This window comes from Rhodococcus sp. 27YEA15 (genome assembly GCF_049739425.1).
Lineage (GTDB): Bacteria > Actinomycetota > Actinomycetes > Mycobacteriales > Mycobacteriaceae > Rhodococcus_F.
In genome coordinates, this window is record NZ_JBMHHW010000001.1 from 1,568,357 (window position 1) to 1,683,699 (window position 115,343).

The 115,343-nt window shown below is 63.9% G+C and carries 93 protein-coding genes and 1 pseudogene (2 of these 94 running past the window's edge); 54 read left to right on the forward strand and 40 right to left on the reverse strand.

The window, feature by feature from the left end; translation table 11 throughout:
• On the forward strand, positions 1 to 329 hold the final stretch of the coding sequence (locus tag ABH922_RS07210; protein WP_424806261.1) for a ribonuclease HII. 355 nt of this gene lie to the left of the window's left edge; the window shows 329 of its 684 coding nt (coding positions 356-684); the start codon falls outside the window, past its left edge; it ends in the stop codon at positions 327 to 329.
• A 37-nt stretch (positions 330 to 366) separates the two neighbouring features.
• Positions 367 to 672 (forward strand): DUF2469 domain-containing protein, encoded by a 306-nt coding sequence (locus ABH922_RS07215; RefSeq protein ID WP_003942715.1) that lies wholly within the window; start codon positions 367 to 369, stop codon positions 670 to 672.
• Positions 673 to 988: 316 nt separating this feature from the next.
• Here the strand turns inward: ABH922_RS07215 and ABH922_RS07220 are convergent, their stop codons facing one another.
• The 3 genes from ABH922_RS07220 to ABH922_RS07230 form a co-directional block, all read right to left on the reverse strand.
• The gene (locus ABH922_RS07220) at positions 989 to 1,252 is read right to left on the reverse strand and encodes an RtcB family protein (protein WP_424809596.1); all 264 of its coding nucleotides are present in this window, start codon (positions 1,250 to 1,252) and stop codon (positions 989 to 991) included.
• A 238-nt stretch (positions 1,253 to 1,490) separates the two neighbouring features.
• Positions 1,491 to 1,709, reverse strand: a complete 219-nt coding sequence (locus ABH922_RS07225; protein WP_424806262.1) for a hypothetical protein — start codon at positions 1,707 to 1,709, stop codon at positions 1,491 to 1,493.
• 101 nt (positions 1,710 to 1,810) lie between these two features.
• Positions 1,811 to 2,809 (reverse strand): iron-siderophore ABC transporter substrate-binding protein, encoded by a 999-nt coding sequence (locus ABH922_RS07230; protein WP_424806263.1) that lies wholly within the window; start codon positions 2,807 to 2,809, stop codon positions 1,811 to 1,813.
• A gap of 179 nt (positions 2,810 to 2,988) precedes the next feature.
• Between ABH922_RS07230 and ABH922_RS07235 the strand changes: the two genes are divergently transcribed.
• The 6 genes from ABH922_RS07235 to ABH922_RS07260 all read left to right on the forward strand — a co-directional run bounded on the left by ABH922_RS07235 (position 2,989) and on the right by ABH922_RS07260 (position 9,786).
• Positions 2,989 to 3,804 carry a helix-turn-helix domain-containing protein gene (locus tag ABH922_RS07235; protein WP_424806264.1) on the forward strand — a complete coding sequence of 272 codons (816 nt, stop codon included), beginning with the start codon at positions 2,989 to 2,991 and terminating at the stop codon, positions 3,802 to 3,804.
• Positions 3,805 to 4,113: 309 nt separating this feature from the next.
• Positions 4,114 to 4,884, forward strand: a complete 771-nt coding sequence (locus ABH922_RS07240; RefSeq protein WP_424806265.1) for an SDR family NAD(P)-dependent oxidoreductase — start codon at positions 4,114 to 4,116, stop codon at positions 4,882 to 4,884.
• 154 nt (positions 4,885 to 5,038) lie between these two features.
• Positions 5,039 to 6,136 carry a sugar ABC transporter substrate-binding protein gene (locus tag ABH922_RS07245; protein ID WP_424806266.1) on the forward strand — a complete coding sequence of 366 codons (1,098 nt, stop codon included), beginning with the start codon at positions 5,039 to 5,041 and terminating at the stop codon, positions 6,134 to 6,136.
• A gap of 91 nt (positions 6,137 to 6,227) precedes the next feature.
• Entirely contained in the window at positions 6,228 to 7,268 is a 1,041-nt protein-coding gene (locus tag ABH922_RS07250) for an ABC transporter permease (RefSeq protein ID WP_424806267.1), read from the forward strand.
• Positions 7,265 to 8,782, forward strand: a complete 1,518-nt coding sequence (locus ABH922_RS07255) for a sugar ABC transporter ATP-binding protein (protein ID WP_424806268.1) — start codon at positions 7,265 to 7,267, stop codon at positions 8,780 to 8,782. The genes ABH922_RS07250 and ABH922_RS07255 overlap by 4 nt, the downstream gene beginning before the upstream one ends.
• Positions 8,779 to 9,786 carry an ABC transporter permease gene (locus tag ABH922_RS07260; RefSeq protein ID WP_424806269.1) on the forward strand — a complete coding sequence of 336 codons (1,008 nt, stop codon included), beginning with the start codon at positions 8,779 to 8,781 and terminating at the stop codon, positions 9,784 to 9,786. Before ABH922_RS07255 ends, ABH922_RS07260 begins: the two co-directional genes overlap by 4 nt.
• A 69-nt stretch (positions 9,787 to 9,855) precedes the next feature.
• Here the strand turns inward: ABH922_RS07260 and ABH922_RS07265 are convergent, their stop codons facing one another.
• From ABH922_RS07265 to ABH922_RS07300, 8 genes are all read right to left on the reverse strand, one after another.
• A complete protein-coding gene (locus ABH922_RS07265; RefSeq protein WP_424806270.1) occupies positions 9,856 to 10,503 on the reverse strand; it encodes an HAD family hydrolase in 648 nt (215 codons plus the stop codon).
• Positions 10,504 to 10,591: 88 nt separating this feature from the next.
• The gene (locus ABH922_RS07270; protein WP_424806271.1) at positions 10,592 to 11,188 is read right to left on the reverse strand and encodes a glucose-6-phosphate isomerase family protein; all 597 of its coding nucleotides are present in this window, start codon (positions 11,186 to 11,188) and stop codon (positions 10,592 to 10,594) included.
• Positions 11,189 to 11,256: 68 nt separating this feature from the next.
• Positions 11,257 to 12,030: an SDR family NAD(P)-dependent oxidoreductase gene (locus ABH922_RS07275; protein WP_424806272.1), complete on the reverse strand. Its 774-nt coding sequence runs from the start codon at positions 12,028 to 12,030 to the stop codon at positions 11,257 to 11,259.
• Between the two features lie 46 nt (positions 12,031 to 12,076).
• Complete coding sequence (locus ABH922_RS07280; RefSeq protein WP_424806273.1) at positions 12,077 to 13,063, reverse strand: phosphotriesterase family protein; 987 nt, start codon at positions 13,061 to 13,063, stop codon at positions 12,077 to 12,079.
• Positions 13,063 to 13,980, reverse strand: a complete 918-nt coding sequence (locus ABH922_RS07285) for a hypothetical protein (RefSeq protein WP_424806274.1) — start codon at positions 13,978 to 13,980, stop codon at positions 13,063 to 13,065. Before ABH922_RS07285 ends, ABH922_RS07280 begins: the two co-directional genes overlap by 1 nt.
• Entirely contained in the window at positions 13,977 to 14,627 is a 651-nt protein-coding gene (locus tag ABH922_RS07290; RefSeq protein ID WP_424806275.1) for a bifunctional 4-hydroxy-2-oxoglutarate aldolase/2-dehydro-3-deoxy-phosphogluconate aldolase, read from the reverse strand. The genes ABH922_RS07285 and ABH922_RS07290 overlap by 4 nt, the downstream gene beginning before the upstream one ends.
• A 75-nt stretch (positions 14,628 to 14,702) precedes the next feature.
• A complete protein-coding gene (locus tag ABH922_RS07295; RefSeq protein ID WP_424806276.1) occupies positions 14,703 to 15,665 on the reverse strand; it encodes an NAD(P)-dependent oxidoreductase in 963 nt (320 codons plus the stop codon).
• A complete protein-coding gene (locus ABH922_RS07300; RefSeq protein WP_424806277.1) occupies positions 15,662 to 16,726 on the reverse strand; it encodes a zinc-dependent alcohol dehydrogenase in 1,065 nt (354 codons plus the stop codon). The genes ABH922_RS07295 and ABH922_RS07300 overlap by 4 nt, the downstream gene beginning before the upstream one ends.
• A 225-nt stretch (positions 16,727 to 16,951) precedes the next feature.
• On the opposite strand from ABH922_RS07300, the gene ABH922_RS07305 reads away from it, so the two are divergent.
• Positions 16,952 to 17,725: a GntR family transcriptional regulator gene (locus tag ABH922_RS07305; protein WP_424806278.1), complete on the forward strand. Its 774-nt coding sequence runs from the start codon at positions 16,952 to 16,954 to the stop codon at positions 17,723 to 17,725.
• Between the two features lie 13 nt (positions 17,726 to 17,738).
• Here ABH922_RS07305 and ABH922_RS07310 read toward each other — a convergent pair whose 3' ends face one another.
• Positions 17,739 to 18,773 carry a zinc-dependent alcohol dehydrogenase family protein gene (locus tag ABH922_RS07310; RefSeq protein ID WP_424806279.1) on the reverse strand — a complete coding sequence of 345 codons (1,035 nt, stop codon included), beginning with the start codon at positions 18,771 to 18,773 and terminating at the stop codon, positions 17,739 to 17,741.
• A 233-nt stretch (positions 18,774 to 19,006) separates the two neighbouring features.
• On the opposite strand from ABH922_RS07310, the gene ABH922_RS07315 reads away from it, so the two are divergent.
• On the forward strand, positions 19,007 to 19,858 hold the full coding sequence (locus ABH922_RS07315) for an SIS domain-containing protein (RefSeq protein WP_424806280.1): 852 nt from the start codon (positions 19,007 to 19,009) through the stop codon (positions 19,856 to 19,858).
• Positions 19,859 to 20,003: 145 nt separating this feature from the next.
• Positions 20,004 to 21,494, forward strand: a complete 1,491-nt coding sequence (gene xylB, locus ABH922_RS07320; protein WP_424806281.1) for a xylulokinase — start codon at positions 20,004 to 20,006, stop codon at positions 21,492 to 21,494.
• Positions 21,495 to 21,534: 40 nt separating this feature from the next.
• Here xylB and ABH922_RS07325 read toward each other — a convergent pair whose 3' ends face one another.
• On the reverse strand, positions 21,535 to 22,614 hold the full coding sequence (locus tag ABH922_RS07325; protein ID WP_424806282.1) for a transglycosylase domain-containing protein: 1,080 nt from the start codon (positions 22,612 to 22,614) through the stop codon (positions 21,535 to 21,537).
• A gap of 194 nt (positions 22,615 to 22,808) precedes the next feature.
• Entirely contained in the window at positions 22,809 to 24,284 is a 1,476-nt protein-coding gene (locus tag ABH922_RS07330; RefSeq protein ID WP_424806283.1) for an MFS transporter, read from the reverse strand.
• An 82-nt stretch (positions 24,285 to 24,366) separates the two neighbouring features.
• On the opposite strand from ABH922_RS07330, the pseudogene ABH922_RS07335 reads away from it, so the two are divergent.
• The 11 genes and pseudogenes from ABH922_RS07335 to ABH922_RS07385 all read left to right on the forward strand — a co-directional run.
• A pseudogene (locus ABH922_RS07335) lies at positions 24,367 to 25,023 on the forward strand (AsnC family transcriptional regulator); the annotation flags it as partial.
• Positions 25,024 to 25,204: 181 nt separating this feature from the next.
• On the forward strand, positions 25,205 to 25,354 hold the full coding sequence (locus ABH922_RS07340; RefSeq protein WP_424809597.1) for a hypothetical protein: 150 nt from the start codon (positions 25,205 to 25,207) through the stop codon (positions 25,352 to 25,354).
• 40 nt (positions 25,355 to 25,394) lie between these two features.
• Positions 25,395 to 25,796, forward strand: a complete 402-nt coding sequence (locus tag ABH922_RS07345; protein WP_424806284.1) for a VOC family protein — start codon at positions 25,395 to 25,397, stop codon at positions 25,794 to 25,796.
• A gap of 167 nt (positions 25,797 to 25,963) precedes the next feature.
• Entirely contained in the window at positions 25,964 to 26,287 is a 324-nt protein-coding gene (locus ABH922_RS07350) for an MFS transporter (protein ID WP_424806285.1), read from the forward strand.
• Between the two features lie 220 nt (positions 26,288 to 26,507).
• The gene (locus ABH922_RS07355) at positions 26,508 to 26,852 is read left to right on the forward strand and encodes a YraN family protein (protein ID WP_424809598.1); all 345 of its coding nucleotides are present in this window, start codon (positions 26,508 to 26,510) and stop codon (positions 26,850 to 26,852) included.
• Positions 26,852 to 28,360: a YifB family Mg chelatase-like AAA ATPase gene (locus tag ABH922_RS07360; protein ID WP_424806286.1), complete on the forward strand. Its 1,509-nt coding sequence runs from the start codon at positions 26,852 to 26,854 to the stop codon at positions 28,358 to 28,360. Before ABH922_RS07355 ends, ABH922_RS07360 begins: the two co-directional genes overlap by 1 nt.
• On the forward strand, positions 28,357 to 29,484 hold the full coding sequence (dprA, locus tag ABH922_RS07365; protein ID WP_424806287.1) for a DNA-processing protein DprA: 1,128 nt from the start codon (positions 28,357 to 28,359) through the stop codon (positions 29,482 to 29,484). The genes ABH922_RS07360 and dprA overlap by 4 nt, the downstream gene beginning before the upstream one ends.
• 442 nt (positions 29,485 to 29,926) lie before the next feature.
• Complete coding sequence (locus ABH922_RS07370) at positions 29,927 to 30,286, forward strand: histone-like nucleoid-structuring protein Lsr2 (RefSeq protein ID WP_424806288.1); 360 nt, start codon at positions 29,927 to 29,929, stop codon at positions 30,284 to 30,286.
• A gap of 274 nt (positions 30,287 to 30,560) precedes the next feature.
• Positions 30,561 to 31,331 carry a siderophore-interacting protein gene (locus tag ABH922_RS07375; protein WP_424806289.1) on the forward strand — a complete coding sequence of 257 codons (771 nt, stop codon included), beginning with the start codon at positions 30,561 to 30,563 and terminating at the stop codon, positions 31,329 to 31,331.
• A 55-nt stretch (positions 31,332 to 31,386) separates the two neighbouring features.
• Complete coding sequence (locus ABH922_RS07380; protein WP_424806290.1) at positions 31,387 to 32,313, forward strand: tyrosine recombinase XerC; 927 nt, start codon at positions 31,387 to 31,389, stop codon at positions 32,311 to 32,313.
• 123 nt (positions 32,314 to 32,436) lie between these two features.
• Positions 32,437 to 33,546 carry an AAA family ATPase gene (locus tag ABH922_RS07385; protein WP_424806291.1) on the forward strand — a complete coding sequence of 370 codons (1,110 nt, stop codon included), beginning with the start codon at positions 32,437 to 32,439 and terminating at the stop codon, positions 33,544 to 33,546.
• 38 nt (positions 33,547 to 33,584) lie between these two features.
• On the opposite strand, the gene ABH922_RS07390 is transcribed toward ABH922_RS07385, so the two are convergent.
• Positions 33,585 to 34,118: a M23 family metallopeptidase gene (locus ABH922_RS07390; protein ID WP_424806292.1), complete on the reverse strand. Its 534-nt coding sequence runs from the start codon at positions 34,116 to 34,118 to the stop codon at positions 33,585 to 33,587.
• 298 nt (positions 34,119 to 34,416) lie between these two features.
• Between ABH922_RS07390 and rpsB the strand changes: the two genes are divergently transcribed.
• The 6 genes from rpsB to ABH922_RS07420 all read left to right on the forward strand — a co-directional run bounded on the left by rpsB (position 34,417) and on the right by ABH922_RS07420 (position 39,438).
• Complete coding sequence (rpsB, locus tag ABH922_RS07395; RefSeq protein ID WP_424806293.1) at positions 34,417 to 35,271, forward strand: 30S ribosomal protein S2; 855 nt, start codon at positions 34,417 to 34,419, stop codon at positions 35,269 to 35,271.
• Between the two features lie 113 nt (positions 35,272 to 35,384).
• Complete coding sequence (gene tsf / locus ABH922_RS07400) at positions 35,385 to 36,212, forward strand: translation elongation factor Ts (protein WP_424806294.1); 828 nt, start codon at positions 35,385 to 35,387, stop codon at positions 36,210 to 36,212.
• Between the two features lie 200 nt (positions 36,213 to 36,412).
• On the forward strand, positions 36,413 to 37,141 hold the full coding sequence (pyrH, locus tag ABH922_RS07405; protein ID WP_424806295.1) for a UMP kinase: 729 nt from the start codon (positions 36,413 to 36,415) through the stop codon (positions 37,139 to 37,141).
• Between the two features lie 55 nt (positions 37,142 to 37,196).
• Positions 37,197 to 37,754, forward strand: coding sequence for a ribosome recycling factor (frr, locus tag ABH922_RS07410; RefSeq protein ID WP_424806296.1), 558 nt, complete (start codon positions 37,197 to 37,199; stop codon positions 37,752 to 37,754).
• A 51-nt stretch (positions 37,755 to 37,805) separates the two neighbouring features.
• Positions 37,806 to 38,702: a phosphatidate cytidylyltransferase gene (locus ABH922_RS07415; RefSeq protein ID WP_424806297.1), complete on the forward strand. Its 897-nt coding sequence runs from the start codon at positions 37,806 to 37,808 to the stop codon at positions 38,700 to 38,702.
• 7 nt (positions 38,703 to 38,709) lie between these two features.
• Positions 38,710 to 39,438 carry a class I SAM-dependent methyltransferase gene (locus ABH922_RS07420; protein WP_424806298.1) on the forward strand — a complete coding sequence of 243 codons (729 nt, stop codon included), beginning with the start codon at positions 38,710 to 38,712 and terminating at the stop codon, positions 39,436 to 39,438.
• Positions 39,439 to 39,506: 68 nt separating this feature from the next.
• On the opposite strand, the gene ABH922_RS07425 is transcribed toward ABH922_RS07420, so the two are convergent.
• Together ABH922_RS07425 and ABH922_RS07430 are read right to left on the reverse strand one after the other, a co-directional pair.
• Positions 39,507 to 40,352 (reverse strand): HpcH/HpaI aldolase/citrate lyase family protein, encoded by an 846-nt coding sequence (locus ABH922_RS07425; protein WP_424806299.1) that lies wholly within the window; start codon positions 40,350 to 40,352, stop codon positions 39,507 to 39,509.
• Between the two features lie 95 nt (positions 40,353 to 40,447).
• Complete coding sequence (locus ABH922_RS07430) at positions 40,448 to 40,879, reverse strand: LapA family protein (protein ID WP_424806300.1); 432 nt, start codon at positions 40,877 to 40,879, stop codon at positions 40,448 to 40,450.
• A gap of 103 nt (positions 40,880 to 40,982) precedes the next feature.
• On the opposite strand from ABH922_RS07430, the gene rlmN reads away from it, so the two are divergent.
• Positions 40,983 to 42,092: a 23S rRNA (adenine(2503)-C(2))-methyltransferase RlmN gene (rlmN, locus tag ABH922_RS07435; protein WP_424806301.1), complete on the forward strand. Its 1,110-nt coding sequence runs from the start codon at positions 40,983 to 40,985 to the stop codon at positions 42,090 to 42,092.
• Between the two features lie 80 nt (positions 42,093 to 42,172).
• On the opposite strand, the gene ABH922_RS07440 is transcribed toward rlmN, so the two are convergent.
• Entirely contained in the window at positions 42,173 to 42,442 is a 270-nt protein-coding gene (locus ABH922_RS07440; RefSeq protein ID WP_424806302.1) for a DUF2631 domain-containing protein, read from the reverse strand.
• 120 nt (positions 42,443 to 42,562) lie between these two features.
• On the opposite strand from ABH922_RS07440, the gene dxr reads away from it, so the two are divergent.
• The 5 genes from dxr to ABH922_RS07465 all read left to right on the forward strand — a co-directional run bounded on the left by dxr (position 42,563) and on the right by ABH922_RS07465 (position 49,056).
• The gene (gene dxr / locus ABH922_RS07445; RefSeq protein WP_424806303.1) at positions 42,563 to 43,720 is read left to right on the forward strand and encodes a 1-deoxy-D-xylulose-5-phosphate reductoisomerase; all 1,158 of its coding nucleotides are present in this window, start codon (positions 42,563 to 42,565) and stop codon (positions 43,718 to 43,720) included.
• 6 nt (positions 43,721 to 43,726) lie between these two features.
• On the forward strand, positions 43,727 to 44,947 hold the full coding sequence (locus ABH922_RS07450) for a M50 family metallopeptidase (protein WP_424806304.1): 1,221 nt from the start codon (positions 43,727 to 43,729) through the stop codon (positions 44,945 to 44,947).
• 125 nt (positions 44,948 to 45,072) lie between these two features.
• The gene (gene ispG / locus ABH922_RS07455) at positions 45,073 to 46,230 is read left to right on the forward strand and encodes a flavodoxin-dependent (E)-4-hydroxy-3-methylbut-2-enyl-diphosphate synthase (protein WP_424806305.1); all 1,158 of its coding nucleotides are present in this window, start codon (positions 45,073 to 45,075) and stop codon (positions 46,228 to 46,230) included.
• A 123-nt stretch (positions 46,231 to 46,353) separates the two neighbouring features.
• Positions 46,354 to 47,190: a GNAT family N-acetyltransferase gene (locus ABH922_RS07460; protein ID WP_424806306.1), complete on the forward strand. Its 837-nt coding sequence runs from the start codon at positions 46,354 to 46,356 to the stop codon at positions 47,188 to 47,190.
• Between the two features lie 51 nt (positions 47,191 to 47,241).
• On the forward strand, positions 47,242 to 49,056 hold the full coding sequence (locus ABH922_RS07465) for a penicillin-binding transpeptidase domain-containing protein (RefSeq protein WP_424806307.1): 1,815 nt from the start codon (positions 47,242 to 47,244) through the stop codon (positions 49,054 to 49,056).
• Positions 49,057 to 49,068: 12 nt separating this feature from the next.
• Here the strand turns inward: ABH922_RS07465 and ABH922_RS07470 are convergent, their stop codons facing one another.
• Positions 49,069 to 49,881, reverse strand: a complete 813-nt coding sequence (locus ABH922_RS07470; RefSeq protein ID WP_424809599.1) for a LuxR C-terminal-related transcriptional regulator — start codon at positions 49,879 to 49,881, stop codon at positions 49,069 to 49,071.
• Positions 49,882 to 50,057: 176 nt separating this feature from the next.
• Between ABH922_RS07470 and ABH922_RS07475 the strand changes: the two genes are divergently transcribed.
• Positions 50,058 to 51,680 (forward strand): AMP-binding protein, encoded by a 1,623-nt coding sequence (locus ABH922_RS07475; RefSeq protein ID WP_424806308.1) that lies wholly within the window; start codon positions 50,058 to 50,060, stop codon positions 51,678 to 51,680.
• Positions 51,681 to 51,741: 61 nt separating this feature from the next.
• Here ABH922_RS07475 and ABH922_RS07480 read toward each other — a convergent pair whose 3' ends face one another.
• Together ABH922_RS07480 and ABH922_RS07485 are read right to left on the reverse strand one after the other, a co-directional pair.
• Positions 51,742 to 52,863, reverse strand: a complete 1,122-nt coding sequence (locus ABH922_RS07480) for an FAD-dependent oxidoreductase (protein ID WP_424806309.1) — start codon at positions 52,861 to 52,863, stop codon at positions 51,742 to 51,744.
• Complete coding sequence (locus ABH922_RS07485) at positions 52,860 to 53,558, reverse strand: TetR/AcrR family transcriptional regulator (RefSeq protein WP_424806310.1); 699 nt, start codon at positions 53,556 to 53,558, stop codon at positions 52,860 to 52,862. The genes ABH922_RS07480 and ABH922_RS07485 overlap by 4 nt, the downstream gene beginning before the upstream one ends.
• A gap of 128 nt (positions 53,559 to 53,686) precedes the next feature.
• Between ABH922_RS07485 and ABH922_RS07490 the strand changes: the two genes are divergently transcribed.
• Positions 53,687 to 54,514 (forward strand): polysaccharide deacetylase family protein, encoded by an 828-nt coding sequence (locus ABH922_RS07490; RefSeq protein ID WP_424806311.1) that lies wholly within the window; start codon positions 53,687 to 53,689, stop codon positions 54,512 to 54,514.
• A gap of 41 nt (positions 54,515 to 54,555) precedes the next feature.
• Here ABH922_RS07490 and ABH922_RS07495 read toward each other — a convergent pair whose 3' ends face one another.
• The 3 genes from ABH922_RS07495 to ABH922_RS07505 form a co-directional block, all read right to left on the reverse strand.
• A complete protein-coding gene (locus ABH922_RS07495; RefSeq protein WP_424806312.1) occupies positions 54,556 to 55,386 on the reverse strand; it encodes an inositol monophosphatase family protein in 831 nt (276 codons plus the stop codon).
• A 62-nt stretch (positions 55,387 to 55,448) separates the two neighbouring features.
• On the reverse strand, positions 55,449 to 56,522 hold the full coding sequence (locus ABH922_RS07500) for an ABC transporter substrate-binding protein (RefSeq protein WP_424806313.1): 1,074 nt from the start codon (positions 56,520 to 56,522) through the stop codon (positions 55,449 to 55,451).
• A 111-nt stretch (positions 56,523 to 56,633) separates the two neighbouring features.
• Complete coding sequence (locus ABH922_RS07505) at positions 56,634 to 57,452, reverse strand: AraC family transcriptional regulator (RefSeq protein ID WP_424806314.1); 819 nt, start codon at positions 57,450 to 57,452, stop codon at positions 56,634 to 56,636.
• A 48-nt stretch (positions 57,453 to 57,500) separates the two neighbouring features.
• Between ABH922_RS07505 and ABH922_RS07510 the strand changes: the two genes are divergently transcribed.
• Positions 57,501 to 57,731: a hypothetical protein gene (locus ABH922_RS07510; RefSeq protein WP_424806315.1), complete on the forward strand. Its 231-nt coding sequence runs from the start codon at positions 57,501 to 57,503 to the stop codon at positions 57,729 to 57,731.
• A gap of 187 nt (positions 57,732 to 57,918) precedes the next feature.
• Positions 57,919 to 58,347 carry a hypothetical protein gene (locus tag ABH922_RS07515; protein ID WP_424806316.1) on the forward strand — a complete coding sequence of 143 codons (429 nt, stop codon included), beginning with the start codon at positions 57,919 to 57,921 and terminating at the stop codon, positions 58,345 to 58,347.
• A 49-nt stretch (positions 58,348 to 58,396) separates the two neighbouring features.
• Here the strand turns inward: ABH922_RS07515 and ABH922_RS07520 are convergent, their stop codons facing one another.
• A complete protein-coding gene (locus ABH922_RS07520; RefSeq protein ID WP_424806317.1) occupies positions 58,397 to 59,269 on the reverse strand; it encodes a hydroxypyruvate isomerase family protein in 873 nt (290 codons plus the stop codon).
• Positions 59,270 to 59,605: 336 nt separating this feature from the next.
• Here ABH922_RS07520 and ABH922_RS07525 point away from each other — a divergent pair, with 336 nt between their 5' ends.
• The 3 genes from ABH922_RS07525 to ABH922_RS07535 are packed head-to-tail and all read left to right on the forward strand — an operon-like array spanning position 59,606 to position 63,340.
• On the forward strand, positions 59,606 to 60,904 hold the full coding sequence (locus ABH922_RS07525) for a lipase family protein (RefSeq protein WP_424809600.1): 1,299 nt from the start codon (positions 59,606 to 59,608) through the stop codon (positions 60,902 to 60,904).
• 52 nt (positions 60,905 to 60,956) lie between these two features.
• Complete coding sequence (map, locus tag ABH922_RS07530) at positions 60,957 to 61,814, forward strand: type I methionyl aminopeptidase (protein WP_424806318.1); 858 nt, start codon at positions 60,957 to 60,959, stop codon at positions 61,812 to 61,814.
• Complete coding sequence (locus ABH922_RS07535) at positions 61,811 to 63,340, forward strand: cobyric acid synthase (RefSeq protein WP_424806319.1); 1,530 nt, start codon at positions 61,811 to 61,813, stop codon at positions 63,338 to 63,340. Before map ends, ABH922_RS07535 begins: the two co-directional genes overlap by 4 nt.
• 1 nt (position 63,341) lies before the next feature.
• On the opposite strand, the gene ABH922_RS07540 is transcribed toward ABH922_RS07535, so the two are convergent.
• Entirely contained in the window at positions 63,342 to 63,704 is a 363-nt protein-coding gene (locus ABH922_RS07540; RefSeq protein ID WP_424806320.1) for an ArsR/SmtB family transcription factor, read from the reverse strand.
• Between the two features lie 76 nt (positions 63,705 to 63,780).
• Between ABH922_RS07540 and ABH922_RS07545 the strand changes: the two genes are divergently transcribed.
• The gene (locus ABH922_RS07545; RefSeq protein ID WP_424806321.1) at positions 63,781 to 65,703 is read left to right on the forward strand and encodes a heavy metal translocating P-type ATPase; all 1,923 of its coding nucleotides are present in this window, start codon (positions 63,781 to 63,783) and stop codon (positions 65,701 to 65,703) included.
• On the opposite strand, the gene ABH922_RS07550 is transcribed toward ABH922_RS07545, so the two are convergent.
• The 3 genes from ABH922_RS07550 to ABH922_RS07560 form a co-directional block, all read right to left on the reverse strand.
• Entirely contained in the window at positions 65,686 to 66,663 is a 978-nt protein-coding gene (locus ABH922_RS07550; RefSeq protein WP_424806322.1) for a hypothetical protein, read from the reverse strand. The genes ABH922_RS07545 and ABH922_RS07550 overlap by 18 nt on opposite strands.
• A gap of 84 nt (positions 66,664 to 66,747) precedes the next feature.
• Entirely contained in the window at positions 66,748 to 67,287 is a 540-nt protein-coding gene (locus ABH922_RS07555; protein ID WP_424806323.1) for a hypothetical protein, read from the reverse strand.
• A 248-nt stretch (positions 67,288 to 67,535) separates the two neighbouring features.
• Positions 67,536 to 68,006 (reverse strand): Lrp/AsnC family transcriptional regulator, encoded by a 471-nt coding sequence (locus ABH922_RS07560; RefSeq protein WP_424806324.1) that lies wholly within the window; start codon positions 68,004 to 68,006, stop codon positions 67,536 to 67,538.
• Between the two features lie 294 nt (positions 68,007 to 68,300).
• Between ABH922_RS07560 and ABH922_RS07565 the strand changes: the two genes are divergently transcribed.
• From ABH922_RS07565 to ABH922_RS07580, 4 genes are all read left to right on the forward strand, one after another.
• Positions 68,301 to 69,389 (forward strand): Glu/Leu/Phe/Val family dehydrogenase, encoded by a 1,089-nt coding sequence (locus ABH922_RS07565; protein ID WP_424806325.1) that lies wholly within the window; start codon positions 68,301 to 68,303, stop codon positions 69,387 to 69,389.
• Between the two features lie 136 nt (positions 69,390 to 69,525).
• The gene (locus ABH922_RS07570) at positions 69,526 to 73,017 is read left to right on the forward strand and encodes an indolepyruvate ferredoxin oxidoreductase family protein (RefSeq protein WP_424806326.1); all 3,492 of its coding nucleotides are present in this window, start codon (positions 69,526 to 69,528) and stop codon (positions 73,015 to 73,017) included.
• A gap of 4 nt (positions 73,018 to 73,021) precedes the next feature.
• The gene (locus ABH922_RS07575; RefSeq protein WP_424806327.1) at positions 73,022 to 73,609 is read left to right on the forward strand and encodes a hypothetical protein; all 588 of its coding nucleotides are present in this window, start codon (positions 73,022 to 73,024) and stop codon (positions 73,607 to 73,609) included.
• A gap of 212 nt (positions 73,610 to 73,821) precedes the next feature.
• Positions 73,822 to 74,145 (forward strand): hypothetical protein, encoded by a 324-nt coding sequence (locus ABH922_RS07580; protein WP_424806328.1) that lies wholly within the window; start codon positions 73,822 to 73,824, stop codon positions 74,143 to 74,145.
• A 10-nt stretch (positions 74,146 to 74,155) separates the two neighbouring features.
• Here ABH922_RS07580 and ABH922_RS07585 read toward each other — a convergent pair whose 3' ends face one another.
• The 4 genes from ABH922_RS07585 to ABH922_RS07600 form a co-directional block, all read right to left on the reverse strand.
• Entirely contained in the window at positions 74,156 to 74,629 is a 474-nt protein-coding gene (locus ABH922_RS07585; RefSeq protein ID WP_424806329.1) for an OsmC family protein, read from the reverse strand.
• Positions 74,630 to 74,820: 191 nt separating this feature from the next.
• Positions 74,821 to 76,020: an acetyl-CoA C-acetyltransferase gene (locus tag ABH922_RS07590; protein ID WP_424806330.1), complete on the reverse strand. Its 1,200-nt coding sequence runs from the start codon at positions 76,018 to 76,020 to the stop codon at positions 74,821 to 74,823.
• On the reverse strand, positions 76,017 to 76,679 hold the full coding sequence (locus tag ABH922_RS07595; RefSeq protein ID WP_424806331.1) for a CoA transferase subunit B: 663 nt from the start codon (positions 76,677 to 76,679) through the stop codon (positions 76,017 to 76,019). The genes ABH922_RS07590 and ABH922_RS07595 overlap by 4 nt, the downstream gene beginning before the upstream one ends.
• Positions 76,676 to 77,443, reverse strand: a complete 768-nt coding sequence (locus ABH922_RS07600; protein ID WP_424806332.1) for a CoA transferase subunit A — start codon at positions 77,441 to 77,443, stop codon at positions 76,676 to 76,678. Before ABH922_RS07600 ends, ABH922_RS07595 begins: the two co-directional genes overlap by 4 nt.
• Positions 77,444 to 77,608: 165 nt before the next feature.
• Between ABH922_RS07600 and ABH922_RS07605 the strand changes: the two genes are divergently transcribed.
• Positions 77,609 to 78,388 carry an IclR family transcriptional regulator gene (locus tag ABH922_RS07605; protein WP_424806333.1) on the forward strand — a complete coding sequence of 260 codons (780 nt, stop codon included), beginning with the start codon at positions 77,609 to 77,611 and terminating at the stop codon, positions 78,386 to 78,388.
• 98 nt (positions 78,389 to 78,486) lie between these two features.
• Here ABH922_RS07605 and ABH922_RS07610 read toward each other — a convergent pair whose 3' ends face one another.
• A complete protein-coding gene (locus ABH922_RS07610) occupies positions 78,487 to 79,353 on the reverse strand; it encodes a siderophore-interacting protein (protein ID WP_424806334.1) in 867 nt (288 codons plus the stop codon).
• Between the two features lie 146 nt (positions 79,354 to 79,499).
• Between ABH922_RS07610 and ABH922_RS07615 the strand changes: the two genes are divergently transcribed.
• From ABH922_RS07615 to ABH922_RS07640, 6 genes are all read left to right on the forward strand, one after another.
• Positions 79,500 to 90,335, forward strand: coding sequence for an amino acid adenylation domain-containing protein (locus ABH922_RS07615; protein ID WP_424806335.1), 10,836 nt, complete (start codon positions 79,500 to 79,502; stop codon positions 90,333 to 90,335).
• 74 nt (positions 90,336 to 90,409) lie between these two features.
• Positions 90,410 to 102,622 (forward strand): amino acid adenylation domain-containing protein, encoded by a 12,213-nt coding sequence (locus tag ABH922_RS07620; RefSeq protein ID WP_424806336.1) that lies wholly within the window; start codon positions 90,410 to 90,412, stop codon positions 102,620 to 102,622.
• A 24-nt stretch (positions 102,623 to 102,646) separates the two neighbouring features.
• A complete protein-coding gene (locus ABH922_RS07625; protein WP_424806337.1) occupies positions 102,647 to 103,732 on the forward strand; it encodes an ABC transporter substrate-binding protein in 1,086 nt (361 codons plus the stop codon).
• A 58-nt stretch (positions 103,733 to 103,790) separates the two neighbouring features.
• The gene (locus tag ABH922_RS07630) at positions 103,791 to 104,834 is read left to right on the forward strand and encodes an endonuclease/exonuclease/phosphatase family protein (protein WP_424806338.1); all 1,044 of its coding nucleotides are present in this window, start codon (positions 103,791 to 103,793) and stop codon (positions 104,832 to 104,834) included.
• Positions 104,835 to 104,852: 18 nt separating this feature from the next.
• Positions 104,853 to 105,878, forward strand: coding sequence for a glycosyltransferase family 2 protein (locus tag ABH922_RS07635; protein ID WP_424806339.1), 1,026 nt, complete (start codon positions 104,853 to 104,855; stop codon positions 105,876 to 105,878).
• Positions 105,875 to 106,777, forward strand: coding sequence for a glycosyltransferase family 2 protein (locus ABH922_RS07640; protein ID WP_424806340.1), 903 nt, complete (start codon positions 105,875 to 105,877; stop codon positions 106,775 to 106,777). Before ABH922_RS07635 ends, ABH922_RS07640 begins: the two co-directional genes overlap by 4 nt.
• Here the strand turns inward: ABH922_RS07640 and ABH922_RS07645 are convergent.
• The 6 genes from ABH922_RS07645 to ABH922_RS07670 all read right to left on the reverse strand — a co-directional run bounded on the left by ABH922_RS07645 (position 106,761) and on the right by ABH922_RS07670 (position 114,702).
• The gene (locus ABH922_RS07645) at positions 106,761 to 108,077 is read right to left on the reverse strand and encodes a lipopolysaccharide biosynthesis protein (protein WP_424809601.1); all 1,317 of its coding nucleotides are present in this window, start codon (positions 108,075 to 108,077) and stop codon (positions 106,761 to 106,763) included. The two genes, ABH922_RS07640 and ABH922_RS07645, sit on opposite strands and share 17 nt — an antisense overlap.
• A gap of 2 nt (positions 108,078 to 108,079) precedes the next feature.
• Complete coding sequence (locus ABH922_RS07650) at positions 108,080 to 108,961, reverse strand: beta-1,6-N-acetylglucosaminyltransferase (protein WP_424806341.1); 882 nt, start codon at positions 108,959 to 108,961, stop codon at positions 108,080 to 108,082.
• A complete protein-coding gene (locus tag ABH922_RS07655) occupies positions 108,958 to 111,474 on the reverse strand; it encodes an alpha/beta fold hydrolase (RefSeq protein ID WP_424806342.1) in 2,517 nt (838 codons plus the stop codon). The genes ABH922_RS07650 and ABH922_RS07655 overlap by 4 nt, the downstream gene beginning before the upstream one ends.
• Positions 111,471 to 112,616, reverse strand: coding sequence for an LLM class flavin-dependent oxidoreductase (locus tag ABH922_RS07660; RefSeq protein ID WP_424806343.1), 1,146 nt, complete (start codon positions 112,614 to 112,616; stop codon positions 111,471 to 111,473). Before ABH922_RS07660 ends, ABH922_RS07655 begins: the two co-directional genes overlap by 4 nt.
• A gap of 4 nt (positions 112,617 to 112,620) precedes the next feature.
• The gene (locus ABH922_RS07665; protein WP_424806344.1) at positions 112,621 to 113,805 is read right to left on the reverse strand and encodes a 3-dehydroquinate synthase II family protein; all 1,185 of its coding nucleotides are present in this window, start codon (positions 113,803 to 113,805) and stop codon (positions 112,621 to 112,623) included.
• A gap of 81 nt (positions 113,806 to 113,886) precedes the next feature.
• Positions 113,887 to 114,702 carry a 2-amino-3,7-dideoxy-D-threo-hept-6-ulosonate synthase gene (locus ABH922_RS07670; RefSeq protein ID WP_424806345.1) on the reverse strand — a complete coding sequence of 272 codons (816 nt, stop codon included), beginning with the start codon at positions 114,700 to 114,702 and terminating at the stop codon, positions 113,887 to 113,889.
• A gap of 115 nt (positions 114,703 to 114,817) precedes the next feature.
• Between ABH922_RS07670 and ABH922_RS07675 the strand changes: the two genes are divergently transcribed.
• Positions 114,818 to 115,343, forward strand: partial view of an arylamine N-acetyltransferase family protein gene (locus ABH922_RS07675; RefSeq protein WP_424806346.1) — the 5' portion only. The gene runs 371 nt beyond the window's last position; 526 of the gene's 897 nt are visible here — the first part of the coding sequence; it begins with the start codon at positions 114,818 to 114,820; its stop codon lies beyond the right edge, outside the window.

The following is a 115,343-nucleotide window of genomic DNA, read 5'->3' on the forward strand; positions in this document are numbered from 1 at the left end:
GTCTCGACGTCGAACCGGGGTATGTACTCACCGACGGCTTTCGGGTGCCCGGTCTGACGTCGCCGTCACTGCCGGTGATCGGCGGCGACGCCGCAGCCGCTTGCATAGCAGCAGCCAGTATCCTCGCCAAGGTCACGCGTGATCGGGTGATGACGACCATGGACGAGGTGTACCCCGGATACGGCTTCGCCATTCACAAGGGATACAGCACCGCCCTGCACACCGAGGCTCTCGACCTGCTCGGTCCCAGTGCCGAACACCGCATGAGCTACGCAAACGTCGTGGCCGCAGGACTCCGGGTGAAGCAACGAGCAGGCGGTGCGAGATGATGAACATTCAGACGAACTGGGAGGACTGGCTAAACCGATGAGTGCCGAAGATCTCGAGAAGTACGAAACCGAGATGGAGCTGTCGCTCTACCGTGAATATCGGGACATCGTCGGGCAGTTCTCCTACGTCGTGGAGACGGAACGACGTTTCTACCTGGCCAACACGGTCGAGTTACTGCCTCACAATTCCGACGGCGAGATTTACTTCGAGCTGCGGATGTCCGATGCGTGGGTGTGGGACATGTACCGTCCGGCCCGGTTCGTGAAGTACGTACGCGTGGTGACGTTCAAGGACGTCAACATCGAAGAATTGGACAAGCCGGACTTGCGCCTGCCTGATTGATCCCGGTGTACATCGAGCGCCCTGCCGAATCGGCGGGGCACTCGATGGGTGCGGTAGCCGGGCGTCAGTGGCCGTTCACGAGTCGATCCGTCGTCTCCTCGCGGTTGAGCAGCGCGAAGTGCTGCGCCCATTTCAAATCGATGATGTAGGAATCGAATTCGGGTCTCTTCTCGATGACCCCGACTTCCGGAGTGCAGAAACAGCCCGATGCCGTTGCTCTCGTCGAGTGTCACCTCGATGAACTGGCTACCCGAACCGAGCATACCGAGCTGAAATCGCCAGTCGCTTTCGAACCTGTCGTAGAAGGCCCGGCCGATCACCGTCCATCTCCTCGAGTTCGGTAATGCGTGTCCGCGCGGTGTCGGTGAGGATCGTGTTGCAGACACCGGCACTCAGCAGCACGGACCGTTCGATGCCGTGGCGAAGAACGACCAGGTCGCAGCCCGCCGGCGCCGACTTGGGTCTCGAGCGCGATCATCGTGCAGCCGATGTCCACGACAACGGCAGCGGACGTGATAGCTCCCGCTGTCGAGATGACCGAACCCACGGCCGCGCCTGCTCCCGGGCGCGCACCGGGCATCAGCGCCAGATGCGGATGGACACAAGGTATCTGGGATGTGAGTAGCGCTTGTTTGCGAGTCTTCCCGTCGAGCACGAACGCCAGTTCCGCAGCCTCTCGGTGATCGTCGGCCGCTCGGTGATCTTCGCCATCGGTTTCTCGCACGTAGGTCGTCCCAGGTCAGGCCGGCCGGACGTCTCGTGCGGGACTGACCATGCGCCTCGGACTGACCTGTGTGCACGTTCGTTGCGGGTGCGGCTCAATTTCGCAGGCCGTCGGCAAGCTCGTAGATTCTGCCGACGTATTTCTCCTGGAAGGCTTTTCGAGCCGCTTCGGCTTCTCGCCTGGCGCCGCTGCGGGAGTACAGGTACTCCAGGTGGACCAGGCTTTCGCCGATGTCGACGCGGCGCTGATCGAGTATCGCCAACTCGTCGATCAAACGCGCCAGATCCTGCCCGGCGTCCGGTACCTCGTCCATGGCGGTCCTCGATGCGTTCGTGAGTGCTCTGTCCGGTCGAGGCTAGCAGTGTTCGAACATATTTTCGATGAGAGGTGCGGTGTGTGGCGGCGGCCGCGAGTCTACTTCGAGAGCATTGCCGTCAGCTGATCGATGGCGTACGGAATGCTCAGCACCGTGTTTCCCGACATCGCTGCGCCCACCGGAGGTTCTTCGATGTAGCGGACGACAGTCGCGTTGCCGTTCTTGACGGCGGGTAGGCGCTGGTAGAGGGAGTTTGCGGCGAGAGCTTTCGCACCCTCGGTGTCGGCCATGACAATCAGGCGGTCGACGGCGTCGAGGATGTCGTAGCGCTCGTTCGACAACCAGTCACCGAACTGGGCGCCGACAAACGTGTCCACGGCCGGGGGGAGTGAGAACCCGAGTGAGGAGAGGAAGAGGCCGCGCGGATCCTGGGACGAGAAGACGTAGGACTCGGGTGTGTCCATGTTGACGATCGTCGCGGTCTGACCGGCAAATTCGGGATGGGCGTCGCGTGCGGCGGCGAACTTCCGCTCCGTGTCGGCGATCAACTGCTCGGCTTTCGCTTCGCGTCCGACGGCTTTGCCTGCCGTCCGCGTCATGTCCGTCCACGGTGTGGTGTACGCGTCGTAGTCCTTGCTCTGCGCCACGGTCGGTGCGATGGCAGTCAGCTTCTCGTAGGTCTCCTCGTCGATATCCGCGTATAGCGCGATGATCAGATCCGGTGCGAGAGAGGCGATCTGTTCGAAGTTGTAGTCACCGCCCTTGTTGACGTACGTCGGCGTGCGTCCGTTCCAGAAGTCCTTCGTCCACGGCCAGCTCTCGTCGAGGCCCGATCCCCACCACTGCGCCATTGCGACGGGCTCGACACCGAGGGCCAGCAGCGGTTCGTGATCGGTGTAACCCAGCGACACGATGCGCTCGGGTTCTCGCTCGACAGTGGTGGAACCTCTGGCATGTTCGATGGTCACGGGGAAAGCGTCACTGCCGGACGACGGGGTGAGCGGCGAGGATTCCTCGACGGTTCCGCACGCGGACAGGCCGACTGTCGAGGCTGCCGCGACGAGTGCGACGAACATGCGGGCGCGTGAGATGCGCACGGGCGAACTCCTAGACGGGTTGAGGTGGAATGTGGATCGCGTCACGGGCGACTGACATCGTCGACGCTGAAGTGAGGCTAACCTTCCTCATCGGAACGGTCTATCCTGTCGAACGGACTCCCATACGGCTGGAAGGACTCATTTTGTCTGTTGGAAGCTACTTGACAGCAGGAAATCGAGTGGCAGATCCCGCCGATACGGGTGGCAGGACATTCGGAGATTTCCAGGTTTTCGAGAACGTCGTCGACGGTGTCACCCCGTACGGCGCTCACCGGCACCCCGAGCATCAGATCGCCTGGATGAGTGAGGGCGTCATGGAGATCGCCGCCGGGGGGAATATCTGGCGTCTTCATCGTGAGCACGTGGTGTGGCTGCCGGGTGGTGTTCTGCACGAGATGACGTTGCTGACGGGCGGATGCATGATCTCGGCCTATGCGAACCCGGATCTGCGTCCGTCGGGAACGAGGTGGTCTCGGCCGATGGTGCTCGAGATGGACGATCTGACGGCGCAGCTGCTGCGGCATCTGTGTAACCGCACCATCGACGACCGTCGACGGGCGAAGGGGCAGGATTTGCTCTACGACCTGTTGTCCTCGGCGCCCGAGCGTCACGACGTGCTTGCCGTGCCGCGCTTGCAGCAGGCGAACGTGGTGGCCACCGCCATCCTCGAGGATCCGGCCGATGTCCGAACGTTGGAGGAGTGGGCGCGTCAGCTCGGTGTCAGCTCCAAGACGCTGATGCGCGCTTTCGACGCCGACACCGGGCTCTCGTTCCGGCAATGGCGAACCCGGGCGAGGTTGTATGCCTCGCTGGACATGCTTGCACGCGGCGACACCGTCAACGACGTCGCGGCGAGAGTCGGTTACGAGACGAGCAGTGGATTCATCGCAGCCTTCCGTGCGGGTTTCGGAACCACTCCGGCAAGGTATGCCATCGGGTCTCAGTCCCGTGCTGACCTGCGGTTCGAGGTTTCGGCTGAACGAATGCGACCGTGATGCACGCGTTGTCGGGAAGGGGCGGATTGCCGGTCGGGGGTGTGGTCGAGCTATGGTCGAGAAGATAGTGCTGTACGTACAGGATTACTTGGTGCTAGTCTGCTGTGACCCGAGACACGATAGGTCAGCTCGTTTCTCGTACCACCGAAAGTGAACACATGAACGCCAGTCGACGACGACTCCCCGAACGGGGGCATGCACCGCCCTGAGACGGGTGCCGGTCCGGGCACGTCCTGTTACAACGGGACGTGACGGACCTGGCTTCTGTACAAGCAGGTCTACACCCCTAACTTCAACGATTCTGGTGCGATGATGACAACGAAGTCCCCATTCGATCTTTCCGGCCGAACTGCCCTGGTCACTGGCGGTAACCAAGGACTGGGACGTGCTTTCGCGTTCGGGCTTGCCGAGGCCGGCGCGAAAGTGGCGATCGTGGGACGAAATCGGGCCAGGAACGAAGAAGTGGTTGCCGCAGCAGCCGAGAGCGGTCACACGATGACTGCGATCGGCGCTGACATCACCACACGTGCGGCCGTCCGGACCATGACGGAGCAGGCGGTGCAGCAGCTCGGGCAGATCGACATCCTGGTCAACAATGCCGGAGTGTGCTTTCACCGTGAATCGTGGGAAGTTCCGGAAGAGGAATGGGACCAGGTCTTCGACCTGAACGTCAAGGCGTTGTGGAACTGCTGCCTGGAGGTCGGAGCGCACATGCGTGAGCGTGGATCGGGATCGATCGTCAACATCGGTTCCATGTCCGCCCTGGTGGTCAACCGCCCACAGAGTCAGCCGGCGTACAACGCCTCCAAGGCTGCGGTTCACCAACTCACCAAGTCCCTGGCCGCGGAATGGGCGCCGTTGGGTATCCGCGTCAATGCGGTCGCCCCCGGCTACGTCGAGACCGAGATGACACCGACAGACCTCCCGGGGGCAGACCGCTACTGGTACGACCGGACACCTCAGGCACGGATCGCGCGGCCGGCGGAGATCGCGCCGAGTGTGGTTTTTCTCGCCAGTGACGCCGCGACGTTCATCACCGGCTCGGTACTGGTCGCGGACGGTGGATACACCGCCTGGTGACCGTTTCGTCGGTGCCGGCCCGGTATCCGACAGTTCCCGATCATCGCTCTGGCGTCGATCACCTCGTCACCGCGTGCGTTCCTGCGCTGCAACGAATGCAGAGAAGGCACTCGACATGTCTTCTTGCACCGAAATTCTAGAGTGGAGTCAACCAATGAACTTCTCATCCCGGTCACTGCTGAGTAGGCGCGCCGGCGCCGTGCTCGCCGGACTACTGGTCGCGGGTAGTGTCGCGTCCTGCTCGACGGGTGGGGCGACGCGGATCGCGGCGTCGACCGACAAGGACGATCTCGTCATGGTGACGGAGGTTCGTTCCCTGTCCAATCCGTACGCCGCGGCCTGGGTCAAGGGCAGCCAGGCGTACGCCGATTCCGTCGGCATACCCCTGAAAACCATCGTCTACGGTGGAGACTCGCAGAACGCTCTCTCGCAGTTGCAGTCGATTCTGGCGGCAGGTAAGACGGTGCTGCTCAACATCGACCCGAATACCAGTGCCGACACACCGGCGATCGTGCGTGCCGTGCAGAACAGCGGTGGTTGCGCGGTGACGCAGTGGAGCAAGCCGGCCGGTCTGCATCCATGGGACGTCGGCGACGGGTGGGCTGCATTCGTCACCTACAACGGAGTGGAGCAGGGTCAGGGAGCAGCCGATGTTCTCGCCGATTCACTCGGTGGGGAGGGCGGCATCATCGCTCTGCAGGGCATTCTCTCCAACGAGGTCAGTCAGACCCGAGACCAGGGCCTGGCTGCATCGCTGGCCGAGCACTCCGGAATCAAACTCCTCGACCAGCAGCCTGCCGATTTCGATCGGAACAAGGCCTACAACACCATTCAGACTTTGCTGAACAAGTACGGCAAGGACGTCAACGGTGTCTGGGCCGCGAACGACGCGATGGCGCTCGGCGCGATCCAGGCTATTCGCGAAGCGGGTCGAGCCGGCGAGATCAAGGTCGTCAGCGCCAGCGACGCCACCCCCGAGGGGCTCGAGGACATCGACAACGGCGACATGCTCGCCACGTTCACGACCGATCCGTACTACAACGGCGCGATGCCACTCGCGCTCTGCTACCAGGCAGTGACCGGAAAGGTGAACATTTCCGAGCTGCCGCACGACAAGCGCGAGTTCTACGTCGAGCATTCGCTGGTCACCAAGGACAACGTTGATCAGTATCTGCGTGAGCCGTCGGCTGCCGAGATCGCCGCGTCCGTCGAGGACCCGTACGGCCGGATCTCCGGCCCGCTGACCAAGTGAACACAGTCAACTCGATCGACGCGGTAGACACGGCGACCGCTGTGCAGAAGTCGATCCACACACCAACATCGAGCATTACAAAGGAGACGCCATGACAACGGGAGCACTCGATCGGAAGGGGGTGAATTCACACCCCGACGGCGGCGGCGAATCCAAGACCACCGGTGCCTCGGACAAGTGGAGGCGCTTGATCATCTCCTTCGGTCCTCTGGTCGCCCTCGGCGTGCTGTGCATCGTCTTCTCGATCATCGCACCGAAGTTCGCCACCGGTAGCAACGTGATGGCCATCATCCAGCAGGCGTCGATTCCGATCGTGCTGGCCATGGGCGCGACGCTCGTGATCCTGGTCGGCGGTATCGACCTGTCGATCGAAGGGGTCATGGCCGCCAGTGGTCTCACATTCGCCCTTCTCGTCGCCAACAGCGTCAACGGCAACAACCTCGGCTTCGCCGCGTTGATCATCGCGCTGCTCGTCGGTGTGGCGTTCGGTCTGCTCAACGGCGTCATCCACGCGAAGGGCCGGATTCCCTCGTTCCTCGTCACACTTGGTACGTGGTTCATCGGTCTCGGTGTGGCCACCGTTCTGTTCGGAACCACCACCCCGCAGATCTCCGACCCCACGTTCGTGAGCTGGGCTCGACAGTCGTGGCTCGGGATCCCCGTCGTCGTGGTGTTCGCCATCGGTGCCGTCGTGGTGACCACCGTGCTGTGCAAGTGGACCCGCTTCGGTATCCAGACCTACGCCATCGGCGGTGACGAGGCGATCAGCCGGGTCGCCGGTATCCCGGTGGCCCGCGTCAAGATCGCCCTGTTCGTGCTCGCCGGTCTCTTCTCTGCTCTCGGCGGCATCCTGGCCACCATCCGACTCGGTGTCGGCGAGGTCGGTGTCGGCGACGGAAACCTGTTCCTGACCCTGTCCGCCGTCGTCGTCGGCGGCACCCTGCTCAGCGGTGGACGCGGCGGCCCGTTGCACTCCGTCGTCGGTGTGCTGCTGCTGATCGTCCTCGGAAACGGATTGCTCCTCTCGGGCGCGAATCCGTATGTCCAGCAGGGCGCTCAGGGACTCATCATCGTCCTGGCGGTCATCGCGACCGGTTGGCCCGCGCGTAAGCGATTGAGGATCGTGAAATGACACCGCTACTCGAACTACGCAATGTGACGAAGAAGTTCGGACCGAACACGGTGCTCGACAACGTGTCCATGACGGTCGCGCCGCACGAGGTCATCGGTCTCATCGGTGAGAACGGGGCCGGAAAGTCGACGCTGCTCAAGATCCTGGCCGGGGTTCACGGCCAGGACGGTGGCGCCATGTTGCTCGGCGGCAAGGAAGTTCGCTTCTCGACGCCGCAGCAGGCCACCGAACACGGTGTGGGTGTGGTTCACCAGGAGCAGTCGCTGCTGCCGAACCTGACGGTCGCCGAGAACCTGATGCTCGGTGACGACGCCGACGTGGTGCGCGGGGGATTCACCCAGCGCCGCCGCATGCATGCCAAGGCGAAGGCGATGCTCGCGGTGGTCGACTCCCACGTCGATCCCCGGGCACTGACCGAATCGCTGTCGTTCGCCGAACGTCAGATGGTGGAGGTGGCGCGAGCCGTCGGTGAACGCGCGCTCGACAACCCGCCGCTCCTGATCCTGGACGAGCCCACGTCGGTGCTCGAGTCCGAGGACATCGAGGTTCTCTACCAGCGGGTCAACTCGCTCAAGGAACTCGGCGCGGTCATCTTCGTCTCGCACCGCCTCGACGAGGTTCTGCGATTCTCCGATCGGGTGTACGTGCTGCGCGACGGCAAGGTAGTCGGGGAGAAGGTGGCCGCCGATGCCACCGAGAGCGAACTGTACGAGATGATGATCGGCAAGGGAGCGGCGGAGGAGATCTACTCCGAGGCTCGTAAGGTCGCCGTTCCGGACACCGCGAAAACCGTTCTCTCCGTCCGCGGTCTGGCCTGTGAAGGTGGCGTCGAGAACGTTGCCTTCCATGTCTCCGCCGGCGAGATCGTCTCCCTGGTGGGTGTGGTCGGCTCAGGCCGCGAAGAAGCTGCGAAGGCGGTCTTCGGCGCTATTCCGATAGACGCCGGGGTGGTCGAGATCGAGGGAAGGGCGTTCAAGCCCGGATCACCGGCCGACGCGGTAGCGGCCGGAATTGCCTTCGTTCCGTCCGAACGACGCACCGAGGGAATGATTCTCGGCATGAGTGTCGCGGAGAACATCGCCCTCGCTCATCCGAAGCAGGCGGTGAACGGCAAAGTGGTCACCGCGGCAGCGCTCGAGGCAACCGCTCGGACCTGGATCGAGAAGCTCAAGATTCGTCCTCCGAACCCGAGTTCGGACATCGCCCGGCTCTCGGGCGGCAATCAGCAGAAGGCCGTCCTGGCCAAGTGGATTCTCGACGAGAACCTCAAGCTGCTGATCCTCGACCATCCCACGCGCGGCCTCGACATCGGCGCCAAGGAAGATCTGTACGCGCTCTTCCGTGAGCTGTGCGAGCGTGGGGTCGCGATCCTGGTGTTGGCGGACACGCTCGACGAGGCCATCGGTCTCGGACATCGCATCGTCGTGATGGCCGACGGCGCCGTGACCGCCACGTTCGACTCGATGCACGACAACCCCCCGTCCAAGTTGCAACTTCTCGAAAAGATGATGTGATCGCCGTGGCTACTTCCACAGCAGTACCCGCGCCGACAACCGAACGCGGCGGCGCACTTTCGTTCCTGACCGTAGACCGGCTCCGGATGGCCGGCCCACCGGTGATCCTGGTGGTCCTCGCTCTGCTCGTCACCATTGCCGAACCCGCGTTCTTCTCGGTCAACGCACTCTCGGTGGTGTCGATGCAGGCGGTGCCGATCCTGCTACTCGGCCTCGGCCAGATGTTCGTGATCCTGACCGGCGGAATCGACCTGTCCAACGCGGCGCTCGCGTCGCTGAGCACCATCATCCTCGCCAAGACGATCGGTACGCTCGGCCCGGGCGCGGTAGTGGTCTCCCTGCTCGCTCTGACCGTCATCGGCGCGATCAGCGGTGCGTTGGTCGTGTACGGCCAGGTTCCGTCGTTCGTGGTGACCCTCGGTGCACTGGGCTTCTGGGGTGCCATCTCGATGGTCGCCTCCAGCTCGTCCACCATCTACATCGACTCCGGCTACGACGCGATCTTCTGGCTCACCTCGTGGACGTTCCTCTCCATACCGGTCGGGGTGTGGATCACCGTCGGTATCGTGGCCGGGATCTTCGCGCTCATGCGATTCCTGCCGCGTGGCCACGTGTTCCACGTCGTCGGCCTGGGTGAGAAGGCCGCGATGATGAGCGGTGTGCGAGCTCCGCTCGTGCGGGTCGGTGCGTTTGCACTGTCCGGTTTGTTCGCCGGGCTCGCCGGCGTCATGCTGTCCTCGCAGCAGCAGAGCGCAGCACCGACTCTCGCGGACTCGCTGATGCTTCCCGCCATCGCCGCCGTTCTGGTGGGCGGCTGCGCCGTCACCGGTGGTGTCGGTGGTGCGTGGCGGGTGCTGATCGGTGCTCTCATCGTCACCGTCCTGCGGGTCGGTGGCGCGGTGGCCGGCATCAACCCGAGCTACCAGCAGATCGTCTACGGCGCGGTCGTCGTCATCGCGGTGTTGCTGACGCTGGACCGGAGCCAACTCTCCATCATCAAGTAGCGCGACTGCCCTCCGAAGCAGGCCTTCACCGACAGTGGTGAAGGCCTGCTTCGTGTTCGACGCTTGTTTTCAGGAGTCGAGCAGCGAGATCAAGGTGGTTCGATCGAGAGTCGACGTCAGTCGTGTCGCCCCGACCGGTGCATGTTCTGTCCGCTGCAGTGCCCACACGGGGATATCGGCGGCGCGTGCGGCGTCCACACCCGGTTGGCTGTCCTCGATCACCAGGCACCGACTCGTCTCGACACCGAGAATTTCCGCGGCCCGAACGAAGATGTCCGGTGCGGGCTTGGGGGAGGGCACCTCGTCACCGGCCACCGAAGGCAGATGCTCGATCCCGATCAGCGACATGGTCAGTGACAGCCGTTTCCGATCGCTGTTGCTCGCAATCGCTACCGGGATGTCGTTCTCGTGCAGGAACTCCAGAATATCCAGAGCATCGTCGAATGCTCGCAGGTCGTTGCGGTAGCGGGAATCCAATTGCGCCCGGTAGGACACGTCGAAGACATCTGCCCGCGGTAGGTTCGGGATCATCGAAGCGAAGTGCGCGTGGCACTTCTCGTAGGACGAGCCCACACAGAACCGTCGGTCCTCGTCGGTGAGGCGGTAACCGAAACGGGAGAGTTCGTCGTCCCACGTCGCGAGGGACAGGGTCTCCGAGTCGGCAATGGTGCCGTCACAGTCGAACAGGACGGCGCGGCCGGGCCGGCGAGAATTCACGTGGTGCTCCTGGGGTAAACGTCAGCGTCCCCGACCGGATTCACACTGAACCGGTCGGGGACGCCTGAGGGGGAATGGAAGCAAGAAATTAGAGGCTGTAACCCGTGTGGTCCGGGTTGGGGCGCGAAACCCAGCCGCCGTCGCCGTCGACGACGATCAGGGACTTCATTCCGCCTGCGCGCTCGATGATCCCGTAATCCTGGCCGGCGTCGCAGGCGTAGGAGAACAGGGTGGACATGCGTTCGGTGCCCACGTTGACGCTGCGATGCACCCAGTGGCCGGGTACGTACACGGCGTCACCCGGACCGATTTCCAGGGCGACGGACTGGCCGTCGAGGCTGTCGAGGAGCATGACGCCTTTACCGGACAGGCCCAGGTACAGCTCGGCGCGATCGGACTTCTGGTGCAGGTGACCGCGAGTCATGTAGTACTCGTCGCCGATCGTGCCGGGCTCGAGGACGCTGATACCGGTGATCAGTCCGCCTTCACCGCCTTGGGTGTCGCTGCTCTCCACCCAGTAGACCGGGCTGCCGTCGTGGGCATCGCGACGGCTGTCGAAGGCTTGGGCGTCGCGGTAGAGGCCGGCGAGGTCGCCGATGAACTTCTCGTAACGTCCGTTGCTCCCGATGAGTTCACCGGTTTCGGGGCGCAGGTGCATCAGCACCGGGGGTACCACAGTGGTCATGAAAGTTCTCCGTGTTGGTTGCTGCATCGGCGATGGGCTGCATCGCGGTCAGGCGAGTAGGTAGGAGGTCACCAGGCCGTGTAGCCGCCGTCGGCGACGACGGTGGCACCGGTCATGAAGGACGCGGCGTCCGAGGCGAGGAACGCGACGATGGACGCCACCTCGTCCGGGTTGCCCATCCGTGCCTGCGGGGTGAGCGAGGTCCACTCGTCCATCCACTCCTGGGACACGCCGTCCTTGGTGAGATCGGTCAGGATATAGCCGGGGGCAACGGAATTGACGCGGATGCCGTCAGGTGCGTATTCGGCAGCCAGGCTCGCGGTCAGGGAGTGCACGGCTGCCTTCGACGCGTTGTACGACGCCTGCTGCTGCGGGCGGTTCACGGCGATACCGGACATGGATCCGATCGTGACGACCACACCGCGGGTGCCGAGGTCGCGCATCTGGCGAGCAGCTTCGCGGATGCTCCAGAACGTTCCGTCGAGGTTGGTGTCGAGCACGTGGCGCCAGTCTTCGACCGTGTTGTCCGCGGAAGGCTTGTGGACGACGACGCCTGCGGAGGTGACGAGGATGTCGAGTCCGCCGTACTCGGCCCGGATCTGGGCGAAGGTGTCCGCGACTGCGGCGGCGTCCCGGACGTCGAGGTGCTTGAAGTCGACCGTGCCGCCGCCTGCTGCGGTGATCTCACGTGCAGACTCGACACCGAGATCGTCGAGGATGTCGACGATGACGCAGCGAGCGCCCATTTCGGCTAGAGCGACTACAGCTTCACGGCCGATACCGCGGGCGCCGCCGGTGATGACTGCGATGCGTCCGCCGAGGTCGTGCTTTTCCTTGTACATGGTGCCAAGATCCCTTCGTCAGTTCTGTTATCTCGAAGCTAGTTGCCTACGCGGGCGAGACCGTGTCGAAACGGCCGAGCCAGCGCGCGGGGTTACGGACCATCGCGGACTCGACCAGGTCTTCTCGCCCGGCACGCTGCAGGCGGGGAACCACCCGTTCGGTGAGGTAGGCCAGACCAGGCATGCCGCCGTAGGCGATGTAGCGACTTCGGCGGGCAACGTCGCCGCCGAGGAGCAGTCGGTCTTCGGCGCCGAGTTCGGCAGCTCGCGTGAAGCAGTCCAGCAGTACCGAATCCGGCCAGTTGCGGCTGCGGGCGAAGCCGTCGTAACCGAGGTAGGCGCCGGTGGCGGCCAGGTCGGCGTGCAGCCCGGGATCCGGATTGCGATCGACGTGGGCCAGACCGACGGCATCGCTCTGCACCCCCTCACCGCGGAGTAGGTCGAGCACCTCGAATGCGGCCGTGCAGTATTCGAGGTGAATGGTGATCGGAGCGTTGGTGAGGGCGTGTGCGGCCGCCACCGCCGCGAGCGCGCGTTTCTCGAAGTCGGTGATCTCCCAGTAGCCGATTCCGAGCTTGAGCAGCCCCGCGCGGACCGGGCTACCGTCGGGGCCGAGTGCTGCGGTGTTCGCCTCGGCGGTGTCACCGACCGGCATGCCGGTTTCGATGTCACGGACCAGCAGAGCGGTGAGCTGTTCTACGGAACGATCCTGCAACCAGTGATCGCTGCCGTAGTGTGCCTGACGATGCACGCCGGTGGTGGCGACGACATGTAGCGAGTGCTTCGCCGAGATACGCGCCGTCGCTTCGGGATTGCGCCCCAGACCGATCGGCGTCGCGTCGACCATGGCAGCGATCCCGCCGGCTTTGGCCAGACCCGCTTCGTCGCCGCTACGGTTCTCGTCGTCGAGTTCGTCTCCGAGAAGTAGCGGGCTGACCTGGAAGAGGTGCTCGTGGTAGTTGGTCCGTCCGAGAGTTCCCGGCTCCACGTCACCGAGGACGGTGCGTACCGATCCCAGCGATGCACTCGTCATCAGCGGACCTCGGCCGCCGCTCGGGCGAGCGTGTCCACGGTCTCCTGTGGCATCGCGATGTCGAAGACGTCGGCGATGACCTGGCTCCAGCCGTGCACGAAGTAGCGCCAGCCGTCCTCGACGATCAGTCCGCGAGCTTCCTGCTGGGCGCGGGCCTGCTGCAGGAACTCGAGCGAGCCGCGGTAGTTGAACTCCCACACCACAGCCTGCTCGGGGAAGAGTCCGTGCTCACCTACCGGCGAACCAGGACGGTCCTTGCCCATGCCTGTCGCGTTGACGACGAGGCTGTGTGCGGGCAGCTCGGTGAGCAATGCGTCGACGTCGTCGGTGCCGGCCGAGACCACGTACCGGTACAGGCCGTTGTCGATACCGGCCTTCTCGTGCAGTTCACGCTGATGATCGAGACGCTTCTGCGTGCGGGCCAGGCAGATGACCTCGCTCGGTGCGTCCTCGCGAACCCCGAGCTGGTAGCTCAGTGCACTGCCCGAGCCGCCCGAACCGAGGATCAATGCGGCGGCTCCGGTATCGGCGAAGTGCGTGGGGGAGAGGAACTCCTCGAGGCCCAGGCGCACCGTCACCGGGTCTTTTGCCGCGCCCGTGAGTTTGGTGCCGCGCTTGGCGATCGACGAGATCTCACCGAAAGTGCTTGCCAGATCGTCGAGTTCGTCGAACAGGTCACCGGCGGCCTCGCGGACGGCGATCTTGTGCGTGGTGACCAGTGCGCCGTGGTGGTTGGGGTCGGCGTGGATCGAGGCGACCAGGTCGCGGTACACCTGCGGATCGGAGTCGATGGCCACGTCGTGGCCGATCAGTGTGCGGGTGGGAAGTTCGAGGATCTCGGCCCACTTGGGGAACACCCGCATGATGGAGGAGCTGCCGGTGCTGACGCCGACGAATCCCATGTACGTCTCGCTCATGCGCCGGCCTCACTGTACGTTGCCTGCGCGTACGCATCGGCGAAGACGCGTGCGGTGTCTTCGATGACGTCCCAACGGCCCGCTGCCATCGCAGCACCGGAGACCAGATCGCCGCCGGCGCCGACGGCGACAGCGCCGGCCTTGACCCACTCGCCGATATTGCTCGCGTTGACGCCGCCGGTGGGCATGAGGGGAACCTCGGGGAACGGTCCGCGCAGCGCTTTGAGGAAGCTCGGTCCGCCCAGGGATGCGGGGAACAGCTTGACCACGTGCGCGCCGAGACGGCTCGCTTCCATGACCTCGCTCGGGGTCATGGCACCGAGCAGTACGGCCGCACCGGTACCGAGCATCGCCGAGGCGAGCGAGGCTTCGGTTCCGGGGCTCACCAGGAACGTGGCTCCGGCCTCGACTGCGTCGTCGGCCTGGGCCGCGGTCAGGACGGTGCCTGCGCCGAGAGTGATGGCGTCGCCGTGGATGCTGCGCAGCTCACGGATGACCTCGGTGGCACCCGGTGTGCTGTAGGTGATCTCGATGCCGGTGACTCCGCCTGCGACGAGGGCGCCGACGGCCGAGATCGCGGTTTCGGGGGACGGAGCGCGAAGTACGGCGAGAACTCCCGCCGCGCGGATCGCGTCTAGGTGCGTCATGAAGGGTCCTTCGGATAGTGGAGTGCTCGAGGTGCCGTGAAGGCAGGTTCGAGGACGGTTCAGGTGGTTGGGCGTTCAGGCCGGGATGCGGACGACGTTCTCGGGGGTCTCCCCGCGGAGCACGGCCAGCACGGCTTCCGTGGCGGCTCCACCCATGTTGTCGACAGCTTCGACCGTTTGCGCGGCGCTGTGCGGAGTGAAGATGGTCCACGCGGCCAAGTCCTCGGCGAGCAACGGAGATTCACCCTGGCCGGATTCGACGGAAAGGCTGTCGGCGGCATAGGCGAGGACGTGGCGGGTGCGCAGCGCGTCGGCAAGCGCGTTCTCGTCGACGAGGTTGGCGCGGGCGGTGTTGACCAGGATACGTCCGGCCGGGATGCGATCGAGCCACTTGCTGTCGATGATCACCTGGTCGCCAGGGGTGTGCAGTGAGACGATGTCGGCACGCTGGGCGATGTCACCGAAGTCGACGGGTTCGATGCCCAGTTCACGCATCTGCTCGGCAGGCACCCACGGGTCGAATCCGACCACCTTGGTGCCGAAGCCGCTCAGGCGAGCGGCGACACCCCGGCCGATGCGGCCGAGTCCGATGATGCCGACGGTCAGTGTGCCCAGTTCGCGGGTGCGCGTCACCCGCCAGTCGCCGGTGCGGACACCACGATCACCGGAGGCGACGCCGCGTAGGGCGGCCAGAATCAGGGCAATGGTGTGGTCGGCGACGGCGTCGCTGTTCGCGCCGGGAGTGTTGGTGACCAGGATGTCCCGGTTGCCCGCGTCACCGAGATCCACCGCATCCACCCCGACGCCGTAGCGGGCGATGTGGCGCAGGTGCGGTGCGCGTTGGAGATGCTCGGCGGTGACCGGACCGGTACCTGCGATCCACGCGACCGCGTCGGCCAGCGCCGGTGCGAGTGCTTCGAGGTTGTGATCTGCCGGTCCGCGAACGACATTCAGACCTGCTGATTCGAGCGCTGCGGTCAGATCGAGCGAGCCGGACGAGAAGGAACGGGACGTGACGAGAACGGTTCCACTGCTCATTTCTCGGTGAATCCTTCCCCGGTCACGACGATCTTGACCTCGTCGCCGGTGGCGAGCGAGTCGAAGGCCGCGGCGGCGTCGGTGAGTGGGAACTTCGCAGTGATGAATTCGTCGGTGTCCACGGCGCCGGAGGCGATGATCTCGGCAGCGACATCGAAGTCCTCCGCGAGATATGTCGCCGCACCTTGGAGCTTGACCTGGAATTCCTGCAGCAAAGGCAGATCAACTCCGACGCGACCCTTGGGCCCACCCACGACGACGACGGTTCCGCCTTTGACTGCCATGGCGATTGCCGCGTTGACCGTGGATTCGATCGAGACACAGTCGAATACGACGTCGGCGCTCTCGCCGAGTTCGGCGCGAACGGCCGCAGCGAGGTCCTCGCGAGCGGCATCGAGTACGGCGTCGGCGCCCAGGCGCAGTGAAACGTCCCGCTTGACCTGGCGGACGTCGGTGCCGATGACGACGCGGGCGCCGGCGTGACGGGCTGCGATCTGGGTGAGGAGGCCGATTGTTCCCGAGCCGAGAACGACGACGGTCTTGCCGGTCAGATCACCGGCGAGGCGTACGGCGTGGACCGGGGTGGCGAGCGGTTCGATCATCGCCGCTTGCAGGTCGGTGAACGTGTCGGGGATGACGTGGAGGCGATCGGCGCGGACGGCGAACACGTCGCTCATGCCACCTTCGCGGAAACCGCAGCCGAAGAACTCGAGGTTCTCGCACAGGTTCGAGCGACCGGTGTTGCACGGCTTGCAGTCGCCGCAGTCGAGTGTGGGGCGAACGGTGACTCGTTGTCCGAGAGCGACCGAGTCGACGCCGGGTGCGACTGCACTGACGCGGCCGACGACCTCGTGGCCGGGGAAGTAAGGGGGCTTGAAGAAGGCGTGTACACCGTGTGCGCCGGCCTTGTCCGATCCGCACAGGCCGGAGACCAGCAGTTCGACCAGCGCTTCACCGTCGGCGAGTGCAGGCCGAGCGTCGGTCTGGATCTCGACGGCGTCCGGCGCGGTGACGACGACGCGGCGTCGGGTGTCCGCGGAAACGGGAGGAGCGAGGGTCACGACGGACCGTCCTTTCTTCATGTCAGCGCGGTAGGCGGACCCGGCGCCGGATTTATCTGTCAGGCTTGTGAACCTTCGCCGTCAGTGCTGTCGACGTACGGTGCGGCCATGTTGGATGAGCCTAAACCTGTAATGACAGGATTGCAAGAGTTTTCGGGCGGGGCGACGCGACGAGGATGGCCGAAGTTCGGAAACCGCACGATCGCGCTGATATCCTCTACTGACATGCAGACAGGTATCGATCGGTCGTCGCCTTTGCCGTTTTATCACCAGCTCAAGGAGATACTCACGGCAGACATCACGCGTCGCAATCTTTCGCCCGGCGATCGGCTGCCCGGTGACCACGAACTGTGCGAGCGGTACGACGTCTCGCGCACCGTTGTCCGGCAGGCACTCTCGGATCTCGAAGCGGCAGGCGTCATCGATCGGGTGAAAGGTCGAGGAACGTTTGTCGCCCGGCCCAAGACTCGTGAGGGTTTGGCGCAGTCGCTGACCGGTCTCTACGAGGACGTCGCCACGCGCGGCTCGCACCTGCGCAGTGACGTCCGCCGGTTGGAGAAGATCGAGGCCGACGACGCGATCGCCGAGTCGCTTCAGGTTCCGGTCGGCACGGCGGTGATCGCACTCGAGCGGCTCCGATTCGTCGACGACGAGCCGTGGGTGCTCACTGTGACCCACGTGCCGTTCGGCCTCGCGCCCGGACTGCTCGACGAGGATTTGAGCGACAAATCCTTGTACGCGGTACTCGAGAACACGTACGGCGTCCGCCTCAGTCACGGCCGCCGGTCGATCGACGCCGAGATCGCGACGTCGACGATGGCCCACGATCTCGGCGTCAAAGCGGGTGCGGCACTGCTGGTCCTGCGCAGTGTCAGTTACGGAGACGACAACACCCCGGTGGAGGCGTTCGTCGCCTACCACCGGGGTGATCGAAGCCGTTTCGAAGTCGAGCTCACTCGATCGGGCTCAGGGGCTCAACCGTTGATGCTCGTCACCTAGGCATCGGCTTCACCTACAGCCCGGGCACGATCATCGCCTTGACGCAGTTGCTGTCACGGACTGCGTCGAGGGCTTCGGCGTAGCGGTGCAGCGGGAATCGGTGGGTGACGAGGCCGTCGGCGCTCACCCGGCCGGAGCGAAGCGCCGAGATTGCTCGATCGAACGAGAACTGTTGCGCGAAAGATCCTTTCACCGTCAGTTCGCGTCGGAAGATCTCGTAGGGCGAGATCGGCCATTTCGCGGCCTCGGCGGCCATGCCGTACACGAAGACAGTTCCGCCGGTACGGGTGAGGTCAACGGTCTCCGCGAGGACGTTGACGCTGCCCGTCGCGTCGATGACCACGTCGAACCCCTGGGGGCGGATCGCGCGCAGCGTGTCGAGAGCGGCACTCATGTCGCCACGGTCGATCTGCACGACGTTGTCGGCGCCGCGGGCACTCGCAAGATCGAGCTTGGACTGCGTGGGGGCGGCGACCGTCAGGCTGCCTGCGCCGCAGTTGCGCAGCAGCTCGGTCAGCAGTAGGCCGGTGGGGCCGGCGCCGAACAGCAGGACGTGGGCGCCTGGCTGCAGATCGAGCACGTCCAGACCGTGCACCACGCAGGCGACCGGCTCGGTGAGGACGGCAACCTCGGGATCGAGGTCGTCGGCGACGAAGCAACGGTTCGCGGAAGTGATCACGTACTCGGAGAACCCACCGGGCGCGTTGACGCCCTGAGCGACGAGGGACGTGCAGAACGCGGGACGCGCGCGACGGCACTCCTCGCAGCGGCCACACGATGCGGTGTTGTCGACGACCACGCGGGTTCCGACGGCGGGATCGGTGACGTCCGGGCCGATCGCGGCGATCTCACCGGCGATCTCGTGGCCCGGAATAAGCGGGTAGGTGGGGCCGAACTCGCCGGCATGCAGGTGCAGGTCCGTTCCGCACACGCCGGCGGCGAGGACCTTGACGAGAACTTCGCCGGGACCGGGCGTCGGTACGGGGATCTCGCGAATCTCGAAGGTCCCAGGCTCGTCGTACACCACTGCGGTCATTGTGTTGTTCATTGTTCTCCAGAAGCGTTGGCGCGTAGGGGTAGTCGCATTCCCGGCCGGTCGGACCGGAAGAAATCACGGTGAAACACGACAGGTAGCGAGACTACATCAACGGTTATGCATGTAGCCGGATCTACCGGATGAATGTGATCCGAACAGGTATCTCGGCGCGCTCTTTGTCGTATCCCGCTGCTTGTGATGTAGTAATGCTACATATCGGTTCGGATCGAAGAAAGGTATTCGCCGTGACCGCGAGTGACCACGTTCTCCAGTTGCTGACCGAGGCGACGCGCACCAGCAGGCCGTCGGAGCGTCGGGTGGCCCAGGTGGTGCTCGACAATCCCGAGCGGGCCTCGGGGATGTCGATGGCTGCGTTGGCATCGGAATCGGGCGTCAGCGAGCCGACGGTCATGCGTCTCTGCACAGGTATGGGATACGCCGGATTTCAGGCGTTCAAACTCGCGCTCACCCGCGCGCTGGCCATCGGGCGTCCGGTCACGTACTCGGCAATCGAGAGTGGTGACGACGGGCGGGCACTGATCACGAAGATCTTCGATCACACACTGACAGCGCTCGATCGAACCCGGAGAAATCTGGACGTCGACGCGGTGAACAGCGCAGTCGCGATCATGTCGTCGTCGGCAGAAACCGTCTTCGTCGGTCTGGGTGCCTCGGGAATTCTGGCTCAGGACGCGGCGCAGAAGGCGGCGTTGCTCGGAATGCCCTGTAGTGCACCGCCGGACACGCATCAGCAGTTCATGGCGGCCAGTATGGCCACGGAGTCGACGGTCTTCGTCGCGATCTCGCATACCGGTAGAACCTCGTCGATCCTGACGGTGGCGCGGCAAGCTCGGAAGAACCGCGCCAAGGTGGTGGCGATAGTCGGCGGGCCGAGTCCGCTCGCCGCGCTCGCCGACGTCGCGATAGTGCTCGACACCCCCGAGGACACCGACATCCACACGCCGACGATCAGTCGACTCGCCGGTCTGGTGCTGATCGACGTGCTGGTGACGAGCATCGCGCTGGGGCGCGGCCCCCGGCATCTCGATCGACTTCGCCAGATGAAGGAGTCTCTCGCCGAGTTCCGGGGCGGATGACCGGAGGGCGACGAAACCTGTACTTACAGGATTACCTAATGTTAATCTGGCCGTTCGATCACCACGTTGACCCGGAGCCGGGCCGCCGTCGCAAGGCCGATTCGCCGCACTTCCGAGACCGACACGCAAGCTGAGGACTTTACCGATGATCATCGCTCACGACCTGGGTACAACCGGCAACAAGGCAACCTTGGTCGACAGCACCGGCACCATCGTCGCCGCTGTCACCGTGCATTACGACACCGATTTCTCCTCCGGCGGCAAAGCCGAGCAGAATCCCGAGGACTGGTGGCAGGCGCTGTGCTCCGCGACCCGCACACTGCTCGAGGATTCGGGTGTCGCGGCATCCGAGATCGCCGGAGTCAGCTTCTCCGGTCAGATGATGGGCGCAGTGCTCCTCGACGCTGCCGGAGTTCCGGTGCGGCCGGCCATCATCTGGGCCGACACCCGCTCCGGTGCGCAGACGGCTCAGCTCACCGAGCGCATCGGACTCGAAGAGGCGTACCGGATCACCGGCCACCGCCTCAACCCGACATACTCCGTCAGCAAGGTCATGTGGGTACGAGACAACGAGCCCGAGGTATTCGCCCGCGCCCGCCACCTGGTGCTGGCAAAGGACTACATGATCTTCCGACTCACCGGTGAGATCCTCACCGATCCGTCGGATGCGAGCAGCACCAACGCGTTCGACCAGGGCGCGCACCGTTGGTCCGAGGACATCATTGCCGCCACCGGCCTGTCCACCGATCTGTTCCCGGCCATTGCCGAATCGACCAGTGTCGCCGGAACCATCGGTGCCGAAGCTGCCGCCGCCTGCGGACTCCTCGCCGGTACCCCGGTGGTCGTCGGCGGCGGCGACGGCCCGATGGCCGCACTCGGCGCAGGCATCGTCGACGAGGCCAGCGGACCATACGCCTACCTCGGCTCCTCCTCGTGGGTGTCGCTGAGTTCCGATCGCCCGCTGCACGATCCGCTCATGCGCACCATGACGTTCAACCACGTCATCCCCGGACGCTTCGTGCCTACCGCCACCATGCAGGCCGGTGGCGCGTCGTTGCAGTGGATCGCCGACGTTCTCGCCCCCGACGAACAAGGACGGTTCGAGCGGCTCCTCGGCGGCGCCGCCGAAGTCGACGCCGCCGACGAGGGTCTGTTCTTCCTCCCACATCTGCTCGGTGAGCGTTCCCCGTACTGGGATCCGAACGTGCGTGCGACGTTCGTGGGTCTGGCACGTCACCACGGGCAGGAACATCTCACACGCGCCGTCGTCGAGGGTGTCGCCTTCAATCTGCACACCTGCCTGCAGGCATTCCGCGAGAACGGCGCGAACACCGATCGCGTCGACGTCATCGGCGGCGCCGCCAATTCCATTCCACTGCTGCAGATTCTCTCCGACGTGTGGGGAGTGCCCGTGCGTCGCCGCGCACTCGTGGACGAGGCGACCGCGCTCGGTGCTGCCATCGTCGGTGGCGTCGGTGTCGGAATGTTCGACAACCTCGACATCGCCTCGACCCTCTCGACGTACACCGCGGACCTCACTCCGGACACCGACGCTCATGCCCGCTACACCACCGCACATCCGCGTTTCCTGGACGCCTACCGTCGCCTGGAGTCGTGGTTCACGCCGAACGCCTGAGGTATCCGGCGCCGGTACGGATGCACCGTACCGGCGTCACTCAGCTCTGAGGATTCCCTTCTGCTGCAAGTCGATCCGCCACACCCTGCGGCATGGTCGAGCACGCGTTCCGCTCGCCCTGCCTGTCTGCGAACGCCGATGCCGGTTCGTGGATGTCGATCGTGGCGACGACGCCTTCCCAACCGCCCATCTCGCGAGTGATTTCCGGGACGAACCACTCGGCGGCACGATTGACCGAGATCGGAACCAGCCAGAAGGCGTTCTCACTCAGGTCGATCCCGCCACCGGGCGCACGGCGCACCTCTTCCCCCAAGGGCAGCGTCCCGGCCAATTGCGCGGCCTGGTACTCGTTGATGTTCCACGGCGGAACCCCGAAGTAGTACCACGATGCCGCGCACACGCCGTACAGATTCGGACCGAATTGGGCGATGTTCAGATAGATTTCCATCATTCGTTTGTCGGAGATCGTGTAACCGAACGGAATCGAGAACAGCGCTTCGACACCCTTCTTCACCGAGTTCTGGGAGCGGTTGAAGAAGATGTTCTTGGTGACCTGTTGCGGAATCGAAGAGCCGGCCGGATCCTTGTTGCCACGCAGTCTTGCCTCGATCCGATCCATGAACTCGCCGTAGTCGAAAGGTGCACTCCGCGTTCCAAGTTGGCCGTCCTCGTGCACGATCGCCGAGGAGATCATGTATCTGCTGATGTGGTCGATCGACACGTTTTGCTGCACGATCGGGCCGGGGGCCGAATCGGTGGCCATGAACATCGTCCGTGGCGGTGTGACGAAGACGAGCAGGATCGCGATCAGTTCGACGGTGGCGAGGACCGCGACCAACGCCAGCGCTGCACGCTTGGCCCAGCGGCGTAGGAACGACGGGCCTTGCCGAGTCGACTCCTCGCGTCGTGGCTCGTCGTGCTTCGGACGCGGCTTGTGCGGGCGAGGTTTCCGTGGAACCGGTTTCGGAGGTGGTGCGGGAGTGCGGTCGTCGAGGTCTGGGGTGTACGGCGGTGCCGCCGTCTGATCGGCCGGCCGGGAACGACCTTCCCACGTCGGCCGAGGAAAAGCCGGGTATCCCGGACCGCCGGAATCCGGTTTGGGGGCGTCGTTCCTGGTCACGTTCGAAGGCCTTCCGCGAGCGAGTAGCTGGGACTACTCGCGGTCCAGCCCTGCGCTGCGACGTATCACCGGATTTTAGCCGAGGTATCGGACATCTCGACCGTCGTCGCGGGCGGTCGCCACACTCGCAGTGCGGCACCAGGTACTTTGCCGGCGCCGCACCACGGTTCACGCGCACCGATGTGATGACCCTCTCACACGTGCACGGCGGGTACCGGTTCGGATGTCGCCGGGTCGCCGGTCGGCCGGCTGCCGCGATTTACGCGCAGGACGGCGATCGTGACGAGGCCGAGAACAATGCCACCGGTTCCGGCGACGATCCAGGCCGCGTTCAATCCGTTGACGTAGTCGACGGAGTCGCCGGGACGGGAACTGCCTGCGGCCCCGGCGAAAACCGATCCGAAGATCGCGATTCCCAACGCGTACCCGAGTTGGCGACTCATGTTGACCACACCGGCCGCGACACCGAGGTAGTGCGGTTCCACCGTGGTGAGGGCCGTGGCCATCAGCGGCGGTGTACCGACGCCGACGCCGATACCGATCAGGATCATGCCGGGCAGAGATGCGGTCCACGTGCTGTCCGGTCCGATCAGCAGGAGCGAGAGAGTGCCGACTCCGATCAGGGTCAAGCTGCCGCCGATCGTCAGCGCAGGCGGCAGCCGATCGAGCAGGCGACCCATGGATGCCGAGACGACGAAGGCGACAGCGGACAGTGGAAGCATGACGAGACCGGTCTGAACCGGACTCAGCTCCAACAGATCTTGCGCCCACAGCGAGACCAGGGGTGAGATGCCGAATGCCGCGAAGCTCTGACCGGCGGCGCCGACGAGGCTGCCGGTGAACATCCGCACCTTGAACAACCGCAGCGGAATCATCGGTGCCTGCACACGACTCTCGGTCAGGAGGAACGCAACGAGTCCGGCAATCGAGGTGGCGAATGCCGCGACGGTGGTCGGTGTAGTCCAGCCGTGCTCGCCACCGTTGATGATTCCGAAAGTCACTGCACCCGCAGCCACACTCAGGGTGACGACGCCCAGCACGTCGATCCGACTCCTGCCGAACTTGACGTTCGTGAACGCGACGGCGCTGAGCGCGATGGCCACGAGTGAGACCGGAAGGTTGACGAAGAAGATCCAGCGCCAGCCGACCATTTGTGTGAGCACGCCGCCGAGCACCACACCGAGGCCGGCGGACGCGCCACTGACTGCACCCCACACGGCAAAGGCGGGACCGCGGTCACGGCCGGTGTAGGTGGCTTGGAGCAGACTGACAGTCGTGGCGAACATCGCGGCCGCAGCCAGTCCCTGGATTCCACGCGATGCAATGAGCATCCACGTGTTCGGGGAGAGTCCACACGCCAGTGACGAGGCGGCGAAGAGCGCTGTTCCCGCGATGTACACATTCCGGTGCCCGACTCGATCGGCGATGCTTCCCGTCGCCACGATGAGCGCGGCCAACACGAGCGCGTAGACCTCGACGATCCACTGCAATTGGGAAAAATTCGATCCCAGATCTTGTTGTATGTCTGCCAGTGCGACGACGACGATCGTGACGTCGATCAACAGCATGAATGTGCCCAGTGAAATGGCAAGCAGGGGAATCCATTTACGCAACGAACTACTCTTCCTCGAATTTCCGATCCGGGCGATGATCATCGCGCCGGCAGTCAATGATGACCGCCGGTAGTTCACAATCCTTCATTCACGGAAGGCGAAATCGACATATCCGCCAATCTGGTGGAAGATTCTGTTCATGATCTCCAAGATCGACGACCTGGATCGTCAGATCGCTCATATCCTCACCCTCGACGGTCGACTTCCGTTCGTGGACGTCGCCGGCGTCCTCGAGGTGTCGGAACAAACCGTCGGTCGACGATACGGAAGGCTGGTCAAGGACGGCTCGGTCAAACCCACTGCCGTACTCGATCCGTACGTCGCGGGCAATCTCGACCAATGGATCCTGCGAATCTCGCCGAAGTCGGGAAGTAGTGCGACGCTTGCCAAAGAGTTGGCGCGCCATCGGGACATCAGTTGGGTGTTCGTCTCCGTCGAAGAAATCATCTGTCTGTTCGATGCCAGGGCAGAAGCAGACTGGGAAGCGGTGCTCACCGAACGACTCCCCAGGACGTCGCTGGTGAGTTCGGTATCGGCACTCCACGTGATTCGCGGATTCCCCTTGGCCCGAGCCTGGCCGGACTTCGGCGCGCTGTTCGACGAACGGCAGTCCTCGTTCCTGCATTCCGTCGTTCGCCGACCTGGGCGGGCGCGACGTTCGAGTGCCCGGCGCGATCACATCGACAGCGTGGACAGGGCAATTCTCGATGCTTTGGCAGCAGACCCGCGAGCAAGCTACGTCGAACTGGCGGACGTCACCGGACTGTCCCGATCGCGGATCGGTTCACGCCTGGACGATCTGGTTGCGGCGCAGGCATTGCAGTTCTCGCTGGAATGTTCGGCTCGGCGCTTCGGCTTCAGGATTTCTGCCTCCGTATTCGCTCGTGTCCCACCTCGACTGGTCGAATCGGCCGGAACCGCTTTGGGTGGTGTGCCCTCAGGTGAGCTACGTCAGCTTCACCACGGGAAGCTCGAATATGTTTGCCAGTGCCCACTTTCGGAACATGGAAGAGTTCTACGGTTTCTGCACCACGGAACTCGGGGAGATCGAAGGTCTCGACGACGTCGAAATCGTGACGATCATCAGACAGTACAAGTACGGCCAGTCCGATGTGGCAACGACATAATTCGGTATCGGTGAGCGAGCGAGCTCGTTACGGTGGATCGATGGCGACCGTCAAACAGTTTCAAGTCACGTTCGACTGCGCAGACCCCGAACAACTCGCTCATTTCTGGTGCGAGGTGTTGGGTTACGTGGTACCGCCGCAGTCGGGGGCGGCTGCTGACTGCGATCGGGTGTGGTGTGCGTGTACCGATCCCACCGGTGCGGGTCCGCGACTGCTCTTCCAACGAGTACCCGAAGGGAAAGTAGTCAAAAATCGTGTTCACCTGGATGTTCGGGTGGGCACCGGACTGGTGGGTGCCGAGCGCCTGGTTGCTCTCCGAGCCGAGTGCGACCGTCTGGCTTTGCTCGGCGCGATGTGCGTGCGGGTCATGATCGCCGACGGCAACAACGAATCCTGCATCGTGATGCAGGACATCGAGGGCAACGAGTTCTGTCTCGACTGACAACGGTGACGGTACACCGGTGGACAGGTCCGCAGCACGTGCCGATCCACGCCGAGTGGGATCGCCGCCGCGACCGACGTCGTCGTCCATCCGGCGTCGGTCGCGGCACTCGGTTGACCAGCGTCCCGGTCAGTGTCGAGTTCTGATCCTCTCGAGAGAGTCGGTGGGTGTTCGTGCCGACAGGCCCAGTTGCCCTGTGCTTCGCCAACGCCGGCGCGATCTTCTACGCACTGTTCACGTTCAGTATCACCTACGGCACCAACCACATCGGACTCTCTCGTGACACGATGCTCCTGGTAGCCGTGGCATGCTCGGCGGTGGCGTTCTTCGGGCTTCCGGTAGCGGGTTCGCTGTCCGATCGATACGGACGTAAAGCGGTGTTCACGACGGGAATCGTCCTCACCGTTGTGGTTGCATTTCCCATGTTCTGGCTGATCGACCGCCGAAGCGTACTGCTGACTCTGACAGGCTATCTGCCGACAAGGTCTTGATTCACTCGGAGCGACGCGGGGCGATCGGATCTCGACGGAGATCTTCTCGCCCCGTCATGCCGTCCAGTTCGTCGCGTCGAGGTTGTCCACAGGCTCTCCAGTCACTCACAGAGTAATTTTTCGCCCTGCCGGACGGCACCGGCTGCGCCAATGTCGGTACAGCGAGGCAGTTCGGGCGAGTGGATGCACGGTGGGGCGGGAGAGTGCTGTGAACGTGAATATGGATCTGGGTGCACGCGGAGAAGATCTTGCCGCAGTGTTCTTGATCGACGCCGGATTCAGCGTCGTGGAACGCAATTGGCGATGCAGATTCGGCGAGTTGGATATAGTCGCCACCGTCGACGACCGAATCGTGTTCGTGGAAGTCAAGACTCGATCGGGACTGTGGTACGGAACGCCGGCAGAGTCGGTGACGTGTTCAAAACGCCGTCGTATCCGGATGTTGGCGTTGCAATGGCTGGCAGAATCGGGCCGCGCCTGGTCGAAGGTGCGGTTCGACGTCGTTGCGGTGATGATCCCGCGTGACGGCGAACCCGTGATCGAACATTTCGTGGAGGCCTTCTGATGGCGTTGGGGCGGGCGCATTCGGTAGCGGTCAGTGGCGTGGACGGCCAGATCGTGGAGATCGAGGCAGACATCGGCCGTGGACTTCCGGCGGTCCACCTTGTCGGCCTTCCGGATGCCGCATTGCAGGAATCGCGTGATCGAATTCGGGCGGCGGTCACCAATTCGGGCGAGGAATGGCCGGACAGCAAGGTGATCTTGGCGCTCTCTCCGGCGACGTTGCCCAAAGTAGGCAGCGTCTACGACCTCGCGTTGTCCTTGGCCGTACTTGATGCGGCAAAAAAGCTGCCTCGCAGACAATTACGTGAGTCGGTGTTTCTCGGCGAACTCGCCCTGGACGGTCGGCTACGAGTGGTTCGAGGAATTCTGCCCGCTGTGTTGGCGGCGAAGTCCGCCGGTTGGGGAACCGTCGTGGTTCCGCACCGAGCTATGGCGGAGGCGGGATTGGTCAGCGGTATAGAGATTCTCGGAGCTCGCGACCTGGCCGAGGTGGTGGGCTGGCTTCGGGGTGAGCGATATCTGCCGGTGCCGGAACCGTTCGAGCAGGGCGAGGTGTCGAGCGCGAGCGATCTCAGCGAGGTCGTGGGCCAGGCAGACGCTCGATGGGCGCTCGAGGTCGCGGCGGCGGGCGCACATCACGTGATGTTGACCGGGCCTCCCGGAATAGGCAAGACCATGCTGGCCCAGCGACTGCCGGGGATCTTGCCGGCGTTGACGGAACAGGAATCGCTGGAAGTAACTGCGATTCATTCTGTGGCGGGGACGCTACCGGAGGACCGCCCGTTGATCGATCTACCGCCGTTCATCGCGCCTCATCACAGTTCGTCCGTCAGTGCACTGGTGGGCGGGGGCAGTGGAATGGCGAAGCCCGGTGCTGTCAGTCGCGCCCACCGCGGCATCTTGTTCCTCGACGAGTGTGCCGAAATAGGGGTGAAAGTTCTTGAAGCCCTTCGGACGCCGCTCGAAGACGGTGAAGTGCGTATCGCTCGACGCGACGGTGTCGCGCGTTATCCGGCGAGGTTTCAATTGATACTCGCCGCCAATCCGTGCCCGTGTGCTCCGTCGCGAGATGCGGACTGCGTGTGTGCGCCCGCAGCCCGTCGGCGGTATCTGGGCAAATTGTCGGGGCCACTTCTCGATCGAGTCGACATCCGTGTGCGGATGCAGGCAGTGGCCACCGGTGCGCTGATCGACGAGGTAGGGGAGAGTACGGCGGACGTTCGTGCCCGAGTGCAGGCCGCGCGAGAGGGTGCCGCGCAGCGATGGAGTGAGTACGGGTGGCGGACAAACGCGGAAGTCCCCGGTCCTGCCTTGCGTCAGAAATTCCGCCTTACCCGTACCGCTCTTGCGCCGGTCGAGCGTGCCCTTCGCAAAGGCGTGATCACCGCACGCGGCGCGGATCGGGCGTTGCGGGTGGCCTGGAGCGTGGCGGACTTGGCAGGTGCGGCGATGCCGGGATCGGATGAAGTGGTCATGGCACTCGACTTCCGGGACAGGGGATTTCAGTGACGATATACGATCCCGATACCCTGGCCTGGGCGTATCTGTCCCGAGTCGTGCAGGGGCCGAGTACCTATCTCGGCACCCTGGTCGAGCAACTCGGTGTACAAGAAGCAGCCAGATGCGTGCGCACCGGAGATCTTCCCCTGGAGTTCCGCGAGAAGACACAGGCCAGAGCGCATCTCGACACTGCTCGTCGCGATCTCGATCTGATGGAAGCCATGGGCGGACGACTCGTGACACCGCAGAGTCCCGAGTGGCCGGCATGGCGGATGCTCGCCTTCGACGGCCTCGGGCGTGCGGCCGAGGACAACTCACCCTGCGCGCTCTGGGTGGTGGGCTCGGAGAAACTGGCCGACGTCACGGAACGCTCGATTGCGATAGTGGGTACGCGTGCGTCCACGTCGTATGGCGACCATGTCACCGCGGAGATAGCGGGCGACCTCGCCGCCGATGGATGGACGGTGATCTCCGGCGCCGCATTCGGTATCGACGGCGCCGCGCATCGTGCAACTCTGGGGGTCGGCGGTGTGACAGTGGCGGTGCTCGCGTGCGGCGTCGACCGCGCATACCCGTCAGGGCATGCACGATTGCTCCAGCAGATCGCCAGGAGTGGCGGTGTCGTCAGTGAGTACCCGCCGGGAACAACGCCGGCCAAATTTCGGTTCCTTGCCCGAAACCGGCTGGTGGCCGCGATGTCCGACGGAATAGTAGTGGTCGAGGCAGGCTGGCGCAGTGGAGCTCGTAACACGGCGACCTGGGGAAGGAGATTGGGTCGTCCCGTGATGGCTGTGCCCGGACCTGTGACATCGGCCTCGTCAGCAGGATGCCATCGTATGATCCGCGAAGGTGAGGCGCTTCTGGTTGCCAACGCCAGTGACGTCGTGGATGTGGCAGGGCCGGTCGGAGTCGGTGACTGCTCGGAAGACGAGGCGGCAGTGCGCGCACTGGATTCGCTTAGCGGCAATTCTCGATTGGTGTATGAAGCGCTTCCCGGTTCAGGTTCGCGCAGTGTTAATCAGCTCGCAGAGGAATCAGGATTGTTGATCAACCATGTTCGGGCGACATTGCCGCTTCTGGAGTTGGAAGGTTTCGCCGGTTCGGACACAACGGGATGGTTTCGAATCAAATAGCGAATCGAATATCATCGCACTTTCGACGCCGCCGACAGGATTAGCATACCGTTTAGTACGTAATTTCCAGTAGTGAATCTCACGTCTGTCGAAGTCGTCACGTCGGATGAGCGTGTGTCGCAGATCGAATTGTCACTTGTATTCGTGCCCTGTCCGTGACCTGCAGGCCGAATCTGAGTAATTGCTGAGAATAGTAGATGTGCACGTATTCCGCAGAGCGTCGGATGGGTGCGATCACGGGCGGTGACTATCGACCACCTTCGAATGGGAGAGCCGGTCCGACCGGGAAGTGAAGGTAATCACCCAAAGGATCGCTATCTCCGACGGGCATACGTGGGGTCGAAGGAACCTTCATAGGATCGCGAACAATAAGTTTTGTTATGCCGGTGATTTTATGTGTACTGTGATGGAGAATTGAATCAATCTTTGAAAGAGGAGCGCAATGGCTGAGAAGCTGATCCGGCAGCTTATCGACGACCTCGATGGCAAGCCGATCGATGACGGATTCGGTGATCGGATCGAGTTCGCCTACCAGGGCACGGATTACGTCATCGATCTACGCGCAACCAATGCCGAGAAGTTCGATGCGGCAGTGAAGCCTTTCGTGGAAGCTGCGGCAAAGGTGGGAACGCGCCGTGGCAAGAAAACTCAGGTAGCTGTTCCGGTGGCAACGTCGGGATCGGGCCGTTCCAAGGAGACGCTCCAAGCGATTCGTGATTGGGCCGGAAAGAACGGCTACGAAGTAGCTCCGCGTGGCCGGATCAAAGCGGAAATCATCGACGCTTTCGACGCTGCACACTAGTTCGATTTCGACTCTTGCAGGCACCCGACGAGCTTCGTCGGGTGCCTGCACTGCGTTTCGCGGGACGAGTGGAGAGCCGAAACCGGAGCGTCGATTTCATGTCTTCTCGTCCTTTACCGCGATTGCTGTTGTTTCCGAAAATTCTTGGCCGAATGGTCGGTTTTCGATTTGAACGATTGTCCGATTTGGTTTAGTCGGTGCACGTGTTTCACCCATGCCCAATTGGTGTCATGTAAGTTGGTTAGGTAACACTAATTTTCGAGAGGATGTGGCTGTGGCCAAGCCGACAACGACATTGACCGTGCTGCGCACAGAGCAATTGACGCCGCACATGGTGCGCGTGATCCTGGGTGGCCCGGGGTTCGACGACTTTTCGCCGAGTCAATTCAGTGACTCGTACGTGAAGCTGGAATTCGGGACTACCGACCAAGCAGTACTTCGGACTTACACGATTAGATCGTACGATCCTGCCGCACGTGAAATAGCAATCGACTTCGTCGTCCACGGTGATGTCGGTGTCGCAGGTCCGTGGGCCGCGAGTGTGAAGCCTGGTACGTCCATCACGCTACGCGGACCGGGTGGTGCATACGCACCTGCAGAGAGTGCTGATTGGTATTTGTTCGTCGGCGACGAAACGGCGGTGCCGGCGATTTCGGCGTCGGTGCAAAAGCTGTCGGGTGATGCCGTCGGTTACGTGGTGATCGAGGTCGGCGGAGAAGAAGACGAAATCGCCATCGACGCGCCCGCAGGCATCGCTGTGTCGTGGATTCACCGAGGGGCATCGGCGGATATCGTCGGAGACGAAGCTGCCGGAGACAATGCTCCGCTCATCGCGGCAGTGAAGGCTCTGGACTGGCTACCGGGTAATCCGGACGTGTTCGTCCACGGCGAGGCCCAGGCCGTCATGCACAACCTGCGCCCCTACATACGGAAGGAACGCAGCGTTCCGGCATCGTCGGCATCGATCTCGGGATACTGGCGTCGGGGTCGTACCGAAGAGGGATTCCGCGTGTGGAAGTCGGAACTCGCAGCGACCGAAAGCTGACGACGTGCCGTGAGTCGGGCTTGCGATTGCATCACGGACCGAGGACCGTGTGACCATGACGGACTCCCTGCCGGTTGAATTCGCGATTCTCCTCGACGTCTACGCCGAGCATCTTCGACTCGCCAGATCCAGATCCGAACACACGATCCGAGCGTATGTCTCCGATGCGGCTTCGCTACTGGCTCACGTTGCGGCGCAGTCGGATATGGCGACTGTCGAGGATCTCGATCTGGTAGCGATGCGGTCGTGGTTGGCTGCGCAATCCACCAGTGGCGCGGCACGCACCACTATGGCGCGGCGGGCGTCGTCGGCCCGGGGTTTCACAGCGTGGCTGGTTCGCAGTGGCCGCGTCGAGGTGGATCCCGGCCTGCGTCTGGCCGCGCCACCTGCGCGTAGATCGCTTCCGGCCGTGCTGCGCGAAGACCAGGCGGTTGACGTGATGAATGCCGCGGATGTCGGTGCCAGAGAACAAGATCCGGTAGCGCTGCGAGACCGGTTGATAGTCGAGTTGCTGTATTCGACGGGTGTTCGAGTGGGAGAACTCTGCGGACTCGATCTCGATTCCGTCGACAGCGACCGCCAACTCGTCCGGGTAATCGGAAAAGGCGACAAGGAGCGGGCGGTTCCGTACGGACCGCCCGCTCGCTCCGCGTTGGAGGCCTGGCTGGAGATCGGCCGGCCCGCGCTCGTCTCTGCTAGATCGGGGACGGCGCTTCTACTGGGGAAGCGGGGTGGGCGCCTGAATCAGCGGCAGGCGCGCTCGGTGGTTCACGAGACGGTGACGGCGATCGAGGGCGCCCCGGACATCGGGCCACACGGGTTACGGCATTCGGCTGCGACACATTTGCTCGAAGGCGGTGCGGACCTTCGTGTGGTGCAAGAATTCCTCGGTCACGCGAGCATGGCCACGACCCAGCTTTACACGCACGTCTCGGTCGAGCGCTTGAGATCGGTGCACGATCAGGCCCACCCACGGGCCTAGATTGCGTGGAAGCGCGAGTTCTGCGCGTGTGTTTGGTAGCGTCGCCAGTAGGGAGGGTGGACAGCAGCCAAGGTTCGACGGTCTGGACTGGGCACTCGATGACATGCAATTTCCGGGGGAACCGTGAACCGCCAAGATCTGACGCACTCGCCGCACGCCGAACAATCGGCATGGCTTCCCGAAGCTGCTCAACCGGTTGGTGACGCTCTAGCGCGAGAGGCGCAGCCACGGCAGCGTGAGATGTGGACGGCTCCGCCTACCCCGCCGTCGAACCTGCAGCAGGTCAGTAATCAGGATCTAGTTGCCGAAGCCTTGCTGAAACGGTCAAAACGGACTCCACGTGGCGGGTGGCGGAAGGGGTTGCATCGGGCCACCGGGGGGGTTGTGAACTTCGGTGAGTCTGTCAACGACCAGCGAGATCGAGCCCTGATCGCGCGGATCGAGCAGCCGATCCGCAACGACTACAGAATCGCGTTGCTCTCACTCAAAGGCGGGGTGGGCAAGACCACGGTGACCGTCGGTCTGGGTTCCACGTTCGCGTCACTGCGAGGTGATTGTGTGGTGGCGGTGGACGCCAACCCCGACTTCGGAACACTTGCGCAACGGGTGCCACTGCAAACGCGGTCCACGGTGCGTGACCTGATTGCGGCACAGCCGAACATCAACAGTTACTCCGACGTCCGGGCCCACACATCGCAATCGCCGAGCCGTCTCGAGGTATTGGCCAGTGAACAGGACCCGGCCATTTCCGAGGCCTTCAGCGAAGACGACTACCGCCAGGTCATAGACATTCTGCAGGTGTACTACAACATCATCCTGACCGACTGCGGAACCGGCATCATGCACTCGGCCATGAACGGTGTGCTCGATCTGGCCAATTCTCTTGTGCTGGTCAGCTCGCCTGCCATCGACGGTGCGCGCAGCGCGGCAGCAACATTGGACTGGCTGCAACTGCACGGATACGGCCATCTCGTGGAGCGCACCGTCGTCGTGATCAGTGCCGCTCGCCCCGGTTCGAGCGTGATCGACATGGACGCGTTGGTCGACTACTTCCTTCGGCGGTGCCGTGCGGTCGAGGTGATTCCCTTCGACGAACACCTCGCCGAAGGTGCGGTGATGGACCTCGAGTTGCTGCGGCCGGCGACCAAGCGAGCGTTCATGGAACTCGCCGCCATGGTCGCGGACGACTTCGCGGACGCGGTAGGTCGGCACGCCGTCTCGGAGTGGCACTGACTGTCCGTTCTCGGAACGGTCGACGGGCAAGGCGTGGTTCAGTGCCGGCTGCCGTCCGCCACTGGCTTGAGTCGCAACGGTGCGAGGCGTACCAGCGCGAGTGGATCGAGGTAGTCCCGGTCACGTTTGGCGCCCCAATGGAGGCAGGCTGACACGGTGCAGCCGTCGTGTCCGGATCTGAGTATTCCGATGGCGCCGCCCAACTCCACCCGGTCACCGATTCGAACCGTGGCGTCCACCGGTTCGTAGGTTGTTCGCAGTCCGCCTGGGTGATCGATCGAGACGGTGGGCTTGCCGGCAACTACCCCGGCGAATGCCACCGTCCCGGATCCGGCGGCGACGACGGACTGGGAGTCGACGCCGGCCAGGTCTACACCGCGGTGTCCGGGCAGCCAGTTCGCGGTCGGTTTGTCGAAGGCGCGCTGCACCGTCGGACGTGGGGACAGTGGCCAGTCGAACCGAGTCCGGGCGTGAGCGTGTGCCCCGGCGATCGGAAACGTCGAAACGAGAAGTGGGCCGATGACCGCGAGAATGGTGACGACGTGTCGGGCCGTAGTGGATGCAACGTTCATGAGTTCATCGTCGACCTCGGGACACGTCACGAACCTGCAGGCAGGCAGGTTGTGCACAGGATTTCGACTTGCGCACAGATCGGGTACGGCGGTGGCGTTTAGGGCATCGGACGCCGACCGCGTACACTGATCGGGCGGTCTGTGCTCGCACAGACCGACTTCGCGCGCCCGCGCACGTTTTCCGGCCTCGGCTGGTCCTCTTCCTTCGGATGAGGTCCGACGGCCGTGCGGGTGCCAGGGCAGGGATCACCCGATCGCCTGCATCAACCGGCAATTCGAAAGTTTGAGGTACACAGCCATGGCTGTCGTAACCATGAAGCAGATGCTTGACAGTGGAACCCACTTCGGGCATCAGACCCGTCGCTGGAACCCGAAGATGAAGCGATTCATCTTGACCGACCGCAACGGCATCTACATCATCGACCTCCAGCAGACGCTGACCTACATCGACAAGGCGTACGAGTTCGTCAAGGAGACCGTTGCCCACGGCGGCACCGTCCTCTTCGTCGGCACCAAGAAGCAGGCGCAGGAATCCATCGCCGCCGAAGCTACCCGCGTCGGAATGCCCTACGTCAACCAGCGTTGGCTCGGCGGCATGCTCACCAACTTCACCACCGTCCACAAGCGTCTCATCCGCCTCAAGGAGCTCGAGGCAATGGAGCAGACCGGTGGATTCGAAGGCCGCACCAAGAAGGAAATCCTCATGCTCACGCGTGAGATGACCAAGCTGGATCGCACCCTCGGTGGTATCCGTGACATGGCCAAGGTTCCTTCCGCAGTGTGGATCGTCGACACCAACAAGGAGCACCTGGCAGTTGCCGAGGCGCGCAAGCTGAAGATCCCGGTCATCGCGATCCTGGACACCAACTGCGATCCTGACCTCGTCGACTACCCGATCCCGGGCAACGACGACGCCATCCGTTCCGCAGCACTGCTCACCAAGGTTGTCGCGTCCGCGGTCGCCGAGGGTGTACAGGCTCGTGCGGGACTGAGCGCCGACAAGGACGCGAAGCCCGAAGCCGGCGCCGGAGAGCCCCTCGCCGAGTGGGAGCAGGAATTGCTCTCGCAGGCAGCACCGGCCGCAGAAGAGGTAGCCCCGGCTGCCGACGCTGAGGCTGCTCCCGCCGCAGAGGCACCGGCCACCGAGGCCTGATTCGTTGAAACCGGCCCTGACCAGAGTTCCTTTGGTCAGGGTCGTTTCACCTTCAGGCCCGCTCCATACTTAGACCAAGGTCCGAAACAGACATATGAGGAGGCTCGCTACCCATGGCGAACTACACCGCCGCTGACGTCAAGCGGCTCCGTGAGCTCACCGGCTCCGGAATGATGGCGTGCAAGAACGCACTGGCCGATGCCGACGGCGATTTCGACAAGGCTGTCGAGCAGCTGCGCATCAAGGGCGCGAAGGACGTCGGCAAGCGTGCGGAGCGCACCACTGCCGAAGGCCTCGTCGTCGCCAAGGGCGGCGTTCTGATCGAGATCAACTGCGAGACCGACTTCGTCGCCAAGAACGAAGAGTTCATCAAGCTGGCCGATTCCATCGTGACGGTTGCTGCCGCTGGTAAGCCCGCCGACGTCGACGCGCTCAAGGCACTCGAGCTCGACGGCAAGAGCATCGACACCGTGATTCAGGAGCAGTCCGCGAAGATCGGTGAGAAGCTCGAGCTCAACCGCGTCGCATCCTTCGACGGCCCGGTCGCCGTCTACCTGCACAAGCGCAGTGCCGACCTGCCGCCCGCCGTGGGCGTTCTCGTCGAGTACACCGGTGAAGGCGACGCAGCTGCCGACGCTGCGCGCGCAGCCGCGATGCAGGTTGCCGCGCTCAAGGCGAAGTACGTCACGCGTGACGAGGTTCCCGAGGAGATCGTCGCTTCCGAGCGTCACATCGCCGAAGAAACCGCTCGCGCGGAGGGCAAGCCCGAGCAGGCTCTGCCGAAGATCATCGAAGGCCGCGTCAACGGCTACTTCAAGGACGTCGTACTCACCGAGCAGTCTTCGGTTCAGGACTCCAAGAAGACCGTCAAGGCGATCCTCGACGAGGCCGGCGTGACCATCAAGCGCTTCGTGCGTTTCGAGGTCGGCGCTTCCGCCTAGTCTCACAAGTCGTGCACACGGACCCCGCCAGGAGAGCATGTGCTCTACCGGCGGGGTCTACGTGTACCTGGGGTCTTTCATGAGGCAGGATGGGAGAGCCTGCGGGCTAGTCCCGAGCGAGGACGACCCACGCCGATCGTGAATCGGTGACCAGATGGAACTCGAGGGCCACACGGCCCGGTATCGAACTGAGGAGAACAATGTCCGAACCAGCCAACGAACGTCCAGGATTCAAGCGGGTCCTGCTCAAACTCGGCGGCGAAATGTTCGGAGGCGGAAAGGTCGGACTGGACCCGGACGTGGTCACGAAGGTGGCCGAGCAGATTGCCGAGGTCGTCCGATCCGGCGTGCAGGTCGCTGTCGTAATCGGCGGCGGCAACTTCTTCCGCGGCGCCGAGTTGCAGCAGCGCGGTCTCGACCGCGCCCGCTCGGACTACATGGGAATGCTCGGCACCGTCATGAACTGTCTGGCGTTGCAGGACTTCCTCGAGAAGGCCGGTGTCGACACTCGGGTGCAGACCGCCATCACGATGGGGCAAGTTGCCGAACCGTATCTACCGTTGCGCGCGACTCGCCATCTCGAAAAGGGCAGAGTGGTGATCTTCGGAGCAGGCATGGGTATGCCGTACTTCTCCACTGACACCACGGCAGCTCAGCGGGCGTTGGAAATCGGAGCCGAGGTGGTTCTGATGGCCAAGGCGGTCGACGGCGTCTACTCCGCCGATCCGCGCGTGGATCCGAACGCCACGATGTACGACCAGATCACCCACCGCGAGGTGATCGAGCGCGGCCTCAAGGTCGCCGACGCCACGGCATTCAGCCTGTGCATGGACAATGCGATGCCCATGATGGTCTTCAACTTGCTCACCGACGGAAACATCGCGCGCGCGGTGTCCGGTGAGAAGATCGGGACACTGGTCAAGTCGTGATCGCCGTAGACAATGTGTTCGACGAATCGACAATCAACGACATGGAGGAACAGCCGTGATTGATGAAGCGCTCTTCGAGGCCGAAGAGAAGATGGAAAAGGCTGTCAGCGTAGCCAAGGACGATCTCGGCTCGGTTCGGACCGGCCGCGCCAACCCCGGAATGTTCTCACGCATCGTGATCGAGTACTACGGCTCGATCACGCCGATCACTCAGCTCGCGAGCATCAATGTGCCCGAGGCGCGCATGGTGATCGTCAAGCCGTACGAGGCGTCGCAGCTCAACGCGATCGAGACGGCCATCCGTAATTCGGATCTCGGGGTCAACCCGTCCAACGACGGCAGCATCATCCGCATCTCGGTCCCTCAGCTCACCGAAGAGCGCCGCAGGGAGCTCGTGAAGCAGGCGAAGTCCAAGGGCGAGGACTCGAAGGTCACCCTTCGTAACATCCGTCGTAAGGCCATGGACGAACTCGGCCGCATCCAGAAGGACGGCGAAGCGGGCGAAGACGAGGTGTCGCGCGCCGAGAAGGAGCTCGACAAGACCACCGCCAAGTACGTGCACACGGTCGAAGAACTCGTCAAACACAAGGAATCGGAACTGATGGAGGTCTAGTACCTCCGATCTGTGCAGTGTTCGTTGTCGGGAGTAGATCAGGGAGTCTGGGTGCACGCACAAGAGGGAACCGTCGGTGGTCCCGTCACGGACGGTCCGTCGGGGGGAGCTGAGGGCACGCAGCCGCCGAAGTCGAAGGCAGGCAGGAATCTTCCTGCCGCAATCGGTGTCGGTGTCGGACTCGGGGCCTTGGTGATAGGCACACTGATATTCCTGCCGCCGGGTTGGATCGTGGTGGTCGCCGCTGCGATGTTCATCGCGACGTGGGAAGTTGCCACCAGGCTTCGGGAAGCCGACATCGCAGTACCCAGAATTCCGCTGCTGGTGGGCGGTCAGGCGACCATCTGGCTCGGCTGGCCGTGGGGACCGGTCGGTGTCCTCAGTGGATTCACCGCAACGGTCCTGGTGTGCATGGTGTGGCGACTGTTCGACCACGGACTGAAAGCCACGCCCAAGAATTTCCTCCGCGACACGTCGATCACTGTTTTCGTCTTGGCGTGGATACCGCTACTGGCGTCGTTCGGGGCGCTGATGGTGCTCGAGGACGACGGTCCGGGGCGGGTGTTCGTACTGATGATCGGCGTGGTGTGTTCCGACGTCGGCGGTTACGCGGCGGGGGTTCTGTTCGGCAGGCACCCGATGGTTCCTGCAGTGAGCCCGAAGAAGTCCTGGGAGGGCTTCGCAGGTTCACTCATATTCTGCGTGATCGGCAGTTTACTGTCGGTGACGTTGATCCTCGGCGCCAATTCGATGATCGGCGTGTTACTCGGCGTGGTCCTGGTCATCGTCGCTACGGTCGGAGATCTGATCGAGTCGCAGATCAAGCGTGAGCTCGGGATCAAGGACATGGGAACCATGCTGCCAGGGCACGGCGGGATCATGGATCGCCTGGATTCACTTCTCCCGTCGGCTTTCGTGACCTGGCTGATTCTGTACGCACTGGTGTGAGGTAGTTGTGCGCAGTGTCCGCGGTGGCCGGGGTACTCCCATTCCCAGCCCGAACATCTGGCATTGGCCCGACGTCTACGAGGTGGAGAACAAGGCTCAGGACGCCGACGGAGCGCTCTGGGCGGCGATGAGCGCCGCGGTCGACTGGACCGGAGGTGACGTGGTGGACATCGGTTGTGGCGCCGGCTTCCATCTTCCGGAGTTCGCGCGCACTGCCAGGCACGTCATCGGGGTGGAGCCACATCCACCCCTGGTGTCGGCGGCGCGGCGCAGGACGCGCGGCTCACGGAATGTCGACGTCGTTCAGGGCACCGCGGAGTCGACAGGTCTCGATGCATCCTCGGTGGACCTGGTTCACGCACGTACCGCGTATTTCTTCGGCAAGGGCAGCGGTCCAGGGATCCGCGAGGCAATGCGTGTACTGCGCCCGGGCGGGACACTCCTCGTCGTCGATCTCGACGTGAGCGCGTCACCGTACGGCGACTGGATGCGCGCCGATCTCGCACACTACGACGCTGCTGCCGTCGAGAGCTACTTCGACGCGCAGGGGTTCACCCTCGTCCGAGTGGACTCACGATGGGAGTTCGAGAGCCGTGCCGATCTGCGGCAGGTGCTCGGCATCGAGTTCACCCGTAAAACCGCGGAACGTGCCTTCGGACAGATCAGTGGACTGGCATTCACGGTCCGCTATCGGATTCACACCAGAGTCAAACCACATACGCTCGAACTCGGCTGACCGGGGCAAGGCAAAACGTCAGGCACATGTGCCTGACGTTTTCTGTACGATCCAGATCTACGAAGTGTTCAGCGTCCTGAGGCTATGTGGAACAGGGTCGCGAGGGTGTGAATCTTCTTCGCTTTCGCGAGTCGCGGCAGGTCGCTGCCGTCGCGGATCCGTGAACCGTCCTCGCCGAGATCAGCGATGACGTCAGCCGCCCATTCGGCGTCCGCCACAGACGGACTCAGGGCGGAATTGACCGGTGCGGTCTGTGCCGGTGTCATACACAGTTTCCCGCCCATGCCGAGTGAGAGCGTGATGGCACAGTCCCGCTCCAACAGGGCCTGATCGGTGCCGAGAGTCGGCCCGTCGATCGGGGGCGCGATTCTGCCGGCGCGGCTGGCGACGGTCAGCCGAGAGCGTGGATACGACATCGACGCAGGGGAGTCGTCCATGCCGGTGTCTCGGCGAAAGTCGCCACTACCGAAGGCGAGGCGAAACACTCCGTCGGCGCGGGCGATCTCGGGCGCGGCCTCGAGGCCGGTGGCCGATTCGACGAGAGCCAGGATCGGGGTGCCATCGGTAAGACGCTCGGTTGTCGCGTCTGCTTGCTGGCCGCTCTCGGTCTTGGCGAGCATCACGCCCGCCAGGCCGGGGAGTCCGGCCAGTGCCGAAAGGTCGTCCGCCCAGAACGGGGTGGTCGCGTCGTTGATGCGAACCCAGGTCCGAACGTGGCCGCCGGATAGAAACGACACCACGTCGTTCCTGGCAGCAGGTTTGGCGGGTGCGGCGACGGCATCTTCCAGATCGAGGATGACGGCGTCGGCCGCGCTGGCTACGGCTGTGTCGAAGGTCTCAGGCTTAGATGCCGGTACCAGAAGCCATGATCTGGCGTGTTCCGGTGCAATTCGCGAGGTCGCAGGTCTCTCCATGTGAGTTGTCACATCTGGGCCTTTCCGGTGATTTCCACGACATCAATGATGCCTCGCGGTCACGTGTTCAACACAATTGCGTAACTAGATTTCAGTCACAGTTGGCGTTTGGCGGCATGGCGAATCTGGAGGATTCGGGCGCCTGTTGCCAGCGCCATGATCAGGGCTCCGGCCACGGCGGACAGAAGAACTGTGATGCCCAGAGGCAGATCGATCTGCCAGGCGAAGATCTGGACCGAAGCGGTTTCGAGGTTCTGGATGATGAAGACGAGCAACAGGATCAGGACTACGGCGCCGATGACCAGGGCGACCCACGTTGTGGCAGTTCGGGTTCGCTCGGTCACGGTGGTCGACTGTGGAGCAGGCGGCGGAGTCGGGGCCGGCGTCGGCTCCTCTGTTCGATCGGCGGCTTCGTCGATATGGATGCTGCCGTTATCTGTGACCTTCGGCAACTGCGGGTCGGAACCGTATCCGTCGGCCGGGCCGTACACGGGTGCGTTGGACGGGTCCTCGGGTGTGGTTGGCATGACCTGATCATCACCCACTCGCGGGCGATGTGCACCGGTAACCGATCTCGAATTGGGGTGGCGGTAGGTCCGACTACCGAAACAGTGGGACAATGGTGTAACTATGGCTGCCTCTCTTCCCCTCGTTTTCACCGCACCCAAGCGTGGAATGCCTCCGCGGCACCTCGCCGACCTCGATTCCGCCGAGCGCAAAGAAGCTGTGAAAGAGCTCGGGCTCCCGGCGTTCCGGGCCGATCAGCTGGCCCGCCAGTACTACGCGCGCCTCGAGGCCGATCCGGCGAAGATGACGGATTTGCCTGCTTCGGTTCGTGACAAGGTCGGGGAGAGCCTGTTCCCGACGTTGCTGACGCCGATCAAGCATCTTGCCTGCGACTCGGGTGACACCCGAAAGACGCTGTGGAAAGCGCACGACGGCACGCTCCTGGAGAGTGTTCTGATGCGGTATCCCGACCGTGCGACACTGTGCATTTCCAGCCAAGCCGGTTGCGGTATGGCGTGCCCGTTCTGCGCAACCGGACAGGGCGGTCTCGACCGCAATCTGTCGACGGCGGAGATCGTGGACCAGGTTCGCGAAGCCGCCGCCGCCATGCGTGACGGGGACGTCGCCGGTGGGCCGGGTCGATTGTCGAACGTGGTGTTCATGGGGATGGGCGAGCCGTTGGCGAACTACAAGCGCGTGGTCGCCGCAGTCCGACGGATCACATCGCCTGCGCCGGACGGGCTGGGGTTGTCTCAGCGCTCCGTCACGGTCTCGACGGTCGGGCTGGCGCCGGCGATCCGCAAATTGGCGGACGAGGGACTGAGCGTCACGCTCGCGGTGTCGTTGCACACTCCGGACGACGAACTGCGTGACACCTTGGTGCCGGTCAACAACCGGTGGTCGGTGGCCGAGGTCTTGCAGGCGGCCCGCTATTACGCCGATCAGACCGGTCGACGGGTTTCGATCGAGTACGCGATGATCAAGAACGTCAACGATCAGCCGTGGCGCGCGGACATGCTCGGCAAGAAGTTGAAGAAAGCACTCGGTGGACTCGTGCACGTCAACCTGATTCCGCTGAACCCGACGCCGGGTAGCGAATGGGACGCGAGCCCCAAGGACGTCGAACGTGAGTTCGTTCGCCGGGTGATCGCCCAGGGTGTCTCATGCACGGTGCGCGATACTCGGGGACAGGAAATTGCCGCTGCCTGCGGACAGTTGGCCGCCGAGAACTGATACAGGCGTGAAAAAGGCTTCCGTGACCAGTTGTCGCGGAAGCCTTTTTTCGTACGGTCCCCGGAGGGCGTCTCGATGCCCTAGCGGGGGCGTCGTCGAATGATGATGTCGCGGACCAGAACGAAGACCATCGTCGCGGCGATACCGATCAGCCACAGGTCTTCGACCTTGCCGTGATGGTTGCCGATGATCATCAGGAGCAGGAACGCAGCGAAGAACCATCCGAAGAAGCGGAAGGTCTTGAGACCCTCGCCACTCCATCCCCACGCCGCCGAGGGCACTTCTGCCTCGTCGACGTGTGAGAAGACGACGGGGGCGCTGGACTTGTCGTCCAACTTGGTATCGGCCACGGTCGATCCTCCTGATCAATCGGTTGAACTTCTGCCCAATATGGTGACATACGACTGCCTGTCGTAAGCAGTGGGGCGTCGATAAGGGTGTTCTCAGGTGATGTCAGGAACAATGGACGAGTGCAGAACACGACACGGACTCGAGTCCTCCTACTGGGCAGTACGGGATCGATCGGTACACAGACGTTGGAAGTGGTCGCCGCGAACCCTGATCGTTTCGAGATAGTGGGGCTGGCAGCCGGGGGAAACAATGTCGAGTTGTTGTCGGAGCAGATCGCGGCCACCGGGGTGCGTGAGGTCGCGGTGGCCAACCCGGCGGTCGCCGACTCTCTCGGCGCGGTGACCGCGCGAACCGGACCGACGGCGGTGACCGACCTGGTCCGTGAGACCGAGGCGGACGTAGTGCTCAATGCTTTGGTGGGGTCGTTGGGTCTCGAACCGACGTTGACTGCCCTCGCTACCGGGGCACGGTTGGCGCTTGCCAACAAGGAGTCGTTGGTCGCCGGTGGCGCGCTCGTGGTGAAAGCGGCTGCCCCTGATCAGATAGTGCCGGTCGATTCCGAGCATTCGGCGCTAGCACAATGCCTTCGCGGCGGTCGCGCCGAAGAAGTCGATCGTCTGGTGCTGACGGCGTCGGGTGGCCCGTTCAGGGGATGGAGCGCCGCTGATCTCGTCGCGGTCAATCCAGCCCAGGCCAAATCTCATCCGACATGGTCGATGGGCCCGATGAATACGCTCAATTCGGCGACGATGGTGAACAAGGGCCTCGAACTGATCGAGACCAACCTGTTGTTCGGGATCGACTACGACCGGATCGACGTGACAGTCCATCCGCAGTCGATCGTGCATTCGATGGTGACATTCTTCGACGGCTCGACGTTGGCCCAGGCCAGCCCGCCGGACATGAAACTGCCGATCGCGTTGGCGTTGGGCTGGCCGGAGCGGATTCGCGGAGCCGCGGCGGCGTGTGATTTCACGTCGGCGTCGACGTGGGAGTTCGAACCACTGGATTCGACGGTGTTCCCGGCTGTCGAGCTCGCCAGATCGGCGGGCAAGGCCGGGGGTTGTTTCACCGCGATCTACAACGCCGCCAACGAAGTAGCGGCTCGAGCTTTTCTCGACGGCGAGATCCGCTTTCCTTCGATAGTCGGCACCGTTGCCGCAGTGCTCGACGACGCGGATCAGTGGTCGGCGGAACCGACTAGCGTGGACGAGGTTCTGGCTGCCGACAGCTGGGCACGCACGCGGGCGCGTCAGCTCGTGAAGCAGGAGGGCTAGAGCTTCATGGTTTTTGCACTGGGAGTTGTGCTGTTCGCCCTCGGCATCGGCGTGTCCATTGCGCTGCACGAGGCCGGCCACATGTGGACGGCCAAGGCGCTCGGCATGAAGGTGCGGCGCTACTACATCGGTTTCGGGCCGAAGATCTTCTCGTTCCGGCGGGGGGAGACCGAGTACGGTCTCAAGGCTCTGCCGCTCGGTGGCTTCTGCGACATCGCGGGAATGACGGCGCTCGACGAGATGACGCCCGAAGAAGAGCCGCACGCGATGTACAAGAAGGCGGCGTGGAAGCGTGTCGTCGTCATGTCCGGTGGCATCGCGATGAACTTCGTACTCGGTTTCGCGTTGTTGTACGGTCTTGCCCTGGGGTGGGGTCTGCCGGATCGCAGCGGCGCTACCTTGGCGAAGGTCGGCAGCTTGTCGTGTGTCGCGCCGACGCAGTCGGAGAACGGCGATCTGGCGTCGTGCGCAGGTGACGGTCCGGCGCAGCGCGCCGGTCTCGAGCCGATGGACGTCATCACCGCTGTCGACGGTCAATCGGTGACGACGTCGGCGGAGGTGGTCGCCAAGTTGCAACCGGTCACCGGCACCGCTGTGCTCAGCGTCGACCGGGACGGGCAGAACCTGACGATTCCGGTTGTCGTGGAGCAGGCACAGCGATGGGTGTCGGATCCGACGACCGGTGACCTGCGGTCGGCGACGGTAGGTGCCGTCGGTATGGGCCTCGCTACGGTCTCACCGCCGTTGTTGCAGTTCAATGCTTTCAGTGCGGTTCCGGGTACGTTGAGTTTCACCGGCTTCACCCTGGTCGAGTCGGTGAAGGCGATGGCCGATCTACCGGCGAAGGTGGGCGCGCTGTGGGAGTCGGTCACCGGCGGCGACCGTGGTCAGGACACTCCGATCAGTGTGGTCGGCGCGAGTGTCATCGGTGGTGAGGCCGCTGAGCGTGCGCAGTGGGCGACGTTCGTCGGACTGCTGGCGTCGATCAACTTCTTCCTCGGTGTGTTCAACATCTTGCCGTTGCTTCCGTTGGACGGCGGGCATATCGCGGTGGTGTTCTACGAGCGGATCCGGGACTGGTTCCGGGCACGTCGCGGATTGATCGCGGGTGGTCCGGTCGACTACACGAAGCTGCTTCCCATCACCTACGTCTTCATCGTGATCGGCGGTGCGTTCATGTTGTTGACACTTACCGCTGACATCGTGAATCCGATCAAGATCTTCTGACCGGGCGGGCGGCACTGCACGTGTCGTCGGGTAACCCCGCACTTGTCGTCGGGTAACGCAGTCGTCGGGTGGTGCAGAGACAGCCCGGCTAAACTTGAAGTGACGCTATGAAAGAAGGCACAGACGTGACCATCCCTATCGGACTGGGAATGCCCTCGGCACCCGCAGCGATCCTCGCCCCGCGCCGGAAGACGCGGCAGTTGAAGGTCGGCACGGTAGGTGTGGGCAGTGATTCCCCCATCTCGGTGCAGTCGATGTGTACCACCAAGACTCACGACGTCAACGCGACTCTTCAACAGATCGCGGAGTTGACCGCCTCCGGCTGCGACATCGTGCGGGTCGCCTGCCCACGCCAGGAGGATGCGGATGCATTGGCGATCATCGCGAAGAAGAGCCAGATTCCGGTCATCGCGGACATCCATTTCCAGCCCCGGTACATCTTCGCGGCTATCGATGCCGGTTGTGCTGCAGTTCGGGTCAATCCGGGAAACATCAAGGAATTCGACGGTCGAGTCAAGGAAGTGGCGAAAGCTGCCGGTGACGCCGGAATTCCGATCCGGATCGGAGTCAATGCCGGATCGCTCGATCCTCGTCTGATGGAGAAGTACGGTAAGGCCACACCGGAGGCATTGGTCGAGTCGGCGCTCTGGGAAGCCGGATTGTTCGAGGAACACGGTTTCGGTGACATCAAGATCTCGGTCAAGCACAACGACCCGGTCATCATGGTCGAGGCATACCGTCAGCTCGCTGCGAAATGCGACTATCCGCTGCACCTCGGTGTCACCGAGGCCGGTCCGGCGTTTCAGGGCACCATCAAGTCGGCAGTGGCCTTCGGTGCATTGCTTGCCGAGGGTATCGGCGACACCATTCGTGTTTCGCTGTCGGCGCCGCCCGCCGAGGAGATCAAGGTCGGCAATCAGATTCTGCAGTCGTTGAACCTCAGGCCGCGCAAATTGGAGATCGTTTCCTGCCCGTCGTGTGGGCGAGCCCAGGTTGATGTCTACACGTTGGCGGACGAGGTCTCGGCTGGTCTCGAAGGTATGGAGATTCCGTTGCGGGTCGCCGTGATGGGTTGTGTGGTGAATGGACCGGGAGAAGCGCGCGAAGCGGATCTCGGTGTTGCGTCGGGTAACGGCAAGGGCCAGATCTTCGTCAAGGGCAAGGTCATCAAGACGGTTCCCGAGGCGCAGATCGTCGAGACCCTCATCGAGGAAGCGATGAAGATCGCGGAATCGATGGAGGGTGAGTCCGTGGAGGGTGCTCCGGTGGTTACCGTCAGTTGAGTGCGGTCCGGTCAAACGTCCCCACTGTTGTCTGGTTCGTGGCAATCTGACGGGGACACTCGCTTCGGCGTGTCATGGAGTACGGCTGACAGAAACTCTCGGACGAGCAGTGGGGGTGTGCAAGTGCTCAAACTTCTCGGAGCCAAGCAGGTGGCGAACCGGGACCTCGACGACGTTCGTCGAGTGCTCGACGCTGATCCGGTTGCCGCGTGCATGATCGCGGCGCGGATCGAGGAGAGCGGTATCGATCCGCGAAAGATTCACGGCGAGTTGTGGAGCCGCGGTGGTCCGCTCTCGTCGCTCTGTTTCGCGGGAGCGAATCTCTTTCCGCTGCGTGGTGACCTCGACGACATTCGGGCGTTTGCCGACCGAGCTGCCAGGATTCCGCGGATGTGCTCGTCGCTGGTAGGGCGCGCCGAGCTGGCTTTGCCGTTGTGGGAGATGCTCGAACCGGATTGGGGGACGGCCAGGGAGGTGCGTGCCGAGCAACCGCTGTTGGCCGTGGCCGAGCCCCCGGCCTGTGCTGTCGATCGAATGGTGCGACAAGTACGTTCCGACGAGCTCGACATCTACCTGCCTGCGGCGATCTCGATGTTCGTCGAAGAGGTGGGTATCGACCCCAGGGCACACGACGGTGGACGCGGCTATCGGCATCGGGTGGCGAGTCTGATAGCGGCCGGCCGGGCGTGGGCGCACATCGAGGACGGGCGGGTGTTGTTCAAGGCCGAAGTGGGTGCGATGTCTGCGACGTGCGGCCAGATTCAAGGTGTTTGGGTGGATCCGGAGCACCGTGGACAGGGTTACGGCGTCAGCGGTACCGCTGCTGTGGCCAAGTCCATCACAGATACCGGGCGTATCGCGAGTTTGTACGTCAACAGCTTCAACACGATCGCCAGGTCGACGTATTCGCGGGTGGGTTTCCGTCAGGTGGCGACGTTTTCGACGGTGCTCCTCGACTGACCCTCGTGGTTGGTCCCAGCTTGATCACGGTCGGATCTAGGATGGGGTCCGATGAATACTCGGTCGTTTTCTCGCAGGCGTGCAGCTCGGTGGATGGCGTTGCCTACCGTTCTCTTCCTGGCAGTGGGGGTCGGTGCGTGCTCTGCGCGTCCGGCCGGTCCCGAATCGGTGGCGCAGGATTTCCTGAGCTCGTTCGGTGAACGAAATCTCGACGACGCGGCGAACCTGACTGATCGACCGGACGCCGCCGGTGTGGTGCTCAACGACACCTGGGACGCGCTCCAGGCGGAGTCGATGAACGCGGAGACGACGTCGGTGAGGATGGACGGTGATACCGCGACGGTGGGTTATACCTATCGATGGCAGCTGCCCAAGGATCGAGTCTGGACGTACGACGGCGAGCTGAAGATGGGACGTAAGGACGGATCCTGGTCGGTCCGTTGGAGTTCGACGGACGTGCATCCCCGGCTTGGGGACAAGCAGACGATGGTGTTGCGCTCTATCGCGGCACCGAAAGCCCGTGTCAACGAGCATTCGGGCACGGATGTGTTGGTGCCGGGCATCGTCTATCGCGTGAAATTCGATCGCTCCAAGTCGGGTGACGTGATTGCATCGGCCAATGCGCTGGCGTCGACGTTGGCGCGATTCGATTCGTCTCTGACGGGCCAGTCGATCGCCGAGTCGTCGACGGCCGTGAAGGGTGACTATCTGGTCACCCGCCTGCGTAGCGAGAACTACGAACAGGTGCAGGCGCAATTGGATTCCATTGCGGGGGTATCGATTTCCGACGAGGCCGATCTGGTGTCCACGGATCCGGAATTCGCCCCGGACCTGTTGGGCCAGATCAAGAAGACGATCATCGACGAGGTCGACGGTAAGGCCGGCTGGCGTGTGGTGACCGTCAACCAGAACGGTGTGGACACCGACGTGCTGACCGAGACGGCCCCCCAGCCGGTTCCGTCGTTCTCGATCAGTCTGGACCGCAACATCCAGATCGCGGCGCAGCGCGCGGTCAATCTTCGCCAGGATCAGGCCATGATGGTCGTGATCGAGCCTTCGACCGGCGCGATTCTCGCGGTGGCGCAGAATCCGGCGGCCGACCGGGACGGTCCCGTCGCTACCACCGGTCTGTATCCGCCTGGTTCGACATTCAAGATGGTGACGGCCGGAGCGGCGATCTCGACCGGCCAGGCCACCCCCGATACCCTCGTTCCGTGCCCCGGTCGGATCGTGATCGGTGAGCGGAGTGTGCCGAACTACAACGAATTCTCGCTCGGCACAGTGCCCATGGCTACGGCGTTCGCGCGCTCGTGCAACACCTCGTTCGCGAAGCTGGCCAGCGAGATGCAGGAGAACACGTTGACCGACGCGGCAGCACAGTTCGGGATCGGGCCGGATTACACCGTGGTGGGATTGCCTACGGATTCGGGATCGGTTCCGCCGGCGTCGGACCTCGTTCAACGCACCGAGGACGGGTTCGGTCAAGGCCTGGTGGTGGTCAGTCCGTTCGGTATGGCGATGGCGGCGGCGACCGTCGCGCATGGCTCGACGCCGGTGCCGCAACTGATCTCCGGCCGCGAGACGACGGTGGACGGGGCGGGTTCGGCGATCACTCCGGCGATGGTCGAGGGCCTGCGCTCGATGATGCGGTTGGTGGTCACGAGTGGCACCGCGGATCGGATCGAGGATCAGGGTGAGGTGTACGGCAAGACCGGTGAGGCGGAAGTCGACGGTGGCTCGCACGCGTGGTTCGTCGGCTACCGCGGTGATCTGGCGTTCGCGACCTTGGTGGTGCGCGGCGGAAGCTCCGACAACGCCGTGGCTGTCACGCGGGACATGCTGACGGCGCTGCCCGAGGGATACTGAGTTTTCGGCTGGTCAGGGGAGCAAGCCCAGTTTGCGTGCGGTGACCACTGCTTCGTGTCGGGAATGTGCGTCGAGCTTGTTCATTGCGCTACGCAGGTAGGCCTTGACGGTTTCCGGACGAAGTGTGAGTCGTTGCGCTGCCTCGGTGTTGGTGCATCCGAGTGCAACGTGGGAGAGCACGTCGATCTCTCGTGGCGTGAGGTTCACGTCGGATTTCTCCGGCTCGCCGGAGGAGGTCAGTAGTCTGGCGAGACGCTTCGAGAGGCCGCGAAGTTTTTTCTGCAGGTCGGTGTCGGTGACACTCTGTGCAACGCTGCGAAGTTCGGCATGGACGTCGCGGATCTCCTCGGTTGCCATTCCGTCGGCGGACGTGACGGCGGCGACACGGAGTAGTTGGAGGCGGCGGTCGACCTCGTCGCGAATGGAGAATTCGGTGCTCAGTCGCCTGGACGCGGCCACCATCACGTCGACGGTCCGATCGCCGAGCGGATGGCACTCACGGCTTGCCGCATACAAGACCGCGCGCGAAGTGCCGTCGACCATGACGGGTACGGCGAGGATGGAGCGCAAGCCCTCACCCAGCACTGGCCGGTCGTAGTGGTGAGTGATGGATTGTGCATTGCCGTAGTCGTCGACCGAGATCGGTGCACCTTGGGCGATCACGCGCCCACCCATGCCTGATCGTGGCGGAATGGACAATCCCTTGAGGTGGTTGGTGCGCGTGCCGACGAACTCGCTCAGGTGCAGGGTGCCGTCGTGCACCTCGCCGCCGAACAGGACTGGAACCACGCCCTTGCCGGCTGCGGTCCTGAGTTCACCACGCATGGCGTCCCCGTCGCGCGGGCGTAGGAGTGACGAGGTGTGGGTGGTCACGCGGATACCCCTTTCCGGGGGTGGTGAAGTTATCTTGTGAGCTAGATCATAGGTGGTGAACAGTATGTACGACGACCCGGTCACGAAATCTCCGGCAAATCGTACGAACACGAAGAAGGAGTCTGTTGATGAGCACCGATACCGCCGTGCGGGTGCGCGAGTTGTTGGACTTGTACGACACCGCCGATGCGAGTCCCGCAGAACTGCTCTGCGATCGGCACCCGGCAGACGCCGTCGCGTTCACCGTGATCGAGGCTGACCTTACCTCGGTGGATCTGACGTACGGTCGGCTACGTGAGCAGTCGGCGCGCTTTGCTGCGGCGTTGGCGGATTTGGACGTGCAGCCGGGCGACCACGTTGCGACGTTGATGGGTAAGTCGGCGGACCTGGTGGTGGCTCTGCTGGGTATCTGGCGCCGAGGTGCGGTCCACGTCCCGCTCTTCACCGCGTTCGCGTCGCCCGCCATTGCGTTCCGGCTCACCGCCAGCGGCGCGAAGGTCGTCATCTCGGACGCGAACCAGATGGACAAGCTCGCTCCGGGCGAGGACATTCCGGCGGACGCGAGCTGGCGGATCGTCGTTGCCGGTGGTGCCACCGGAGACGAATTGGACTTCGATGCGCTGATCGCCGCTCAGGATTGCGAGGACCCCAAGGGTGCGGCAGTTCCGGTCGGCGGAACAGCACCGATGGTGCAGCTTTTCACCAGCGGTACGACGGGAACGCCCAAGGGTGTGCCGGTTCCGGTTCGCGCTCTGGCGTCGTTCCACGCGTATCAGGAGTTCGGCCTGGACGTGCGCGCCGACGACGTCTTCTGGAATGCGGCCGACCCCGGTTGGGCGTACGGGCTGTACTACGCGCTGCTCGGACCGATGGCGGCGGGCACGCGGAGTCTGCTGCTGCATGCCGGTTTCTCGGCGCCCCTCACCTGGCAGATCGTCGAGAAGTTCGGCGTCACCAACTTTGCGGCCGCTCCGACCGTGTACCGGAGCTTGCGAGCGGACAAAACTCCGGTACCCGAGGGGCTCACTCTGCGGCGGGCGTCGTCCGCGGGTGAGCCGCTGACCCCGGATGTGGTTGCCTGGTCCAAGGATTCGCTCGGGGTGGAGGTACGCGACCATTACGGCCAGACCGAGCACGGGATGTTCATCGTGAATGCCTGGGCGGACGGTCTACGCACCGATGTTCGCACGGGTTCGATGGGGCTCGCGTTGCCGGGTTGGTCGGCTGCGGTGCTCGAAGACGATTCGGACGAGGTGGCTGCGCCGCGTACTCAGGGACGGGTGGCCATCGACACCCACGCCAGCCCGCTCCTGTGGTTCACCGGTTACGTCGACGCTCCGGAGAAGACGAAGCAGCGGTTCACCGAGGACGGGCGCTGGTATCTGACCGGTGACGCCGGAATGACGGACGAGGACGGGTTCTTCTTCTTCTCCTCACGCGATGACGACGTGATCATCATGGCCGGCTACCGCATCGGCCCCTTCGACGTCGAGAGTGTGTTGGTCATGCACGAGCACGTCATCGAGGCTGCGGTGGTGGGCATGCCGGACGAGTTGCGCGGCGAGGTCCTCGAAGCGTTCGTTGTTCTGCGCGAAGGTGTCGACGGCGACGCCGAACTCGAGAAGGAATTGCAGACTCTGGTGAAGAAGAAGTTCGCCGCACACGCCTACCCGCGTACGGTGCACTTCGTGCCGAGCCTGCCGAAGACTCCGAGCGGCAAGGTCCAGCGTTACATTCTGCGTCAGGGCTGACCCGAATCTGCTGTGCGCCTTTGTCAACCGCCGGGGGTTGGCAAAGGCGCACAGCAAGGGGTCAGGCAGTGAACATCTCCACGAGACCTCGAGGGGCATCCTCGCGGAAGCAGAGCTCGAGTCCTTCGGCGGAATCCTGAGCTGCGGCTTCACTTCTGGGGAACAAGCGAGCCTCGTACGCGGTGAGCGCATCTTCCGTCTCCGGGTGGGCGGCGATTGCTTCCCCGAGCTCGGCGCCGTCGAGCATCGCCAGGTTCGCGCCTTCGCCTGCGAACGGTGACATCACGTGGGCGGCGTCGCCGAGAAGTGTCACGCCCGGTGTGCGGTTCCACGTATGGCCGACCGGTAGTGCGTGGATGGGCCGGGGGACGAGGGGAGTGTCGGCGTCGCGTACCAGCGCGAGCAGGGTGTCGTCCCAGTCGGTGAAATGTTCGAGAACAAGGGATTTGGCTGCATCGACATCGACGGCTCCGATGCTCGGTGCCCACGATTCCGGAGCTCGGAGTGCGGTGTAGACGTGCAAGCTGCCGTCGGGTTCGCGGTGGGCGAGGAATCCTCTGTCGTGTCCCAGGGCGAAGAGCATGCCGCCGCCGACGGTTGCTGCCGCTGTCGAATGTCGGGTGTCCGCATCGTGCAGGTCTCCTTCGACGAAGGACAGTCCGGTGTAGACGGGAGTGGCGCTCGAGACCAGCGGACGGATTTTCGACCAGGCGCCGTCCGCGCCGATCAGCAGATTGGTGGTGAAGCTCGATCCGTCGGCCAGGTGTACTTCGTGTCGGCCGTCCGAGAGGGGTTCGGCCCCTGTGATCTTGGTTCCCCACTGCACTGTTCCGGTGGGCAGGGAGTCGAGGAGTAGGTCGCGGAGTGCGCCGCGGTCCACTTCGGGCCGGTCGCCGTTACCGTCGTCCTCGTCGTGAAAGAGGACGTTCGCGTGTCGGTCGAGGACGCGGGTCGCTTCTCCGCCGATGTGGACGAGTTCACGGAACTGCTCGTACAACCCTGCGGTACGAAGTGCGGCTTGTCCTGATTCGGCGTGGATGTCGAGCATTCCGCCCTGCGTTCGCGCCGCTGGTCCGGAGTCCAGATCGAATACCGCCGACTCGATTCCGTTGACATGAAGAACGCGGGCAAGAGTGAGTCCGCCGAGTCCGCCGCCGATGACGGCGATGGGGTGGTGCGTCATGATGACTCCTGGGGGGTGAGGGGTGTGTTGGTGATGCCGGTGACGAGCATGCGAAAGCTCCACGACAGGCGGTGCTCCGGTTCACCGGACAGTAGATGCGCGGCATGGGCAGCGATCTGGGGATACACTCGCGCGTCGGCATTCTCCACGGCGTCGGTCAGTGCGTCCCAGTCGTCACCGGCGTCGATCGTCGAGTCTCTGGTGGTGTGCTCGGCTGCGGTCGCCGTCGCGTGTTGAAGGAGTAGGTCGACGCCCCACGATGCGCGATCGACGGGTACGTCGCCGTCGTCGAGGAGGGCCAGTAGCCGCTCGATCAACTGCAGGTAGTGAGGGCCGCTCGGGCGCGCCACCATTGCCGCCTGCGCCAGGCTGGGGTACTCGAACAGTACCGACGTGTACGAGGTGAGCACGTGTTCGAGTTGTTCTTGCCATGTGCCGGAAGTATTTTCGCCGAGATCGACCTCGCCGAGAAGCTCGTCGAGGACGGCGGCATGCAGCTCAGCGGTGTTCTTCACATACACGTACAGCGACGCTGCGCCGGTGTCGAGCTCGAGTGCGAGTCGTCGCATCGTGACCTTTTGCATCCCGTACGCGCGGAGAAGGTTGACAGCGGTGCTGACGATGCCGTCTCGGGTGAGTGCGGGTTTCGCGGGGCGATCGCGTCTGCTGGGTGTCGGTGACTGCTCGGTGTGCATGAGACCACGATACACCGAACGTGTTCGTTACGAACATGTTCGTCATCACACGAAGGAATGCTCGCGAGGCGGAACCTCGGCACGGTAGTGGCACCGCGAGGTGGAGGAATGTTCGCTAAAGTCCAATTGTGGACAGACGGGGATTTCTGACGGTGCTCGCCGCGGGTACTACCGTCGTCGTCGCAGGTTGCGCGAAGGCGTATGGCGACGACTCGGCGATGGCCGTAGCCGCCGGGGAATCCTCGCCACCTTCGACGGACAACCTGTCCCCGACTCCGCCCGTCCTGCTCGGACCGCCACCGGCGTCGGCCCGAGTGGCAGTGCCCCCGGGAACGTTGACGGCTATTCCCGGAGCGGGCAACAACATCGCGCTCACCGTGGACGACGGTGCCGACGCCGATGTGGTCGGTGCCTACGTTCAGTTCGCACGGGACACCGGTGCCAGATTCACGTTCTTCGTAACCGGCGTCTACGACGGATGGACCACGCACAAGGCGGCGCTGCGGCCTCTCGTCGAGAGCGGTCAGATTCAGTTGGGCAACCACACCTGGGACCATCCGGACCTCACCGCCCTCACGGCGAGGTCGGTGGCTGCGCAATTCGAGCGCACGAAGTCGTTCTTGCTCAACACTTTCGGAGTGGACGGCGCGCCGTTCTATCGGCCGCCGTTCGGATATCACAATTCTGCGGTGGACGCGATCGCGGCCGATAGCGGCTACAGCGTCCCTACCCTCTGGTATGGCTCGCTCTCCGATTCCGGGTTGATCACCGAACAGTATCTACTCGAATGTGCATCCAAGTACTTCACCGCACAGGCAATCGTGATCGGGCATGCCAACCATCCGCCGGTGACCCACGTGTACGGGCAACTCGTCGACCTCATTCGCGACCGCAACCTTGCGATGGTCACCCTGAACGACGTGTTCACCACGACGGGGAACCGCTCGGCACGTTGAACCGCCAAACGCCGGGAAACCAACGGCAGCGCCTCGTCGAGCTAGTCGGAGAAAAGCAGGTGGCGCAGTTCGTGCCAGGTGTCCTGGTCGGGTGCAGTGAGGATTCCGCCGTCGACGTGACCGGGGAGATACGGCGACCCGTCGAACCGGGCTGCGTACCCACCGGCCTCCTGGTGAATGAGTACACCGGCAAGGTGATCCCACGGCATCAATTTGTGGTAGACCGAAAAATGCGCTCCACCCGTCGCGATCAGACGGTATTCGTGTGCTGCGCAACGGAAACCGAACGACGACGCGCATCGCGCGTGATTGCGTGCGAGCGTCGAGCGGAGCGGCTCCTCGACGAATTGCCATGATATCGAACCCAGCATGTTCGACGGGGACGTCGGTGGTGCCACGTGAGCGGTGCGGCTGTTGCCGCTCGACGTCCGTATCCGCGTTCCGGCTCCTTTGACGCCGATGATCCAGTCCCGCCCGATCGGGTCGTGGATGATCCCGGCTCGAGTTTCGCCGTTGACGACGACGGCGACCATGACACCGAACAGGGGGACGCCGTGCGCGAAGTTGTAGGTTCCGTCCACCGGATCGACCACGAAAGCCAGTGGTGCGTCGGCGAGCCGGGCCGGCAGCGAGGCGTCGGATTCGCTTGCTTCTTCGCCGACGACGAGAGCGTCCGGATAGCGTGCGAGCAGGTGCGCGGTGATGACGCGTTCGGCGTTGACGTCGGCTTCGGTGACCAGATCCAGGTCTGACGTCTTCGCGCGCACGTCGTGTTCACCCAGTGTTCGGAATCTCGGCATGATTTCCGCTTCCGCCGCCGAGGCGAGCAGGTCGCTCAGCCAGTCGATGTCGTTGTCGTCGAAGGTGAACACGTGCGGAATATACCCGCACCGCCCCGGCAGTCCGCTGATCGGGGCGGTGCGGGATTCAAGCGTTACTTCTCGACGAGTGCCGACAGTTGCGGGACCAGTTGGTCCACTGCCCACTCGATGCTGAGCACACTGACGTACATGGTGGCCGCGGTGAGCCGGTTGTCGGTGATCCACAGATCCTTGCCGGCGGCGATCACCGGCCATCGGGCGAAGAGAGTGTTGTTCACCGTGCTGTCGACTTCGGACTGCTCACTTGCCCAGCCCAGGTAGACGTCGGTGTCGATGGTGTCCAGATTTTCCATGCTGATCCCGAACAGGAACGAGTCTCCGGCGGAGTTCTTGCTGCCGGTGACGACGTCAGGGGCGATGGTCAGACCGAGGTTTTCCACCAACTGCACGCGCGGATCGGCCGGACCGTAGATTGCGGTCTCGGTTTCGCCGTCGCGGATGTACGAACCGAACACGAAGCGGACACCGGCGAACTCCGGATGTTCGGATTTCTGCTGTGCCAGTGTGTTTTCGGTGGTTTTCACAAGTTTTTCGGCTGCGGCACCGCGGCCGAGCGCCTTGCCGACGTCGGTTGTCAGGTTTTGCCATGTGGGCTGGTACGGGCGGTCGGCATACGGCAAGGTCGGGGCGATGGTACTCAATCGCTCGTAGTCGGTACGGGAGAATCCAGAGTACGGGGCGAGAATCACATCGGGAGCGGCGCCGAGGATCTGTTCGAAGAGGAGTTCACCCGAGTCGGAATAGTACGACGCCGGGGTGGGAAGAGTTTTGCCGGTCCGCTCGAGTTCGGCTCGTGTCCATGGCAGGAATCCGTCGTCGTCGCCGGCCCAGCCGTCACGCTGCATCGACGTCGGTGTCATGCCGAGGGCTACGACGGTGTCGGTGGCGGCCGAGTCCAGCGTGAGAATCCGGACGGGTTCCCGCTCGAAGGTGGTTTCACCGAAGGCGTGCTCTACGGTGACGGGAAATGCGCCGTCCTCGACAGCCGACGACGATGCCGTTGTGCGGTCACTGTCGGAGGACGACGGGCTGCACGCGGTCAGCGACGTCAGGGTGATGGCTGCCGCGGTAAGGGCGACCCATCCCTTCCGCCGGCGGCGACTCCTCGAACCGAGGGTTGTGAACACGTGAAACTCCTTGTGCTGAATCGGAAAACGTCTGAAGCACCCGCGGTTGCGGCTGTGCGCAACGGCGTTGCTTCGTCGAATCTAGAGTGTGGTGGTGTAGCGAAGGGGTCATCAGATGTCGGCAACAGGCCACGAGCCCGGTGTGTGCCCCACAGTCTTACGGAACGCGGCGATGAACGAACTCGACGTCCGATAGCCCACGCGGCGACCGACAGAGTTGACGCTCATTCCGTTACCGAGCATGCCGAGGGCGCTGTTCATTCGGATCAGTGTTCGCCACTGGGCAAAGCTCATTGCCAGCTCTGCCGCGAATATCCGGGTCACTGTCCGCCTGCTCACGTTCAGGACGTGTGCCCATTGATCGAGTGACCTGTCGTCCGCCGGATCCGATACGACGCCGTCGACGAGGACCCGGATCCTCGGGTCTCGGGGGATGGGTACTTCGAAGTGGGATGCCGGAGCGGGGGTGAGTAGATCGATGCACACCTGTTGCGCACGTAGGCGTTGATCGGTGGGCATCGGGTTTCGGGCCAGATGCAAGAGAAGTACGCGTACGGCTTCACTGAGCGTGACGATGCACGGTTCGCTCCAGATTCTTGTCCACAGTTCTGGCGCGAACAGTGTTGCGCGAAATGCGACGTGCGGATTCGCTTGGCCTTCGTGGAGTATTCCGCGGGGAATCCAGAGTCCGACGCCGGGTGTCACGGTCCACAGTTGGTGGTCGATGATCATGTTCACGACCCCACGGTCCGACCAGATCAATTCGTGTTCGACGTGAGCGTGTGTCGGCCATCGAGTGACGTGTTCGGTCTCGACGACCTTCGTCGTGAGGCGAAACGGCGGCGGGACGGCGCGTTCGGCGTCCGCGGGTGGGAAGTGATCCGTTGCGGGCACAGCGTCGTCGCACTCACGTAGGGCGGGGATCGGCACTGCGAGCAACCTCCAAAGTAAGTTAGGTTTACCTTATACTCTGGCTGCTTGTCCGTGCAGACCTGCGCTGCGCGTATGCGCCGCCGCGCAGTACGGCGGACGAGTCCGACGCGTGTTCTGGCGCTCACCGGGCGCTGCGCCGTCGTCGGGAGTCAGCTGCAGGTGTTTCTCGCCGTCCGCAACTGTGGACCGGTGGTGCGCGTCCTGAGTATCCAGGTGTGCACCGTTGACGAAAGTTGGTCTCTGGCCGGCTATTTTGCGATCAGGGCAGCTGCGTGATCGGGCATCGTGCCAGCCGTGTTCGAGTGGAAAGTCGAACTCCACAGTTTTGGTAATGTTTACCTAACAAATTGGTAAAAACTCTGCTAAGTTGGGTCCGGCTCATGCAGTTCGGGGTATTTGTCGACCGACGTATTTCAGCGGAGCCCGACCGTCTGCCCGGCCTTCGTACTTGATTGAGGAATTCATGAATCGCGCTATGATCCGCACGTCTGTCATCGCTGCTGTGACAGCTCCACTGTTGCTGCTGTCGGCGGGTATCGCCAGTGCGGCGCCGACGGTTACCGTCGAGGGGAACAAGGATCTGACCATCGTCGTGACGCCGCAAGCCGATGAAAACGGTTTGCGTGAATGTTCGTTCAAGATCTACGACGAGGCCGACAAGCGTGTTGCCAAGGAAGAGGCGAGTTACAAGAAGGGCGCTCCCGTCGAGGACATCACCTTCGGGCCGTACGCTGCGGGAACCTACACGGTGAACTGGGAATGCAAGGACAACAACAAGAGCAAGTTCAGTGACACCGTGGTCGTGAAGCTCGGGGGAAGCGCATCGGTCTCGAGCGTGGACGACGTGCTTGCTCCGCTCCGCGGGTTTCTGGCCGGACTCAGCTCGAGCTGAACCACGTAACCGGGGGCCTGTCTGCCTCGGCGATCAGGATCGCCCGTCGTCACGAACATTCGGCGGTGGGAGATCCTGATCGACGTGACCGACGTTCGGCGCAATCGTCGGCTCGGTCCGACCTGCGCACCTGGTGCGGTAACCACTCGAACGGATCGGAGCTGTTCGAGATGTACTCCAGTGAGACGAACCCGCGGTAGCCACGGCGAACGAGGGTGGCGAGGTGACGGTCGAGGTCTACGATTCCCGTGCCTGGCGCACCGCGGCCGGGGGAGTCGGCTATCTGAACGTGCCCGATGCGATCGCCGTACAGTTCTACCGTCGTATCGATGTCGTCCCCGTTGGTGACGAGGTGATACATGTCGGCGAGAAGGCGTAGCGACGTCACTCCCGTCGACGACTGCACCCGGTCGAGAACATCGACCACGTCCTTCGCGCGCTTCAACGGGTACCGCGGTATTCCGCTCAACGGTTCGACGAGAACGACGGCTCCGATGCGTTCGGCGGCGCGTCCTGCTCGCGCGAGGTTCTCGATCGCGATCTCGTCTTGTTCGCGAAATGTCAGCTCTTCGTGGCGATTTCCGTAAAGCGCATTGAACCCGGTGGTCTGCAACCGCTCCCCGATTCCGATCACCACATCGACGTTGTCGTTGAATGCCGATCGGTGTGCCGGGTCGGACAGGAGCCCTCGCTCACCGGCGGTCATGTCGCCTGCGGCGAAGTTGAGTCCGGTCAGCTGCACGCCTGCATCCTCGATCGCGCGGACGAAGGAATCCACTTCACGGTCCGGTGGTGTCGGAGAGTCGAACGGCCACCAGAATTCGACAGCGTCGAATCCGGCTTCTCGCGCGGCTTGCGGTCGGTGTAGCAACGGCACGTCGGTCAGCAGGATCGAGCAGTTGACGGTGTAGTTGACGCGCACCCTCGACTCCTCACTGTTGGACCGCTGTGCATTCTGTCAGTCGGGATATTCTTCCAGCCGGCGACTCGGCGGCGCCCGATCGGGGCTGAGGGCGAGCAGATCGACCACAGTGCGCGAACGGTACCGACCACTGGATGCGGCGGGTTGCGGGTACGGCGGGACGAGATCGGGCGCCGGCATCCGGCTCGATTGTCGGGGTGTTGCAATCATCTCGCGTGCCATACGCTGTGCTGCGCGTCACGTGCACATGCGCGTCGACAAGCGACACGAATATGGGGGGCCATCGTGGTAGCGAAAGTTTTCGCGCGGGGGTTGATAGCACTGACGGCAATAGTCATGGCCGCCGTCGCGGCACCGGCGGTGTCGGCGCAGCCGGTCACCGATCCGTTCTATCAGTACGACGGTACGGCGCCGTTGTCGTCGTTCGAGCCGGGGGCGGTCCTGAAAACCCGCACGGTGCAGTACAGTATCGCCAACGTTCCGACGCCGATACAGGCAGTCCAGGTGGTCTACAGATCCACCGACGTCTCGGGGAATCCGATCTCGAACGTCACCTCGATTCTTCGACCGCCGGTTCCGCAACCGGACAAAGTCGTGTCCTTCCAGTCCGCCTACGATTCCCTGGATCCGGCGGACGGACCGTCACGGGCTGTTGCCGGACAGACCCCGGTGGGTAGTTGGACCTCGAGCGGGCGGAATCTTGCTTTCGGAGGGCTCCTCGTCTCGGTCGAAGCCGGGATGTTCGGCCCGCTGTTGGCTCTCGGCTACACCGTTGTCCTTCCCGACACCGAGGGGCAGGATGCGAACTTCGCTGTCGGGCCTGGTTACGGGATGCTGACCCTCGATTCGCTACGCGCTGCCAAGAATGTCCCGGAAGCGGGAATCTCGGAGAATGCGCAGATAGCACTGCTCGGATATTCCGGGGGTGCGATCGCATCCAACTGGTCGGCCATCCTGGCGCCTACCTACGCCCCGGACGTCGACAAGAATCTGATCGGCGCCGCTGTCGGCGGTGTGCTGGTCAATCCGGCCCGCAACCTTACGTATGCGAACGGGAGTATCGCGTGGTCGGGCGTCGTCGGTATGGCTGTCGTCGGCATCGCCCGTTCCTACGGAATCGATTTCGATCGGTACCTCAACGATTTCGGGCGTGAGATCCTGGCGCATCTCGGTGACGCGTCGATCGGTAACGTCTATCTCCAGTATCCGGGCCTTACCTGGCAGTCCATGGTGAAGCCCGAGTACGCCGACCCGACGTCGGTGCCGGAATTCGTCGAGGTGGTGAACAAGATCAACATGGGTACGGCGCAGATCCCGACCATCCCGATGTTCATCGCGCAGGGTTCCAACGGCGTCATCGAAGGTACCTTCCCGGGTGGGCCGGGAATCGGGCCGGGCGACGGCATCATGATTGCCGGTGACGTTCGGAGCCTCGCCATCCGTTACTGCGATGCTGGTCTGCCCATCCAGTACGACGAGTACGACACTCTCAGTCACATTCCGGCAGCGGTACTGTTCACTCCGGGTGCCTGGCTCTGGCTCGACAACAGGTTCAACGGAGATCCGGCGCCCAGCAACTGCGGTCACATCGCGCCGGGAAATTCGCTCGAGCCGGTGGTGTACACAGGCAAATGACGTGTCGGTGCCACCCCGGCCGATCGTCAGGCCGGGGGCTAGGCTGTTCGGCATGTCTGTGCGTACCCCACTGGTCCCTGGAACCGTGTCACCTGTCCTCGCTGTGCCGAGCAAGATCGAGCGGCCGGAGTACGCGTGGAAATCCACCGCCAAAGAGGGTAACGAACCGTGGGTGCAAACCCCGGAGACAATCGAGAAGATGCGGGTAGCGAGCAGGATCGCCGCCCAGGCGCTGCAGGAGGCAGGCAAGGCGGTGGTTCCGGGGGTTAGCACCGACGAACTGGACCGCATCGCCCACGAGTACATGCTCGATCATGGCGCGTACCCGTCGACGTTGGGCTACAAAGGCTTTCCGAAGTCCTGCTGCACCTCGCTCAACGAGGTGATCTGCCACGGGATACCGGACTCGACGGTGGTCGCCGACGGTGACATCGTGAACATCGACGTCACGGCCTATATCGACGGGGTGCACGGCGATACCAACGCGACATTCCTTGCGGGCGATGTCTCCGAGGAGAATCGCCTTCTCGTCGAGCGCACCCACGACGCCACGATGCGTGCGATCAAGGCAGTCAAGCCGGGCCGTGCACTCAACGTCATCGGTCGTGTGATCGAGTCGTACGCCCACCGGTTCGGGTACGGCGTGGTTCGAGATTTCACCGGACACGGTATCGGCGAGACGTTCCACAACGGATTGGTCATCTTGCACTACGACGAGCCGTCCGTCGAGACGATCATCGAGCCTGGCATGGTCTTCACCATCGAACCCATGATCAACCTGGGCACTGCCGACTACGAAATCTGGGACGACGGCTGGACTGTCGTCACCAAGGATCGCAAGTGGACCGCGCAGTTCGAGCACACACTGGTGGTCACCGAGACCGGTGCAGAGATCCTGACCCTGCCTTGACCGGTGTGCTCCGTGGTGCCCTGCTGGTGGCAGGGACCACCTCTGATGCCGGAAAGAGTGTGTTGGTCGCTGGTCTGTGCCGGATGTTGGCGCGCCGCGGGGTCCGCGTCGCGCCGTTCAAAGCGCAGAACATGTCCAACAATTCGGTTGTCACGCTCGACGGCGGCGAGATCGGTCGAGCGCAGGCGCTTCAAGCGCGAGCCTGCGGACTCGAGCCGAGTGTGCGGTTCAATCCAGTTCTGCTCAAACCGGGTAGCGACCGCACGTCCCAGCTTGTGGTGCGTGGCAGGGCGATGACCACTGTCGGCGCCCGTGACTACATGCAGCACCGGACGTGGTTGCGCGGTGTCGTGGCCGAGGATCTGGAGTCGCTCAGGTCCGAGTTCGACGTCGTCATCTGTGAAGGTGCCGGCTCGCCCGCTGAAATCAATTTGAGAGCAACGGATCTCGCGAACATGGGCTTGGCGGAGGCGGCTCGGATACCGGTCGTCGTGGTGGGTGACATCGACCGCGGGGGAGTACTTGCGCATCTGTTCGGGACCGTCACGGTGTTGTCGCCGAGTGATCAGGCGCTGATCGCCGGATTCGTGATCAACAAGTTTCGCGGTGACGTCGCGTTGTTGGAGCCGGGTCTGGACCAGCTTCACAGCCTGACCGGGCGCCCGACGTTCGGAGTCATCCCCTTCGCGGACGACCTCTGGCTCGACGCCGAGGACTCCCTGGGTGTCACGGGAAATGCGCCGGTCGGCAGACCGGGCTCGCCGGTCGGTGAACGGTGGCTGACCGTCGCAGCGGTGCGGCTGCCTAGAATCTCCAACTCCACGGACGTGGAGGCGCTCGCTTGCGAACCGGGTGTTGCGGTTTCGTGGATCACCGATCCCTCGCGCATTCGGGACGCGGATCTGGTGGTACTCCCTGGTAGCAAGTCCACGGTCAGCGATCTCGAATGGTTGCGCAGCAGTGGCCTGGCGGCGGAGATCGTTGCCCGGGCCGCACGAGGTCAGGCGGTACTGGGGATATGCGGTGGATATCAGATGCTCGGCAAGACCATTACCGACAATATCGAGTCGGGATCGGGAACGGCAGCCGGGCTGGGGCTTTTGGATGTCGATGTCGAGTTTGCCCGAGACAAGATCTTGACGCAGGTCGAGGGATCCATCGACGGTGTGCCGGTGTCCGGTTACGAAATCCATCACGGCCGAGTGACGCGAAACGGCGAGCGGCCGCTGCTGGTCGATTCCGCGGGGTCCCCGGAGGGAAGTGTTCGCGGCTCGGTGTGGGGAACGCATTGGCACGGGCTGCTCGAAAACGACCGGTTCCGGCGGCAGTTCTTGCGCGACATCGCTGACGACGGAACCGGTTTCGTCGTCGCACCGGATACGTCTGTTGCCGCGGTCCGCGAGCAGCAGTTGGATCTGCTCGCCGATCTCGTGGAGCGTCATCTGGATGTGGCCGCGCTCACCGATCTGATCAACGACGGTGCTCCGGCCGGGCTGCCGATCGTCACCTCCACCCTCGGATTCTGAACTAGGGCGTCTGGAAAGACTCGTCCCGGCCTCCGAGTCGGAGATGTTCGATGTGGTACACGGCCTCGTCGAGCAGTTGTGCGACGTGATCGTCGTAGAGGCTGTAGGAGATACTTCGCCCGGACCTGGTGCCGGTCACCAAACCCAGAGCGCGCAGTAATCGCAACTGATGCGATACGGCCGACTGGGTCATGCCCACGGATTCGGCCAGATCGTTGACCCCGATCGGCCCCTGGCGTAACCGCGAGAGGATCAGCAGACGGCTCGGGTTCGCCAAAGCCTGTAACGCCTCGGCTACAACGGCTGCGCTGTGCGCGTCCAGCACGGCGGCCGGAGTGTGTGTGCCCTGCGCTCCGTGACCCATGCATCACATCTTAGACCTATGATATATATGAAGACGTCTACATATATCAAATAGTTCTCCTTGATTCGAGGGATTCATGACGTCCGAGTTCACCAGTCGCGTCGCACCAGCTTGTGCGCTGCCGGAAGTTCGATGGGCAAGTGCTGCGCTCGCTCTGTTTCTCGCAGGCTGTGGTGTTCAACTCTCCGGTGGCCCAACCTGGATGTACTGGACCTTGTACCTGGGTTGTTACGCAACCGGAGGCTGGAAACCGGCCGTGGACGGGCTGCTCGCACTGCGATCGAGAACGCTGGAGGTGGATCTGCTGATGATCGTCGCGGCGCTGGGCGCTGCGGCAATCGGTCAAATCCTCGACGGGGCACTCTTGATCGTGATCTTCGCGTCGTCCGGGGCGTTGGAAGCGGTCGCCACTCGCAAGACCGAGGAGTCCGTTCGGGGACTACTCGACCTTGCGCCCACGCAGGCGACGCGACTTGGCGACGGGGGGCGCGAAGAAACGATCGACACCGATCGTCTCGAGATCGGGAACATCGTGCTCATTCGTCCCGGCGAACGTATCGGCGCGGACGGAGAGGTAATCGAAGGAATCAGTGACGTGGACCAGTCGTCGATCACCGGCGAGTCTGAGCCTGCTCGGAAAACAAAGGGGCAGAAGGTTTTTTCTGGAACACTCAATGGTACCGGCGCGCTGACGGTTCGAGTGGAGAGCGACCCGAGTCGGACCGTGATCGCGCGGATCGTGACGATGGTCGAGGAGGCTTCCGCGACAAAAGCCACCACACAGCTCTTCGTCGAGAAGATCGAACAGCGGTACTCGGTAGGAATGGTGGTGGCCACCTTGGCGCTGTTCGTCGTTCCGCTGGCGTGGGGTGCCGAGTTCGAACCGACTCTGCTGCGGGCCATGACCTTCATGATCGTGGCGTCGCCGTGTGCGGTGGTTCTGGCGACAATGCCGCCGCTACTGGCAGCCATCGCGAACGCAGGTCGTCACGGTGTGCTTGTCAAGTCGTCGGTTGTCATGGAGCAACTCGGCAACAGTACGATCATTGCCTTCGACAAGACCGGAACGTTGACCGGTGGAGTTCCGAGGTTGACCGACGTTCGAGTTCTCGACGATTCGCCGTTCACGGCCGATCGGGTGCTCGCACTCGCAGCGAGCGCCGAGCAGGGCAGCGAGCATCCACTCGGCCGCGCGATCGTGGCCGCTGCACGCGAGCGGGAAGGTCGGGTCGATCATGCAACAGGGTTCAATTCGACACCGGGGGTGGGGGTATCGGCAATCGTCGGCGGTCTGCGTGTCGAGGTCACCAGGCCGGGACGTTCGGAGTTGCCTGCAGCTGTCGGCGAGCTGGAGACTGCGGGGCTGACCGCCGTGCTGGTTGCGGTAGGCGGTGAGACGGTCGGTGTGCTGGGCTTGACGGATCGGCCACGTGTCGATGCAGCAGCGACGGTGGCCGCCGTCACGTCGTTGACCGGTAACGGCCCCGTCATGCTCACCGGCGACAATTCTCGCGCCGCGAAGAAACTTGCCGGACATCTCGGCATCGACGACGTGCGTAGTGAGATGCTGCCTCGGGCCAAGATGCACGCGGTTCGTCAGCTGACCGAGGTCGGGCACCATGTGCTGCTCGTGGGCGACGGCGTCAACGACGCACCGGCGATGGCTGCGGCCGGCAGCAGCATTGCCATGGGACGCGCTGGATCCGACCTCGCTCTCGACACCGCAGACGCAGTAGTTCTGCGAGACGAGCTGTCGGCGGTACCCGCACTCGTTGCGCTCTCGCGACGAGCGCGCCGATTGGTTCTCGCCAATCTCGTGATCGCGGGGACCTTCATCGTGGCGCTCGTCAGCTGGGACGTGATCGGATCTCTCCCGCTTCCCCTGGCCGTAGCCGGCCACGAAGGCTCGACCGTCATCGTGGCCCTCAACGGACTTCGGCTACTTCGCGAGTCGGCGTGGGAGGGGAAAGCGGGTCGAGTATCAGGAGCCGAACAGTGACGGGAGGCGATCTGTCGAACCGCCGGTTCCGCCGCCCGTGCCGCCGTCGCCGGGGCGTACGAGGTCGGCTGCACCGCGCAGAATCAGGATCGGCGGAAGTGAACCGCCGTTGGCTTCCGATCCGCTGAGAAGATCACCGTCGGCTGTGAAGGCGATCGCTTCGCCTTGAGGTTGGCTGGGGAGCGGAACTCGAACGGGAGTCGATGAGGTCAATGCCGAGACGAGGTCGCCGTCCGGAGCGGAATAGAGATACACATCCGAGTAGGTGCGTAGTGCGGCGACGGTGCCGTCGTGGCTGACTGCACCACCGGTGACGGCGATCGTCCCGTCGGAACCTTTGTAACCGCCGGGAGTTGTCGTGCGTGAGAAGGTGATCGAGCCTGCCTTGCGAAGCGGATTGACGACCGAGTTACTGAGTTGGTCGACAGTCGTAGCGCTCGCCGGGACGTAGACACCGGCGGTGCCGCTGAAATCCTTGGTCACGATTACCGGCGTTCCGGTACGTGAGATGAGTAGCGCTTCGGCGTTGTGGGCGCCGTCCGGATACATCAGACGGCGGGTACCGCTGGTAGTGCCGGCCTTCGACATCGGGATCAACGCGATGTTCGATCGAACCGACTTGTTGTCCCCGATATCGGCCAGCCACAGTGTTCCGTCAGGTGTCGAACCCAGGTCCTCGACGTCGGTTCGCGGGACCGGAACCGAAATCCACCGTGCGACATCACATTGATTCGTCAGTTCGGCGACACGGTCGTCGGTGCCGCTGTCCCCGATCGCGTAGATCTTTCCATCGGAGATCGTCAAGCCGGACAGTTCCTCGAGGCCCTTGTTCTTCGGCGTGCACAGACGTTCCCACGATGAGGCGTCGACTGCGGTGCGTAGCGGAGTTGCGTGCGCGCCACTGACCGCGAAAGCGCTGACGGTCAAGGACAGGGCCACAACGGCCGATGCTGCTTTCACGGATGTATTCCTTCGTGGGTGTACGCGAAATCGAGCCGGAACTCATTCGTGACGAACGAGTTCCGGCCCGGCCGAGACGGTGGATCAGCTCTGGCTGAGCTGGGTGACCTTGCCGAAGATCGACTTGAAGAAGTTTCCGATGTCCGCGGATCCGGTTCCGGGGTTACCGGGAGTGACCGGCGGGGTGGTGACCGGCGGGGTGGTGACCGGCGGAGTGGTGACCGGCGGGGTGGTGACCGGCGGGGTCGTGACCGGTGCTTCGACGATGCTGACCGATGCGGTGGTCAGTTTGATCTTCGACTTACCGACGACGGGTTCGCATTCGATCTTGACCGTGTACTCGCCGTAGGCGACAGGTGCGAATGTGAGGGCGCCGACAGCGATGCCGTCCTTGACGTACTTCACCTTCTTTTCCTCGACAGTCTTGTCCGCGGCGTTCCTGAGCTTGAACTCGCACTCTTTGAGACCGTTTTCGTCCTCGGTCGGTGTGACCGTGACCGTTCGATCGGTGTTGTTCGCGGTAACGGCAAACGTGGTCTCCGCAGAGGCGAGGGCGGGAGCGAGGAAAAGGAGCGGGGTGGTGATACCGGCCAGAACGGCGGTACGCACGGCAATACGCGTCATGTGATGAAAGTTCTTTCCGTCAGGCGCTCCTATTGATTCGGAACAGTGTGATTCCGGGGGAGCGCGTGTAGTGGTGTTCCTTCGATCCCGCTGGAGAGAGAGACCGAGCAAGGGGAGATTAACACCATGACTTTGCAAAGTGGTGAGCTACGTTTTACCGACGGACCTGCTCGAATCGACGAGTTGGCAGACCGACCGGTACGTTATTTTGATCTGTGCAGATGAGGGCTACTTATGAGAAATTCGCATCAAGTCGGCGGAGCGGATGTGGTGTGGCTTTCGAGAACGATCATCGACTCACTGTGGCCCAGGCTGCGCAATTTCCAGACCGATTCGGTGAGCACGTTCTTGAGATGCTCGTGATCGCGGACTCTGATTCTCGCAACGAGATCCCACTTGCCGGTCACCAACTCCACGCTCACCACTTCGTCGAGTTCGCGTAGGACTGCCATCGATTCGAACACCGATTTGTGTTCGGTGAGTTCGAGGCCGATCAGTGCTTCGAGTTTGAGCCCCAGGGCTGCGTAGTTGATTTCTGCTCGATAGCCGGTGATGACACCGCGGGTTTCGAGGCGTTCGATTCTTTCGCCGACAGCACCTGCCGACATTCCCACGGCGCGCGCCAAAGCCCGAACCGAGATACGAGCGTCGGTGTGAAGCAATGACAGGATGCTTCGGTCGATGTCGTCGAGACCGCTCGAGGAAAAATCGTCGCTCATCAATTCCCTCCTGAACGGGCGCGGAATCGCCCTGCTGATGTCGCCACCCACACGTTACCCGGTTGCGAAGCAGATTGCCTGATCATAAGACACGTCGAATTGAACAAATCGCGAACGTTGACATAGTCATTTTAAACAAATGCAGATCGTTTGTTCGGAATTTCCGAAAACTGTTGCACATATGAATCCGGCAAAGCTATTCTGGCCGAACAGGCGGACATCAGTCACCACCCCCCGACCGATTCGCCTCGAGTGCCCACCCCGCTCTCACCCGTCATGGAAGAAGTACACACGATGAACTCACCGAGCTTTGCCGTCGACATAACCGACCACGATCACGAACAGGTAATCTTCTGCCGCGACGAGAAGTCCGGTCTCAAAGCCGTTATCGGCATCTATTCCACCGCGCTCGGCCCGGCACTGGGTGGAACTCGCTTCTACCCGTACCGCACCGAGAGTGAAGCCGTCGCAGACGTGCTCAACCTCTCCAAGGGTATGGCCTACAAGAACGCGCTCGCCGGCCTCGATCTGGGCGGCGGCAAGGCTGTCATCATCGGAAACCCGAACGATCTGAAGTCCGAAGCCCTGCTGCGGGCTTACGGTCGTTTCGTCGAAACTCTCGGCGGGCGCTATTACACCGCCTGCGACGTCGGAACATTCAGTGCGGACATGGATGTCGTCGGACGGGAAACCTCCTACGTCACCGGTCGCTCACTCGCGCACGGCGGTGCCGGAGACTCGTCGATCCTGACGTCGTGGGGCGTTTTCCAGGGCATGCGGGCGTCGGCTCAGCATGTCTGGGGCGATGCGTCACTCTCCGGCCGTACCGTCGGCATCGCGGGTGTGGGCAAAGTGGGACGCCATCTGGCGGAACTCCTCGTGGAGGAAGGCGCCGATATCGTGGTGACCGATCCTTACGAGCCTGCCGTGCACGCTCTCGTGTCGGCATTTCCGGACATCCGTACCGTCGACACCGTCGACGAACTGATCCGCGAGCAACTCGACGTGTATGCACCGTGCGCGCTGGGTGGAGCGTTGACCGACGATGTCGTCGAGGTGCTGAGTGCGCGGATAGTCTGCGGCGCAGCCAACAATCAGCTCGCCCATTCCGGTGTTGCCAAGCTGCTGAAAGACCGGGCCATTACCTATGCGCCCGACTACTGTGTCAACGCCGGTGGAGTCATTCAGGTCGCCGACGAATTGAACGGTTTCGATTTCGATCGCGCGAAACTGCGGGCTACCCGAATTTTCGAGACGACGCTGATGGTGCTCGAACGCGCAGCCGGTGACGACACGACCACTGCTGCAGCCGCCGACCGATTGGCCGAGCAAAGAATTCGCGAAATCGGCCGGTTGAGTTCCATCTGGACTCCCCGCTCGTAACTCGCGTCACCCGACCGCGCTCTACGCGCAACCTCTGACGAACCCGGCCGAATCGGTGGGGTTCGAACGCGACCCGTTCGCACAGGCCTCACCTCCGTTCCCCTCGAACGGCCGACAGATTGGACGATGCGCCGTCATGACTGCATCTGTTACGAACAGCCCAGCCCAGCCCTACGATCTCGACGACCGGTACCGACCGGGGTCCGGACCCACCCTGCTCACCGGTGTTCAGGCGATTGCGCGTTTCCTGGTAGAGCAGCACAAGAGGGATCTCGCGAGCGGTGACAATATCGGGACGTTTGTTTCCGGCTATCAGGGAAGTCCGCTCGGTGGTGTGGATCGAATGCTAGCCGGTATGCGTGATGTATTGGACGAGAACGATATTCGTTTCACGCCCGGAGTCAACGAGGAATTGGCAGCGACGTCCGTATGGGGCAGTCAGGCCACTCTGGACCCGGCCGCAGCGCGTCATGACGGTGTGATCGGCGTCTGGTACGGCAAGGGGCCAGGTGTCGACCGCGCCACCGACGCGATCCGCCACGCCAATATCTACGGGGTCAACCCCAAGGGGGGCGTCGTGTTGATGGTGGGCGACGATCCGGCGTCGAAATCGTCGACCGTTCCGGCCGTCAGTGAGCGCTCACTGGCTGCGCTCGGTGTTCCGGTGTTGTTCCCGCGCAACGCGGAAGAGATCATCACGATGGGCATGCACGCGGTTGCGCTCTCTCGTGCGTCCGGGTGTGTGGTCGCGGTCAAGATCGTCGCTGATGTGGCCGACGGCGCGTGGAAAGTCCTGCCCGACGCCATGGACAACCTGTCGATCACGGTTCCGACGGTCGAACACAACGGTCGGCCTTTCGTGTACACCCAGCGTCCGATGGCGGTGGCACCGGATCGGATTCTGGCTGCCGAAGCGGATCTGGTCGGTCCGCGCTGGAAGGTCGTGCAGGCGTACGGCTCGCTGAACAATCTCGATGTCGTCGAGGTTGATCCGGAGGGCGCAAAGTTCGGAATTGCCGCCACTGGTACGACTTTCGATTCCGTTCGGCAGGCACTGGCCGACCTCGGTGTCGACGACGACGCGCTGCGGGCAGCGGGCATCAGTTTGTTGCGAGTCGGTATGACGTATCCGGTGTCCGCGGACGCCGTGCGCTCGTTCGCGCTCGGGCTCGATCAGTTGCTGGTGGTCGAGGACAAGACGGCTTTCCTGGAGAACCAGTTCCGCGAGGTTCTCTACGGGATGCCCGGCGCCCCCAGGATGGCCGGAAAGCTCGACTTCGACGGCCGCGACCTGGTGCCTGCCGGTGGCGAACTGACGGCCGGCCGGTTGCTGGCCCCGTTGCGCCGGGTGCTCGAGGGGCATGTGGAGATGACGCGGACGTTGCCTGCGCCGTTGACGTTGAATGTGTTGTCGGCGAAGCGGACTGCATATTTTTGCAGTGGTTGCCCGCACAACCGTTCCACCGCGATCCCGGAAGGCTCGATCGCCGGCGGTGGTATCGGCTGCCACATCCTGGTGACGATGTCGGGGCGCGGCGACAGTGCGGTGACGGGGTTGACGCAGATGGGTGGTGAGGGCAGTCAGTGGATCGGGCAGGCACCGTTCACCGATGTGCCGCACGTGTTCCAGAACGTGGGGGACGGCACGTTTTTCCATTCGGGGCAGTTGGCGGTGCAGGCGTGTGTCGCGGCGGGGGTGAACATCACCTTCAAGTTGCTCTACAACGATGTGGTGGCGATGACGGGGGCGCAGGACGCGGAGGGCGCTTTGTCGGTGGCGGCGTTGACGCACAAGTTCGCGGCGGAGGGTGTGGCGCGGGTGATCATTTGTGCGGACGAGCCGCAGCGGCACGAGAAGCGGGCGTTGGCCAAGGGCACGAAGTTGTGGCATCGGGACCGGTTGGACGAGGCGCAGAAGGAGTTGCGTGAGGTCGAGGGTGTGACGGTGCTCATTTACGATCAGCATTGTGCGGCGGATGCGCGGCGTCAGCGTAAGCGGGGGACGTTGCCGACGCGGAACACGCGGGTGGTCATCAACGAGGCCGTGTGTGAGGGTTGTGGTGATTGTGGGGTGAAGTCGAATTGTTTGTCGGTGCAGCCGGTGGATACGGAGTTCGGGCGTAAGACGCGGATTGATCAGACCTCGTGTAACACCGATTATTCGTGCTTGGACGGTGATTGCCCGTCGTTCGTCACGGTGGAGACGGTGCCGGGGAAGAAGATCGCGAAAGCGCAGCGGCCGACGGCTCCGGTGACGGCGGATCCGGTGCTCGGTGAGTTGACCTCGACGCAGAACGTGTTCTTGGCGGGGATCGGTGGTACCGGGATCGTGACGGTGAACCAGGTGTTGGCGACGGCGGCGTTGCGGGCTGGGTTGGAGGTGGAGAGTCTCGATCAGATCGGGTTGAGTCAGAAGGCGGGGCCGGTGGTCTCGCATCTGCGGTTCTCGGCTGGGGTGTTGGAGCCCTCGAATCGGCTTACGCCTGGGAGTGCGGATTGCATCGTGGCGTTCGATTTGTTGACTGCGACGGACAACAAGAATTTGGTGTACGGGGATGCGGGGTCCACGATCGCGGTGGCGTCGACGTCGCCGACGCCGACCGGGGACATGGTTTACGACAAGAGTGTGGCGTATCCGGAGGCGGCGGAGTTGATGGGGCGGCTCGAGTCGGTGGTGCGGTCGGTGGAGTCGTTCGACGGGTTGGCGGCGGCGCAGGTGTTGTTCGGGAACACGGCGGCAGCGAATTTCTTGTTGATCGGTGCGGCGTTCCAAAGTGGTGGGTTGCGGATTCCGGCGGCGGCGATCGAGGAGGCGATCGGGATCAACGGGGTCGCGGTCGCGGCGAATGTGGAGGCGTTCCGGTGGGGTCGGGTCGCGGTTGCCGATCGGGCGGCGTTCGATGCGGTGATCGCTCCGGTGGCGGCGCCGGTGGTGGCGCCGGTGGTGGTTCCGGAGTCTGTGTTCGCGGGGACGAGTTTCACCGGTGAGGTGGAGCGGGTGGTGCGGTTGCGGGCGGGTCAGTTGGTGGGGTTCCAGTCGGTGAAGGTCGCGGCCCGGTATGTGGAGTCGGTGCAGGCGGTGTGGGCTGCGGAGCGGGCGGTGACGGAGCGGACGGAGTTCAGTGAGGCGGTGGCGCGGGGGTTGTACAAGTTCACGGCGTACAAGGACGAGTACGAGGTGGCGCGGTTGTTGACGGATCCGGTGTTTTTGGGTGAGGTTGCGGCGGCGGTGCCGGGTGGGGAGAAGGTGACGTATCGGTTGCATCCGCCGATCGTGCGGGCGTTGGGTCGGAGTAAGAAGATGGGGTTCGGGCCGAAGTCGCATTCGGTGCTCAAGGTGTTGGCGAAGGGGAAGCGGCTTCGGGGGACGAAGTTGGATCCGTTCGGGTACATGCATGTGCGGCGGGTGGAGCGGGAGTTGTTGGCGGGGTACGAGGTGATCGTGGCGGATCTTTCGCGGGGGTTGTCGGCCGGGTATGAGCGGGCGGTGGAGATCGCGGGGTTGCCCGATATGGTGCGGGGGTACGAGGACATCAAGCTCGGTAACGTCGAACTCTACAAAACCCGACTCCGCGAACTCGGTGTTGGTGAGAGCGGCGTGACCGACCCGAGACCTCGTAGCGAGTGATGTCGTGACACTCGACACCGCAATGGAATTCGTACTCTCGGCAAAGGGGTTGTCGAATTCCGGAGGCGGCGATCGCCAACTCGAGACGTACTCGATCGAGTGTGCCGATGTCGCAGACGCGATCGCCCGCCTGGCCACACTGATGCGTCGGCACAGCGTGGAGATCCAGAACCTGTCGACGTGGTGCTCGCTCAAACCCGGCGGTGCACTCGGGTTGGTCGTCACCCTCAGGAGACCGACGAACCTGTCCGAGGAAGCACTCGTCAAACGAATGAACAACATCGTCGGTGTCATTCGGGTACGACGGGAAATGTTCGAGGAGAACACAAGACACCAGTACCTGACCATCGAGGTGTCGGCGACGGGTCACTACGTCGACAAACTTGCAACCTTGGGTTACGAGTTCAAAGCCACTGCCTTGCAGCATTCGCAGCGGCGGACCGTCATGCAATTGTCCGACACGTCAGAGCGCATCGAGGAATTCTTGAAACGTTTGGGCCAGTGCATCGATTACAAGGCAACCGGTGAAATCAGGGTATCGCCGTACGGGCAGGCTCTGACCCTGCTCGGACGCAAGAGAGCCCGGGTGTAAGCGATACCGAGCTCGACAAGGTTGTCCCCGAACGAGATCGTTCGGGGACAACCTTGTTCGACCAGATCGGCGTTCGTCGGCGAAATCGGCACCTGCGGTCTGGGGATTCCGAATCGAGTATCCCCGGCTGCTCGAACCGATAGGGTTTGAGCAGCGCGTGGCTACGCCGTGTCGAGTTGGCGTGAACATCGGTGCACCAGGGAAGGAGTGACGTGCTCGTCGGATCAGCTCTGGTGATTTTTGCCCTGGTATGTTCGAGCAAGGCGATGTACCGGGTGTCCGTGGACAATGCGAGCAGCAGGCTTCCGTGGTGGTACGGAGAATTCGACGTCCCGAAAACGCGGCAGGTGCGGACGGGGGAACGCCTCGGCTGGATCTTCTCGCTCATCGGTGGAGTGCTATCGGCGGACACGCTGTGGCCTGAGCGTCCTCTCCTGGCTGCCGGAGTGCTCCTGGCAGCAGTGATCCTCGTCAATGCCGTTCCAGGACTGATCATCACGGCTCTGCACAATCACAGACACCCGACTGTCACCTGATTCTCGACGGTCAAGCCCGTGACGCGTTGGTCCACGAGTAGCTCAGCGCCACACCGCTTCCGCGGAAGAGCTGGGTAATGGGGCAACGACGCTCCACTTCGGCGGTGAATGTCTCGAAATCCTGGTCGGACAGGTTGGTTTCGAGTGTGATCGCCACCGTGACGTCCTCGAAATTGGAGATTCCCTCGGCTCCGTGCACGAGGACGGAGTTGTCGAGGTGGGCCGTGAGGTGTCCGGTGAACAGTCCGAGTTCGGTGCCGGCGGTGCCTTGGGCCACGATCTGCGAAGTGATTTGCGTGCAGGAGAGAAGTGCTGTCAGGGCGTAGTCGAGGGGGCTGGGGGCCGAGTCCGTGCCACCGAACGCCGGATGTCCTTCCGCCACGATCGAATGGGACGTGCCGTCCAGTGTGACTATCTGCTTCACGCCGGGGCCGGATCCGGTCAGATTGAATTCGAGAACGGCGCCCTTGGGGTGTTGTGGCATGTGGAGTCCTGATCGTGAGTGAGGGTGACGCAATTGCGCATATAAGTAATGCACGAATTATTCGTGAGCGAAAGAGTTTCGCTCACGAAGATTTGTGATGTGGACGGCACGCGAGAAAAAACTCGGTGGGTGCACGCGGGTCGAGGCCACGCGCACCCACCGAGAGTCAGGGGGTGTATCGGGTTGTGTTGTCAGGCTTTGGGGACGTGGAGGATGAGGGCGTCGCCTTGTCCGCCGCCGCCGCAGAGTGCGGCTGCGCCGGTGCCGCCGCCGCGGCGTCGGAGTTCGAGGGCGAGGTGCAGGGCGATGCGGGCGCCGGACATGCCGAGGGGGTGGCCGAGGGCGATGGCGCCGCCGTTGACGTTGACGGTGGTGGGGTCGAGGCCGAGTTCGCGGGTGGAGGCGATTCCGACGGCGGCGAAGGCTTCGTTGATTTCGACGAGGTCGAGGTCGGTGGGGTTGATGCCTTCTTTGGCGCAGGCTGTGGCGATGGCGCGGGCGGGTTGGGATTGGAGGGTGGAGTCGGGTCCGGCGACGACGCCGTGGGCGCCGATTTCCGCGATCCAGGTCAGGCCGAGTTCTTCGGCTTTGGTTTTGCTCATCACGATCACGGCGGCGGCGCCGTCGGAGATCGGGGAGGCGGAGCCGGCGGTGATGGTGCCGTCCTTGGCGAACGCGGGACGTAGTTTGCCGAGGGATTCGGTGGTGGTGTCGGCGCGGATGCCTTCGTCTTGGGCGATGATGATCGGCTCGCCTCTGCGTTGGGCGATGGTGACGGGGATGACTTCGTTGTCGAAGAGTCCGTTTTTCCAGGCGCGGGCGGCGTTCTGGTGTGAGGCGGCGGCGAAGGTGTCTTGTTCTTCGCGGGTGATGTGGGTGGATTGTTGTTCGTTGACGTGTTCGGTGAGCAGGCCCATGGCTTGGTCGGTGAAGATGTCGTGGAGGCCGTCGTAGGCCATGTGGTCGCGGAGGGTGACGTCGCCGTATTTGAAGCCTTCGCGGCTTTTGTCGAGGAGGTGGGGGGCTTGGGTCATCGATTCTTGTCCGCCGGCGACGATGGTGTCGAATTCGCCGGCGCGGATGAGTTGGTCGGCGAGGGCGATGGCGTCGATGCCGGAGAGGCAGACTTTGTTGATGGTCAGGGCGGGGACGTTCATGGGGATGCCGGCGGCGACGGCGGCTTGGCGGGCGGGCATTTGGCCGGCGCCGGCGGTGAGGACTTGTCCCATGATGACGTAGTCGACTTGTTCGGGGGTGATGCCGGATTTGTCGAGGGCGCCTTTGATGGCGATGGCGCCGAGGTCGGATCCGGAGAGGGTTTTCAGGTTTCCCAGGAGTCGACCCATCGGGGTACGAGCCCCCGCCACAATCACAGAAGTCTTGTCGGTCATGCCAGTTCTACCTTCAGTTCGGTGCCGGTTGCGGCGATTACGTCCTCGACGGTGACATCGGGTGCCAACTCTCGAAGCACGAGAGTTCCTTCACCCGAGACGTCGATGACGGCGAGGTTGGTGATGATGCGGTTGACGACACCCTGGCCGGTCAACGGAAGGGTGCAGGTGTCGACGATCTTCGGATTGCCGTCGCGGTCGTTGTGCTCCATGACGACGATGACCCGGCGGGCACCGTGTACGAGGTCCATCGCACCGCCCATGCCCTTGACCATCTTACCGGGGACCATCCAGTTGGCGAGGTCGCCGGTGCGGGAAACCTGCATGCCGCCGAGGACGGCGGTGTCGATGTGGCCGCCACGGATCATTCCGAACGAGAGCGCCGAATCGAAGTATGCTGCACCGGGATTGACGGTGACGGTCTCCTTCCCCGCGTTGATGAGGTCGGGATCGACGTTGTCCTCGGTCGGGTACGGGCCGGTTCCGAGGATGCCGTTCTCCGAATGCAGGACCACCCGGACGTCGGATCCGAGGTAGCCGGGTATGAGGGTGGGGAGTCCGATGCCGAGGTTGACGTATTCGCCGTCGATCATCTCGTCTGCGGCACGCGCTGCCATCTGCTGGCGTGTCCATCCGGCGGCTGTCACTGGGGTGCTCATCGCGTTGTTCCTTCCGAAGCGCTGACGGTGCGCTTTTCGATTCGCTTGTTCTGCGGTCCCGTGTTCACGATGCGCTGGACGAACACGCCGGGTAGGTGCACTGCGGCGGGGTCGATCTCGCCAGGCTCCACGAGGCGTTCCACCTGGGCGATGGTGATGCGTCCGGCCATTGCCGCGAGCGGGTTGAAGTTCATCGCGGTCTTGTCGAATACCAGGTTGCCGTCGGTGTCGCCCAGCACGGCATGGACGAGGGCGTAGTCGGCGTTGATGGCTTCTTCCATCACATAGCGTTTGTCGCCGAAGACCCGAGTTTCCTTGGGCGGTGAGGCGATTGCGATGGATCCGTCCTGGCTGTACCGCCACGGCATACCGCCGTCGGAGATCGGGCTGCCCACACCGGCAGGCGTGAAGAATGCGGGGATGCCGGTTCCGCCGGCGCGTAGACGCTCGGCGAGGGTTCCCTGCGGGGTCAACTCCACTTCCAGCTCACCTGCGAGGTATTGCCGCGCGAATTCCTTGTTCTCTCCGACGTACGACGCGGTTACTCGGCTGATGCGGCCGGCCGAGAGCAGGATGCCCAAACCGTGGTCGTCGACGCCGCAGTTGTTGGAGAACACCTCGAGGCCGGTTGTCGCCGTTGCGGCGATGGCCTCGATCAGGGAGTCGGGGATGCCGCACAGGCCGAATCCGCCGACTGCCAGGGTGGCACCGTCGCCGATGTCGGCGACCGCGTCCGCGGCCGACTTGTATACCTTGCTCGTCACTATGGCTCCTATCTGCGTTCACCATGTAAACGCGAGTCCTGAATCCCCTACAGTCAACTATGTGCAGTTCAACCGATCAATGATTCACGATGACGAGTTCGATATTGCTCATCCATTGACCGTGAGAGTGCAATGTGTTCATAGAATGGACGCTAGGGTGGCAGGATGACTTCTTCGGGACAATCGCCGCACGTCGTATCGAGGGTGGCGGCATTGTTGCGGTCTGTGGGGGCCTCGGAACCGGGCGGAGCGAGCACCACCGACCTCGGCCGGACGGCCGACCTCGCCAGGCCGACGGCGCACCGATTGCTGACGATGCTCGCCGCGGAAGGGCTGGTGGACCGTGACCGTACCAATGGTCGGTGGTATCTCGGTCCGGAGTTGTACTTGCTGGGCGCGGCGGCAGGTAATCGATACGACATAGCCGACCACGCCCGCGAGGTACTCGACGAGCTGGCGAGGTCAAGCGGAGAAAGCGCATTCCTGTCGGCCAGACGCGGTGACGAGACGGTATGCGTTCTGAGTCAGGAGGGAAGTTTCCCGCTGCGCTCGCACGTACTGCACGAGGGCAAGCGGTTCCCGCTGGGCGTCGCGTCTGCAGGTCTTGCGATTCTGAGTCACCTGCCCGCACGCGACATCGACGACTATTTCGCGCGTAACGATCTGGAAGCCGAGTGGGGCAGCGTTCACCGCGAGGCGGCCATCCGGGAGCGGATCGAATCGACCAAGACCACCGGGTACACGGTCAACCCGGCTCTGATCGTCGAGGGTAGTTGGGGGATGGGAGCGGCAGTCTTCGATCGGTACGGCCGACCGGCCTGGGCGTTGAGCCTGACGGGTGTCGAGACACGATTTCGTCCGGATCGCCACGCCGAATTGGGCACGATGCTGCTCGAGCAGGCCCACACCTTGTCGACGCGATTGAAGGCGCGGCTGCCCGAGTAGCGGGTGCACCCGAACGCGGAAACGCCGGGCGAGTGTGCGCGCCCGGAGAGTGCTCGGTGAGATGAACCGGGCGCGGACCGGCGCGAGCCTAGGGCCGCTCAGCCTAGACGCGCGCCGACGGCGTCCACGGCTTGATCGCGTAGCGCGCGCAACCGAGAGAAGGCGCTTCCGTGACTCTGATCGCGCCAGTATCCGGTTGCGTCGAGTTGTTCTTTGCCGAGTCCGAGCGATTTGGCGATCCCACGTACTTCCCGCACGATCGCGGCTTCACCGGCCACCCAGATCCACCCGTCGCCGCCTGCAGGTACCTTCTCTCGTACCGCCCGGCCGATCAGTTCTGCATCGGCAACACCTCCGGTGCGGTGCACCCAGGTAACTCCGGCGAGGTTCCGCTGCTCCTCTCCGGGGCCGTCGACCAGGACGACGGCGTGAAGGGCGGCAGGGTCGGTATGGGTGTCGACGAAGTGACCGACCGCAGGCAGTGCGGTGGCATCGCCCACCAGGAGCCACCAGTCGGCACCGACCGGAGTGATGGTGGAGGCTTTCGGCCCGGCTAGATGAACGGAGTCTCCCGGAGCTGCTGCTCGGGCCCAGTTTCCGGCCGGCCCGTGCCCGTGGAGTACGAAGTCGAGATCGAGTTCTCCTGCTGCCGAATCGAATCGGCGCACCGTGTACGCGCGAGCCACCGGTGCGGGCTTCTTGGGCCAGTGCAGGTGCCCGTCGTGCTGCTCGGGGAGTACCGGGGACGAGCTGCCGGGCTCGGGGAGGAAGATCTTGACGTAGTCGTCCGCGCCCGCCGTGGTGAATGCCGGTACGTCGAACTCGCCGGAACGAAATGCTCCGAGTTGCGTGCCGCCCAGCGTCAGCCGCCGCATGCTCGGGGTGACGTCCTCTACTCGGAGAATGTCGAGCTTGCGCAGAACGATGGGTAGTTCTACCCGTCGAGACGGGGTGATCACCGGCATGGTGCGGCGTCCTTTCGGAGGGGTTTTGTCCGGGGCGGGCTGTCCTCGGCGACCATCCTAGCAACTGTTAGGGTAGGTAACCCTAAAGGCATATCTGCGTTTGTCGCTGATCGTGAACAGGGCCGTGGGCCGGTGGAGGAAGTCTAGTGTTGTCGAGTGAGGTCACGCCGGACAACCGGCCTAGTCGTCTGCATCTGTCCGCGGCTCAGTCCGGCTTGTGGTTCGCTCAGCAACTCGATCCCACCAACCACACCTTCGTCACAGGGCAATGCATCGAGATTCGGGGCGGTGACGCGCACGTTCTCGCCGCGGCAGTAGACGTGGTACTCGCCGAGTCCCCGGAACTCTCGGCGGCCTTCGACAACGGCGCAGGCGGTCTCACGCAGCGTCTGGGTGGCCGGCGGTTTCCGGCGACGGAGGTAGTGCGAGTGACCGGCCCCGGTGACCCGCTCGACGCTGCGATCGCGGCGATGAAACACGAACTGCAGACGCCGATCGACCCGGCTGTGGAAATCGGATTCGGTGCCCGTGTCCATGTTCTCGAGGACAATCGGATCGCGCTGTTCTTGAAGGCGCATCATATTCTGATCGACGTCTACGGTTACGGAATACTCGGTCGCCGTATTGCGCAGGTCTACAGCGCGTTACGGCGTGGAATCGAGATACCCGAGGCACGTCGGACGGATCTTCGGACCGTGGTCGACGTCGACCGGGACTATCGGGACTCCGACGAATTCGCGGCGAGCCGGGAGTTCTGGGCGCACGAACTGCGAAACGCACCGGAGGCCCTCACGCTGGACGGATCAGGTTCGGTGGGAGCTGCACATACCGCACGCCGGATCGTGTCGGAGTCGGTACTGGTTCCGGCCGAGGTCGTCGATCGTTTGTCCGACACTCCGGCGGGGGCCGGATGGGCGGACGCCGTGACCGCCCTCGTCGCAGCGTATGTCGGCCGTCGCACCGGGGCCTCGGACGTGATACTCGGATTCCCGTCGATGAATCGCCTGGGCACGGCGTCGGCTCGCGCGCTGACCGTTGCAGTGAACGTGCTTCCGCTACGAATACCGGTGACACGCTACGACACGTCGACAGATCTGGCGGATCGTGTCCGGGAAGCTCAGGCCAGGATCCGGCCGCACGCGAGATACCGCGGCGAAGACATTCACCGTGATCTGCGGCTTCCAGCCGGCAGTGCGGGGCTCGTCGGGCCCACCGTGAACGTCAAACCGTTCGGCGATACCCTGCGCTTCGTCGACGCGGAGGCCGTGGTTCACTCGCTGGCGCGTGGACCGGTACGGGATGTCTCGATCGTGGTGCGCAGACTCGATCGCACCCGCGAGCTGGAGTTCCAGATCGACGCGGACGCCGACCGATACACACCCGAGCAGGTGCGGGCACACGGCGAGGCGCTGGCAGACCTCGTCGGTGTCGCCGCCGATCCGGATCGCAACAACGCACCTGTCAGTGCGGTGGACCTACGACCGGCCGCCGTGCGCCGGATCATGGACGAATCCTGGGCCGGGGTTCTCTCGAACTCCACGGATTCACCAGACGTGCTTGAACTCTTCGACACTCAGGTTCGCGATCGGGGCGCTGCTCCGGCAGTGACCTGCCGGGGCCAGTCGATCACGTACAGCGATCTCGCCACGAGAGTGGACGCGGTGGCAGCCGAGCTGCGCGCTCGGGGTGCCGGTCCGGAGGTGGTCGTTGCTCTCGCGCTACCGCGAACTGTGGACATGGTGGTTGCCATACTTGCGGTATTGCGTTGCGGCAGTGCGTATCTGCCTCTCGATCCGGCATTTCCTCGTACGCGTGTCGAATACATGCTCGACGACGCACGGCCCCGCGTCCTCCTCACCGGACCTGAAGGTCTGCCGGAGGTGAACGTGCCGGGCGGCACCGTCACCGGCGTGATCGTCGCCGACACGGTCGAATGGACATCACCCGTCACCGAACGCCGGCCGGTCGCCGTAGGTACGCCGCGCCCCGCCAACGCCGCTTACCTCATCTACACCTCGGGTTCTACCGGCAACCCCAAAGGTGTGGTGATCGATCGGCGGGCCCTCGCACGGTTCGTCCGGGCCGCATCCGACGTGATCGAGCTGGGCGCCGGATCGAGCTTGCTCGCGGTGACCACTTTGTCCTTCGACATCGCCGCGTTGGAATTGTTCGTTCCGTTGGCCGCCGGCGGAACTGTGGTGCTCGCCGACGAGAGCGAAGCACGCGATCCCGCCGCGCTCGCACAGCTGATCGCCGCACACGGTGTCACGGCCATGCAGGCGACCCCGTCGCTGTGGGGTGCAGTAATCGAGGAGACCGGTGGCGCGGGGCTGGACGGCGTCGACGTCCTGGTCGGCGGTGAGGCATTGCCGGGCCGGTTGGCGACGGATCTGGCGCGGGCCGCGAAGTCGGTCCGCAACATGTACGGGCCCACCGAGGCGACGGTGTGGTGCACCAGTGTTGCAGTCACGCAGGCGATCGGTGGGGCAGTCGCGGAGGTGACCGAATGGACCGGGTCGATCGGTGTTCCGTTCGACGGTAGTGCCGTTCGCGTCCTCGACGGCGCTTTGACGCCCGTGGACGTCGGTGTCGTGGGAGAACTGTACGTCGCCGGCCCGCAACTGGCCCGTGGCTACCGTGGGCGAGCCGGGTTGACCGCAACCAGATTTGTCGCCGATCCGTCGACGACCGGCGCCGGTGAACTCATGTATCGCACCGGAGATCTCGTACGCTGGCGCGCGGACGGCGAGCTCGAATATCTGAGCCGAGCCGACGACCAGGTCAAGGTCCGTGGTCACCGGATCGAGCTCGGTGAGATCGAAACCGTGGCGACGACCGCACCCGGGGTTGCCCAGGCGGTCGCGGTTGCGCGCACCGGTGCGGACGGCTCGGCGCGTTTGTTCGTGTACGTCACTCCGGCGGCGGGAGCGACCCCGGACTCGGCGCTGACAATGGACTGCCTGGCGGCTCGACTACCGGCGTACATGGTGCCGGCCGCGGTCATGATTCTCGACGAGTTCCCGCTGACGCCGAATCTCAAGGTCGATCGCAAGCGGCTGCCGGCCCCGGAGTTCGACGCCGGCGATACCGGACGGGCACCGGCGTCGGCAGTGGAGCTCGATTTGGCGGCACGCTTCGAGGACGTGCTTGCAGTTTCAGGGCTGGGCGTGGATGCGGACTTCTTCACGCTCGGTGGCACGTCATTGTCGGCGACACGACTGATCACTCGAATCAAAGCCGATCTCGGCGTGAATATTTCGCTTCGAAATGTGTTCGATGCTCCGACGGTGGCAGCTCTGGCTGCGATCGTGGAGCAGGCCCGGCCTGCCACGGCCGAGCGGCCAGGCACGCCCTTCCCGACTCGCGCTGATCGATTCGAACCGGTTCCGCTGTCGCCGGCGCAGCAACAGTTGTGGTTCATGGACCGGGCAGCCGGACCGTCCGCCACCTACAACATTCCCTTCGCGTTGCGTGTGCGGGGGACCGTGGACGTCGAGGCCTTGCACCGCGCAGTGCACTTCGTCGTTGCACGTCATGATGTTCTTCGCTCGATAGTGGTGGACATCGACGGTGTTGCACACCAACGGATTCTGGCTACCGGGCCGGATCTCGTCGTCCTCGACACGGACCAGACTCAGATGGATCAGGTGCTGAGCGAGATCGCTCGTCGCCCGTTCGACCTCGAGTCGGAGGCGCCGCTGCGTGTGTTCCTGGTACGAACAGGGCCGCTGGACTCGGTACTGGTGTTGCTCGTTCACCACATCGCGGGTGACGAATGGTCGGCTGGTCCACTACTGACCGATCTGGCTGCGGCGTATCGAGATCCGTCGAACGGCAGTGACGTCGATCGGCCACAGTACGCGGATCACGTTCTGCGGGAGATCGGTACGGATCGACGTCAAGAACAGTTCGCCGATCTCGAGTTCTGGGGTGAGTATCTGGCGGGTGCGCCGGAAGAATTGGCACTTCCGTATGACAGGCCGCGGCCGCCCACCCCGAGCGGACGTGGCAGCGAAGTCTGGATTCGTCTGGACCGCGGTGACACGCAGGCGCTGCGATCGAGCAGTCGACGGCATTCGGTAACGACCTACATGCTCGCACAGGCAGCGGTATCCGTGCTGTTGGCGAAACTGGGCGGCGGCGACGACATAGTGCTCGGATCGCCGGTGTCCGGACGCAAGGACCACGATGTCACGGACATGGTGGGACTGTTCGTCACCACGATCGCCCAGCGGGTCGATCTCTCCGGAAACCCGACGATGTCCGAGGTGCTGCGACGGGTGCGAAGCGGCACCCTCGACACCTTGGCGCACCAGGATGTTTCGTTCGATCAGGTGGTCGATCATCTCGGTGTCACCCGCTCGCTCGCCAGGCATCCGGTCTTCCAGACCATGGTCCAGCACCGGTCCGAGCCGGAACTCCCCGAATTCGTGGGACTCGACGTCAGCGCCTCCTATCTGCAGACCGGGACCGCCAAGTTCGACCTGACCTTCGAATTCGTCGAATCTGCAGAGGAATTGGCGGTTCGAATCGAATTCGCTGCCGATCTGTTCGACCGGTCCACGATCGAATCGATCGGGAATCGCCTACTCGGTGTGCTCGCACAGTTCGTCGAGCCGGAGGCTGTCACCCTGGCCGGGTTGAACGTGCTCACCGCAGACGAGCGCGGCGAACTGGCCGCGAGCGACCACCTCGAGGCGCCGGGCAGCCTGCTCCCCGAGATCCTGACGCAGGCCTACCGCGAGGCCGGTGACGACATCGCTGTCCTCACCACGACCGGGGCGTACACCTATCGCGAGGTGGCCGAGCGATCTCACCGGTTGGCTCGCGGGTTGCGAGCACGCGGTATCGGTCCGGATTCGGTGGTGGCGGTGGCTACCGGCCGATCCACCGAATCGGTGGTCCTGCTCGGTGCGGTGATCCTCGCCGGTGCGGCCTACCTGCCGGTCGACCCGAAGTACCCCAGCGCGCGTATCCGGTTCATGTTGTCCGACGCTGCACCGGATCTGGTGGTGTTCGACCATGGAAGCCGAGCTGTCGTGGGCGACGTGGCCGGGACGGACGTGGCCGGGGTGGACGTCGAGGAACTCGAAAGGCAATGCGCTGCTGAGTCGTCGGAGCCTCGATGGGTTGAGATCGAGGCGGGCAATCTCGCCTACGTCGTCTACACCTCCGGGTCGACGGGTACACCCAAGGGTGTGTCCGGCACCGCCGGGGCGCTGGCAAACAGGTTGCTGTGGCAGCGCGAGCTGACCGGTGCGAGATCCGGAGACGACGTTCGACTGGCGAAGAGTTCCTTCAGTTTCATCGACGGTTCGACCGAGCTTCTCGCAGCACTGATCTCCGGTGCGCGCATCGTGCTCGCCGACGACGACGAATCGCGGGACGTGAACGCACTGGCCGCTCTCGTTCGTGAGCACGGCGTCACCGCGATCACGGCGGTACCGTCCTTGGCGTCGGCGCTCGTCGACGTGGCTCCCGATGCCGCCGCGGGTATCGAACACTGGTTCCTCAGTGGCGAACCGCTCGGTGGTGACGTGGTGCAAATGCTACGCCGGCTACGCCCGGGCGTGGGAATAGTCAACTCGTACGGATCGTCCGAGGTGGCCGGAGACGTCACCCTCTGGGCAGTCCCGCAACAGCATTCGGTACCTGTGCAGATAGGCTCCGCCGTTCCCGGGGTGTCTGCGCGAATTCTCGATCCGGTGCTGTCACCGGTCCCGGATGCGGTGGTGGGGGAGCTGTACATCGGCGGGGTGCAGACCTCTCGCGGATATCTGGGCAGGCCTGCTTTGACGGCGCTGCGTTACGTGGCCGATCCGGTGGGCAACGGGGCGCGGGTCTTCCGCACCGGCGACCTGGTTCGCCGCAACGACGCGACCATCGAATTCGTCTCCCGTGCGGACACCCAACTGAGTCTGCGCGGATTCAGGATCGAAGCCGGTGAGGTGGAAGCGGCACTGACTGCGCACCCCGACGTTGCCGCCGCCCTGGTCGCAGTTCGCGCCGTAGCGGACGGATCCGATCAACTGCTCGCCTACGTGATCGCGGTCGGAGCGGACACGCGGATAGTCACCTCCGCCGTACAGACGCATCTGCGGACCGTGCTGCCGGACTACATGATTCCGGCACAATTGATACAACTCGACGTGTTCCCGACCCTTCCCAACGGCAAGATCGATCGTGACGCACTCCCGGCACCGGCGCGCAGCAGCGTCAGTCGGGCTCCCGACGGCCCGATGGAAGCGGAACTATGTGCCCTTCTCGGTGACGTGCTCGGCGTGGACCACGTCGGCCCGGACGAGGACTTCTTCGCGCTCGGCGGTAATTCGCTGTCGGCCACCCGGCTCTCGTCGTTGATGCGTTCTCGGCTCGGCCGGCAAGTGTCCATCCGTGAGATCTTCGACCTGCGCACGCCGGCGGCGATCGCCGCCGGAATGCGGGACACCGTCGCAGCGAGACCGCAGATCGTGCGACAGGATCTGCCTGCGGAGATTCCGATGTCCGCAGCGCAACGGCGGCTGTGGTTCCTGTACCAGCTCGAGGGCCCCAGTTCGACGTACAACGTCCCGTTCACGATGAAGCTGACCGGGCGCGTCGATTCGGCGGCCCTTGCCACCGCGCTGGCCGAACTGCAGCGCGTTCACGAGACACTTCGAACCGTCTTCTCCGGCGACCGGCACGACGTTGTCGCCGCCGGCGGTCTGGACGGAGTTGTCGCCTCCGGCGGTCTGGACGGAGTTGTCGCCGCCGGGGACGGGAACATCGGCGTCGTCGGCTTCCAGCGAGTACTGCCCACCGACGAGTGCGTGGTGCCGTTCGACGAGATCGACACGACACCCGAGTGCGTTCACGAGCAGTTACGTGAGGCCGCACGGCACGTCTTCGACCTGGAACGCGATGTACCGGTGCGGGTCACGCTGTTCCGTGTCGACACCACGACGTCGTATCTGATGGTTTTGATCCATCACATCGCAGCGGACGAATGGTCGTCGCGTCCGCTGGTGGCGGACCTGTCTACCGCATACACGCGGGCGGTCTCGGACGCCGCTCCGTCTCCGATCGAAGCCCCCGCGGTTCGTTACCGTGACTACACCGTCTGGCAGTCGGGGTCACTCGACGGTCCGAACTCCGACATCGCTGGGCAGACCGCCTACTGGACGACGACACTGGCGGGCATACCGGAGGAGCTGGAACTACCGCGAGATCGGCTGCGGCCCAGCGTGAGTACCTATCGCGGTGATGTCGTCACGTTCGAACTCGCGCCGGCGGTGGTGTCTCGGCTGCGCTCTGTCGCCACGGAACTCGGCGCCACCATGTTCATGGTGGCCCACGCCGGCGTCGCACTGCTCTTGAAGGCGTCGGGCGCGGGAGACGACATCGTGATCGGCTCGCCCGTCGCGGGTCGTTCGGATGCGGCACTCGAGCGGCTGCTCGGTTTCTTCGTCAACACACTGGTGCTTCGCACCGACCTCAGTGGTGATCCGAGTTTCGCCGACGTACTGGGTCGAGTGCGAAAGGCAGATCTGGACGCATTCGCTCATCAGGACGTGCCGTTCGACCGACTCGTCGAGAAGCTCGCGCACACTCGTTCACTGTCGCGTCAACCGCTGTTCCAGACCCTGGTGCAGTATCGCGATCCGATCGCGAAGATCTCCATGACGGGTTTGACGGTCGAGCCCGTCACCGTCGACGTCGGAGCCGCCAAGTTCGACCTGACCTTCGATCTGGCGCAGACCCCGGCAGGTGCGGTGTCGGCTCGGATCGAATACGCCGTGGATCTCTTCGACCGGGACACCGTAGCCGCTTTGGCTCGGCGACTGAAGGATCTACTCGGCGTCGTCGCCGCGTCACCGACCACCCCCGTCTCACGGCTCGAGCTCCTGCCCGTCGACGAGCGTCGCCTTGTCGAGCAGTACGAATCGGGGCGGACCGATCCAGGTGCGGCAAGCAGCAGCCCGTTGCCGGAGTTGTTCGCCCGCCAGGTCACCGCCACCCCGGATGCGCTCGCTGTCCTCGTGGACGAGACCGGATTGGAATTGACCTACCGAGAACTCGGCACCAAGGTCGACTCCCTCGCCGCGCTGATCCACGGGGCCTGCGAGGCGAGCGGCTCGGTCGAACCGGTGGTGGCGGTATCGGTTCGGCGCAGCGCAGCGCTGATCGTCACGTTGCTGGCCGTGCACCGCGCCGGTGCGGCGTATCTTCCGCTCGACGACAGCTACCCGGCAGATCGTCTGGCGTACATGGTCGCCGATGCCGATCCGGTACTGCTTGTCACCTCCGCCGGACGCCCCGCTCCGCCGATCGGTGTTCCGGTGCTGGTCGTGGACGACCACGGTGTGGCCGAGAATGACGGTGCCGCAACGACTCTGCCCCGGAAATCGGTTCATCCCGATGCGGCGGCCTACGTGTTGTACACGTCCGGATCCACGGGCAAGCCCAAGGGTGTCGTGGTCAGCCATCGTAGTATCGCCAACCGCATCGTGTGGATGCAGGCGCAATTGGGCATCGGTGTCGGTGATCGGGTGCTGCAGAAGACTCCGTCCGGATTCGATGTCTCGGTGTGGGAGTTCTTCTGGCCCTTGGTGACCGGCGCTACTCTGGTCACCGCCGTCCCCGACGGTCATCGCGACCCCGGCTATCTGGTGGACGTGCTCGACAAGCGCCGGGTCACGCTGGTGCATTTCGTGCCGTCGATGCTGGCCGCTTTCCTCGAAACAGTGGCGACACAACCGGAGCTGGGCAGGCCGGCGGTGGCCCGTGTGCTGTGTAGCGGCGAAGCGTTGACTGCCGACCATCGCGACCGGTTCCACGATCTGGTCGACGGGGAGCTGCACAACCTGTACGGACCGACCGAGGCCGCCGTGGACGTCACCCATGTGGAACTGCGGCAGTCCGGCGGCGGCGAGCAGTCGAGTGTTCCGATCGGCACTCCGGTGTGGAATACCCGAACCCTGGTGCTGAATCGGTACCTGCAGAGAGTCCCGATCGGTGTCCCGGGCGAGCTGTATCTCGGTGGAGTGCAGCTCGCGCGTGGATATTTCGGCCGGTCGGCGCTGACGGCAGATCGTTTCGTGGCCGACATCGAGGGGAGCGGAGGTCGTCTCTACCGGACCGGGGACCTCGTCCGGTGGCGCCGCACCGCGTCGGGGCTGACGCTCGACTACCTCGGCCGTACCGACTCTCAGGTCAAACTTCGTGGCCTGCGCATCGAACTCGGGGAGATCGAGGCGGTTCTCACGTCCCATCCGGACGTGGTGAGTTCGGCAGTGGTGGTTCACGGCAGCCAGATCCATGCCTGTGTAGTGCTCGCCGACTCTTCGGCGGCGGTGAGTGCGGTGTTGGAATACGCCTCCACACTCCTGCCGGAGTACATGGTGCCAGCCACTGTCGCCGTTCTCGACGAATTTCCGGTCACCGCCAACGGCAAACTCGATCGCAAGGCCCTGCCCGTTCCGCGGGCACCGGAGCCGAGCGAGCGGCGAGCACCGAGCGATCCCGCCGAAGTGGCGATGTGTGCACTGTTCGCCGCCGTGTTGGATCTCGACGACGTCGGAGCGGACGACGACTTCTTCATGCTCGGCGGCGACAGCATCCTGTCGATGCGAGTGGTAGGTGAGGCCCGCCGTGCGGGAATCACCTTCGGACCACGCGAGATCTTCAAATGGCGCACGCCCGCGGCGCTGGCCGCGGTCGCCGAATTCACCGAACTGCTCGGCGCGAGCGATGACGAGGTAATCCCAGACGACTCGCCGGCCGATCCGGTTGTCGACTGCGGACCGATCCCGTTACCGGCGTCGGTGTACCGGAGGCGGGAAAGTGGGGTGGGTGCTCCGGCAGTCGCCGCTGCCATCGTGCTCTCGACGCCGGGGAGTCTCGGCGTCGCAGACGTCGAGGGCGTGATCGCCGAGCTCCTGCGGATTCACGACGCCCTGCGACTGCGATTGACGACGGTGGCGGGCACGCTGTGGTCACTGGAGGTCACCGAAGAATCGAATGTCGTGGTGGAGCTGGTCGGGGACCGCGTGGACGTGGACCGAGCACCGACTCTGGACCCGGAAGTGGCAGTGGTGGCGGCGCGGTTGCATCCGGGCACCCCGGACGAAGAGGGGCTGTTGCAGTTGGCGATCCATCCCTTCGCCGTCGACGCGTGGACGTTCCGGGTGATCCGGGACGATCTGTCGGCATTGCTCGCCCGGCACGGTTCCGGGGATGCGCCGTTACCTGCACGCCCGAGGGCATCGGCGAGAGGGTTCGCCGGTCGCCTGAACGATCGCGCCCAGGACCCCGCGTTGACGGGGCAGCTGGTGCACTGGAGTCACGTGGTCGGCGCGGCACATGTTCTCGCAACCGGAGCCGGGGCTCTCGGGGGCGTCGAGACGCGCTCGGTGCCGGTAGGCGGGGCGAGTACGGGAGCGGTCGAGTCGACGGCGATCGCGGCGCTCGCCGACGCGATCGCGCACTGGCGGGGTACCGGATCGGCTCAGGTGATCCTGGAAGTGCAGCGCGACGGGCGCCTTGCTTCGCCCACCGATCCGGACTGCACGCGCCTGGCCGGGGCGTGGACCGCCGGAATCCCGGTTCGCATCGAGGTCGGTGGTGACGCAGCCACGTCTCGTGAGGTGGCCGAGGCGGCATTACGCGAGGCCGATTCGCTCGAGGGCGGTGCGGACGGCTACAGCCTGCTTCGGTACCTGGGCGCTCAGACTGCGCAGATGATGGCGCAGTTGCCGAGCCCGGGAGTGGTGATTCGAGTGGTCGAGACGGGAGTGGACGCACTGCCCGCCGATCTCACCTGGTTGGCGGAGCCGTCGGCTTCGGTGGACGTGACGGTCGCGGTGTCCGGGCACACCGACTCGCGATCGGCGACGGTGACAGTGGCCGGCGCGCAGGCAGTCGAATCGACGATTCCGACGGCGGTCGCGGAGGCGATCGGACAGCGATTGGCCGCATTGGCAGAGGCGGTGGTCACACTGTGAGCCGAGAGATTAATATGGCTAGCCTAACCACATCTATTTGAAGTTCGGACTGCGCCCGCACCCGGTCGCGCAACATGGGAGTCAGTACATTGCAGTCGTCGGTTCCGGTCACAGCAGCTCAGCGGACCATCTATTTCGGCCACCAGCTCGATCCAACCGGCTTCCTGTACAACACCGGTCTGTACACCGAGACGGTCGGTGACGTAGACGTGACGGCGCTCGCTGCGATGGCGCGGGCCGTTCTCGATCAGGCCGAGACCTTGCACGTCAACTTCGGTATCGACGACGACGGTGAACTCGTTCAGTTGCCGCGGGGACACCGCGACTGGGACCTGGAGATCCTGGATTTCCGGGACGAGAGCGATCCGGCCGCCGCGTCGACGGCGTGGATGCGTGCCACCATGAACGAGCCGGTCGATCTGGCGTCCGATCTACTGTTCCGTTTCGCCTTTCACCGCATTTCCGACAACAGAATCCGCGTCTATCAGCAGTATCACCACATCGTCAACGACGGCTACGGCATCACCTTGGTGCTCGCTCAGATCGGCAAGGCGTTCGCCGCCGGCACCGTTCCGGACCTGTCTACGGATTGGGCACTCGAGCGGTACGTGCAGGCCGATCTCGACTACGTGGGCAGTGAACAGTTCGAACAGGACCGCCGCTATTGGCTGGGTGAACTGTCCGACTTGCCGGTGGTACCTCGACTGATCGAGCGCGAGGCTGCTCCCGGGCCGGGCGTGATGCTCGGTTACGCCACGTTGGACGCGCCTCGACGTGCGCAGCTCGACCGATATGCCAAGGCGCACGGAATTCGATTGTCCTGGTTGATCATCGCGATGATCGGCGCATACGTCTCGCGGGCGACCGGCACCGAGGACGTCGTGATCTCGCTCCCCACCGCGGCCCGCGGTGTTCGCGAGCTGCGTACCGCGCCGAGCATGGTTGCCAGCGTTCTGCCGATCCGATTCGACGTGAGCGAACGATCGCGCATGATCGACGTGGCCGGAGCGATCGAGCAGAAGGTCTGGAAGCTGCTCAAGCACGGCCGGTTCCGCGGTGAGGAGTTGGGCCGCGAACTCGCCCGTCGCGATCCGAGCTGGCGTCCGCCGGGTATCGGTGTCAACATCATGCCCGCGTCGACGTCGCGGCACATCATCGGCGACTCGAGCCGGGCACACATGCTCTCGTCCGGACCGGTCGGTGAAGTGGAGTTCATCGTCGTCCTCGAAGGTGCCGGTACCCCGATCGAGATCGGACTGCGCGGCCACGACGGTGACGAAGCCGACGCGCAGCAGCACATCGGTCAACTTCTCGAGTTCGTCGACGCGTTCCTCGATGACGAGGAAGCCGGGGTGGGCGAGCTCGACTTCGACGGTGCAGCGCCCACATCGCGTGAGGCGGAGTCGTCCCTCCCACACGACGAAGACGGCAGTGGACCGGTCGGGTTGATGCCCATGCTTGCCAGGCAACGTGACCTGGGCCGGTCCACCTCGGAGCAGCTTCACGAGTACCGGACAGGCGTCCCCGAGGCGGTCTCGACAGCAGATCTGGCTGCTGCTCTGAGTTCTCTCGTCGATCACCATCACCTGCTGCGGGCGACGCTGGCGGCACCGGTTCCGGTGTTGTGGATGCTCACCACCGCGCCGCCGCACACGATTTCGGGATCGACCTTGGTGTCGGAGATGTCGTTGCCACCCGGGTCACCGACCGCAGACATTCTCGAGCTGGGCGGCGTTCGCCCCGACCCGGCTTCCGGTCGTCTTCTGCACGCGGTGCTCAGCTCCGGCGTCGCCGGGCGTCGTGAAGTGGTGTTGTTCGGCGCTGCCGGAATCCTGGATCCGATGTCGTGGACGGTGGTGACCGACGATCTTCGGCTACTGCTCGCCAACGCGCGCCGCCGAAAGCAACGAGCATTGCGTCCGGTTCCGACCTCACTCAAGGCGCACGCGCAGGCATTCACCGAGCAGGCATCGTCGCCAGGTCGGCTCGGTGAATTGACCAGATGGTTGGACACTGTCGCCGCCGGCGCCGACCTGGTTGTCGAACCCGGTGCGGCGACCGACGATGCGGAACCACTGACCCGGACCGAGTCGCTCGCTGCCGGGGAGTACCGGTCGTTGGCGGGGTCGGGAACGCTCGACGTCTGGGTCGGTCTGGTTCTCGCGGCGGTAGCCGGAGCGCACGACGATGCCGAGCGCACCGAATTGTTGGTAGACGTGTGGCGCGACGGGCGCGCCGGTCTGACCGAAGGGGCCGACGTCAGTCGTACGGTTGGTCCGATGGGATGGACACACCCGATCCGCGTGGCCCTCGACTCGGATCCACTCACTGCCCTGCGGAACGCGAAGGAAGCCCTGCGGGCGGCACCGGACGACGGTGTCGGCTGGCCGATGCTACGACATGCGAACGTGCAAGCAGCGCAAGCACTTTCCGTGAAATCTGTACCCCAGGTTCTGGTCCGGGACGGGGGTGCGCGACTGGGGGCCTACGTTCTGGATGTCGCCGTACGGCAGACGGTGGACGGCGGTGCGTCGGTGCAATTCTCCTCCCACCACGGTCTGACCGAATCCGACTTCCATTCGCTGGTCGACCGCTGGTTGTCCGCGGCCACCGAATTGGTCGAGGTGGCCGGGCGCGGCGGCGCCGGGCTCACTCCCTCCGATCTGGCGAACATCACTCTCGGTCAGCGTGAGATCGACCGCATCGTGGCCGCGAGTCCGGTGATCGTCGAGGACATCTGGCCACTGTCGCCGCTGCAGCGTGGTCTGTACTTCCAATCCCGGTTCGACGACTCCACCGACATCTACACCGCCCAGTTCTCCCTCGACTTCGGCCATCGTCTGGACGTGAATCGGCTGCGTACGGCGATTGCGGCGATCTTGGACGAGAACCCTACTCTGCGAGCAGGTTTCACGGACGACGGTCTCGGTGATCCCGTGCAGTACATCGGGTCGGGACTTCAAGTCCCGTTCACCGAGGTGGACCTGTCCGAACTCGACACCGCCGAGCAGGTCTCTCGTGCCGCCGAGCTCGAACTCGCCGACCGACTCGAGCCCTTCGACGTGAGTACACCGCCGTTGTGGCGAGTGCTGTTGATCCATCTCGGAGAGATCGACCGCTTGGTGATCAACCGCGAGTTCATCTTGTGGGACGGCTGGTCCGGAGCATTGTTCGTCGAACAGCTGCTCAGCCGGTACGCCGGTGACCCGGTCGTGGCTCCGGAAGCCGGGTTCACCGACTATCTGACGTGGTTGGCCGGACGAGATCACGGCGAAGCGACTGCGGCGTGGCAACGTGAGTTCGCCGGATTCGAGACGCCGACCTTGGTGGCCGGGGCCGCGGTGGCGAAGTCCGCGAAGTTGCCCACCAGGATCGAATCGTATGTGGACGAGGATCTCACCTCGGCGCTGCGCTCGCGGGCCCGCACCAGCGGGGTCACCTTGAACGCGGTCATGAACGCGGTGATGGGACTTGTCCTGGCGGCCGAGTCCGGCCGCACCGACGTCGTGTTCGGCTCCACGGTCGCCGGACGCCCCACCGAGATCGTCGGTCTGGATCGAGTTCTCGGTATGTTCCTCAACACGGTTCCGGTGCGCGTGAACCTCAGTCCCACCGAGACCGTCGCCGCGTTGTTACGCCGGATGCAGGACGAATACGTCGACCGGATGGAACACGAATACCTCGGACTCGGCGAAATCCAGCGTGCCACCGGGCATGCGCAGCTTTTCGACACGCTGTTCGTGCTGCAGAACTTCAAGAACGCCTCCGAGATGGCATCGGCGTCGGCTCGCCACGACATCGTCGCCGAGGACAGCCTCGACCACACGCATTATCCACTGGCCGTGGTCGTTTCACCAGGTGAACGCCTTCACGTCAAGATCGATTATCGCGAAGAACTGGTGTCGCCGCAGCGTGCGCACGGCCTCCACGATCGATTCCTGGCGTTGCTGCGCATCGTCGCGGAGGACGACGTACGACTGGTGGGCAGCATCCCGTCCTTGACGGCGGACGAAGCGGCTCGCCAGGCCACCGGCGCCAACGCGGCCGGTGATCTCGACGACGTCACCATTGCCGAACTTCTCGTGGAGAGGGCGGCACTCTCACCCGATGCATCTGCGCTCGTATTCGGCGACGAGAGAATCGATTTCGCCGAGTTGGGTCGCCGGGTCGAGGGCCTCGCTCGAACGTTGATACGGCGCGGAGCCGGCCCCGAAGCGGTGGTGGCGCTGGCGCTGCCGCGTTCGGTGGAGATGGTGGTTGCGTTGTTCGCCGTCCTCCGCAGCGGCGCCGCGTACCTACCCCTCGAACTGGACCAGCCGGACGAACGACTGCAGACCGTGATCGTCGACGCACAACCGAGCCTGTTCGTGAGCACCTCTGCCGTCGCCGAGCGGCTCGGATTCGACTCGAGCCGATCGGTTCTGCTCGACAGCGCGGGCAGCGGTGACGACAGCCCGCTCACCGCAGCCGAACTCGGGCGCTTTGCGCCGGGAACCGCGGGCCGACTGGATCATCCGGCCTACGTCATCTACACCTCGGGTTCGACGGGCAAGCCCAAGGGCGTCGTCACTCCGTATCGTGGGTTGACGAACATGCACTTCAATCATCGCGGCGCGATCTTCGACCCCGTGGTGAGCGCCGAGGGCGGTCGGACGTTCCGAATCGCGCACACCGTGTCCTTCGCCTTCGACATGTCGTGGGAGGAGCTGCTCTGGCTGGTCGAGGGCCACGAGGTACATATCTGTGACGAGGATCTACGCCGCGATTCGTCGGCGCTCGTGCGGTACTGCGACCGGCATCTGATCGATGTCGTGAACGTGACCCCGACATACGCCACCGCATTGTTCGGCGACGGCCTGCTCGAGAACGGGGCAGCATCGCACCGTCCTCCATTGGTTCTTCTCGGTGGTGAAGCTGTACCGGACTCCGTCTGGAATCGACTGCGCGAGACCGAGGGAACGCTCGGATACAACCTGTACGGACCTACCGAGTACACGATCAACACTCTCGGCGGCGGAACGTCGGACAGCGACTCGCCCACCGTGGGAACACCGATTCTGCGGACCGACGGCTATGTGCTCGACTCCTGGTTGCGGCCGGTTGTGGACGGCGTACCCGGTGAGTTGTACATCGCCGGAGTCGGGCTCGCTCGCGGCTATCTCGGACGCACCGATCTGACCTCCGAGCGTTTCGTGGCGGATCCGTTCGTCGTCGCAGGCGCCGACGGGAGGGGCCGACGGATGTACCGAACCGGCGATGTCGTGCGCCGCCGCGCCGACGGGCTCATCGACTATCTGGGCCGGATCGACGACCAGGTGAAGGTTCGCGGCTATCGGGTGGAGTTACACGAGATCGAGTCGGTGATCGAGGCCTTCGACGGCGTCGCGGCCGCTGCCGTGATCGCCGTACCCGATCCGCTGGTCGAAGGCACGAAGCGTCTTGCCGGATACCTGGTTCCGGTGGCGAGTGCGGACGACGGCCTCGTGGGCCGAGTGGTGGACCATCTTCGCGCCGTACTGCCCGATTACCTGGTTCCGGGCTACGTCGCGGCGATCTCGTCGATTCCCATGACGGTCAACGGCAAGCTGGACACCGCCGCCCTACCTGAACCCGACTACAGTCGAGCCGCCGGGACGATCGAGCCGCGCACGGACGCCGAACGGGCGCTCGCCGCCATCTTCGCGGATCTGCTCGGCCTCGACCGGATCGGCGTCGAGGACGACTTCTTCGAACTGGGCGGGCATTCGATGATCGCGATGCGTGTGGTCAGCCGGGTTCGGGCGGAACTCGGTGTGGAGTTGACGATCCGGGATCTTTTCGAAGCCAGGACCGTCGAGACTCTGGCGGCCAGGCTCTCCTCGGCCGGGGCCGCGTCGGCAGCGATCACCGCACGAACACGACCGGAAGTGCTGCCACTGTCGGCGGCCCAGGAACGGCTCTGGACGGTACAGCAGCTCACCGAGGACAGCCTTCCGTACCACTACGCGCATCTCGCGCGTCTGTCCGGTTCGGTGGACATCGCGGCGCTACGACAAGCGCTCGCCGACGTGATCAGCAGGCACGAACCGCTACGGACCGTCGTCGACCTGGTGGACGGCGCCTACTGTCAGCGCATCCTCGACGACACCGATGCCCCGGTGCTCGAGTTCCTCGCGCTTCCCGCCGAGGACGCCGAAGCGGCGATAGCTGCCCGGTTGACGGCCCCGTTCGATCTGCGGGTCGAGGCTCCGTTGCGAGTGACGTTGGTGGAGACGGGCGTCGAACAGTTCGTTCTCGCGGTGGTCCTGCACCACATAGCGACCGACGAATGGTCGGACGTGCCGCTGCTCGGTGACCTGACGAGGGCATATCTGGCTCGCAGCGGGGGAGCGGCGCCGGACTGGGCGCCGCTTGCGGTGACCTACGTCGACTACGCACTGTGGCAACGAGAGCTACTCGCCGGCGATACCGGCACGAAGCAGGCACAGTACTGGGCCGATACCCTGGCCGGTCTGCCTGCCGAGACCCCGTTGCCGATCGACCGTCGCCGACCGGAGCATCCCAGCGGAACCGCGGGCGCGATCACCACACTGGTCGGCGCCGAACAGATCGAACCGTTACGCGCCTTCGCCGACCGACGCGGCGCCAGTATGTTCATGGTGCTGCACGCGGCGACAGTGGCAGCGCTCTCGCACTTGGGGGCCGGTACCGACATCGCGGTCGGTACGCCGGTGTCCGGACGAAGTGACAGCGCGCTGGACGACCTGGTCGGATTCTTCGTCAACACGCTGGTCCTGCGCACCGACCTGTCGGGGAATCCCCGGTTCGGTGAACTCGTCGATCGCGTCAAGGTGAACACCCTTGCCGCGTTGGATCATCAGGAACTGCCGTTCCAGGACGTGGTCGAGGTGGTGTCGCCGCCGCGCGTCGAAGGGCGGAACCCGCTCTTCCAGATCATGCTGAGCTACCTCCAACGGACCGGCTCCGCACCCGACGTCCTGGGGATACCCACCGAATGGGAGCAGTTGTCGTCGGTGCGGGCCAAATTCGACCTCACCGCGACGTTCGTCGACACACCTGACACCGGTGAGGTGGCGCTACACCTCGAATACGCGGCAGATCTGTTCGATCACGACACTGCCGTGATGATCGGCGACGCCGTCACCCGGGTACTGACCCAGGTCTCGGCAGACCCGGCAGTGCCGTTGCGGTCGATCGAGGTGGTCGGGCCCCGGGAGTCCCGGCGCCTCGCCGCACTCGGCCGCGGCCCCGTCGTCGACTTCGACCTGCACACCCTGGCGACGCAGCTCACCGAGAGCGCCCGGCGTTCGGCCGACCACACCGCCGTGGAGTCGGAGACGGAGCACCTCACGTACCGCGAACTGGACGAACACTCGAACCGGTTGGCGCGGCTTCTCGTCGACTCCGATGTCGGTCCCGGCGACGTGGTGGCGGTGGCAGTGCCTCGATCGGCGGCGCAGTTGATCGCGATCCACGCCGTGGTCAAGAGCGGCGCGGCGTACATGCCCGTCGACACGACGTTGCCGACTGCGCGAGTGGACTACCTTCTCGCGGACAGTCGACCGGCATTGGTTCTGACGGATGCGTCGTCGATCGAGCGACACGATCTCGCTGCCTCCGCTGCGGTCGATCTGGGTGATCCGAGCGTGCAGGCCAAGATCGCGACATTCGATTCGGCCGCCGTCGACGACGCGGATCGCCGGTCGCCGTTGACGCTCGATCATCCGGTGTACGTCATCTACACGTCCGGTTCTACCGGAAACCCGAAAGGTGTTGTCGTCTCGCATCGCTCGGTGGCCAACCGGCTTGCCTGGGTGCAGGAGCGATCGCCGATCACCGCGAAGGACCGGATGGTGCTCAAGACCCCGGCGACTTTCGACGTCTCGGTGTGGGAACTGTTCTGGCCCGCCGTCAACGGGGCAGTCACCGTCGTTGCCGGACCCGATACGCACCGAGACCCGGTGCAACTGGCGCGTTTGCTGAGCGAGCGGGCCGTGACCATCGCCCATTTCGTTCCGTCGATGCTCGACGAGGTGCTCGAGGAAACCGGACTCGCCGGATGCAGCGCCCTGCGTCTGGTGGTGTGCAGCGGTGAAGGACTGGGGCGCAGCACTATCGAACGATTCACTCGCGCACTACCGCAGTGCCGGATGGACAACCTGTACGGGCCGACCGAGGCCGCTGTCGAGGTCACCCGAGCGGGCGACGTCGGCGCATGGGTCACCACCACCGAGGACCGGGGAACCTCCGACATCGGCGGCGCAGGCGACAACGTGGATCTCTACGTTCTCGACGCCTGCCTGCGGCCGACACCGGAAGGTGTACCGGGCGAGCTCTACCTCGGCGGAGTCCAGGTGGCGCAGGGGTACCTGCGCCGGCCCGCGCTCAGCGCGCAGCGCTTCGTGGCCGATCCGCTCTCGCCCGTACCCGGTGGTCGGCTGTATCGAACCGGTGACCTCGTGCGATGGACTCGTAGCGGCACCGTCGAGTATCTCGGCCGAGCCGACGACCAGGTGAAGATCCGTGGTCTGCGTGTCGAACTCGGTGAGATCGAGAACGCCATGGTCACACTCGACTCGGTCGGTCGTGCCGCGGTCGTCGTGCACCCCAACGCTCAGGGCGAATCAGTGCTGGTCGGGTATGTCGTTCCCGCCACCGGTTCGGCCCCCGACACGGCGTCGGTACGTGCCGGTCTGAACCGGGTGCTTCCGGAGTATCTGCTTCCGACCATGATCGTGGTGCTCGATTCGCTACCGGTCAGCTTCAACGGCAAGCTGGACCGCAAAGCTCTACCCGCTCCGACGTTCGCGGCGTCGACGGTGGTCGATCGCGAAGCCACCGCCCTCGAGGCGCAGGTATCGGAACATTTCGCCCGCGCTCTCGGTGTCGACGCCGTCGGTCTCGACGACAACTTCTTCGAACGCGGTGGGCACTCGCTTGCCGCTGTCCGACTGGTCAATTCGCTGGCCGGTGAACTCGGTGTGGACCTTGCGCTGCGAACGGTGTTCGACGCCCCGACCGTGGCGCAGCTCGCGGCCCGGCTCATACCGAGTTCATCGACGGCAAGGCCCGCACTTGTTCGCCGCGAGCGTCTGGACCCGATGCCGTTGTCGTTCGCGCAGAACCGGATGTGGTTGATCGAGCAACTCGGTGCCGCGGACGGCGCCTACAACGTGCCGTTGTCCTGGCGGGTGCCGGGAGCGGTCGACGTGGACGTGCTGGCCGCGGCCCTTCGCGACCTCGTTTCCCGGCACGAGGCGTTACGGACGGTGTTCCCGGTGGACGAACGCGGGCCGCGACAGGTGATCGTGGCCCCGCAGGACGTCGAGATCGACATCGTCGAGACTGCTGCCGTCACCGAGGATGCGGTGTCGGCAGAACTCGGCACCGCCGCGCGGCACCAGTTCGACCTGGCACGTCGTATTCCGTTGGCAGTAAAGGTGATCCGGACGGAATCGGATACAGTTGTGGCGCTGATCATTCACCACATCGCCGTGGACGAGTGGTCGACGAAAACACTGGTGACCGACCTCGCCACTGCCTACGCACTCCGGCAGGCGGGCCAGGGCCCGACGTGGGACGATCCCGCGATTCGCTACAGCGACTACACGCTCTGGCAGCGTGAGCTTCTCGGGGACGCCGAAGACCCCGACAGTGTGGCGGCGCGCCAACGTGAGTACTGGCGCACCGCGCTCGCCGGTGCCCCGCGTGAGCTGGGTCTTGCGACGGACCGCCCGAGACCGGCGAAGATGAGCTACCGCGGCGGCGCGGTGTACCTGGGACTCGATGCCGACGTCGTGCGCGGCCTTCGCGAGGTCGGCGCCCGTGCAGGCGTGAGCATGTTCATGATCATGCAGGCCGCCGTGACCGTGCTGCTGCACAAATCCGGTGCAGGCGAGGATATTCCGATCGGTACCCCGGTCTCTGGCCGATCCGATGCACAACTCGAAGATCTGGTCGGATTCTTCCTCAACACCGTGGTCCTGCGCACCGACCTGTCCGGCAATCCGACGGTGCAACAGCTACTCGCACGAATTCGCGACACCGATCTGGAAGCGTTCGGGAATCAGGACCTTCCGTTCGAGCAGGTGGTGGACGCCGCGCTCGGAAGCGGTCGCAGTCTCTCGCGGGCACTGCACCCACTGTTCCAGGTCATGGTCGTCTACCTGACCGAGTCCGACCCGGCCGGCGGGTTCGGCGGTTTGCCGACCACGCCCGTGCCCTTGGACGTCACCACGGCCAAGTTCGACCTGTCCTTCGACTTCGTCGAGTTCACCGGCACCGATACCGTGGTCGGGAAGATCGAATACAGTTCCGACCTGTTCGATCGCGCCACTGTCGAACGGTTCGCGGACGGATTGGCGCACGTGCTACGCGAGTTCGCCACACTGCCGTCGGATCGCACTCTGGCGCAGGTGAACACGATGGACGACGTCCAGCGCGAGCTGATCGCCACCTCGTGGTCGAGCAATGTCGGTGAAGTGCCGACGGGCACCGTGATCGACCTGTTCGAGAGCGCAGTCGCCGAGCACGGAAGTGAACTCGCGATCGTCAGCGGGGCCACATCCTGGACGTTCGACGAAGTCGCAGTGCGGGTGCGCCGGTTGGCGAGGTTGCTCATCGAGATCGGGGTGGGCCCGGAAGTGCCGGTGGCTCTGGTTCTTCCGAGATCCGCCGAGACCATGGCCGCACTGTTCGCGGTCTTGGCGGCAGGTGGGGCGTACGTGGCGCTCGATCCGGCGTCACCGCGTAGTCGAATCGAGCAGGTTTTCGCCTCGGCGGCACCCGCTGCAGTACTGACCACGTCGGATCTGATCGCGTCGGTGCCGAGCGGCACGTACCCGGTACTCGCTCTCGACTCGGTCGAGGTGATCGACGAGGTCGCCACATACGGTGACACACCGATCACCGACGCCGAGAGGTTGTCGCCGCTGCGGGCGGAGCATCCGGCATACGTGATCCACACATCCGGTTCGACCGGTACGCCGAAAGCCGTCGAAGCACTTCACCGTGGTCTGGTCACGCTTTTCGCCAGCCATCGACGCGATATCTACCGACCCACCCAACAGCGGGCCGGTCGGGACCGGCTGGCAGTCGGGCATGCGTGGTCCTTCGCATTCGATGCATCGTGGCAGCCGCAACTGTGGCTGCTCGACGGGCACACGGTGTGCATCGTCGACGAAACGACGCGGCGCGACCCGGCGAAACTCGTGGCCCAGGCGCGGGCCCAGGCATGGGATTTCGTGGAACTGACGCCCTCACACCTGGCGCAGGTGATCGAAGCCGGCCTGCTCGACGGCCACACCGCTCCCGTATCGCTCGGGTTCGGCGGCGAAGCGGTCGATCCCGGTCTCTGGAGTGCGTTGCGTAGCCGCGCGGGAGTGACGGGCTACAACCTGTACGGACCGAGTGAAAGCACCGTCGACGCGCTGATCGGCCGCACCGACACTCACCCCGAACCGGTTGCCGGTCGCCCGGTGACCAATACCGCCGTCTACATTCTCGACGGCCGGCTTCGCCCGGTGCCGGTCGGAGTCGACGGCGAATTGTACCTGGCGGGCGACGGCTTGGCGCGCGGCTATCGGTCCGACCCCACTCGTACGGCCGAACGTTTCGTCGCCGATCCCTTCGCCACGGGCGGGACGAGGCTGTATCGCACCGGTGACCGAGCCAGGTGGACGGCCGACGGGAAGGTGCAGTACCGCGGTAGAGGTGACGATCAGGTCAAGATTCGTGGGCACCGGGTGGAGCCGGCCGAAATCGAAGTGCTCATACGTGGTTTCACATCCGTCTCCGATGCCGTCGTCATTGCGCGTTCGGACGGCGGGAGTAGTTTGCAACTGGCCGCCTACGTGGTCCTGGCCGAGGCCGCCGATCCCGCCGACATCCGACGGGCCGTCGCGGCGGTCCTGCCCGACTACATGGTTCCGGCGTCGGTGACGGTAGTAGAGCATCTGCCGACTCTGACCAACGGAAAACTGGACAAGACGGCGCTACCTCGCCCCACCACCGAGCCCGTTACCTATCGGGAGCCGGTCACTGCAGTCGAGGTGCTGCTGTGCGAGGTGGTGCGCGAGGTCACGTCCGTGCCGCGGGTGGGTGTCGACGACGACGTCTTCGCTCTGGGCTGCGACAGCATTTCCGTCATGCGGATTCTGGTTCGCGTGCGCGCGGCCGGGTACGAGATCGACGCCGCCGCCGTCTTCGACTCGGGATCCATCGCCGAACTCGCCGCATCCGTAACGACATCGGACATGACGCGACCGGCCGATCTGCCAGTGCACTGACATACCGACACGAAAGGGAAACAGATGAATTCTGCGGGGATATCGAGTAGAGGGCCGCGACGTACCGGAGCCAAGATCGGACTGATCGGCGCGGCATCGTTGCTCGCTCTCGCTCTCGTGGCGTGTGGGTCCGACGACACGTCGACTTCCGCGAGCTCGTCGAGTGCATCGAGTACATCGGTGTCGGCACCGGCTGCCACCGGCCAGTTCCCGGTCACCGTGTCGGGTAAGTTCGGTGAGTCCACCATCGCGGCGGCTCCTACACGGGCACTGCCCCTGTCGCCGCAAGACGCCGACATTCTTCTTTCGCTCGGAGTCACGCCCATCGCATTGCCCGTCGATGCGCAAAACCTCGCGGCGACCGACCAGACCGGTGTCTGGCCGTGGGAAAAGGATGCGCTGAACGAAGTTCCGCCGTTGCTGAACATGGACGGCGGAGCAGGCGCGATAGCGGAGAAGATCGCCACCCTTGAACCGGACCTGATCGTGTCCACCGGATTCTGGGGGCTCGAGCAGGGCCAGTTCGATCAGCTGAACCCGCAGGCGCCCGTGGTTCACTTCGATACCAAGGCCAACGGCGAACCCTGGCAGAACTCGACACGCAAGATCGCCACGGCATTGGGAATCCCGGAAAAAGCCGAAGAAGTGATCGCCGCGGCCTCCGCCCAGCTCGACGCCGCGAAGTCCGCTCATCCCGAGTTCGCGGGCAAAACCTACAACGCGGTGATCGGTGACCTCGGTGGACAGCTGTCGGTGTTGGCCTCGGACGAGCGCGGAATCGGACAGTTCCTGACTTCGCTGGGGCTGACGTTGAGCCCCTACGCGTCCACACTCACGGTCGATGCGGACGGTCGCGGTGTGCTGTCGTACGAAAACATCGGTGAGCTCGGCGCGGACGTCCTCGTGGTGGTGTCCCCGACTGGTGATCTGGGATACCTGACGAAGTTCGACGCCTGGAACCAGTTGCAGGCGGTCCGCAGTGGCGCCGTCGTGTCGCTCGCTCGCAACACCGGTCTGCCGAACTCGGTCGGGTTCCCGTCCGCACTCTCGTTGACGTGGGCCACCGATCAGGTCGTTCCGATGATCGCGGACCGTCTGTCGGGCAAGTGAGCGAGTTCGAAGTCGGTGCTACGGCATGAAGCCGGTGACACGGCATGAGTGATTCGGCGTGAGTGGTGTGCAGCCGTCGGAGTCGGCCGCTGCCTCGGTCGACTCCGGGCGCAGCGGTCGGTGGTGGCTACGCAGGACGGCCCGCGTCGTCGGTTGGGCGGGCGTGGCGGCGGCCGCCGTCGGGGTACTGACGCATTACGTCGGACTCGAGAGCAACAAGTTGATCATCCTCTCCTCCTTCGTGCCGCAACTGATCGGCGTCGGTGTGGTCGGTGTCTGCTTTCTGGCACTGACCGGATCCTGGAAGTCCGGGGCCGTCGGCGTAGGGGTGCTCGCACTCGGATTGTTCACGCAGGCGCCCTTGTTCGTGGCCGACACGCAGGACTACTCCGGCTACACCGCGGGACCGGATCTGCGCATACTGCAAGCGAACATTCGATTGGGCGAAGCCGACGTCGATGCGCTGCTCGCGCAGATCAGAGATCGCTCGGTCGACGTACTGACCGTGCAGGAATTGACCGACGACGCGGTGGATCGGTTACGAGCGGCAGGAGTCGACTCGATACTGCCCCACCAGTACCTCGACACCAGGGAGTCGGGTGGTGGGGGGACCGGGATCTACAGTGCGCTGCCGCTTCGGGACACGGCGGTACTCGGCCGATTCGCGATGGCGAATCTGCGAGCGAAGGTCGACGTCGGAGAAGGGCGCACGATCAGTCTCGTTGCCGTGCATCCGATGCCTCCTTACCCGTCACCTGCGTGGATGTGGGCGGCAGAAATGGAGAAACTTTCGGTTCTGGTACATGATCTCGGCGCCGACGGTGACCCGATCGTCGTCAGTGGCGATTTCAATTCGACTTACTCGCATTCGAGATACCGGGCTATTCTCACCGACGGCTTCGAAGACGCCGCGGAACTGACCGGCGCCGGGTTGGTGCTGACGTATCCGGCCGACAAGATGTATCCGGCGATGATCGGGATCGACCACATCGTGGTCCGCGACGTGGCGGTATCCGGTTTCGAGAGAGTGGATCTTCCGGGCTCGGATCACCATGGTCTCTTCGCAACTCTCACTCCACAATTCGCGTCGGAACCACGGTAGCGTGATGTACCGGAATTCATGTCCCGACGTTGCGGGACGATACAGTCAGGGGGTCGAGGAGTGTCTCGGGTAAGCGTGGTCATTCCGATATTTCGGTCGCTGGCGTATGTCGAGGTCTGCCTGAAGTCGGTTCTCGGACAGACTCGTCCAGTGGATCAGATAATACTGGTGGACGACTGCGGTGGTGACGAGTCGATGGCCGTTGCCGGCGAGTATCTCGATGACCATGGTGTCTCGTACGAGGTGGTGACGCACCCGGTCAATCGTGGTCTCGGATGTGCCCGTAACTCCGGATTGGCAGCTGCCACGGGAGATCTGGTGTGGTTCCTCGACAGTGACGACGAAGCCGACGAACGGTTCGTCGAGACGCTCGCCGGCGCGATCGACGCCTACGACGCGGATTTCGCCTGCTGCCGAACACTACGTGTGGACGAGAGCGGAAGTACTCTGCGAATAGACGAGCCGCCGGTTCCCGCGGCCGCCCTGACAGGCGTGGAATTCGCCCGACTACTCATCCGAGGCAACGCCAAGGCCTATGCCTGTACCAAACTCTTTCGCCGCGAGATCCTGGGGGACAAGCCCTGGGACGAGGGACAAGGTTACGAGGACATCGCGGCGATGATCCGACTGTCGCTGAGGGTGAACACCGTCGCTCTGCTCGACGAGCCACTGTACCGGTACCTCTACCGGGAAGGATCTATTTCCACTGCGCTGAGCCGACGTACCCTCGACTTGTTCAAAGTGAGCCACGACGCGGAAGAGGAGCTGGCACTGCACGGTCTGCGTCAGGACTGGAGCGAGGATTTCCTGGCCTTCCGGTATCGCGAGGTACTCACGTCGGTGGCGCACGTGGCCATGCGTGCCGACCATCAAGCGCCCACCCGACCCGAACTCTACGACGAGGCGTTGACCCGCGTTCGTCGCGCCGTCACGATGCGGGACGCGGCGGCGTTGATTCGAGCCGGGCACCGACGAGAGGCGCTGTTCGCACTTCTGGTCAAGACCTCTCCGCAGTTCTACTCGTCGGTGTTGAGATACCGATGAGCGCGGCTGCACCCCTGGTCACGGTGCTGGTCCCCGCGTACAACGCTGCTCCCTACCTGCGTGTGGCGATGGAATCGGTACTGGCCCAGGATTTCCGGGATTTCGAATTGCTGATCGTGGACGACGGCTCCACCGACGACACGCACGCGGTCCTGAGCCGCGTGACCGATCCGAGAGTTCGAGTCGTTCGTCAAGAGAACACCGGCCTCGTCGGTGCACTCAACAACGGGCTGGCGCTTGCCCGAGGCGAATTCGTGGCCCGAATGGATGCAGACGACCTCATGGCCCCCGGCCGGTTGTCGGCACAGCTGGCCATGATGGTGGCCGACGATCGGCTCGTCTCGTGCGGTACCGATTACGTTCTGTTCGGCGACGCCACGGGGCGGGTGCGGATGCCACGAACCGATCGGGCATGCAGGCAGCGGCTGCTTCTGGCGAGTTGCCATTGCGGCGCATCGGTGATGGTGCGTCGGTCGGTGCTCGACCGCAGCGGCCTCCAGTTCCGGCCCGAGTTCGCCCACGCCGAGGACTATCGGTTCTTCTCCGAGCTGTCCGAGCACGGGACGATGAGTAATGTGCCGATGGTCGGATATCACTACCGCATCTACGGATCGCAGGTCAGTTCGGTTCACCGGACAGCTCAACGGGACGCGCACCTGCGTATCGCGCGCGAGCACGCGCTCCGTACCGGAGCCGGTCCGCTCTCCGATCACCTACTCGAACGAATGCTGTGGCCGGTGAGTCCACCGACGTCCTCGGCGTCGGCCATCGCCGCCCATGTCGCCGCCACGGCGCGACCGGCAGTGGCGGCAGTTCTTCGGCGGCCGGGCTTCGAGACCGTACGATTCAGCGGGCGAAAGATCGTCGAAGCGCTGGCGGCGGTCAGGGCGTCGCGCTGACCGGCTCGGCGCCGACGTCGTCGATACGGGTGTCAGCGGAGGTGGTGAGTGCGGTGATCGCTCGCCGAAGCGGTACGAGAATCATCAGTACCGCCACGCATTGAGCCGACAGCGACCCGAGCCCGACTCCGATCAGCCCCCATTCGGTGACCATCACCGCGGCCGCGCCGACAGTGACGACCACGACGACGCATTGCACCACCAGCATGATTCGCAGGTGCCGAAGTATCTGGGCAAGAAGGAAGTACAGCATCACCACGGTACCGACAGCCGCGTCCACTGCCATGATCAGAACGAGAGTCGCCGCGGCATAGAAGTACTGGGGCCCGACCAGGTAGAGGATCAGCGGCCCGCCCACTGCCAGGCCCACCACGGACACGGCGGTCACGCTGCCGAGCATCCGAAGTAGGCGGTGTAACAATTGCCTCCGATCGGCACTGGGCATCGACGCCTCGACGACGAACGAGGATCCGACGGCACTACGCAGCAGGCCGACCGCCGAGCACATGGTCCAGGCTAGATTGAAGTACGCGTTCTGTTCGGTGCCGAGTGTCGAGACCACGATCAGCGGCAGGGCCAACGGAGTCACCGTCGTCACCAGGGTCATGGTGAAGAAGACACCCTGGAATGCCCACATCTCGCGGACCGGCGGTAGAGTCGCCACCTCGGTTCGGTCGCGCACGCCCGTGCGGAAGACGTAGAGGAGAGCTGCCGCGGTGACGGCGAACGCCAGAACTGTCCATGACCCGTTCAAGGCCAGTGCCGACCCGGTACCCGAGAGGGCCACCACGGGAATGATCTTCACCACCGACAAGGTGATGTTCTTCGCCGCCACTCCCTTTGCGAGACGGAGTCCGATCAGGATCGGATCGGTCAACGCGTACAGGGCGAAGGCGAGCACCATGAAGGGGAAGGTGGCGTATTCCGACGTGGACGCGAAAAGTCGATCGTTGGACGGATTGACGGCAAGGAACAAGAAGCCGAGTATCACCGCGACGGTTCCCGTGGCCGCGAGGCCACCGACTATCAGTTTGACGGACTGGCGACCGGCGATCGGCAGGAATCGTTGGTACGCGCCGCCGAGCGAGAGACAGGCAACCGATGCGAGCATCGTCGACGAACTGATCACGGCCGAAGCCCGGCCGACTTCCGCGGTGTCGAAGAAACGTTCGGCAACCGCCCAGTAGAGCAGCCCCAGCGCGCCGGTGGCGATCGACGACAGCATCAATGCCGCGGCATTGGACTCGAGACTGGGCCCGGCTGTGCGTAACCGCAGCGCCGCTCGCACCGATTCGGGCATTCTCACCGCGGGTTCACCGCGAATGCAGAATGCAGCGACGATGCCGGATCGACCTTGCGGGCGAAGTACGCTGCCGACGAGCTCAATCGATCGATATCGGAGGTGCCCAGGAGCTTCGGACTGACGGCTGTGGGATCCGCCCAGTCGATGAAATGCATGCCGTGGATGTTCTCATGTACGTTCTCGTCGACCGAATCGACTGTTCGGTCCTGTGAGATGGCCGCCGCGAACGGGGATGCCTTGAGAACGGAGTGGAAGACTATTTCGTCCGCGCACAGGGTGTGTCGATGGAACCGCACCCACCGGGGGTGGTTGTCCAGGAATGTGGTGACGTACGCCGTAGCCGGTTCGGTCAGAGCCCACCACGTCGAGCCGTGGTAGAGATCGATCGTCGAATCGACCGATCGAGGGATGCGTCCGCTGATTCGATGCCGCAACGGGAAATTCGAGTCCTGGAAGTGTCGCCGGTCGACGAAGTGTGGTCGCTGGGCGTCCGGGCCGGTCAGCTTCCGATCGATTCTGAGGAACTCGGTGGTGCTCGACCAGGCGTCGAATATGTCGTCGAGCGGTTTGATGAGAATGTCGGATCCGGACAGGAGCACGAACCGGTGGTAGTCGCGGCCGGATGCGCGAGCGGTCCGCACGAGGCTTTGCACGGCCCGGACGATACTGAGGCCGCCCCATCGAACGGTCACTCGGTCCGAGCCGCGGAGGAAAGTGATCGAACGCGATTCCCGGAGAGCCTGTTCGAACGGCAGCAACGACGTCGCGGCGTCGATGTGCAGATACACGTCGATCGCCTCGTGGTCGAGGGAGCGCACCAGATCGCGAACAAGCTCGGGATGCTGATGGGCGACGATCAGTACTGCTGCCCGGTCGTTCATCGACGCACCTCGTCGATCGCGTTCCGCACCAGCATCGCGGTGCGGGCGACATCGGGAGCTCTGAGAATGCCGACGTGATCGCCACGAATCCGCTCCACCGTTCGCACGTTGGGGGCGATGAGCGACCACCACGCAGGATCGTCCGGATTATCTCGAGCCATCGCGACGTGGACGGTACCGTCCCACGGTTGCAGGCGGTGCAGCAGGGCCACCCGACGTCCTTGCTCGTGGAAGAGATCCCACTGTTGCTGTGCCGGCCGTCGAATGATGCCGGCGGTGAGCAACTGTGCGCGGGTGCGCCACAACCGAAAACCGTCCGGAGCCTTCGGAACCGGCGGAGCGTCGGCAGGTTCGTCGGCCACCGCACCGCGCGGTAGCGCAGGTCCACCGACGGACAGCGGGCCGCCGAGTACGGTGTCCAGACAGACCACGGCCGAGACCGTCTCCCCGGCTTTCTCGAGCAGTCGAGCGACGTCCATGGCGATGACGCCACCGATCGAGTGCCCGACGAAGATGTACGGTCCGCGTGGTTGAACAGTGCGAATCCGTGCCAGGAACCGCCGTGCTGCGCGTCGAATAGTCCAGTCCGGCAGTCCACGATTCTCGAGTCCGTGTGCCTGTAATCCGTACACCGGCTGATCAGGTCCGAGTTCGCGGGCCAGCGGAAGCAAGGCCAAGGCCGTCGATCCCGCACCGGCGAAGGCGAAGATCGGATCGAGGTGACCGCTGGTCCGAAGTGGGACCAGTATCGATCCACGCGGGCGTGGGTGTGCATCGTCGAGGTGGTCGGCGAGGCGTTGGACGGTGGGATACTCGGCCGTCGACGCCGAGGTCAGGTCGACTCCGAACTCGGCCCGAATGCGAGTCAGCATCTGCTGGGTCTGCAATGAGTCGCCGCCGAGGGCTGCGAAGTCGTCGTCGAGGCCGATCGCGTCCAACCCGAGGGCGTCGGACCAGGCCGCGGCCACCGAGATCTCGGTTCGTGTGGTGGGGCGGCGAAATTCCGGTCGAGTCGCGGGTGCGGGCAGTGCGGACCGGTCCACCTTTCCGCGTTCGTTCCGGGGCAGGGTGGGCAGCAGAACCAGATGCGTCGGAACCATCCACGACGGTAGTGCTCGTAGGAGACTGCCGCGAACGTCGGCCACGGACGGCGCGCGGGTACCGGATTCGGTGGCGGCATACCCCACCAGTACGACGGTGTCGTCGACGGTGCGGGCGACAACGACGGCATCGGCCAGCCCGGGGATACGGCGTAAGGCGGATTCCACCTCGGCCGGCGCGACCAGGTAGCCCCGAACCTTCACGGTGTCGTCGCCACGGCCGAGAAGATGCAAGGTCCCGTCCGCGTCGAATCGGCCGAGGTCGCCGGTGCTGAATGTTCGCGCACTGCCCGGGGTTCGGCCGAACCGTGATTGATCGGCTGTCGGCACACCGTCTGCAGCAAGCGCGTAACCCTCGGCTATGTACGTGGATTCGACCACGATGGCCCCGGTGGCGCCCACCGGAACCGGCTCACCGTTCGAATCGACCAGACGGATCACCTTGTTGGTGGCAACCTCTCCCGCAGGCAGGATCCGATCGGGAATCGATCGGGTGGACGGGAACAGATTGAAGGCCAGGTTTCCGGTTTCGGACGAGCCGGAGAGATTGCAGTAGAGCAGCTCTGGTGAGGTCATCCGACGCAGGCGCACGACCTCGCTGCCGTGAACAGCCTCACCACACGTCGTGACGAGACTCAACCCGGCCAGGGCGGGGGAGTGCTCACACACCGCGAGAATCGCGCGCAACAGTGACGGTGTGGCGTGAAGGGTGTCGAGATCTTCGTCGGCAATCCAGTCGGGTACCGAATCGATCCCGGATTCTCTGGGGTCGAGGAAGTGCAGGGTTGCGCCGTTGAGAAGGGTGAACATCACCACGTCCATCCCGCCGCCGAAGCTGATGGGCAGTGCCATACCGATTTTCATCCCGGGGGCGATACCGAGCGTTCGCCGGAAATCAGCGGCCTGATTGAGCCACAACCGGTTTCCCTGAACCACACCTTTGGGCCGTCCGGTGGAGCCGGAGGTGAAGAGAAAGACGGCGCAGTCGGCGGCGGACACCGCAGGCAACTCGGTATCGGGCGCGGCCGGCAGTCGGGTCAAGTCGGCAGCCGAGACGGCGGTAGCTCCGCTGCGCGCCAGAATGTCGTCTCGGCGGGCCTGTGGTAGTTGGGAATCGAGCAGAACCAACGGACGACCGGAGATCAAGACGGTGACGATGGCCTGAACGCACTCGAGGCTGTTGTCGGTATCGATTGCCACCGCACCACGTCGGGGGCCGAGATGATCGAGGAGAGCACGAGCGCTGCGATGTGCGCGCGTACCGAGTTCGGTGTAGGTGAGCGATCTGCCTTTGCAGACCACCGCAGTCACATCACCGAACTCGGCGACGGCCTCGTCGAAACGTTCGCGAACCGAGCCCCATGGAACAGGCAGTGTGCCGGGTGCCGGTTCGCAGCCCGGAGTGTCGGTCATCTATCCGAGTCCCGGCCTGGTCGAACCGGGATGCCGAGTCGGGGGAAGAGCAGTTCCGCGGTGATCTTGGCCTCGGACACCAGCGGCCAGCCGGACAGGATCCACACGTCGATGCCGAGAGTCTCGCTCATCTCCGAGATCCGGGCGGCGACGTTGTCGGCGCTGCCGACAAGGTAGTTGCCGGTTCCCTTGCCTGCCACGTCGAACGGCGGTTCCGCGCCGGTCCAGGTGGTCAACCCCGCCGCCATGTTCGGTGCGAACTCGAGTTCGTCGCGAGTAGGGATGCGACCGTGACGTAGTGCTTCGATTCGTGCGCGCACCTGTGCGTCGTCGGACGTGAGTTCACCGAGCACCGGAAATCCGAAGCTGGTCAGATTCCGGTCCGCAGTGGCCAACACCGATTCCGCCGAGGTGTTGGCCAGTTGCCACTCGAAGCGTTGCCACGCCTGCTCTTCGGTCTCTCGGACGATCACACTCGCCAGTACGCCGAAACGCATCTCGCGCCCCGTGTCCGCAGCTGCCTTGCGGACCCGGGTGAACAGCGTGGACATCGACTCGGCCGGACCCATGAACGTGAGGTAAGCGTCGAGAACCGCTGCTGCATGGGAGATCCCGGCCGGGGAGGCGCCCGTTCCCCAGATCGGGACCCCGCCACTTTGTCGTGGGCCGGGGATAGACGGCTTGTACTGGGCGCCGTACCGGAAATACTCGCCGTCGTACGCGTCGGCGTCGTCGGCGTACAGTCGCTTGAACTGCTTCCAGTACTCCTCGGAGACCGCGTACCTCTCGTCCTTGGAATGGAACCGGCCGTATCGCGCCAGTACCGGATCGGCGCCGTTGACCTGATTGAAGATCAATCGGCCGCCGGAGTAATGGTCGAACACCTGAGCCTGCTCGGCAAGCAGTGTCGGTGGCTTCACGCCCGGATACTCCGGAATCAGAAATTTCAGTCGTTCGGTTTCGGCAACGAGTGAAATCGGTTCCTTGGCCGTGGTCAGCGCGCCGTAATAGCCGAGACGGTCGAGATTGCGCGCCTGCTCACGTAGAGCGGTGAACGACGGCGGGTAACGGTGCCGCGGATCCCACGGCACCTCACCGTCGTTCGAGCCGATGTACCAGAGTATGTCGGGGTGATCTGCCACAGCGTCAGCGCTCGTCGCAGAATTCGGTGATGGGTAGCCCCACGTGCCTGGCTTCGGTGGGGACGTAGCCGAGGAGCACGTCGCCCGCGGTCAACTCGGTGACGTTGTTGACGCTGCCCCCGGGACCGAGCAGGCGCACATGCCAGTCGTCCTGCGCGATGACGTTGACCTTCTTGCCGTTCGGTGCGACGGCGGTGATGGAGATCAGCGGGCGCTTCTCGATCTTGACTCGGCCGATCCGAACCTCCCGCACACTGCCGTCGGTGCGGATCGCGAGGATGGGCATACCGGCCTGCAGTTCACTGACGTAGCGGGTGCGGTTGTCCGGGCCGAGCACGTAGGAGTGCACCGCGCCGGCATTCCAGCGGAACGGCCGCGTCGGCATGTACGGCAGTGGATGGGTTTCGCTGCAGGACAAGAACATGCCGGTCGAGAACGAACCGATGAGGCAGCCCTCGTCCTTCTCGAGCAACGAGCACGTGTCGATGCATGCACGATCGCCCATGCCGATGTGCTCCACCTTCTCCACGATCAGTTCGGAGAGCTCCATCCCGGCGAGCTGGTGATCGACGATGCGTGCCAGCCGAACCACGTCGTCCGCACTGCGCGGCGCGAGGAGCAGCCCGTCGGAGCCGTGTTCGAGGACGAGCTTCACGATTTCCGCGTCCTCGACGTCGGTGACCGTCGTGATGGTGTGGCCCCCCGAGTTCTCGGCAGCAGCGATGACGATCTCGAGCGGAATCTTGGTCGGGTCGGTGAACGTGAGCAGTGTCCAGGGAACCTCGCGAACCACCTCACAGGCGTCCTGCAGGGTGCGGGCATCGGAGACGACGACGTGAACACCACGATCCGGAGTGTGGCCGATATGAGGGGAGTGAACCTGCGAGCGGTCACCGACGATCACCAGATCGACGTTGTCGTAGGGGAAGTCGTCAGCGACGGGTTCGTCGACCGCGAGAATACGACGGACGGTGGGCGGCAGACCGTCGAACGTGCCGATCGTGTCCGACAGAATTCCGTCGATCCGGTGATGCAGTGCTGCCTGGACGATCGCCGGGAGCAGGTCCTTGCCGACCGCGCGCACGTCGAGCCACGCGAAATGCCCTTCGCGGCTGACCGGTGTCCGCCGGACATCTGTACCTGCGCCGCTGACGGGCACTATCTGGTCGGTGACGATTGCGGTGTCCATGAGTGGACAAGTTCCCTTCGTTCGGTACTGCACGGGTCGTTCGGTACTGCGTTCACACATCCGCGTGTGAACGGTGATGGGCTACACGGATTCGAGCGCTGCCGCGCGAGTGTGGCGTTCCGGTGCGGATTCCATGACGGCGGGTCGATGCACGAGACTCGACAGTGCTGCGGTCACCGCGAACGGATTGTCGGCTGCAAAGACATTACGGCCGAAGCTCAGTCCCGCCACGCCCGAGCCCATGATCTCGGTGCCGAGGGCGACGGCCCGGTGATCGCCACCCATCGGCTCGCCGCCTGCGACGATTATCGGTATCGGGCAGCTGTCGACAACTTTTCGCATGGACTCTTCCGACCCGGAGTAGTCGAGCTTGACGATGTCGGCGCCCAGGTCGGTAGCGATGGACGCGAGGTGCGAGAGTTCTGTTGCATCCGGCGCAGTTGCGCCGCGCTGGGGTCCGCGCGCGTACATCATCGCCAACAACGGAATGCCCAGGATTTCACATTCTCGAGAGACGGCACCGAAATCCTTGAGTTGTTCGTTCTCTGTCGGAGCTCCGATGTTGACGTGGATGCTGACCGCGTCGGCACCGTATCGCGCTGCATCCTCGACCGTTCCCACCAGAACCTTGGAATAAAGGTCCATGCTGCGGGTAGTGCCCGCCGAGAGGTGGACGATCAGGCCGAGTTTGGCGAAGGTCCGGGGCGAGACGTGCCGGACACGTCCACGATGTAAGACCACGGCGTCGGCACCGGCATCGGCGAGGGTGCGGACGGTGGTGTCGGCGTGCTGGGCGTCGCCGAGTGGCCCGATGGTGACCGAATGGTCCATCGGGACGATGAACATTCCGGCCCGTCGAGTGACCGGAAATCCGGGACAGTCGAATCCCTTTGCCACTGAGGGACTGGGATTGCGACTGAGATGGGAGGGTAAGCATCGTGTACTCCAATCGGGCATCTCTCGCTATCGGATCGATCGCTGATGCCACCGCGTCTTAGGGTAGGCTACACACATGACTTTCGTCGAGATAGGCGGGTTGGTGCGATCTGCGACACAGTTTGTCTCTTCTGCAAAGGTTGTCGGACACGTTCCGGTTCGTCGGTCGGATCGAGACGACGAGTCCGTCATGTCGACGGCGGTCTTCTCGCAGTACCTCGATCGAATCGGACTGCCGGGCGTAACCCGAACGATCCGCCCTGACCTGCAGCTTCTGGAGACGATCGTGACGGCCCAGCTGGCCGCGATTCCCTTCGAGAATTTCGACATCCACCTCGGCAGGCCCGTCGACGTCACGGTGGAGGTGATCGAGGAGAAACTGGTCCGCCAGCGGCGCGGCGGAATCTGCTACGAACTGAACGGGCTGCTCGCTCGCGCTCTACGCACCGTGGGGTTCGACGCGCAATTGACCGGCGCATCGGTGTTGGCCGACGGAGTTCCGGGGCCACCGCTGGGGCACGTCGCAGTGGTGGTGGACCTCGACGGCGAGTATCGGCTGGCGGATGCGGGATTCGGCGGGGACGCGGTGTCGGCCTCGATGT

Bases quoted from the DNA above. Each gene is read 5' to 3' on its own strand.
- ABH922_RS07215 (WP_003942715.1), top strand. From the start codon at position 367: ATGAGTGCCGAAGATCTCGAGAAGTACGAAACCGAGATGGAGCTGTCG.
- ABH922_RS07220 (WP_424809596.1), bottom strand. From the start codon at position 1,252: ATGCCCGGTGCGCGCCCGGGAGCAGGCGCGGCCGTGGGTTCGGTCATC.
- ABH922_RS07225 (WP_424806262.1), bottom strand. From the start codon at position 1,709: ATGGACGAGGTACCGGACGCCGGGCAGGATCTGGCGCGTTTGATCGAC.
- ABH922_RS07240 (WP_424806265.1), top strand. From the start codon at position 4,114: ATGATGACAACGAAGTCCCCATTCGATCTTTCCGGCCGAACTGCCCTG.
- ABH922_RS07245 (WP_424806266.1), top strand. From the start codon at position 5,039: ATGAACTTCTCATCCCGGTCACTGCTGAGTAGGCGCGCCGGCGCCGTG.
- ABH922_RS07250 (WP_424806267.1), top strand. From the start codon at position 6,228: ATGACAACGGGAGCACTCGATCGGAAGGGGGTGAATTCACACCCCGAC.
- ABH922_RS07255 (WP_424806268.1), top strand. From the start codon at position 7,265: ATGACACCGCTACTCGAACTACGCAATGTGACGAAGAAGTTCGGACCG.
- ABH922_RS07270 (WP_424806271.1), bottom strand. From the start codon at position 11,188: ATGACCACTGTGGTACCCCCGGTGCTGATGCACCTGCGCCCCGAAACC.
- ABH922_RS07275 (WP_424806272.1), bottom strand. From the start codon at position 12,030: ATGTACAAGGAAAAGCACGACCTCGGCGGACGCATCGCAGTCATCACC.
- ABH922_RS07280 (WP_424806273.1), bottom strand. From the start codon at position 13,063: ATGACGAGTGCATCGCTGGGATCGGTACGCACCGTCCTCGGTGACGTG.
- ABH922_RS07285 (WP_424806274.1), bottom strand. From the start codon at position 13,980: ATGAGCGAGACGTACATGGGATTCGTCGGCGTCAGCACCGGCAGCTCC.
- ABH922_RS07290 (WP_424806275.1), bottom strand. From the start codon at position 14,627: ATGACGCACCTAGACGCGATCCGCGCGGCGGGAGTTCTCGCCGTACTT.
- ABH922_RS07295 (WP_424806276.1), bottom strand. From the start codon at position 15,665: ATGAGCAGTGGAACCGTTCTCGTCACGTCCCGTTCCTTCTCGTCCGGC.
- ABH922_RS07305 (WP_424806278.1), top strand. From the start codon at position 16,952: ATGCAGACAGGTATCGATCGGTCGTCGCCTTTGCCGTTTTATCACCAG.
- ABH922_RS07310 (WP_424806279.1), bottom strand. From the start codon at position 18,773: ATGAACAACACAATGACCGCAGTGGTGTACGACGAGCCTGGGACCTTC.
- xylB (WP_424806281.1), top strand. From the start codon at position 20,004: ATGATCATCGCTCACGACCTGGGTACAACCGGCAACAAGGCAACCTTG.
- ABH922_RS07340 (WP_424809597.1), top strand. From the start codon at position 25,205: ATGTTTGCCAGTGCCCACTTTCGGAACATGGAAGAGTTCTACGGTTTC.
- ABH922_RS07345 (WP_424806284.1), top strand. From the start codon at position 25,395: ATGGCGACCGTCAAACAGTTTCAAGTCACGTTCGACTGCGCAGACCCC.
- ABH922_RS07355 (WP_424809598.1), top strand. From the start codon at position 26,508: ATGGATCTGGGTGCACGCGGAGAAGATCTTGCCGCAGTGTTCTTGATC.
- ABH922_RS07360 (WP_424806286.1), top strand. From the start codon at position 26,852: ATGGCGTTGGGGCGGGCGCATTCGGTAGCGGTCAGTGGCGTGGACGGC.
- ABH922_RS07370 (WP_424806288.1), top strand. From the start codon at position 29,927: ATGGCTGAGAAGCTGATCCGGCAGCTTATCGACGACCTCGATGGCAAG.
- ABH922_RS07380 (WP_424806290.1), top strand. From the start codon at position 31,387: ATGACGGACTCCCTGCCGGTTGAATTCGCGATTCTCCTCGACGTCTAC.
- ABH922_RS07390 (WP_424806292.1), bottom strand. From the start codon at position 34,118: ATGAACGTTGCATCCACTACGGCCCGACACGTCGTCACCATTCTCGCG.
- rpsB (WP_424806293.1), top strand. From the start codon at position 34,417: ATGGCTGTCGTAACCATGAAGCAGATGCTTGACAGTGGAACCCACTTC.
- tsf (WP_424806294.1), top strand. From the start codon at position 35,385: ATGGCGAACTACACCGCCGCTGACGTCAAGCGGCTCCGTGAGCTCACC.
- pyrH (WP_424806295.1), top strand. From the start codon at position 36,413: ATGTCCGAACCAGCCAACGAACGTCCAGGATTCAAGCGGGTCCTGCTC.
- ABH922_RS07425 (WP_424806299.1), bottom strand. From the start codon at position 40,352: ATGGAGAGACCTGCGACCTCGCGAATTGCACCGGAACACGCCAGATCA.
- ABH922_RS07430 (WP_424806300.1), bottom strand. From the start codon at position 40,879: ATGCCAACCACACCCGAGGACCCGTCCAACGCACCCGTGTACGGCCCG.
- rlmN (WP_424806301.1), top strand. From the start codon at position 40,983: ATGGCTGCCTCTCTTCCCCTCGTTTTCACCGCACCCAAGCGTGGAATG.
- ABH922_RS07450 (WP_424806304.1), top strand. From the start codon at position 43,727: ATGGTTTTTGCACTGGGAGTTGTGCTGTTCGCCCTCGGCATCGGCGTG.
- ABH922_RS07465 (WP_424806307.1), top strand. From the start codon at position 47,242: ATGAATACTCGGTCGTTTTCTCGCAGGCGTGCAGCTCGGTGGATGGCG.
- ABH922_RS07470 (WP_424809599.1), bottom strand. From the start codon at position 49,881: ATGCGTGGTGAACTCAGGACCGCAGCCGGCAAGGGCGTGGTTCCAGTC.
- ABH922_RS07475 (WP_424806308.1), top strand. From the start codon at position 50,058: ATGAGCACCGATACCGCCGTGCGGGTGCGCGAGTTGTTGGACTTGTAC.
- ABH922_RS07480 (WP_424806309.1), bottom strand. From the start codon at position 52,863: ATGACGCACCACCCCATCGCCGTCATCGGCGGCGGACTCGGCGGACTC.
- ABH922_RS07485 (WP_424806310.1), bottom strand. From the start codon at position 53,558: ATGCACACCGAGCAGTCACCGACACCCAGCAGACGCGATCGCCCCGCG.
- ABH922_RS07515 (WP_424806316.1), top strand. From the start codon at position 57,919: ATGAATCGCGCTATGATCCGCACGTCTGTCATCGCTGCTGTGACAGCT.
- ABH922_RS07525 (WP_424809600.1), top strand. From the start codon at position 59,606: ATGGCCGCCGTCGCGGCACCGGCGGTGTCGGCGCAGCCGGTCACCGAT.
- map (WP_424806318.1), top strand. From the start codon at position 60,957: ATGTCTGTGCGTACCCCACTGGTCCCTGGAACCGTGTCACCTGTCCTC.
- ABH922_RS07540 (WP_424806320.1), bottom strand. From the start codon at position 63,704: ATGGGTCACGGAGCGCAGGGCACACACACTCCGGCCGCCGTGCTGGAC.
- ABH922_RS07545 (WP_424806321.1), top strand. From the start codon at position 63,781: ATGACGTCCGAGTTCACCAGTCGCGTCGCACCAGCTTGTGCGCTGCCG.
- ABH922_RS07555 (WP_424806323.1), bottom strand. From the start codon at position 67,287: ATGACGCGTATTGCCGTGCGTACCGCCGTTCTGGCCGGTATCACCACC.
- ABH922_RS07560 (WP_424806324.1), bottom strand. From the start codon at position 68,006: ATGAGCGACGATTTTTCCTCGAGCGGTCTCGACGACATCGACCGAAGC.
- ABH922_RS07565 (WP_424806325.1), top strand. From the start codon at position 68,301: ATGAACTCACCGAGCTTTGCCGTCGACATAACCGACCACGATCACGAA.
- ABH922_RS07570 (WP_424806326.1), top strand. From the start codon at position 69,526: ATGACTGCATCTGTTACGAACAGCCCAGCCCAGCCCTACGATCTCGAC.
- ABH922_RS07585 (WP_424806329.1), bottom strand. From the start codon at position 74,629: ATGCCACAACACCCCAAGGGCGCCGTTCTCGAATTCAATCTGACCGGA.
- ABH922_RS07590 (WP_424806330.1), bottom strand. From the start codon at position 76,020: ATGACCGACAAGACTTCTGTGATTGTGGCGGGGGCTCGTACCCCGATG.
- ABH922_RS07595 (WP_424806331.1), bottom strand. From the start codon at position 76,679: ATGAGCACCCCAGTGACAGCCGCCGGATGGACACGCCAGCAGATGGCA.
- ABH922_RS07605 (WP_424806333.1), top strand. From the start codon at position 77,609: ATGACTTCTTCGGGACAATCGCCGCACGTCGTATCGAGGGTGGCGGCA.
- ABH922_RS07610 (WP_424806334.1), bottom strand. From the start codon at position 79,353: ATGCCGGTGATCACCCCGTCTCGACGGGTAGAACTACCCATCGTTCTG.
- ABH922_RS07620 (WP_424806336.1), top strand. From the start codon at position 90,410: ATGGGAGTCAGTACATTGCAGTCGTCGGTTCCGGTCACAGCAGCTCAG.
- ABH922_RS07625 (WP_424806337.1), top strand. From the start codon at position 102,647: ATGAATTCTGCGGGGATATCGAGTAGAGGGCCGCGACGTACCGGAGCC.
- ABH922_RS07635 (WP_424806339.1), top strand. From the start codon at position 104,853: ATGTCCCGACGTTGCGGGACGATACAGTCAGGGGGTCGAGGAGTGTCT.
- ABH922_RS07640 (WP_424806340.1), top strand. From the start codon at position 105,875: ATGAGCGCGGCTGCACCCCTGGTCACGGTGCTGGTCCCCGCGTACAAC.
- ABH922_RS07645 (WP_424809601.1), bottom strand. From the start codon at position 108,077: ATGCCCGAATCGGTGCGAGCGGCGCTGCGGTTACGCACAGCCGGGCCC.
- ABH922_RS07650 (WP_424806341.1), bottom strand. From the start codon at position 108,961: ATGAACGACCGGGCAGCAGTACTGATCGTCGCCCATCAGCATCCCGAG.
- ABH922_RS07655 (WP_424806342.1), bottom strand. From the start codon at position 111,474: ATGACCGACACTCCGGGCTGCGAACCGGCACCCGGCACACTGCCTGTT.
- ABH922_RS07665 (WP_424806344.1), bottom strand. From the start codon at position 113,805: ATGGACACCGCAATCGTCACCGACCAGATAGTGCCCGTCAGCGGCGCA.